Below are 115,343 nucleotides of genomic sequence, written 5' to 3' on the forward strand. Positions count from 1 at the left end.
ATTAGACGACCGGGGTGCCACCGTGGTAGTCCAGGCGGCCCGCATCTCCCCCGAGGAGGCCACCCGCATTGCCGAACTGGTGTCCCGGGGTGCCGGGGTACCGGAACAGGATGTGGTAATTATTCCCAGGCCGTAGTAAAGAAAGGGAGCAACCGCAAGTGGTGCTCCCTTAAAAATTTCCTGAAACACAAAACACGAAAAAATGCTACAATGTAATAATAAGCAAACTGCTACCTTTCACCGGGAAAAGCTTCATCAGGACTGTAAACATTATGACAAAAATAAGGGTGTTTTTGCTGTCCGGTAGGTGGCAGTTGGATTGTCAATTACCTGACATTATTTATTTGGTGGAGGAGAGGTAATGAAGGTTAAAAAAGCAGGATTGGAGGATGAGCAGTTAAAAGAGCAGTTAAAGGGTCACGGTACGGCTATTGATTATCCCCGGGGTCAATTAATTTTTTCCTCTGGGGAAGTTGCAGACAGGGTTTATTTCGTTCAGAAGGGGTTAATTAAAATTTACTACCTGGCCGGAGACGGCCGCCGGGTTACTGTGGCCTTACGTCATCCCGGAGAATTTGTTGGCCTGGCCGAGGCTTTGTGCGGCATGGAGCGTATCTGTTTTGCCGAGGCCGTGGAAGATGTAAATATTTTGGTGTTCAAACGAGATGACTTTCTTAAACTCCTCACCTCAAAACCTGTCCTGGCGGTAAAAATAGCGCAAATTCTGGGGAAGAGAATCCGGGAAGCCCAGAACACCATATACGAAATTGTTTCATGGCCCGTTGCAGGACGGCTGGCTCTTCTGCTCCTTAAACTGGCCGAACGCACAGAAACAACAGGAAAAATGGAACTGGTAGAAATCAACCTGCGCCTCACCCATGAGGAAATTGCATGCATGATTGGTACTTCTCGCCCCACTGTTACCACCCTTTTAAACACATTTAAACAAGAAGGAGCCATTACTGTGGAAGGGCGTGAGATCAAAGCAATTCGACCTGCAAAATTACTTAAATGGATAGAATAAAGAGCAACCCAGTTTCAACTGGGTTTTATTTTTTTGTAAGCAAGATAACAAATCTTCAGTATGTTAGGAAACTGCAGGTTTTAAAAGTTTCTGTTATATTGGCCATAAGTATTTGCTGAATAAAGCTGTGCAAAAAAGGGGGGAGTGAAAGCTTTTTATGAACTAAAAGAAAGTAAATAAAGTACTGCGACAAAAGAAAAGGTTAAAATGGTGAGCAAGCTGCTATTAAGGAAGAATTTTCACCTGGAAAAGTGGAGGGGACTTTATGCGGGGTAATGGCGATCTCAGGTGGTACATACGGTTCGTACCCGGATTTATGGTCGAGAATGCCAGAAAGGCAGGACTGGATCCAAACACGGCTTTTCCTGGTTTTGTGGCAGCGTGGATCGCCTTTTTCATCATTCTTTCCTTACCCGTTCCGCCGGGGTTAGAGCCCGCGGGATTGGCAGCGGCTGCGGTAGCCGTTTGGGCCGTCATTATGTGGATTACCGAAGCAATGCCGGTTGGAGTGACGGGACTGCTCATTCCGCTCCTTTTGGTGTTAACTAATGCTCAGAAAAAAATTCCCCAGGCCTTTGGGGGTTTTAGTCAGGACGTATCTTTTTTGGTTCTGGGTTCCTTCATTTTTGCCGCTATCATGCAGAGCACTGGTCTCGATAGAAGGATTGCCCTGGCCGTATTGAGCAGGGTTAAGCCGCGCGTTGACCAGGTGATCAAAGGATTAATGGCTGTAAATATTGCTTTAAGCGTGATCATCCCGGCGGCGGTTTCCAGGTCTGCTGTACTCCTGCCTATTGTCAAGGGCATCATGGAATTGTTTGAAGAAACCCCTGAAGGCAGGAGGGCCAGGGGAGCGCTGGCTATAACGGGCCTATGTTATTTCCCCATGGTTGGTGGAATTCTGCTTCTTACTGCCCACATGCCTAACGTGATAATGGCCGGTCTATTCGAAAAAGAGCTGGGGTATCAGTTAAATTATGCAAGGTGGTTCTGGTTGCACTGGCCGATTATAGGCCTGCTCCCTGTTATGTTTCTGATCATAAGGAAGCAGTTGAATGTGGGCGGAATCTCAGTGCCCGGCGGAACTGATTTCATTCAGTGTGAGAAAAAAAATATGGGTAAAATGAGCTTTATAGAATGGCTTGTACTGGCAATCTTTGCTGTTGCGGTTCTGCTCTGGATCACAGAACCCCAGCACAAGATAAAGACAGGCCTGGCCACCTTAATTGCCCTGGGAATTTTCTTTATACCCGGGTTGCTGCCCACTCCATGGAAAACGTTACAGAACAAAACCATTTGGGGAACGTGGCTTTTGTTGGCCGGAGCACTATCTTTGGCCAGCGCAATCAGTGCTACGGGTCTTTCGGAGTGGATTGCCGGGTATGCAGGAATGTACTTTAAAGGACAGCATTTCCTGGTTATCGTGGTCGGTTTCATCGTGCTCACCGCATTTGTCAGGATATTTATGCTCAGCAACGTGGCTGCGGTATCCATGCTGGCGCCGATACTGATATCCCTGTCCAGGGTACTTAACTTAAACCCGGTAGCCTTTACTTTGCTGGTGGCGAATTTTGATACCTTCTCCTTCCTTGTTCCCACTCAGGTAACCGCCTGTGTGATTGCTTACGGGACGGGAACTTTTGACACGAAGACCTACGCCAGAGTAGGAATACCGATCATGGTGGCAACTCTCCTTTACTTTGTGCTGGTTATGATGCCCTGGTACGCTGTTAACGGCTTACCCGTTTGGGGCGGATATGTCACATGGAGGTGATGAAGCCCGGGTTTAAGTTCAGTTAGTTGTAAGGAGTTATCAAATAAAGATTGATTTGAGGAGGTTTTAGAATATGGCTGCAAAACTGCCTGCGAAACTTGAAGAGGTGGGAGAGGTAAGGCTTGAGACTGACATTTTGATTATCGGTGCCGGTAACGCCGGCTGCTATGCTGCCATTGAAGCCAAGCGCCGTCGTCCCGATCTGCGGGTCACCCTGATGGAAAAAGCCCACATCGATCGCAGCGGCTGCCTGGCCTCAGGCATGGATGCCATCAATACTTACATTAAGAAAAACGAAACCGTGGAAAACCTGGTTCGCTGGAGCCGCGCCCAGGCAGGAGGTCTCTTGCGGGAAGACCTGACCATTACCATGGCCGAACTTTTAAATCAGGCCATTGAAGAATGGGAAGAGTGGGGCCTGCCCATTAAAAAGGACGAAAACGGGGAATACCTGGCCCGGGGGCGCTGGGATATTGCCATCCAGGGTTCAGAGATGAAGGTGATCCTGGCCGAGAAGGTGCGGGAATACGGCTGCGAAGTTTTAAACCGGGTGGTGGCCACCAATTATCTCCTCGATGGTGACCGCGTTATCGGCGCCATGGGGTTTGGTGTCCGGGACGGCAAGTTCTATATTATTAAAGCCGGAGCGACCATTGTGGCCACCGGAGGAGCAGCCGGGCTATATAAACCCTATACCAACGATGGCGTTGATAGCCACCATCAGATCTGGTATTGCCCCTTTAACGTGGGTACCGGTTATGCCATGGGTATTCGTGCCGGTGCGGAAATGACCACCTTCGAGATGCGCTGGTGCGCTGTGCGTACCAAGGATTTTAACGGGCCCATTGACACCATTTCGGTAGGTTATAAAGCGCCTATGATTAACGCCAAAGGGGAGAAAATTTTAGCCGAACGGTACGCTCACATGGGCGGTGATGCTTCTCCTCGTTTCGTGCGGGCCAACGCACCGATGGAAGAATGGCTGGCCGGCAGGGGCCCCTGTTATGTTGATACCCGTCATATGACTCCAGAACAGGTCAAGACCCTGAAAATAGATTATCTGAATGAGCGTCCCAGCTTTGTACTCTTCCTGGCTGCCCGCGGTCAGGACATTACCAGGGAGCCCATTGAGGTCTACGGTAGCGACCCCTACATCGTGGGAGGCCATACGGCCAGCGGGTACTGGATTGATGTTAAGCGTGCTACTACCCTGCCCGGTCTTTTTGCCTGCGGCGATGTGGCCGGTGGGGTACCGAACAAGTTTGTCGGCGGTTGTGCTGCCGAAGGAATGCTGGCGGCCCGGGGGGCTATCGAATACCTGGAATCCCTGGCAGACAGGGGTCAGGTGGATGAGTCTCTTGTGGCAGCGGAAAAGGCGCGGGTTTATGCACCGGCCATCAGGCAGGTTCGGGAAGGGGATGGTGTTATCCCGCGGGAAATGGAGGAACGCCTTCAGCGGCTTATGGATGAATATGCAGGTGGTGTGCACCAGTTTTACCGGATGAACCGGGAAAGACTGGAATATGCCCTGAAACACCTGGCTATTTTGAAGGATCAAACCAGGTATCTTGTAGCCCACGATTTACACGAGCTAATGGAAGCTCATGAAATAATTGACCGGCTGGATGTAGCGGAAGTGCTGGTACATCACCTGTTGTTCCGTGAGGAAACCCGCTGGCCGGGCTGGCAGAACAGGGTGGACTTCCCCGAGCGGGATGATACCCGTTTCGATTGCTTTGTCAACTCCCGGCGTAACCCGCAAACCGGCGAGATAGAAGTATTTACCAGGCCATACGAACAGATAATCCCTGGAGATCGTTACCGGCCATAATTCTGACAGGAGGTTGATTACTGGTGCCGCCAAAGGTTAATCTCCAAAAATGTGACGGTTGCCGTGCTGAAAGCGAAGCCCTTTGTGTACAAATATGCCCTGGGGATTTAATGGCTCTGGATGAAAATAATGGAAAGGCATATTGCCGTTCGGCACGGGACTGCTGGGATTGTATGTCCTGCGTGAAAGCCTGTCCCAACGGAGCCATTGAAACCCGTCTACCTTACCAGTTGGGTTATTACCCGGCCAAGCTTATTCCGCTGGTTGGAAGCAATAAAATCAGCTGGACTGTTGTGGATATTCACGGTAAGGTAGAACGCTTCACCTTTAAAAACAGGAATGACTAAGAATTAAGGGGCCGGCGGCCCATTGCCGGCCCCCGGTGTTTTCAGGGGGGGGAACACAGTGCCGCCAAAAATCGGTGTCTACCTGTGTCATTGTTACGGTGAAATTGGTAAAATTCTTGACCTGGAGAAATTATCCCAGCAGGCAGGCAAATGGCGCGGGGTTGTTGCCAGCATCCATTATCCTGCGTTATGTAGCGCTGACGGCCTGGAAATAATTGCTGAGGATGTGCGTCAGGGGCGTGTAGACCGGGTAGTGGTTGGAGCATGCTCACCGGCCGTACACCGGGATACCTTTCTTCGTCTTGCACGGCAGGTAGGCTTGAACGAACACTTTCTGGAACGTTGTAACCTAAGGGAACAGTGCACCAGGGCCCACCGGGACCAGCCGGCGCTGGCGATGGCAAAGGCCCGTAATTTGCTAAAAATGGCCGTGGGGCGGTTGAGCCCGGCAGAATCCTTTGAACCGGTTAGTTCTTCAACTTCCCGGTCTGTACTGGTAGTCGGGGGAGGTATTGCCGGGCTAACCGCAGCAGAGAATCTGGCCCGGGCCGGGGTTAACGTAACGCTGGTAGAAAAATCCCCTTTCCTGGGAGGCAAGGTGGCCCGGTTGCACCGCTATTACCCGCGCTTTTGCTCACCCCGGTGTGGGTTGGAGGTACTGATGGCGCGTTTGCTGGCTACGGGAAGGGTAACGGTGCACACCTTGACCGAGGTAACCGGTGTGCGTGGTACTGCCGGTAACTTTACGGTGGGACTTTTAAAACAACCCCGTTACGTCAAGGATGCCTGCACCGGGTGTGGTGCCTGCCTTGAGGTTTGCCCGGTGGAGGTAGCACCCTCCGCAGCATTGCCACCGGGCAGGCAGCGGGCCATTGAAGGCCCGGGGTTATTTCCCTATCCTCTTAACTATGCCGTCAACCGTGAGTTTTGTCGTGGTAAATCCTGCAGCCGGTGTGTGGAAGTCTGTCCGGCCGGGGCCATTGACCTGGACCAGGAGGAAGACAGGCTGAGCATTGGTGTGGACGCGATCATTCTGGCTGCGGGTTGGGAACCTTACGATGCCGGACGGATTAACAATTACGGCTACGGGCATTTGCCTGGAGTAATTACCAGCATGGACATGGAGGTTCTGGCCCGCCCGGACGGACCAACTGGTGGCCAGTTAATCCGGCCTCACGATAAAAAGCCCGTAAGGCGGGTGGCCTTTATCCAGTGTGCCGGCAGCCGTGATAAACAGCACCTGGCTTATTGTTCCGGTGTATGCTGTGCGGCCACATTAAAACAAATTGATTACGTACGGGTGGCGGCGCCGGAAGCCGGCATTTTTGTCTTTTACATGGACATCCGTACTCCGGGCAACCTGGAAGAACTGTACCGCCGGGCACGGGAAGAACACGGTGCAGTTTTTATCCGGGGTAACCCCTATGCAGTGGAATGGGATCCTGTAGCAGAAGAACTGGTCGTCACGGCTGATGATACCTTAAGTGGTTCACGGGTAGCGGTACGGGCCGAACTGGTGGTACTGGCCACCGGTATGGTACCCTGTACCGTCTCGGCTTTCGAGTGCCTGGAAAAGGACACAACCGGCTTTATCACCGGTCACCTGCCCTGTTCGCCCATGGAGGTGCGGCGTGCGGGTATTTATGTGGCCGGTTGTGCTCAGGAACCGATGGATGTGAGTACAACCGTCAAAAGCGCCCTGGCTGCAGCGGCGGAATGTCTGGCTGCCATCCAGAACCAATCTGTGGTAGTTCCACCGGTAGTGGAGCGGCACAAGTGCGACCGGTGCGGGCGCTGTGTAGAGGAATGTCCCTACGGTGCCTGCAGCTTTGATACGGACGGTTATCCGGCGGTAAATCCGCTGGCCTGCCGTGGATGTGGTATCTGTCAAGGAGGATGTCCCTTGAGATGTATTTACCTGCCGGGATTCAGTTCCCGGGAAATGGCCGGACTTATAGAAGCGGTGGATCCGGGCAGCATGGATGAGCAACCTTGCGTCCTGGCTTTCTTATGTGCTAACGATGCTTACCCGGCGCTGGATCTGGCCGGCACCCGGGGGACCAGCTATGGGGCTAATATATTGACGGTCAGGGTTCCCTGTGCAGGAGCGGTGAATGCGGGCTGGATCAATGATGCGCTGCTCAGCGGGATAGACGGTATACTGGTGGTAGGTTGCCGTACTACGGAGTGCCATTACGGGCGGGGTATATCCCTGGCCGAATCCCGGGTCAACAACTTGCGGGAAACCTTGCAGCGCATGCTGGTGGAACCCGAGCGGGTGCAGGTGCTCACCGCCGGTATTGAGGACGGGCAGAGCCTGGTGGCAGCAATAAAAAGATTTGTGAAGCAGCTTCAAGAATTAGGTCCCAATCCTTTTAAAGAATGAATTCAAGCCGGAGGTTATCCCCATGCATGAGGAGCATCCCTTCAGGGAAATAACCCTCCAGGATCTGGAACGACTTGATCCGGTTACTCTTCGTACTGTCCGCAGTTGCGCCAATTGCGGGCGGTGTGGTGGAGCCTGCCTTGCCCGTATCAGGGACCTTTCGCCTGCCCGCGTGCTGCGTCTATTGCAGCTCGGCCGGCTGGACGAGGTGCTAACTTCCCGTTTTCTCTGGTCGTGTATCGGCTGCCGGCGGTGCAGCCGGTGTTGCCCCCAGGAACTGGATGTGGCTACGGCAGTGGTGCGCCTGCGGCGCCTGGCAGCAAGACATCCCCGGGCCACCTTTCCTGAATATTTATTGCGATATGTAACTAGATAGGTCATAAAACCCTGACAAAGTGCAGGGCATCCATCAGCCCGCAGTACCGGGGCGACCCTTCCCGTATAATTTTTAAATTTGTGCCTCCCCTTTCACGGGGAGGTTTTGCCTGTAAAGAGGATTACTAAACAGATATATTGTATACTTGCGTTTACCCTATTTCCGGGACCTGTAGATTTTAATATAATAACATCAAGTTGATAATAAACAGGCTAATGGTTCAGGTTGTATTTATTGCAACCTGAGTATTTTTTGTTTTGCCGTGTTTTGGGGGAGGTTTCCATGGGTTTAAAGATCACCGACACTACCCTGCGCGATGGCCACCAGAGCCTCTGGGCCACCCGCATGCGTACTCAAGATATGCTGCCCATCCTGGAGAAACTTGATGCGGTAGGCTATCATTCCCTGGAAGTGTGGGGCGGGGCCACTTTTGACGTTTGCATGCGTTATTTGAACGAAGATCCCTGGGAACGTTTGCGGACTTTAAAAAAGCACATTAAGCGCACGCCCTTGCAGATGCTTTTACGTGGTCAGTCCCTGGTGGGCTACCAGCATTATCCCGATGATGTGGTCGAGGCCTTTATTAATAAGATGGTGGAAAACGGCATAGACATTATCCGCATCTTTGACGCCTTGAACGACCTGCGCAACTTTGAAGCACCCATGCGGGTGGCTTCAAAGACGGGGGCACACATCCAGGCGGCGGTGGTTTATACCATCAGCCCGGTACACACCACCGAGCACTATGTGGAAACGGCGGTCAGCCTGGCCCAGATGGGAGCTCATTCCATCTGCATTAAAGATATGGCCGGGCTGCTTACCCCTTATAAAGCTTACGAACTGGTAAAACTGATTAAGGAACGGGTCGGTCTGCCCGTACAGCTTCACAGCCACTACATTGGCGGTCTGGCCCTGGGGGCCTATCTCAAGGCGGCCGAGGCGGGGGTGGATGTGGTGGATACCGCCTCGGTGCCCCTGGCCTTTGGTTCTTCCCAGCCTCCGGTGGAAACGGTGGTGCGGGCGCTGCAGGGGACGCCCTACGATACCGGCCTGGATCTCCACCTGCTTTTTGAGATTGCCGCTTACTTTGAAGACCTGCGCAAGTCCCTGGGTTACGAGCGCGGGGTCACCCGCATCAACGACATGCGGGTCTTTGAACACCAGGTGCCCGGAGGGATGATTTCCAACCTGGTTACCCAGCTGGAAGAACAAAAGGCCCTGCATCGCCTGCCCGAGGTGCTGGCGGAAATTCCCCGGGTGCGGGCGGAGCTGGGTTACCCACCCCTGGTTACTCCCACCAGCCAGATCGTGGGCACCCAGGCCGTGCTGAACGTTCTCACCGGAGAACGCTACAAACTCATTCCCGGCGAGGTGCGGGCCTATGTAGAAGGGCTTTACGGCAGGCCACCGGCCCCCATAGATCCGGATGTGGCCAGAAAGATTTTGGGGGACAAAGAGCCTATTACCTGCCGGCCGGCCGATTTACTGGAGCCCAAAATGGATAAAATAAGAGAAGAGATCAAGCACCTGGCAAAGTCGGAAGAAGATTTCATTTCCTACGCCCTGTTTCCCCAGGTGGCGAAGAGATTCTTTGAAAACCGCAACCGGCCGGGTCACCAGCCCGTGGATTCTGCTGCGCCTTTGCGCAACGGAACCCGCGAGCAAAAACCCGGTCGTAAGGAGGATGGAAGCATGAACTTACAGGAAATCAAGGAGTTAATTAAACTAATTGACCAGACGGCCATTGCCGAGCTATCCCTGGAGAGTGCGGGGGTGAAAGTGGCCATAAGGAAAGCCGGCGCGCAAGGAACAATGCCTGCACCTGCGGGTGAGGATTCCCCGGTGCCGCCGCCGGCCCGGGAAACGGCTGCCCCGCCGGCACCGGCGCCGGAAAAAACCATTGATACTACGGGCCTTGCCGTGATCAGGGCTCCCATGGTAGGTACCTTTTACCGCGCTCCGGCTCCCGATGCCCCGCCCTTTGTCCAGGTGGGAGATGTGGTGGAGAAGGGCCAGACGCTTTGTATTATTGAGGCCATGAAGCTGATGAACGAAATTGAATCCGAAGTGGCCGGTGAGATTGTAGACATCCTGGTGGAAAACGGCCAGCCCGTGGAGTACGGACAGGAGCTATTCCTGATTCGGGAAAAATAGATAGGCAGGGAGCAGGACATGTTCAAAAAGATACTGATTGCGAACCGGGGAGAGATTGCCTTAAGAATCATTCGTGCCTGTCGGGAGATGGGCATTAAAACTGTTCTGGTATATTCCGAAGCCGACCGGGACAGCCTGCCGGTGCGTATGGCCGATGAGGCCTACTGCATTGGCCCGGCCCCGGCAGCCAAAAGTTACCTCAATATCACCAACATTATCAGTACGGCCATGGTTTCCGGGGCGGATGCCATCCACCCCGGTTATGGTTTTCTGGCTGAGAACGCCGGGTTTGCGGAAATCTGTGAAAGTTGCGGCCTGACCTTTATTGGCCCACCGGCCTCCGCCATGGAAAAAATGGGTGCCAAGGCCGTGGCCCGGGAAACGGTGCTAAAAGCCGGGGTACCGGTGGTACCCGGTTCCCCCGGTGTGCTCCGGGACGTGCAGGAGGCCCTGGAGGTGGCGGAACAAATTGGCTACCCCGTGCTGGTTAAAGCTTCTGCCGGCGGTGGCGGCCGGGGCATGAGGGTGGCTCAGGGCCCCGAGGACCTGATCCGGGCGGTGCAGACGGCCCAGACGGAAGCCCAGGCGGCCTTTGGCAATGCCCAGGTTTATGTGGAGAAATATGTGGACGAACCCCGTCATATTGAGTTTCAGATCCTGGGCGACAAGCATGGCAATATCATCCATCTGGGTGAACGGGATTGCTCAATTCAGAGGCGCAATCAGAAGATGATCGAGGAATCCCCTTCCACGGCTCTTACCCCGGAATTGCGCCGGAAAATGGGTGAAATGGCGGTAAGGGCCGCCCGGGCCGTGGGTTATTATAACGCCGGGACCGTGGAATTCCTGCTGGACAAGCACCAGAACTTTTATTTCATTGAAATGAACACCCGCATCCAGGTGGAGCACCCGGTTACCGAAATGGTTACCGGCATTGATCTGATCAAAGAACAAATACGCCTGGCGGCTGGAGAACCTCTGGGTTATACCCAGGAAGACATCCAGATCCGGGGCTGGGCTATTGAATGCCGGATTAACGCCGAGGATCCCGCCCGTAACTTTGCTCCCTCCCCGGGATTAATTACTGCTTACCTGCCTCCCGGCGGTCCGGGGATCCGTCTGGACAGTGCGGCCTACCCTGGCTGGAAGGTTCCGCCCCATTACGATTCCATGATCGCCAAGCTGATTGCCTGGGGCCAGGACCGGGATGAAGCCATTGCCCGGATGCAGCGGGCACTTGGGGAGTTTATCATTGAGGGAATCAGGACCACCATTCCTTTCCATCAGCGGGTGCTGCATAACGCCTTTTTCCGCCGGGGCGAGATTTACACCAACTTCATTCAGCGCCGCATCCTGATGGACTAATTGGTTGCAGATTCCCTATCGTTCTGATATAATGGGGGACATGGAGGTAAAATATGACAAGCACGGGGAGGTTTATTAATGATGGATAATAAGGAAATGGTGGTACGGGAAGAGCAAACCAGTTTGGGTTCCATCCGGATTGCCGATGAAGTAGTACGGGTCATTGCCGGCCTGGCCGCCACTGAAGTTCCGGGTGTAGCCGGAATGAGCGGCGGAGTGGTGGGCGGTATTGTAGAAATGCTGGGTAAAAAAAACCTGTCCAAGGGTGTTAAAGTGGAGGTAGGCGAGAAGGAAGCGGCCGTAGACCTGTTTGTCATCGTCGATTACGGCACCCGCATTCCCGATGTGGCCCTTCGAATTCAGGAGAACGTAAAAAAAGCCATAGAGTCAATGACCGGCCTTTCGGTGGTCGAAGTTAATGTCAATGTCCAGGGAGTAGCTTTCAGCCAGGAGGGTAAAGAGGAAGAACACCGGGTCCGTTAGGGATCCGGCGAAAACAGGGAAATATAATATTAGGGGGTTACATTTTTATGGGGCCCTTTGACCGCGGCCTCCTGGTGGTTTATACTTTTATTGTTACAGTTGCTTTGGTCTGGGCTGCCGCTGCCGTGGCCGGTTTTATTCCACCCTACCGGGTGTGGGGCGGGCTGAACATGGTCATTGGGCAACCGCAGGCCGTCATTGCCCTCCTGGGCCTGTTTATTTTAGGCGGCGCCCGCCTGTTTTGGGTGGGGGTACGCCCGCGCCGCCGGCAGGCGGTGGTTCACGAGGCAGCCCTGGGACAGGTGCGTATTGCCCTTACCGCCATCCAGGACCTGGTGGAAAAGGTGGCTCTGGCACAAAATGGGGTGCGGGAAGCCGGTGCCCGGGTCTACCCGGGCAAAGAGGGCATCCGCATTGGTATACGGGTGGCGGTAACTCCAGACATAAACATTCCCGCCATTGCCGCCATGGTGCAGGAACAGGTGAAAAACCGGGTGCTGGAGGTTACCGGGGTGACGGTGCAGGATGTCGCCATTACGGTCAAAAGTATTTCCGCCCGTAAACCCCGGGTGGAGTAAATGGGGTGTATTCAACCGATGGATGCATATACCCTTGCGGAATTATGGAAGCGGCACCGGGGTAAGATTACCGGTGTCATTTTAGGTCTGGCCTTCGGATGGTTTGCCATTATCTACGGGATTCTTAAGGCCCTTTTTGTGGGCGCATGTGTTTTTGCCGGCTACTATGTGGGGAAACGCCTGGATGAGCGGGTGGATTTCCGGGAGCTGTTTTCCCGGCTGTTCCAGGAGAGATGAAGCATTTTGTTAAAAGCAGGAGGGGCTGTGTATGGGCAGGAGGCAGGCCAGGGAAGCGGCACTGCAGGTTCTCTACCAGGTAGATGTAGGACAGGTTGATCCCGAAGAAGCCCTCAATCACTTGTGGAAAATGGCTTCTCAAAACCCCGGGAACTTTGATGAAAGTGATCAAGAAAACGAAGAAGATGCGGAAATGGCTTCCCTAAGCTCCAGGGACTTGCTTTTTGCCCGTGAACTGGTCACCGGCACCCTGACCCATGTGAAAGCCTTTGATCAGGTCATTGCCCGTTTAAGCCGGGACTGGCCGCTATACCGTATAGCCGCAGTGGACCGGAATATCATGCGTCTGGCGCTGTTTGAAATTTTCCACCGGGAGGACATCCCCAACAGCGTGGCGGTAAATGAGGCAGTGGAGCTGGCCAAAACCTTTGGGGGACAGGACTCCAGCCGTTTTATTAACGGCATTCTCGGCCGGGTGGTTAAGGATCCGGGCTGCTATTATCCACCACCGGAAGGAGAGATGGGCTAAATCTCCTTTTTCTTTTTTGAAAGTGCTGTTCATAAGTTATGGGACGTGGCAGGAATTTGCTATCATAGCTAGAATAATAAGATAATTATTTTAAAGAGGTTCCATACTTATTTAAAATGCATTTAAGGGAGGGGGAAGGGAATTTATGTTCAAAATTTTAGATAAGCAGGTATTCTCACCCATTATCAAACAAATGGTTATTGAAGCACCCAGGGTAGCCAGGAAATGTCAGCCGGGTCAGTTTGTTATTTTGCGCATTCACGAAGAAGGTGAACGTATTCCACTGACCATTGCGGACTTTGACCGGGAGAAGGGTACCATTACCATCGTCTTTCAGGAGGTCGGCAAAACCACCAAACAGCTGGGAACACTGGAAGCGGGAGATTATATCAAAGACTTTGTCGGACCTCTGGGGACCCCTTCCCATATTGAAAACTTCGGCACGGTCATATGCGTCGGTGGCGGTGTAGGGATAGCTCCGGTGTTCCCCATTGCCCGGGCGTTGAAAGAGGCCGGCAATCACGTAATCAGCATCATCGGTGCCCGCACCAGGGAACTGCTATTTTGGGAAGACCGGATGCGGGAAGTTTCCACCGAGCTTTTTGTGACCACCGATGATGGTTCCTATGTGCGCAAGGGTTTTGTTACCGATGTCCTGAAGGAAATTATTGAGGAGCGGGGCAAGGACAACATCAACCTGGTGCTGGCCATCGGTCCCCAGCCCATGATGCGGGCCTGTTGTAATGTCACTAAAGATTACGGCATCAAAACCATTGTCAGCCTGAACGCGCTGATGGTGGACGGTACGGGGATGTGTGGTTGTTGCCGGGTGACCGTGGGCGGCCAGACCAGGTTTGTTTGTGTGGATGGTCCTGAATTCGACGGTCACCAGGTGGACTTTGCTGAACTGGCCCGTCGTTCAGCCACCTTCCGGGCAGAAGAACAACGGGCACTAGAGCGTCATACATGCCAGTGCGGATGTGGAGGTGGCAAATAATGGCCGAGAAGAAGGAAATAATCCCTCAAAAACACCCGATGCCTGCCCAGGATCCCATAGAGCGGACCAGGAATTTCAACGAAGTGGCCCTGGGTTATGACGAAGAAACTGCGGTGGCGGAAGCGAAACGTTGCCTGCAGTGTAAAAAGGAACCCTGCCGGCAGGGTTGCCCGGTGGAGGTAGATATTCCGGCGTTTATTAAGCTGGTGGCCGGGCGGGACTTTGCCGGCGCCATCAAAAAGATCAAGGAAAAGAATGCCCTCCCTGCCGTGTGTGGCCGGGTTTGCCCGCAGGAAAACCAGTGTGAGAAATACTGCACGTTGGGCAAAAAGCACGAGCCTGTGGCCATCGGGCGGCTGGAACGCTTCTGTGCCGACTGGGAGCTGGCCCGGGGTGTGCTGCCCCAGGAGGTGGCCCCGCCCACCGGTTTCAAAGTGGCGGTGGTGGGTTCCGGCCCGGCGGGTCTTACCTGTGCTGCCGACTTAGCCAAACTGGGTCACAGGGTGACCGTTTTCGAAGCCCTGCATGTAGCCGGCGGTGTGCTCATGTATGGCATTCCCGAGTTCCGTCTGCCCAAGCGGGTGGTACAGGCCGAGGTAGAAAATCTGAAAAAGCTGGGTGTAGAAATCATTACCAATGCGGTGGTTGGTAAGTTTGCCACTGTGGATGAGTTGATGGAGGAAGAGGGCTTTGACGCCATATTTATCGGCACCGGTGCCGGTCTGCCGTATTTCATGAACATTCCCGGGGAGAATTCCTGCGGCGTTTATTCCGCCAACGAATTCCTCACCCGGACCAACTTGATGAAGGCTTACCTCTTCCCCGAGTGGGATACTCCCATCAAGGTGGGCAGGAAAGTGGCCGTAATTGGCGGCGGCAATGTGGCCATGGACGCGGCCCGCACTGCTCTGCGCCTGGGGGCGGAAGAGTCCTGGATTGTTTACCGGCGTTCCGAAAAGGAACTGCCCGCCCGCCACGAGGAAGTGGAACATGCCAAAGAAGAAGGAATTAAGTTTGCCTTTTTAACCAACCCCGTACGTATTCTGGCGGACGAAAACGGCTGGGTGAAGGGTATGGAGTGTCTGCGCTATGAGCTGGGCGAGCCCGATGAATCCGGTCGGCGGCGGCCGGTGCCCATCCCTGGCTCCGAGTTTGTCATGGAAGTGGACACGGTGGTAGTGGCCATCGGCCAGGCCCCCAACCCGCTGGTACCCAGGACCACCAGGGGCCTGGAGCTGGGCAGAAAAGGCAATATAGTGGCCGACCCGCAAACCGGGGCCACTTCCAAGCCCGGTGTTTTTGCCGGCGGCGACGTGGTTACCGGTGCCGCTACAGTTATCCTGGCCATGGGGGCCGGACGAATCGCAGCCCGGTCCATCCACGATTATTTGATGAAGAAGAAGGCTTAGATTTTAGCAAAGATGAACGGACGGCGGTCTTTTCCTCCGGCTACGCCATTGCCGCGGGGGACGACCGCCGCCCGAAGGGTTTTTGATAATAATGGTAATTGTCTAATAATAATTAATGAGACAAAAAGTGAGAATAATACGGAGCTTGTAGTTAGATGCTCAAGGTACTTACCGTAAGCGAACTTACCGGCCACATCAAAAACCTCCTTGATAAAGACCCGCTTTTGCTGAACCTCTGGGTAAAAGGGGAGATCTCCAACTGTAAACAGGCGGCCAGCGGTCATCTTTATTTTACCCTCAAGGATGAGTTCTGTTCCATTAAGGCGATAATGTTTCGTTCCCGGGGGCGCCGTCTCCTTTTTCAACCGGAAGACGGGATGGCCGTGCGTGTACGGGGCTATGTATCGGTTTACCCCCGGGACGGTACATACCAGCTATATGTGGAAGAGATGGAGCCCGAAGGTACAGGGGCCCTTTATCTGGCCTTTGAACAATTAAAGCAAAAGCTGGAAAAAGAAGGCCTTTTTGCTCATCAGTATAAAAAAAAGTTGCCCCTTTTGCCGCGCCGCATCGGTATTGTTACCTCGCCAACCGGGGCGGTGCTGCGGGATATGGTTAAAATTATCCGCCGGCGCTGGCCGGGCCTGCAGATCATTTTTGTGCCCGTGTCGGTACAGGGGGAAAGCGCCCCCCGGGAGGTGGCCCGGGCACTGCATTGGCTGAACCGCCTGGGGGCCTGCGATGTGATCATTGTCGGCCGTGGTGGTGGGTCCCTGGAGGAATTGTGGGCCTTTAACACCGAAGTGGTGGCCCGGAGCATTTTTGCTTCCGATATTCCGGTAATTTCGGCCGTCGGCCATGAAACCGATTTTACCATTGCCGACTGGGTTGCGGATGTACGGGCTCCCACTCCTTCGGCGGCGGCAGAAATGGTGGTCCCGGTTCGCGAAGAAATGGCCCGATATCTGGGGCTTTTGGAAGGGCGCCTGTTACGGACCATACGGGAAAAATTGCAAACCTATCGAGCAAGGCTGGATGCCTGCCGTCAGAGCAGGGTATTCCGTTACCCGGTGGATGTCCTCTGTGGTTTCCGGGGACAAATGGTGGACGATCTGTTCCGCCGCTTAAAACGGGCCATGGAGCAATATCGCCTGCGCCAGCAAAGCCGCCTGGCGTTGCTGTCCGGTCAACTGCAGGCCCTGAGTCCCCTGGCCACCCTTGCCCGGGGGTACAGCATTTGTACCCGTCCAGATACAGGTGAGGTGGTGCGGCGGGCCGGGGAGGTTGCACCGGGGGAGAAGGTACAGGTAGAGCTATATCGCGGCCGTCTTTTCTGCCAGGTAGAGGGATCAATTATAGAGTAATTAAATGTTCAGTAAAACCGCATTGTTAACTACAAGGGCACGGCGTTGTCCGGAAGCATATGAGTGAGCGGATAACGCCTGCCTTAGGCGGGTGACTAAACATTTACTAGAGTAAATGTAAAGGGGGAGGCTAAACATGGCAGCGACACTTATTGATGGGAAAAAGGTGGCGGCGGAGATCCGGGAAGAGGTTAAGGCCGAAGTGGCCCAGTTGAGGGAACGGGGCATTATACCCAAGCTGGCCGTGGTCCTGGCCGGTGACGATCCGGCCTCTGTGGTCTATGCCCGGTCCAAGGAGAAATCCTGTGCCAATGTGGGCATTGAGTTTGAGCTTTTCACCTTGCCCGGCAACGCGCCCGAGGAAGAAGTGCTGGCGCTCATCGACCGCTTGAACAAGGACGACAGCGTACACGGGATTATGATTGAGTTGCCCTTGCCCAAACACATGAACAAACAGCGGGTGCTGGAAGCCGTGTCGCCGAAAAAGGACGTGGATGGCGTCCACCCCATCAACCGGGGTTACATTTTAAGCGGCGGGGACGGCCTGTTCCCGGCCACACCCCAGAGCTGCATTGAAATCATGCTCCGTACCGGCATTGAAATCAAGGGTAAAAATGCCGTGATTGTGGGCCGGGGCGAAACGGTCGGCAAACCACTCATCTTTATGATGCTAAACCAGAATGCCACGGTTACCGTGTGCCATACCAGGACCGCCGATCTGGCCTACCATACCCGCCAGGCAGATATCCTCATTGCCGCCGTCGGCAAGCCGAAAATGATCAAGGCCGATATGATCAAACCCGGCGCTGTAGTGGTGGATGCCGGTATCAACCAGGTGGAGGGCGGCATCTGCGGTGACGTGGACTTTGAAAACGCCAGGGAGGTTGCCGGGGCCATTACCCCTGTGCCCGGCGGTGTGGGCAGCCTGACCACCGTGCTAATTCAAAAGAACGTGCTGAAGGCCATCAAGCTGCAGGGGAAAATTTAAGGAGGTGCCTTTGATGAGCGAGATTTTTGATTTTCCCTTTCGCAAGATACTGGCGGTAGCTGCTTCCGATGCCCCAACTCCCGGTGGGGGCAGCGTTTCCGCCATGGTGGGTGCTCTGGGGGTGGCCATGACGGCCATGGTCGGTAACCTCACGGTTGGTAAGCCCAAGTTTGCCGACGTGGAGCCCCAGGTCAAGGAAATTACCGGTGCCGCTTACTTTATTATGAATAAATTGGAAAAGCTGGTGGCGGCCGATATCGCTGCCTTCGGTAAATTCATGGAAGTCTACCGGATGCCCAAAAACACCGAGGAAGAGAAGGCCAGGCGGGACGAGCTGATGCAAAAGGCCCTGAAAACGGCCACTGACACTCCCATGGAAGTGGCCCGCACCCTCCTGGAGGCCCTGGAGATTACCGAAAGGCTGGCTAAGATTGGCAATAAAATGGCCATCAGCGATGCGGGTGTGGCCGCCTACGTCTGTGAAGCGGCCATCAACGCCGTCCTTTTGAGTGCTGACATCAACATCCCCATGATCAAAGACGAGGACTATGTCAAGGGCATTCTGGCAGAAAAGGAAAGGATCGTTTCCGAGGCCAAACGGTTAAAGGATGCAGCTGTGGCCGTGGTTCAGGAAAGAATGAAATAAAGAACCTTTCGATTTGCACTATTACGCGGGCGGGTCTGCCGGCAACAGGCGGACCCGCCCGCCGTTTTATACATGCATGGTTTAGTTATTTTAGTTAATAAAATGTCACCTCATTTAACTTGATCCAGCCCAGCAGGTCCAGCAGATCCGCCAGCTGATCAAATAATTGCTTTTGTTCCTCCAGGGAGAGTTCCTCTATTGCTCGCACCAGTTCCTCTATCCGGGACATATTTTCACCTCCCTGCTTACATAAGATAAGCAATGCCCGCTTCCTTTGTCAAATCATTCGCGAACGCACGGGTATTTGCGCTACCGGCCATTTGTGGTAAGATAGGGGCCAGGAGGGTCACTCATGTCCGCAAACCAGACCCGCTACCGGGTTTATTCGGAATTCCTGAAAGAAAAATTCGGGGGCAAAGTATACAAGCTGCCCATCAACCTCCCCGGAACCTGTCCCAACCGGGACGGCACTATCAGTACCGGCGGTTGCATTTTCTGCGACGAGGAGGGGGCGGGTTTTGAGTGCCTGCCCAGCAGTCTCTCGGTGGAGGAACAGCTGGCAGCCAACCGGGAGTTTTTTCGCAAACGCTACAAAGCGGATAAATTCATCGCCTACTTCCAGGCTTTTACCAACACTTACCTGCCCTTTGAGCGCTTCCGGGAATATGTCCTGGCCGCTGCCGGCGGTGAAGATATGGTGGGCATTTCTATTTCTACCCGCCCGGACTGCATCAACGACCGTTACCTGGATTTCCTGGCAGAAGTGGGCCGGGAAAAAAATCTGGTCATGGACATCGAACTGGGGCTGCAAACGGTCAATTACCATTCCCTGTTGCGGGTCAACCGCGGGCATACCCTGGCCGAGTTTATCGATGCGGTGCAGCGCATCAAAGAGCGGGAGCTGGAAATCTGCGTGCACCTGATCCTGAACCTGCCCTGGGACGATATGATTGACGTAATCGAAAACGCCAAGATTCTCTCCGCCCTGCAGGTGCAATATGTAAAGCTCCACTCCCTTTACGTTGTCCGGGATACCGTACTGGGGGAAATGTACCAGCGCGGGGAGTTTTCCATCATCCCTATGGAGGAATACGTGGACCGGGTGGTGACATTTCTGGAATACCTGCATCCGGATATCGTCATCCAGCGCCTGGTCGGCCGCGGCCCCTATGACCGGGTGCTTTTCTCCAACTGGGGAGTGAGCTGGTGGCAGGTAAAGCAAAGGATTGAAGCCAGGCTGGAGGAACTGAACACCTGCCAGGGCCGACTCTGCGACTATTTAAACGGCCCGGCGTTGCGGAAGAGATTTTTAAGTAGACACCTATGACGCTTTCAGCGTCACTGCCGTTTTGCACGGAAGCGAGCGACATTGAGCCGAGCAGATGCCAAACTTAGCGAGACCGAGGGCGGAGGCGGGGCCGAGGGCATGGATGCCCGAGGCCGGCCCCTGAGGCACGGATGCCGAATGGGCCGGGAACCCCGCCGGAGTCCGAGGTCGAGCGCTAGTTTGGCCTGCGAGGCGAACGGAGCGAGCGCGTGCAAACGGCAGGCAATTGCTATTTTCAGGGTAGATAAGCCGATTTCGTCCGGTCCGGATCGTCTTCCGCGACGAGGGAAGGCCGGCACCCATGCGATAAAACCAGAGCCGGCCTGAAGCAAGCCGCGGTGCTGTCGGCGCGAAGCATTGGAGTGAGCGAGGACAGCACCGCATCCAACCGGGTTCAAAAGCGAGGTATAGCCATGAAAAAACTAACCTTTGAAGAAGCGCTGGCCAGACTGGAAGCAGTGGTACGGGAACTGGAAGAAGGACAGTTGCCTCTGGAAAAATCCCTGGCCCTTTTCGGGGAGGGGATTACCCTTACGCGTTTCTGTCATCAGGAGCTGGAAAAGGCCGAGGAGCGTATTTCCATACTCACCGCCAATGAAAAGGGAGAACCGGTATTAAAAGATTCCGACCCCTGTCTTGCTGATCTGCTCAATCCGGAGAGGAAGGAGTAAGCAAATTGGACTTTTTGACCGAACTTAAAGTTAGGGCAGCCCTGGTGGACCGGGCACTGGATGAGCTTTTACCGTCAGAAGATACTTATCCGCCTGTAATTCACCAGGCCATGCGGTACAGCCTTTTTGCCGGGGGGAAAAGGCTGCGGCCCGTCCTGGTCCTGGCAGCGGCCGAAACGGTAGGCGGCGACCCCGCACGGGTATTGCCGGCAGCCTGTGCCCTGGAATTGATCCATACCTATTCTTTGATCCATGACGATCTGCCTGCCATGGATAACGATGATTTCCGGCGGGGAAAGCCGACCTGTCACCGGGTTTATGGTGAAGCGGTCGCCATCCTGGCGGGGGACGCCCTGCTAACCCATGCCTTTGCTCTTCTGGCTAAAAATGCCCAAAACCAGCTGGCACCGGCGGAACGGGTGGTGCAGGTCATTGAGGAGGTAGCGGCAGCTGCTGGCACGCTGGGGCTCATTGGCGGGCAGGTGGTGGATACCCTGGCTGCGGACACCACAGTAGATGACGCTACCCTGGAGTATATCCACCGCCACAAAACCGGGGCGCTGTACCGGGTGGCCGTGCGGGCAGGGGCCATTTTAGCCGGCGCAAAGGAAAAGCAGCTGGAGGCCTTGACTATTTATGCCGAGAACCTGGGTCTGGCTTTTCAAATACAAGACGATATCCTGGATGTAGAAGGTGACCCGGCCAGGCTGGGCAAACCCGTGGGCAGCGACGAAAGAAATAAAAAGGCTACCTATCCGGCTCTTTTCGGATTGGATGTGGCCAGGGCAAAGGCCAGGGAAGCGGTCGCGGCAGCCCTGGCCGCCCTGGAGCCTTTTGATGAGCGTGCCGATTTTTTGCGGGAACTGGTCCGGTTTGTAATTGCGCGGGATTTTTAGAGCTTGAAGGAGATTTAGCGCGTGGCATTGACCCTGAAGGGTTTGTATGTCAGCGGCGAGCTGCTGCCAACCGGGGGTCATCTTAAAGGTTAACAGCATCATTTGCTTTTATTTCTGAGCTTATGTTATAATACACTTCCGGAACTAGAAAGTGGGATAAGTGACGCAGTATCCTAGTCAGGTATGCCTTTTTTGAAGACGGGCCTAAAAATCCGTCGCGGGCACATCGATGAAGTTCCTGGTGCTGGCTGCTGACGCCCAGTCGGGGGCTGGTACTGGGAGTTAAGGAGTGAGGGCGAGCCGCAAAGGCATGCGGGCGTGGACCCTGACTCCGCGGAGACCCAAGTGCGTGGGAAAGCGTAAAAGCCGTACTATGGCTTGGGGTGTGAACCTGCACGTGGTGAAAGCTGCGTGCAGTGTAGCCTGCCTTGAGTGGTAGCGGTGGATGTCGTTGGTAGCCGGTACCTTTATCCCCAATGGGCCCAGGGGAAGGTAACCGGTGGACTGAAACCGTTACTGCAAAAGAGGCTAGAAAAAGGCCATCCTGTCGGGGAAAACTCCTAGGCTGTCCGGTAACACCGGGGCAGCGCGGGGATTGCAGTGTGGACTAAGTGGTAATCCAGCCCCGGAACCGGCAACGTCCCGGAGGCAGTCCGAAGGGGAAACCGCCGGCATGGCGACAGCCGGTGACTGCTTGGGAAAACCTGCTGGACCTTAAGCCACAATATTTACCCGCGCTGCTGTCACTTACCTCCGTAAAACATACTCCCTTTTTCCTTCCCGTATGAGGTGACTGTATTTGGGAAACAATAAATCTACAGTTTCAGGCCGGTACGTACTTGTGGTGGGTACGGCCTCTTTTTTACTGGCCATAATATTTTTTTGGTTTTCAGAATTGTTGGCCGGCAAGGTAAAAAGTCTTTTTTTATCTTTTCTTTTTTTAGTTATAATTATACTGATCGGTATCGTGGCCGATATCGTGGGTACGGCAGTGGCAGCTGCTGAAGAGTCCCCTTTCCATGCCAAAGCGGCCAAGCGGGTGCGCGGGGCAAGGGAAGGGGTATATCTGATCAGGAACGCCGACCGGGTGGCCAACATCTGTAATGATGTTATCGGGGATATTGCCGGAACAGTAAGTGGCGCTCTGGGAATTGCCCTGGTTTTGCAAATCTTACTTTACTGGAAGGGTATCAACCAGGCTTTGTTGAATATGATGGTAACCGCTCTCATTGCCGCTTTTACCGTAGGCGGCAAGGCGGCCGGGAAGCGCATAGCCATTTCCCGGGCCAACGAGGTAATTTTTCTGGTGGGAAAATTACTGGCTGCCTTTGAACAGTTGACGGGGATAAGTGTGACCAGGAAAAAATACCGTCGGGCAGGCAAATAACACCAGGTGCGTCGGGAAGGGGAAAAAATGGGAGACTTGCTTTCGACAATTAACTCTCCGGCGGATCTACGCTCTCTGGATATGGCCGGTTTACAGCAGCTTGCTTCCGAAATCCGGCAGGAGATTATCGAAACAGTGGCCAAAAACGGCGGCCACCTGGCCCCCAATCTGGGGGTGGTGGAACTTACCCTGGCATTACACCGGGTTTTTCAAACCCCCCGGGATAAAATTGTCTGGGATGTAGGCCACCAGTCCTATGTGCACAAGCTGGTTACCGGCCGCCGTCCGGTTTTTCATACACTGCGCCAGTTTGGGGGCATCAGCGGTTTTCCCAGACCCCAGGAGAGCGAACATGATGCCTTTGGCACCGGGCATAGCAGCACCTCCATTTCCGCAGCTTTAGGTTTGGCCCTGGCCCGGGACCTGAAGGGCGACAATTACTCCGTGGTAGCGGTGATTGGGGACGGGGCGTTGACTGGGGGTATGGCCTTTGAGGCCTTAAACCATGCCGGCCACCATAAGACCAATTTAATCGTTGTCTTAAATGACAACGAGATGTCCATTGCCCCCAATGTAGGAGGGCTTGCTAAATACTTGAGCCGCCTCCGCACCGATCCCATGTATTCCAAAGGCAAGGAAGAGCTGGAACAGCTTTTAAAGCGCATTCCAGCCATTGGTCCCCGCGTGGTTAAAGCGGTGGAGCGGGTAAAGGACTCCCTGAAATATCTGGTAGTACCCGGCATGTTTTTCGAGGAACTCGGCTTCATCTACCTGGGGCCGATTGACGGGCACAATATCCAGGCCATGATCAATGTCTTCCAGCAGGCCAAAACCACCAGAGGACCCGTACTGGTACACGTGCTCACCCGCAAGGGGCGGGGTTACCCGCCGGCGGAGGAGAATGCCGATAAATTTCACGGGGTTGGTCCGTTTGAAGTTAAAACGGGCCAGGTAATTAAAAAGCCGGGGCAGCCTCCCTCTTATACCGAGGTATTTGGGCGCACCCTGGTGGAACTGGGACGCCGGGACAAGCGCATTGTAGCCATTACCGCAGCCATGCCTTCCGGTACCGGTTTGGATCATTTTGCCGCTGCCTTTCCCGAACGGTTCTATGATGTTGGTATTGCCGAACAACACGCCGTTACCCTGGGCGCGGGCCTGGCGGCTGGCGGATTAAGGCCCGTAGTGGCTATTTATTCTACCTTTTTGCAAAGGGCCTACGACCAGGTGCTCCACGATGTCTGCCTGCAAAACCTGCCCGTAACCTTTGCCCTTGACCGGGCAGGTCTGGTCGGAGAAGACGGAGCTACCCATCACGGCGTGTTTGATTTTGCTTATCTGAGATCCATTCCCAACCTGGTGCTTATGGCTCCCGGGGACGAAAATGAGCTGCGCCAGATGTTAAAAACGGCGCTGGATTACCCGGGACCGGCGGTTTTGCGCTATCCCCGGAGTGCCGGTACGGGGTGCCCGCTGGATGAAAAAATTATCTCCCTGCCGGTGGGGAAGGCCCGGGTGCTCCGGGAAGGAGACGACATCACCCTGTTAGCCGTGGGCACCATGGTTTCCCTGGTCGAGGAGGCGGCTTCCCTTTTGGAACAGCAGGGCATCCATGCCACGGTGATCAACGCCCGGTTCGTCAAGCCACTGGATGAGGAATGTATTACCCGCTATGCCCTGCGCACCCGGCGGGTGGTTACCATCGAGGAGCACGTCCTGCAGGGAGGATTCGGCAGCGCCGTCCTGGAACTGCTTGGGGACAGAGGGTTGCGCAACGTCCAGGTCATTCGCCTGGGAATTCCCGATGAGTTTATCGAGCACGGCAGCCGGGCCGTTTTGCTGGCCCGTTGCGGCCTGACCGTGGAAGGGTTGGTCAATACCGTATTACAGGCCCTGGGGGCGCGCAGGGCAAGAACAAAGGTAAAAATTGGAGTGCAATGGCCATGACCGCCGCCAGGCAGCGCCTGGATTTGTTGCTGGTGGAACGGGGACTTTTTGCCAGCAGGGAAAAAGCCAGGGCTGCGGTGATGGCCGGCCAGGTACGGGTGGACGGGCAACCGGTGGATAAGCCCGGCCGGCTGGTGGACCCCCGGAGCCAGATTGAGGTTACCGGGCAGATGCCTTACGTCAGCCGCGGCGGTTTAAAACTGGAAAAAGCCATTCATAGCTTTCAGCTGGATTTTACCGGCCGGGTAGTTCTGGACGTGGGGGCATCCCACGGCGGATTTACCGACTGTGCCCTGCAGCATGGTGCCCGCCTTGTTATTGCTGTGGATGTGGGATACGGTCAGATGGCCTGGAAGCTCCGCTGCGACCCCCGGGTGGTACTCCTGGAGCGCACCAACATCCGTTACCTGCAGCCGCAAGACCTGCCTTACCTGGCTGATATAGCGGTGGTAGATGTTTCTTTTATTTCCCTGGAGAAGGTACTGCCCAAACTGCAGGAACTGACCACCAGCGATGCCCTGGGTGTAGCGCTCATTAAACCCCAATTTGAGGCCGGACGGGAAAGGGTGGGCAAAAAGGGAGTGGTACGGGACCCGGCGGTGCACCGGGAAGTCATTACTGCCGTTTGCCGGGTCATTAAAGGTCTGGGGTGGGGCGTACGGGGTCTCGATTTTTCGCCCATTAAGGGTCCGGAGGGCAATATCGAGTTTTTGGTTTGTTTTCACCGGAAGGCCCCCGACCAGGTAGACCTCTCTTCCACCATCCCGGCGGTGGTGGCCCGGGCCCACGCCGAACTTGACGCCGGTAACGGGGATTAGCCCGCTGCCGGCGGTTTTACCTAAAAGGAGTGACCCGATGAAAACCATCGGCCTGGTGGTTAACCTGGGTAAACAAAGGGTAGCTCCCCTGGTGGAACAAATTGTTGACTGGCTGACTGCACGGGGTTGCCGGGTGGTGATGACCGGTGATGCGGCCACCGCCCTGGGCCGGCCCGAACTGGGTATCCCCCGGGAACAGCTCGTTGAGGAAACCGAAATTCTGCTGGTGCTGGGTGGCGACGGTACCCTGCTGCGCTGTGCCCGGGAATCCGCTCCCCGGGGTATACCGCTTCTGGGAATCAATCTTGGCCATCTCGGTTTTCTAACCGAAATTGATGTTCCGGAACTTTTACCCGGTTTGGAGAAACTTTTAGCCGGCCGGTACACCATTGAGGAGCGGATGATGCTTGAGGCCAGGGTTATCCGGGAGGGACTTACAGTAGAGCGGGTTATTGGTTTAAACGACGCGGTCATTACCAAAGGAGCCTTTGCCCGGCTGATTTTTCTGGAAACCTATGTTAACGATGATTTCGTCAGCACCTATCCAGCCGATGGCCTGATTGTAGCCACTCCTACCGGTTCCACGGCCTATTCCCTTTCTGCTGGCGGTCCTCTGGTTACCCCGGAGCTGGACCTGATGGTGGTCACCCCCATCTGTCCCCATTCCCTCTGGGCACGGCCACTGGTCATTAACGCTGCCAGCCGCGTGCGGGTGATTGTTCGCTCGAAACAGGGGGAAGTAATGTTAACGGTTGATGGCCAGCAGGGCTGCAAATTGAAGTTCAATGACACGGTGCTCGTACAACAATCGGCCCATCGTGCCCGGTTGATCCGGTTGAAAAACCGCAGCTTTTTCTATCTCTTGCGCCAGAAGCTAAGTGAGGGTGAGCGTCTGAATGGTTGCTAGAAGTGCCAGTGCTGTCCAGTGGGCGCAAAGCTTTATTGCTCCGGTGCTGGTGCCCGGCTGCCTGGCGGTGGACGCCACCGCAGGTAACGGTCAGGACACGTTGTTCCTGGCCCGGGGTGTGGGGCCGCAGGGGAAGGTTTTTGCCTTTGACATTCAGCTCCAGGCCCTGGAAAAAACCAGGGAACAGCTGGCCGGGGCCGGTTTGCTGGACCGGGTGATCCTGCTGGCCGCGGACCACCGGGAAATGGCCGCCCATGTTCCCGGTGCCGTGAAGGCAGTTATGTTTAACCTGGGCTATCTGCCCGGCGGGGACCACCGGATCATCACCCGGCCCGAATCCACCCTGGAAGCGCTCAAAGCGGCCCTGTCCCTTTTAGCTTCCGGAGGGCGTATTTCCCTGGTGGTTTATACGGGGCATCCGGGCGCCACAGAGGAACTAAAGGTTGTGGAGGAGTTCACCCGGGATCTTTCTTCCCGGCAATATACGGTGGTAAGGCTATCCTTCTGGAATCGTTCTTCAAAGGCGCCGGTAGTAGTCCTTTTGGAAAAGGCGGGTGCAGAAACGTGAAGGCCCGGCGGCAAAGGCAAATCCTTGAGATTATCCGCCAGCAGGTTATCGAAACCCAGGAAGAACTGGCGGAGGCCCTGCGGGCCGCCGGGTTTCCCGTTACCCAGGCCACCGTGTCCCGGGATATCCGGGAGCTGGGATTGGTCAAGGTGCCCGGAGAGAACAATACCTTTCGCTATGCTGCTCCCGGTGAAACGCCTCCTTTAAGACGGTATGAACGGTTGAAGAGACTTCTGCGCAGCTCGGTACAGTTCATCGATTTTAGTGAAAACCTGGTGGTGGTTAAAACACTGCCGGGCGAAGCTCAGGGTGTAGCTTCGGCCATTGACCAGGCGGCCTGGCCGGAAATTATCGGTACCGTGGCCGGGGACGATACCATTTTGATTGTAGTTAAACCGAAAAAACTGGTAACTACAGTTTTGCAACGCTTAAATCAGCTGGCCAGGGGGTGAGAAATTGCTAGTTTCCCTGGATATTCAGGATTTTGGCCTCATTGACCGGCAGACCATTGAATTTACTCCCGGATTAAATGTGCTCACCGGGGAAACGGGTGCGGGAAAATCCATAGTTGTGGAGGCCCTGCAGGTGGCCCTGGGCGGCAGGGCGTGGGCGGAATTTATCCGGACGGGTAAGGAAAGGGCCAGGGTTGCGGCAGTTTTTGAGGTTCACCCGTTAGCTGTGCTGAAGGAAAAGCTAAAGGCGTGGGGAATCCCGCTGGAAGACGACGGGATACTGGTCATGGCCCGGGAACTGGCCCGGAGCGGGCGCAACATTTGCCGGTTAAACGGGCAGGTGGTTGCTCTAAGCGTCTACCGGGAAGCGGGCCAGCATCTGGTGGATATCCACGGCCAGCACGAAAGCCAGTCGCTCTTTAACCCCGATCACCACAGGGATCTTCTGGATCGTTTCGGAGGGTTGTGGTCCTTGCGGCAAGAGGTAGCCGAAATCTACCACAGGTGGCGTGATCTTACATCTCAACTGGAGGAACTCCGCCACGGTGCGAGGGACAGGCTGCACCGCCTGGACATGCTTACATATCAGGTCCAGGAGATTGATCGTGCCCGCCTCTTGCCGGAGGAAGAGGAAGCACTCACCCAGGAACGCAACCGGCTGGCCAATGCCGAGAAGATTGCGGCCCTGGCCGGCCGGTGTTATCAGGCCCTGCACGGGGGAGAGGAAGGCATCCCGGCGGTAATGGATCTCCTGGGCCGGGCCTGCCGGGACCTGGAGGAGCTGTCCCGCCTGGATCCTGACCTTTCATCCCTGGCATCATCCCTGGACGGCGTCTTATACCAGGTGGAGGATGTGGCGCGGGAACTGGCCCGTTACCGGGACGGGGTGGAATTTAACCCCAGCCGGCTACAGGAAGTGGAGGAGAGACTTTCCCGTATTCGCGATCTCAAGCGCAAGTATGGTGATAGTGTGGAGGAAATCCTGCGTTACCGTGAAGAGGCGGCAGCCGAGCTGGAGTTACTGGCTTCCAGCGAGGAAAATACGGCGGCGCTGGAGGATGAGATCAAACTCTGGGAAGAACGCTGGCAGCAAAAGGCACTGGACCTGTCCCGGGCCCGCCGGGAGCATGCCCGGAAACTGGAAGAGGCGGTGGCCCGGGAACTGGCGGATCTGGAAATGGGGAATGTAGAGTTCCAGGTTCTCTTTGAAGATCTGAGCCAGCCTTCCGCCACCGGGCGGGAACGCGTGGAGTTTCTGATCTCTCCCAATCCGGGGGAACCCCTGCGTCCCCTGGCCAGAATTGCTTCCGGGGGTGAGTTGTCCCGGGTGATGCTGGCCATGCGCGCCATCCTGGCTACAGTGGATGAGTTGCCCACCCTGGTTTTTGACGAAGTAGATGCGGGCATCGGTGGGAGGACCCTGGTGGCCGTGGCCGAAAAGCTGGCCGATATTGCCGGCCACCGTCAGGTGGTATGCGTTACCCACGCGGCCCAGATAGCCAGCTTTGCCCGCACCCACTTCAGCATTTCCAAAGAAGTCCGGGCCGGTCAAACCACCACCCGGGTGAGAAGGCTTGATGAGGAAGGCCGCCTGGCGGAGCTGGCCCGCATGCTCGGCGGGCGGGAGGCAGACGGCCTGGCCAGGGATCATGCCCGTCACCTGCTGGAACAGGCCAGGGAAAGGATTGAGATTGCCCGGAAGAAGACCTGTTAAGACATAAATGCGAAAATCCAAAAAATCTTGGATTTTGGATTAATGTAAAAAAATCGCTATATCTTTTTAATTTTTAAAGCCCAATAATGGGCTTTTTATTTTTTTAAACGCAAATAAGCCAATAACGGCACATTTAGTCAGAATAATTGATATTACCTCGGGCTATCTTAAAAATGCACACATTTATTTTAATTTTTGATGCCTTATCTGGGTACCAGTATGTAGATGGAGGTGGGACAAAAAATCAACGGGGAGGCGATAAATTCTGAGCAGGAAGAGATTTTTTTCCATCACGGCAGTGTTCACCCTGGTACTGAGTCTTTTGTGTGCAAACATAACCTTAAAAACCTTATTTATGTCTGTGGGACCAAACGTGGCCATAGGCGACCCCCTTATACCCCGGGGATTACCCGTAAAACTTTTTAAAGTGGAAATTTTGTCCGGGCAGCCAAAAGCCAGGTGGACCTCCGGGCAGGGTGTCGTTCCCGTAGCCAGCGTCCCCGGCCGGGTAGATATGCAAATAAAGCTTCTGGGTCTTATTCCTCTAAACCGTATGGTGGTTAATGTGGTGCCTGCCGTGCGGGTCATCCCGGGAGGGCATTCCATCGGCGTCCTGCTCCATGCCCAGGGAGTAATGGTGGTTGGCCACGCGGTGGTTACGGATCTTAAGGGACAACGGCACAATCCCGCCCTGCAGGCAGGAATTTTAAACGGTGATGTTATCATAAAAGTAAACGGGTGCCGGGTACAGAGTGAACAGCAGGTGCGCAACGAAATAAGCCGGTGCGGTGAAACGGGCCGCCCGGTCACCCTGGAAATAAAACGGGGGCAACGTGTCTTCACCACCCGGGTTAAACCAATCTTTTGTGCCGAAACAAGGCGTTACCGTATTGGGCTTTACGTGCGGGATAGTGCCGCAGGAGTCGGTACCCTGACTTTTTATGAACCGCGAAGCAAAAAATATGGTGCCCTCGGTCACGTGATTACCGATATTGAAACGAACCGCAAGATTGAGCTTGGTGACGGTCAAATTATGGAGGCAATGGTGCAGGGAATCCGTCCGGGCCGCCGGGGCCAACCGGGGGAAAAAATAGGGCTTTTCAACGGTAGCGGGTTCACCGGTAATATAGAGAAAAATACATCCTGCGGAATTTTTGGTTACTTGCGGCAGCCCCTGAAAAATTCCTTATATCCCCAACCAGTACCTGTAGCCCTGGTATATCAGGTGAAAAAGGGGCCGGCCGAGATGCTCACGGTTCTAAAGGGTAACCGTATTGGACGTTTTTCCGTGGAAATATTACAGGTGATGCCCCAGAACAAGTGGGAGGGAAAGGGTATGGTGATTAAAGTTAACGATCCCGAGCTTTTACGACAAACCGGGGGCATCATCCAGGGAATGAGCGGCAGCCCCATTATACAGGACGGAAAGTTTGTCGGAGCCGTGACGCACGTGTTTGTTAACGATCCCACCCGGGGTTATGGCGTACTTGCCGAGTGGATGCTTTGGGAAGCAAATTTAATGCCCATTCCGAAGGAGAAAAAAGCTGCTTAAATATAAGCTTTTTCGACTAAGACCCAGGTTTTATGCATAAGTCGTTCACTTGGTGTTATATTTTGACAGAAATAGTAAATAAAATAATCACTCCGTCCAGAAGGAGTTTTTTTTTATGCGTCGAAATTGGCTATAAATACCATTAGAGAGAAAATATAATAAAATACTTCAGGAGGCGGGATTTAATGGTGAAAAAGACCGTTAAGGTGCTAATTGCTGATGATAATCGAGAGTTTTGCGAATTACTCAAGGAATTTATCAGCCAACAGGAGGACTTTCAATTAGCAGGTATTGCATATAATGGCTTAGAGGCCCTGGAGCAAATTAAACAGCAAAAACCGGATGTGGTAGTGCTGGATATCATCATGCCCCACTTAGATGGCATTGGCGTGCTTGAAAAATTGGAGAGTGTTTCGCCCCGTCCCAAGGTAATTATGCTTACGGCCTTTGGCCAGGAAAGTGTTACCCAGCGGGCAGTGGAACTTGGGGCCGACTACTATATTTTAAAACCTTTTGACTTTGGCGTACTGGCCACGCGTATCCGGCAGCTTGCCGATGGAGTAAATGTATCCCAGTACATATCCCCGGCCAAAACGAAAAACCTGGACGTGGCGGTAACAAACATCATCCATGAAATGGGCGTACCGGCCCATATTAAAGGCTATCACTATTTGCGGGATGCTATTCTGGCAGTAATTAACGAAGTCAACCTGCTGGGGGCAGTAACCAAAGAACTTTACCCCATGATTGCCCAGAAATATCAAACCACGCCCAGCCGGGTGGAAAGGGCTATCCGTCATGCCATTGAGCTGGCGTGGGACAGGGGTAATGTAGAAATGATGACGAGATTTTTTGGTTATACTATAAATCTACAAAGGGGTAAACCAACCAATTCCGAATTTATAGCCATGGTTGCGGACAAGCTAAGGCTGGAGGCCAAGGTGAGTTAGAACTAAATGCCAGAACCTGACCGGCGGTCAGGTTTTTTTACGAAACAGGGACCGTTTCTTGACTGGCCGCTACAAAAACTGTAAAATGTTAGAGAAATATTAAGGCGGTGAGAGTGGCATGCACGTTAAGGGTATTGCCCGGGTGGACAAGCGGACCAAGCACCTTGTCAAACGTCTGGCGGCTCACGAAATTGCCATTATCAACCACCCTGAGCTTGATGAAGTCGCCGCCCAGTCTCTGGTGGAGGCGCGGGTACGGGCGGTCATTAACGCTGCTTCCTCCTTGAGCGACCGGTATCCCAACCCCGGCCCCCTGATCCTGGTCCAGGCCGGGGTGATCCTGGTTGACAATGCCGGGGAAGAAATTATGGATCTGGTGGCGGAGGGACAGGAAGTGGAAATAAAAGACGGCCTGATTTTCTGTCGTGGCCGCCAGGTGGCCGCCGGACATATCCTCACTGCCGAAGAAATAAAGCAAAAAATGGCCCTGGCCCAGCAAAACATGGGAACCGTTATTTCCCGTTTTGTGGAAAATACCCTGGAACATGCCCGGCACGAAATGAGCCTGATTAAGGGTGAGTACCAGCGGCCGCTCTTGCGCACCTCTTTTAAAGGCAGGCATGTGCTCATTGTGGTACGGGGACATAATTATAAGGAGGACTTAAATGCCATTAAATCCTACATTGACGAAATGCGCCCCGTACTGGTGGGCGTGGATGGCGGTGCCGATGCCCTGATAGAATTTGGTTACCAGCCCGACATCATAGTTGGCGATATGGATAGCGTTTCGGATAAAACTTTGCAGTCGGGGGCGGAGCTGGTGGTCCACGCTTACCCCGATGGAAGAGCTCCCGGGTTGCAACGCATTCAGCAACTGGGGTTAAAGGCAGCGGTTTTTGCCGCCCCCGGTACCAGCGAAGATATAGCCATGCTTTTAGCTTATGATGGAGGAGCAGAGTTAATTGTAGCCGTCGGTACCCATTTCTGTGTGGAGGATTTTTTAGAGAAGGGGCGGAAGGGCATGGGGAGCACCTTTTTGGTACGGTTGAAGGTCGGCTCAATTTTAGTTGATGCCAAAGGGGTCAGCAAGCTCTACCGCAATCGCATTAAAGCCAGGTACCTGGCCCAAATTGTTCTTGCTGCCCTCTTGCCTGCCGGTGTGGTGGTAGTTGTCTCCCCTGCCACCAGGGAATTGTTACGCTTGCTGTACATACACTTCCGGTTGCTGCTGGGAATTTAGGCTGGTGGGATGATGATAATAAATTTGCGGTATCATATTGCTTCCCTGGTAGCAGTTTTTCTTGCCCTGGGACTTGGTATACTGGTGGGCAGTACCATGCTCGGCAATGATGCCCTGACGAAACAACAAAAACAGCTGGCGGATAAACTCATGGTGCAGATGGAGCAGCTCAGGGAAAAAAATGAAGCGGTGGAAGCCCGGGCCAATGCTCTGGAGATGGATAACCAGAAACAAAAACAGTTTGAAAAGCAGGTGCTGCCGGTTTTGGTCCGTGATCGTTTGACGGGGTACCGGCTGGCTATAATTGAAACAAACAGTTATGGGTTTCCCGATGATCTAATTGCCACTTTGCGCCTGGCCGGGGCGGAAGTAGAGTCCATCACCACCGTACTTAATGGTTTTTACATAAACGGCCAGGACCAGACGCTGCAAAGGCAGTTGGGATGGAGTAACCTGACTAACGAACAATTAACCACCCGCCTGGCCGGGGAAATTGCCCGGGGACTGGTTAAAGGCAAGAGCAAGGTCCTGGATGTCCTGGTGGAAGAAAACCTGATTAAAATTACGGGGAATTATGGGGTACCCCTGGACGGAGTCATTATCATCGGTGGCAGCCAGGACCGGGATATGGTCAGGGTCCAGACACTGGATTTGCCCCTTATTGATACGCTTTTGCAGTATAAAATACCGGTCTACGGCGTGGAGGAAACCAATGTGCTTTACTCCTACATGCCGGATTACCAGAAGAAACGCATTACCACTGTTGACAATATCGACACCATTCCCGGTCAGGTGGCCCTGGTGATTGCCCTCACCGGGAAGCCGGGACATTACGGGGTCAAACCTACTGCTCAGAAGCTGCTCCCCGAAATGGACGAAGGGGGAAAACCTGCCGATGGAAAAAGAACAGGCAGTATCGGTACTGGTTCCCGCTTATAACGAGGCAAGCCGCATAAAGGATACCGTGCGGGCTGTTCTATCTATCCCCGAGGTGGCCGAGGTAGTGGTTGTTGATGACGGTTCCACCGATGCTACGGCTGAAGTAGCCCGGGCCAGTGGTGCCCGGGTAATTCGTCTTCCCCGCAACCTGGGCAAGGGGGAGGCTTTAAACCGGGGTGCGGCCCTTTGCACCCGTAACGTGGTCCTGCTCATTGATGCCGATCTGGGTGCCAGTGCCGTCGAAGCCAGGCACCTGCTTTTACCGATCCTGAAGGGAGAAGCCGATATGACGGTGGCCCGCTTTCCCGCAGCCAGGCGCAAGGGGGGATTTGGCCTGGTGAAGGGACTGGCCATGGCCGGGATCCGGTGGTATACCGGCCTGGTAATGGAATCCCCCTTATCCGGGCAGCGGGCCATGACCCGGGAAGTGCTGCAGCACCTGATGCCTTTTGCCTCCGGCTTTGGAGTAGAGGTGGGTATGACTATTAAAGCTGCCCGCCTGGGCTTCCGGGTGCAGGAAGTTCCCGTGGTCATGACCCACAGGGAGACCGGGCGGGATTTGAAAGGGTTTTTACACCGGGGAAAGCAATTCTGGCATGTAGCCCGGGTTCTCTGGCAGGCCAGAAATTCGCTATAATATTTACTTGAGGTGTTAATCATGCCCTTTTTTATAACCGCCTTTTCTTTTCCGGCCACCCTGGTTTTTGCCTGTCTTTTAGGGGTCCTGCTCACCCGCCTTTTCCTGCCCGGACTGATGGGGATGATTGTCGAAGCCGGCTTTGTGCGCCCCAATTTCCGGGGTGAGGTTATTCCCCTGGGGGTAGGCCTGGTGTTTTCCCTGGCTGCCGTAGCGTGCATAGTCCTGCTTTACCCGTTTTTGCCGGGGCAGCTGCAGTTTTTTGCCCTGGCCTTTTGCCTTGCCCTGGCCGCTTTCACCTGCCTGGGCCTGGTGGATGACGTCTGGGGTTCCCGTGCTACCAGCGGCTTGAAGGGGCACCTGAAGAGCCTTTTGCAGGGGAGGCTAACCACCGGTGCCCTGAAGGCCCTGGCCGGCGGGGCCTTAAGCCTTTTCCTGGCGGTAGTGGCCGGCCCCCTGGTCTGGGTGCCGGTCAATGCCCTGACCCTGGCCCTTTCGGTAAACGCCATCAACCTTTTGGATTTGCGCCCCGGCCGGGCCGGAAAGGGTTTTCTTTTGGGCTCTTTTCTTTTATTTGTGGCCGGTTGGGGGCAGTGGCCCTTAATCTTCCTGGCCGTTTTAACGGGCAGTGTTGTGGCCTACCTGGCCGTGGATTTGAAGGCCAGGGCCATGATGGGCGATACGGGAGCAAACGCCCTGGGCGCCGCCCTGGGGCTAACGGCGGTATGGGTCCTCCCGGATGGGGTTAAGCTGGCTTACCTGGGACTGCTCCTTGTCCTGCACGTGGTGGCCGAAAAATATTCCCTCACCAGCCTTATTGCCCGCAGCCCATTGCTGGATCGCCTGGACCGTTGGGGCAGCGACCGGAAATAAACAGTTTTTCGCTGCGGGGATAGGAAATTCGGTGTCTTTGTCGAATTGTTTTGACCGTGGGGTGATCCCGGGTGAGCACAGGTTTGAGAAGAATAACAATTTTTACCGGCCATCTGGGTAGCGGAAAGACCGAACTGGCCATTAATTTTGCCCTTTCCCTGAAGGAGCGGGGTTTGCCCACGTCCGTAATTGATCTGGATGTGGTAAACCCCTATTTTCGCACCCGCCTGGTCAGGGAAAAACTGGAACATCTGGGGTTGACGGTGGTTTGTCCCCGGGGTGAGTGGATGAGGGCGGATTTACCGGCCCTGCCCCCGGCCATCCGCGGGGTGCTGGAGGACCCGGGCCGGTACGGGGTTTTTGATGTGGGTGGCGATGAAGTGGGGGCAACGGTCCTGGGACGGTTCAAACCCCTGCTGCCCGCTAAAGACTACCACCTCTGGCTTGTGGTGAATGCCTGCCGCCCTTTTACGCGAGATAAAGAGGGCATCATCAATATGCTGAAGGGTATCGAGAAGGCCTGCCGCCTGCAGGTAACGGGCCTGGTAAGCAATACCAATCTGGGGGCGGCTACCGGCTGGCAAACCATCCTGGCCGGACACCGGGTGGTGCAGGATGCGGCCCGCGTCCTCAACCTGCCGGTGGTAATGGTGGCGGCGCGCCGGGAGTTGGCGGAACATCTGCGTCCCCACATCCCCCCCGGGTTGCCAGTACTGCCCTTGAACCTCTTTATGCAAACCCCGTGGCAGGATTTTTAAGGCTCAAGTTTGGGGAGGGAGATTTTTGGCTGCCGCACGAGTGACATTTAGAGAAGAACGCTGTAAGGGTTGCGAACTCTGTGTTACCTTTTGCCCGAAGGGCATAATTACCCTGGCCAAACATATCAACAGCATGGGTTTTCATCCGGCGACCATTGAAGATCAGGGTAAATGTACCGGCTGTGCCACCTGTGCCCGCATGTGTCCGGATCTGGTCATAGAAGTAGAAAGGGAGGTGGCCCGGGTTGGCTAAAATACTAATGAAAGGAAACGAGGCCATCGGGGAGGGTGCGGTAAGGGCCGGCTGCCGTTACTTTTTCGGTTATCCCATTACGCCCCAGAGCGAACTGCCCCACTACCTGGCCAAGCGCCTCCCGGAAGTGGGGGGACTTTACCTGCAGTCGGAAAGTGAAACGGCCGCCATTAATATGGTTTACGGTGCCGCCGGGGCGGGTGCCCGGGTGATGACTTCGTCCTCCGGTCCGGGCATCAGCCTGATGCAGGAAGGCATTTCCTACCTGGCCGGGGCTGAGTTGCCCTGTGTCATTGTAAATATGATCCGTGGTGGCCCCGGTTTGGGCAATATCGCCCCGGCCCAGTCCGACTACTTTCAGGCCACCAAAGGGGGCGGCCACGGAGATTACCGGGTAATTGTCCTGGCTCCCGCCTCGGTGCAGGAGATCATTGATTTGATGCAGGTAGCCTTTGACCTGGCCGACCGCTACCGTAACCCGGTGATGGTGGCGGGCGACGGTATCCTGGGACAAATGATGGAGCCGGTGGAACTGGGAGAAGAAAAGGAAATAGAGATTCCCCCCCGGCCCTGGGCGGCCACGGGACGCATGGGCGGGGAAAAAAAGTTGATCAACTCCCTGTACATTGTTCCCGAAGAGCTGGAGCAGCATAATCTAAAACTGGCTCAAAAATATGCCCTGATCAGCGAGCGGGAACAGCGCTGGGAGGAATACCGGCTTGACGGGGCAAAGCTGGTGCTGGTGGCCTTTGGAACTGCCGCCCGCATCTGCAAGGCAGTGGTGGACCGCTGCCGGGAAGAAGGCCTGGCGGTAGGCCTGATCCGGCCCATCACCCTGTGGCCCTTCCCCCAAAATGCTTTTGAGCCGGTAATTGAGGAAACAGAACGATTCCTGGTTGTGGAAATGAGCCTGGGACAGATGGTAGAGGATGTCCGCCTGACCGTGAATGGCCGCCGTCCCGTGTATTTTTACGGCCGTTGCGGCGGTATGCTTCCCGTGGCGGCAGATGTGGTGCGGGAAGTGAAAAAATTGTACGGGGGGGAGGGCCAGTGATGAAAAAAGTTTTCACCAGACCCCGGTCGTTGAAGGATATTCCCACCCATTACTGTCCCGGTTGTACCCACGGTATCGTTCACCGTCTGGTAGCCGAGGTAATTGACGAGCTGGAAATTTTCGACCGTACCATCGGCGTGGCACCGGTGGGTTGTTCAGTCTTTGCTTATAATTACTTTGATTGCGATATGTTCCAGGCTTCCCACGGCCGTGCCCCGGCTGTGGCCACCGGAATCAAGCGGGTGTTGCCCGACCGGGTGGTCTTTACCTATCAGGGAGATGGTGACCTGGCGGCCATTGGGACGGGAGAAATAGTCCACGCCGCAGCCCGGGGAGAGAAATTTACGGTGATTTTTATCAATAACGCCATTTATGCCATGACCGGGGGCCAGATGGCTCCCACCACCCTGTTGGGGCAAAAGACCACCACCACTCCCTACGGGCGGGATAAGGAAGTTAACGGCTACCCGGTAAAAGTAGCGGAAATGCTCAGTGTGCTGGACGGTACGGCTTATGTGGCCCGGGTTTCCGTGCATGATCCGGCCCATGTGGTCAAGGCCAAAAAGGCCATTAAACGGGCCTTTGAAGTGCAGCTGGCCAATCTTGGCTTTTCCATTGTCGAGGTGCTGTCGGCGTGTCCCACCAACTGGGGCCTGCCTCCGGCGGAAGCCTTAAAATGGTTGGCCGAAAACATGATTCCCTACTATCCCCTGGGGGAGTACAAAAAACCTGCGGAGGTTGGTTAAAATGTATGAGGCAATTTTGATCGCCGGCTTTGGCGGGCAGGGGGTTCTTTCTACCGGACAACTTCTGGCCTGCGCCGGTATGCTGGAAGGGAAGCACGTGTCCTGGATTCCCTCCTACGGTCCTGAAATGCGGGGCGGTACGGCCAATTGCGGGGTAACCATTTCCGGTTCTCCCATCAGTTCCCCGGTAGTTACCGAACCTACTTCCCTGATTGTGATGAACCGCCCCTCCCTGGAAAAGTTTGAGGGGAGCGTGGTCCCCGGGGGACTGATCTTGATCAACAGTTCCCTTATTGATATCAAGGCTACCCGTAAAGATGTCCGGGTATATTATATACCGGCCAATGGACTGGCCGAAGAACTGGGAAACGCCAGGGTGGCCAACAACGTCATTCTGGGGGCACTGCTGGAATTGACGGGGGTAGTTTCCCTGGATGCGGTGGAAAAATCCCTGCGCGAGGTTTTGCCCGCCCATCGCCACAACCTGATTCCCCTCAACCGCCGGGCCCTGGAAACCGGTGCCGCCCTGGTTCGCCGTTCAGCCGCCGCCCGGGCAGGGTAATGGCCGCCGGCGAGATCAGCTCCTGGAGGGGTTTCGATGATCAATCAGGATAGAATCCTGGCCGAATTTCTCGAGCTGGTACAGGTAGATAGCGTCAGCGGGCGGGAAAGGGCGCTGGCAGACCTGCTGGCGGCCCGCTTAAGGGGGCTGGGATTGGATGTATATGAGGACCGGGCCGGGGCCGAAACCGGGGGAGAAGCCGGCAACCTGATTGCCACCCTGCCGGCCCGGGGCCCGGAGCGCCCCCTTTTGCTGGCGGCCCACATGGATACGGTGGAACCGGGCCGGGGCGTTCGACCGGTGGTGGAGAACGGAGTTGTCCGTTCTGCCGGCGATACCATTTTAGGGGGCGACGACAAGGCCGGCATAGCAGCCATTCTGGAAGTGCTGCGGGTCATTACGGAACAACAGCTTGCGCACGGCGGGCTGGAAGTGGTCTTTACCATTGGGGAGGAAATTGGCCTTTTGGGGGCCAAACATCTGGACCACACCCGGTTGCGCTCTTCCATTGGTTACGTGCTGGACTGTGACGGGCCCGCCGGAACCATAGTGGTACAGGCCCCCACACAGGATAAAATAGAGGCGGTTATCCGGGGCCGGGCGGCCCATGCCGGGATCAATCCCGAGGATGGGATTAATGCCATTGCCGTGGCCGCCCATGCCGTAGCCCGTATGTCCCTGGGCCGTATTGATGACGAAACCACGGCCAACATCGGCGTTATCTCCGGTGGCAAGGCCATTAACGTTGTTCCCGATTCCTGCCGTCTCGAGGGGGAAACCAGGAGCCTTGACGGGAGTAAATGCCGTGCTCAAACGGCGGCCATGGTAGAGGTCCTTGAAACAACAGCCGCCCAATTTGGGGCCAGGGTGGAAGTGACAACCCGGACCCTCTACCACGAATTTAAACTGGCCGAATCCCATCCTGCCGTTGCACTGGCGCGAAGGGCGGCCGAAAACCTGGGCCTGGTCCCACGGCTGGTTAAAACCGGCGGAGGCAGTGATGCCAACATATTTAACTCCCGCGGCATTACCTGCGTCAACCTGGGAATTGCCATGCAAAAGGTTCATACCACTGAAGAATTTATTCGTGTAGAGGATCTGGTGACCAACGCCCGCTATCTCCTGGAAATTATCCGGGTGGCGAATGGTAGTAACCAGTAGTTGGAGGCCGTGGAATGATCCGCATCCGTACTGGAGAAGTTGTGGGTGTGCAGGCCAGACGTCCGGGGCTGACCGAGGTCCTGGTCAGGGTGGAGGGGAAGGAAGAGCGGGCCGTAAACTACGATCAACTTACCGGTCCGGTCAAACCGGGGGATGCGGTGGTGCTCAACACCACCGCCGTATACAAAAAACTGGGTACCGGAGGTACCCATTTTATTATGGCCAACCTGGCCAACCCGGCGCTTGATGTCCCCTGTGCGGGGCACATTATGAAGGCCCGCTATACCCCCTCCCAGGTTAAAGTGCTGGCCGTGGAAGAGGAGGAGCATCCCGAAAACCAGTCCTTCCGGGCGGTGGATTCTCTAGACGGCACCCCGGTAATCATAGCCTCCCTGCACAGCATGATTGCCCCGGCGGCGGCCGTAATCCACAAGCTGACCCGCGGGAAGGCCCGGGTAGTGTATTTGATGACCGATGGTGCGTCCCTACCCCTTCCTTTGAGCCGCCTGGTATATGAACTAAAAGAGAAAGGGCTCCTGTCAGCCACCGTCACCTGCGGCCATGCCTTTGGCGGAGACTACGAAGCCGTCACTGTCTACAGTGGCCTTCTGGCCGCCCGGGGTGTAGCCGGGGCAGACATCATCATCGCGGCCATGGGACCGGGCATTGTCGGCACCGGCTCCACCTTTGGTTTTACCGGCGTAGAGCAGGGAGAGCTGGTGAATGCGGTACATATCCTGGAGGGACAACCGGTGGCAGTGCCGCGCATCGGCTTTGCCGATGCCCGGGAACGCCACCGGGGGTTGAGCCATCATACCCGGACTGCCCTGGGCCGGGTGGCCCTCGCCCCCTGTACCGTCCCCATTCCGGCCCTGGCTTTAGAAAAGCATGCCCTGGTTTGGCGGCAGCTCCAGGAGAGCGGCATCCTGGACAGGCACCGGGTGGTCGTGGTAGAAGACAACCCCACCCGGGAGGCGCTGCAGGAGTATGGCCTTGCCGTTACCACCATGGGGCGGGGCATAGATGAGGACCCTGAATTCTTCCTTGCCGCGGGAGCAGCTGGGGCATATGCTGCTGGGCTGTTTTTAAAAACAAATGCCGTCAGTGAAGGGAAGCCCTGAGGAAGTGCCCTGGTATTTAATGGTATAACGTGATGGGGTGAGATTTTGTTACCCGCAGTGATCCTTACCGCCAACGCCAGCGGAGCCGCCTGGGCCGCCCGGCAGGGCCTGGTGGTTGTGGTGGTGGATGTGATTGACATGTCTACCAGCCTGGAAGCGGCTCTGGATGAAGGAGCGGCGGCGGTGTTTGGAGCCAGCCTCGATGCGGCCAAACCCCCGGTTCCCGTTGATCCGGCAGGGGTGGGCCGGCTGGCCGGGGAAAGGGCCCGGGCACTGGATACCGGTGTGGTGGTGATTGCCGAGCCCCGCACCGGTACCGGGGAGCAACGCAAGGCCGGCATACAAAAGGTGCTCGGGGGCATTGCCGCTGCCGGGGCAAGGCTTGAGGCTGTAGTTCCCAATTTAGGCGCTTCCGTCGCCGAACTGGCAGACTTTAAAGGAAGGGTGGTGGTGGCGGCCACGGGGTCCGGGGGGGTGGCCTTTGATGCCGCCCTGACGGCCGGTGCTCCGGCCGTCCTTGCCGGAACGGTGGCCCGTACACGCCACAAAAAAGGCAAGGACCCGGCTCTGGCTGCCGCCGCCAGGGCGGTAGCGACAGCAAAAAAAATGCACCGGGGCATTGCCGTGGTGGCCGCCAGCGGCAATTCTATGGAAGACTTGCTTGCCGCCGGCTACATTTATCGCCTGATCCTTGAACTTTTTTAATTCCCTCCACCATTCATACACCCCCTTCTTCAGCCATATATATGAGCATGGACAGGTTGGAAGGGGGGAGAGCTTTGCTCGACGTTTTCCGTCATTCCCTGCGAAGCAGCTGGCCCCTTTGTTTGCTGGTATTAATTATCTTTACCCTGGGCCTGATTTGTGGTGCCCTTAACCTTACCTTCCTTCCCCCGGTACAGATCCAGGAACTTCACGATTATATGAATACATTCATAAAGGAGGTTCGGAATCTTGATTTGGAAACGGGCCGGGTGGCCTGGGAGGCCATGTACGGCAAAATGCTCATCATGGTTGCCCTTTACCTTTTGGGACTAACATTTATTGGTATCCCCGTGATCCTTGCTCTGGTTTTCCTGAAAGGATTTGTTCTGGGCTTTACCGTAGCTTTTCTCAATTATGACCTGGCCTGGAGTGGATTGCTTTTAGCCCTGGCCTGTATTATCCCGCAACATTTGCTTTATTTACCTGCACTGTTTGTGGGTGCGGTGGCGTCCCTTTCCTTTGCCCTCGTGCTTCTTCCCCGTCCCTCCAGTACCTGGAGCAAAATATGGGGGTCCTTTGCCAGCTACACCGGGGTGATGCTGGTTGCTCTGACCGTGGCAGTCGGGGCGGGGCTGGTAGAGGCCTTTTTGACGCCCTGGTTGACCAGAATGGTGGTCGGCATCCTGGAGTGAGATAGTAAATGTTCAATAAAACCACAAGGCAAGGGAGGGAAAACCCGGTGGACTACCACGACCGGGTGGGATCATGATGGTAATTCTTTTAACGAAACTAAAACGCCGGTTAATGTTTTGCCTGCGCATGCTGGTGGTGCTGGCCATCCTCGCCGTTCTCTGCGGGCACATTTACAGCCTGATCAGGTCGGGTGGTACCTTTAACCAGCCCCGGTCCCCTTCTCCCGACAGCTCCGTTTACAACCCCGCCACTGGTCCTTTTGATGCGGGTCATGGTACATTTATGGATCGCCTGTTCGAGTTTTTACGGGAATATTACCGGGGTCGTCATGGTAAGCCGGATTAACAAACCGGGCTTTTCTTTTTTATCCGTTTTATGTCGTCAAAAAAGGAAATAATTTTTAAAGAAAGAAATTATAAAAAGAATACAACGCCCGGGGTTTTCCCGGGGCATTACCTGCAGCTTAACTGTGATGGAGGGATGAGATTCTGGTAGCTAAAGTTTTTTTTGCCGACATGCGGGCAAAACATAAAGAAAATCTTCTGGATAAGGTGGAAAAGCTCTTTGAGCGCGCGGGAATGAGAGAGCTTTTTGCTCCCAGGGACCTGGTGGCCTTTAAAGTTCATTTTGGGGAGCGGGGTAATACGGGCTATGTGCGGCCCCAGTTTATTCGCCGCCTGGTGAACAAGGTCAAAGAACTGGGTGGGAAACCCTTTCTTACCGATGCCAACACCCTTTACGTGGGCGGCCGTTCAAACGCGGTAGATCACCTGCAAACAGCCATTGAAAACGGTTTTGCCTATGCCGTGGTTGACGCTCCCCTGATCATTGCCGATGGACTTACGGGGAAGGATTACATTAATGTGCCGGTTAATTTGAAACACTTTAAAGAGGTAAAGGTTGGCAGCGCTCTTATTCATGCCGATGCCCTGCTGGTGGTGAGCCATTTTAAATGTCATGAACTCACGGGCTTTGGCGGTGCCCTGAAGAACATCGGCATGGGATCGGGTTCCCGTAGCGGCAAGCAAATGATGCACTCCGACGTACTGCCCAGGGTGAACCCTGAAAAATGTGAGGGTTGCGCCCGTTGTACCCGCTGGTGCCCGGCGGGAGCTATTGCCGTGTCCAGGGAAACTAAAAAAGCAGCGATCGATCAGGAAAAATGTATTGGCTGCGGTGAGTGTACGGTCACCTGCCCGGTGGAAGCAATAGACATTAACTGGAAAACGGAGCCGGAAGCGATCCAGGAAAAGATTGTGGAATACGCCGCCGGGGTGCTCCAGAATAAGAAGGGCAAAGCCGGGTTCATCAACTTTGTGACCAATGTTTCTCCGGAATGCGACTGTGCCAGCTGGACGGACGCTCCCGTGGTGCGGGACATTGGCATCCTGGCTTCCCTGGACCCGGTGGCCCTGGATCAGGCCTGTGCCGACCTGGTGAACGGGGAGAAGGTTTTACCCGGTTGCCGCCTGGAGGGCCGGGAAGTGCAGGACATATTCCGTGCCCTGTGGCCTCAGGCCGTGTGGGAGCGCCAGCTGACCTACGGGGAAGAAATAGGCCTTGGTACCCGGCAATACGAACTGATAAAAATTTAACCCCCGCCACATACCTTCTAATGCACACACCATACCCTTCTACATCCGATTCCAGAGACGGTGCGGCTGTGGTGGAAGGCCGGTTTGCCACGGAGCAATGGCAGTCGGCTTACCATACCTGCACCTTTTTTCACGACCGTTATTAAGGGGACTTCTGGTTTTTGGCCAAAGTCCCTTTTTATGTGGTGACAACCGGTGAGGAAAAACATGGCAATTAGCAGGATTAGTGAGTTTCCCGTGGAAATAGAAGGGGTAACAATGTGCAACGGGGGCGATGTGCCTTGCAGGCATTAATTGGCAGTTTTATCCATTATCTGGCGGTGGAAAAGGGGCTGGCCCGAAACACCACGTCTTCCTACCAGCTCGATTTAAATCAGTACTGGCTTTTTTGCCAGTCCCAGCGGTTGGATCCCCTGGGGGAGGGACGCAGTGCCGTAATGGCTTATTTGCTCAAATTAAAAAAAGACGGACGGGCTCCAGCCACCATTTCCCGGCACCTGGCGGCTTTAAAATCTTTCTACCGTTTTCTGGTTCAAGAAGGAGTCATTTCTGCCGACCCTACCGCTAATCTGGAATCGCCCCGCCTCGCCCAGCGGTTGCCGAGGGTATTGACCACCGAAGAAGTAGACAGGCTTCTGGCTCAACCCCGCACATCCTCGGCCACCGGACTGCGGGATAAGGCCATGCTGGAGCTGCTTTACGCCACCGGCCTGCGGGTGAGTGAACTGGTTTCCCTGGATCTGGCCGATGTTAATCTGGAACACGGTTTTGTGCGTTGCTTTGGGAAAGGATCCAAAGAACGGATTATCCCCCTGGGTTCTGTGGCGGCCTTTTATGTGTCCGAATACCTCACCCGGGCCAGGGGTAAACTAACCAGAGGCACCAATACCCCCGCTCTGTTTGTCAATCAGCAAGGCCGCCGCCTCACCCGGCAGGGATTCTGGAAGATTATTAAAAAATATGCCCGCCAGGGGCGAATTACCAAGGTGATAACCCCCCACGTCTTACGCCATTCCTTTGCCACCCACTTGCTGGAAAACGGTGCCGACCTGCGCTCTGTTCAGGAATTGCTCGGTCACGCCGATATTGCCACCACGCAAATTTACACCCATTTAACCCGCACCAGGCTGCGGGAAATTTACGACCGCACCCATCCCCGGGCACAACTGGATGGATAAAAAGGAGTTGATCTTACTTGGCCGCAACCATCAGCCGTCTTACCCTTATTGTTCTTGACAGCGTGGGTATCGGGGAGCTTCCCGACGCCGCTCAATACGGGGATGCGGGCAGCAATACCCTCGCCAATACTGCCCGGGTCGTGGGAGGACTCAATTTACCCCACCTGGGCCGGCTGGGCCTGGGAAATATTGTTCCCATCGAGGGAGTTCCCCCGGTGGACCGGCCCCTGGCCGCTTACGGGCGGATGGCTGAGGCTTCCGCCGGCAAGGATACTACCACCGGCCACTGGGAAATTGCCGGTTTATTGCTGGAACGACCCTTTCCAGTCTATCCCAACGGCTTTCCCCCGGAAATAATCAAGCCCTTTGAGGAGCGCATCGGGCGGCCCGTATTGGGGAATAAAGCGGCCTCCGGTACGGCTATCATTGAGGAACTGGGCCCGGAGCACATGAGGACCGGGTATCCCATTGTTTATACCTCGGCCGACAGTGTGTTTCAAATTGCCGCCCATGAAGAGATTATTCCCGTGGAGGAATTATACCGGATGTGCCGTATTGCCCGGGAGTTGCTCACCGGTGACCACGCCGTAGGGCGGGTTATTGCCCGGCCCTTTGTGGGGCGGCCCGGTGCTTTTAAGCGCACGGACAGGCGGCGGGATTTCTCCCTCCTTCCGCCGGGACCCACCGTTTTAGATTTGCTTTTAGAAAACGGATTTCCTGTTCTGGCCGTAGGCAAAATTGAGGATATTTTTGCCGGCAAAGGCATTACCGAAGCCGTACATACGGAAGGTAATATGGACGGGGTGGATCAAACCCTTGCCTGCATGCGACGCCTGGAGCGGGGGCTGATTTTTACCAACCTGGTAGACTTTGACATGCTTTACGGTCACCGCAACAATCCCCGGGGGTATGCCGGTGCCCTGGAGGCTTTTGACCGGCGCCTGCCGGAAATTTTGCATGCCACCAGACCCGATGAGGTGCTGATTATCACCGCCGATCACGGGTGTGATCCCACCACCAGCAGTACAGACCACAGCCGGGAATACGTACCTCTTCTGGTTTACGGCCACAGGGTGAAACCAGGGGTAAATCTGGGGACTCGCAATACTTTCAGTGACGTGGCCGCCACTGTGGCCGAGCTTTTCGGACTTTTCTATCCGCGGGGAACCAGTTTCGCCCGGGAAATATTGAGGTGAAGAATTGTGCGCATGTACGATATTATCCTGAAAAAACGCCAGGGATTCGAGCTCACCACGGAAGAAATCAACTTTTTTGTCCGGGGATATACGGCTGGGGAAATACCCGATTACCAGGCAGCAGCGTTATTAATGGCCATTTTCTTCCGGGGACTTAATTCCCGGGAAACGGCGGACCTCACCCTGGCCATGGCCAGTTCAGGAGAACGGGTCGATCTTTCCGGCATTCCTGGATGCAAGGTGGACAAGCACAGTACCGGCGGGGTGGGAGACAAAACCACCCTGGTGCTGGCCCCCCTGGTGGCTGCCGCCGGGGTATCCGTGGCCAAGATGTCCGGCCGGGGATTGGGCCACACCGGCGGAACTGTGGATAAGCTGGGGTCCATTCCCGGTTTTAAGGTAAACCTTACTCCGGATGATTTTATACGCCAGGTCAGGGAAGTTGGCGTGGCGGTGGTGGCCCAAACGGGCAACCTGGTGCCGGCGGATAAGAAGCTCTACGCCCTGCGGGACGTGACGGCCACGGTGGACAGCATTCCCCTGATTGCTTCCAGCGTGATGAGCAAAAAAATCGCCGCCGGAGCCGATGCCATCGTCCTGGATGTAAAGGCGGGCAGCGGAGCCTTTATGCGTTCCGTGGATGAGGCCTCTACCCTGGCCCGGGCCATGGTAGCCATCGGCCGCCAGGCAGGCAAAAAGACTGTGGCCGTGATAAGCGATATGGACCAGCCTCTGGGCTTTGCCGTGGGCAACGCCCTGGAGGTGCGGGAGGCCATTGAGACCCTGTCCGGGCAGGGTCCATCCGATTTGCGGGAGCTGTGTCTCGTGCTGGGCGGCCACATGCTCGTCCTGGCCGGTGCGGCAACGGATGTAGAGGAAGGGATGAACCGGCTGGCTGGCTTGCTTGAACGGGGACGGGCATTGGACAAGTTCCGGGAGATGGTTAAGGCCCAGGGCGGTGATCCGCGGGTGGCGGATGAACCGGATCTGTTACCGGAGGCCTCATACAAAGAGCAGGTGAAGGCGCAGGAAGATAGGTATGTGGCAGCCATCCATGCCGAAAGAATTGGCCGGGTAGCCATGCTTTTAGGGGCCGGCCGGAAGACCAGGGAAGACACCATCGACCCGGCAGTGGGAGTAGTGTTGCACAAAAAGGTGGGCGACCGCGTCAAGGTGGGGGACGTCCTGGCCACTTTGCATGTAAACAATCCGGACAATCTGGCCACAGCGCGGCAGCTAATCGCCGGAGCCTTTACCTTCAGTTCCAGCGCACCCGGGGTAAAAAAGCTGATCCACGGGGTGGTTGGCCTTCAAGGAGTCGTGTATCAATGTTTGAGTTAATAGACCAAAAAAAGAAAGAGCTGGATGCCTTAAGGCCCTTTCCTCCTGCCGTTGCCGCCAGGCTGAGGGAATTTTACCTCGTGGAGTGGACCCACCACTCCACGGCCCTGGAAGGAAATACTCTGACTCTAATGGAGACGCGGGTGGTTCTGGAAGGCATTACCGTGGGAGGTAAAACGCTGCGGGAACACCTGGAGATCATTGACCATAAAGATGCCATTGAGTACGTTGAGGAATATGTCCATGAGGACATTCCCTTAACGGAAACATTTATCAGAGATGTTCACCGCCTCGTGCTTAAGAGTACCTTTCCGGATGCGGCCGGACGCTACCGTACGGGTAACGTGGTTATTGCCGGGAGTAAACACAGACCCCCTGAAGGGTTCCAGGTGCCAGCCTTAATGAAGAATCTGGTTGAAGATTTTAATACCAGATGGTCAACCAAACACCCTGTGGAAAGGGCAGCCTGGCTGCACTGGAAACTAACGCACATTCACCCCTTTGTGGATGGCAACGGGCGGACGGCCCGGTTGCTGATGAATTTTATTTTCATGCGGGAGGGGTATCCACCCGTAGTTTTCAAAAAAGAGGAGCGGGAGCGCTACCTGACCTCTCTGGAGGAGGCGTCGGTGACCGGTAATATGATGTCCTTTCTGGAGTTGGTCAGGGATGCTTTGCTGACCTCCCTGGAGACATTTTTAAGTGTGGCTCGTTCCTCATGATGAAGGAGATGGCTTTTTTAAGCGAGCAGTGGAAGGGCTTTTTTTCGGTTAAAGAGAACTTAAACATAGATGGGGCTGCCTAGAGTGGGTGAAAAAACCCCGGCTCTACCAGTAAGTGGGGGCCGGGATTTTTTATTTTTTATTGACATTAGTCTGAAACAGGAATAAAATAGTTTTGGACTTTAGCTCATTACAGGAGGGAATCCGATGAAGGTGGCTGTTTGCGCTCAGGATAACCACATTGATGCCCGGGTAGACCCTCGCTTTGGTCGCTGCCCGTATTTCATTGTGGTAGACCTGGACAGCGGAGACTGGGAAGGGGTACAGAACACGGGAACACAGTCCAGTGGGGGTGCCGGCGTTCAAACGGCACAATTGCTGGTCAACCGGGGCGTCAATGTGGTACTGGTGGACCGTATTGGACCCAATGCCATGGAAGTGCTCGGCAGGGCAGGGATCCAGGTATATGGGGGAATAAACGGTACGGTAAGCCAGAGCCTTGAAGCCTACCGCCAGGGGCGGTTGACCCTCCTCAGCCGGGCAAACTCCCCCAGCCATGGCGGTATGGGAAGGGGTTAGAATTTTATGATCATTGCAGTAGCCAGCGGCAAGGGGGGGACGGGTAAAACTTCAGTGGCCAGCAGCCTGGCCCTGGTGGCGGCGGAAAAAGGAGAAGTATTGTTCCTGGACTGTGATGTAGAAGAACCCAACGGTCACATCATGCTTAAACCGCGCTGGCACAAAAAAGAAACGGTGCGGGTTCCGGTACCGGAAATCAACCGGGAAAAATGTACCTTATGTGGCAGGTGTGCGGAGGTTTGTGCCTTCCATGCCCTGGTCGTCCTCCCTCAGGAGGTTATGCTTTTCCCCACCATGTGCCACGGCTGCGGGGGATGCTGGCAGCTCTGCCCGGCCGGAGCCATTTCTCCCGGGTGGCGGGAAATAGGACAGGTTGAAGAAGGTTCAAGCGGGAAAATTGGTTTTGTTCACGGCCGGTTAAATGTGGGTGAGGCCATCAGTCCTCCTCTCATCCAGGCAGTCAAGGAGCGAATTCGACCGGACATATTGAACATAATCGATGCACCGGCGGGAACCTCCTGCCCGGTAATCCGGGCAGTGAAAGGAGCCGGCTTCTGCCTCCTGGTTACCGAACCCACGCCTTTCGGACTTCATGACCTGAAACTGGCATATGAAATGGCCACCCAGCTGGGGGTGCCCTGCGGAGTGGCTGTTAACCGTTCAGATGGAAATGATAGCCTCATACGCCGGTTCTGCCACAATAATAACCTCCCCCTGCTTTTCCAGCTGCCCCAGGACCGGGAAGTGGCCAGGGGATATGCCCGGGGCATTCCTGCTGTTGAGGTACGCCCTGAGTGGAAGGAGCACCTTTTAGCCTTACTGGCCTTTTTAGAAAAAGGGGGTTACGCCCGGTGCGCGAATTAGTGGTGCTCAGCGGGAAAGGAGGTACGGGTAAAACCACCGTCTGCGGGAGCCTGGCCGTACTGGCTTCCAATAAGGTGATGGCAGATTGTGATGTGGACGCGGCAAACTTACATTTACTTCTGGACCCTGTGTTGAAATCCTCCTCACCCTTTTACGGCTTGAAAAAAGCCACGATCAACCAGGAAAAGTGCCTGGGGTGTAATCTCTGCCTGCATTTATGCCGGTATGATGCCATCGGTCCCGGATCTATTGTGGATCCGGTTCTCTGTGAAGGATGTACCGTTTGTTATCACGCCTGTCCCTGCGGGGCAGTGGAAATGATAGAGCATGTAGCCGGTTATTTATTCCTGTCCGATACCCGTTACGGTCCCCTGGTACATGCGCGGCTGGGTATAGCCGAAGATAATTCGGGGAAACTGGTGGCGGCGGTGCGCAAAGAAGCCCGCCGCCTGGCAGAGGAAGAAAAAAAAGAACTGATCATTACCGATGGTCCACCCGGTATAGGCTGTCCCGCCATTTCTTGCTTATCGGGAGCGGATCTGGTCCTGGTAATAACCGAACCCACTTTTTCCGGAAGACACGACCTGGAACGGGTTCTGGAACTGGCAAAACATTTCGGATGCCGGACTGCAGTTTGCATCAACAAATGGGACCTGGAGCCTGAAAACACCCGCGAACTGGAGTCGCTCTGCAACCGGCATTCCGTTCCGGTGGCAGGGTACCTGCCCTACGACGAAAGTGTAATGGAGGCAGTTAAAAGCGGCCGGCCGGTCATCCAGGAATGTTCCGGCCCCATGGCAGAGGGAATGCTTGCTTTATGGGATGAACTTAAAACCCTGTTGGAATTGAGGTGAAGAAGCTATGACCCAAGACCAGGCAAAGTGCAGTACCTGTAAAGATTAACATACCCATTCTGGGTCTGGTGGAGAATATTAAGAAAAAAAATAGTAGAGGAGCGTGAAGGAGCATGAAAATTGCCCTCCCCAACGACCGCGGCCAGGTTAACCAGCATTTCGGCAGGAGCGAAGAATTTGTTATTTTCGAGATGTCCGGCCAGGAAATTAAAAGCCGGGAAACAGTATCCACCGCCACCCTGCAGCATAACCACGAAGGTCTGGCCGAACTGTTTAAAAACAAAGGGGTTGATGTATTAATTCTGGGCGGCGTAGGACCCCGTGCCATACAGGCGCTGCAGCAATACGGCCTGCAGGTGATCACCGGTGCCAGCGGTAACGTGGAAGAGGTGGCCCGGGCCTATGCCCGGGGGGAACTGGTCAGCCGGGGGTCCATATGTGACCACGGCCACGGTCACGGTAGTCACTGTCATCACGGGCCGGGCTGCCATTAACAGGTTCCAGGCTCTTGATAGATCTTGATTTAAATGCGGTTAAGACAAACAGGAGGGCTTGTGCCCTCCCTAAACTTTATGCATAAAGGTCCAATGATTTCAGGGGGGACTATCAAATGAGTTTTGATCTGGATAGATTGGCGGAGGAACTCCAGAAAAAAATCTGGTCACAATTCAGTGATGTAGTTATCGATCATGCCAACAATCCCAGGAACATCGGGAGCATTGAAGATGCAGACGGGTATGCCAGCGTTACCGGCTTATGCGGCGACACGATCCAGATCTGGCTGAAGGTAACGGATGGGAAAATTGGTGAAATTACCTTTTGGACTGACGGCTGCGGCACCACCATCGCCGCCGGTAGTATGGTTACCGAACTGGCCAGGGGTAAGGCTCTCCCTGAGGCCTTGCAGATCACACCTCGTGACGTGCTGGATGCTCTGGGAGGACTGCCTGAAGAAAGCGTGCATTGCGCTTTTCTGGCGGCAAACGCCCTGCATGAAGCTATCAAAGATTACCGGAAATCTCAAGCCGGCCATTTCAATGGCGGCCCACAGACCAGATCGGGGGCCGAGGGTAAATAAAGAGGAGGCACCCGGCTGGACTGAATGCCTATTGCCTGTGGCGTCCCTCCAATCCAAGGTACTCTTTGAGCGCTGCTTGAAGTACTTGGGAAAAATTAACTTTTCTTTCTTCGGCCATGTCGTTTAGCCACTTGGGAATGGTCAGAGTTTTTTTAACAGCCTTTTCTTCCATCCTGTCGCGAAATGGTGGCATCCAAACTTCGATAAGCACAATAGCTTGGTTGGGCTCTGCCTTGATTTGGCTAATTTTGCTTGGCTCAGGGATGGCCATGCCCTCCTGTTCCATGCCGTACAGGTGGAGTGCTAATGCTTCTTTGGCCATGTGCAGGGCCTCTTCTTCAGTATCGCCGCAGGTAATGCATCCAGGAAGGTCGGGAAATTCGACTGAAATGCCGTCATCAGCATAATCAAAGATTGCTGGATATATATATCTCTCTTTTACCATTGTTAGATCCCCCTTACGAGGATATAGATTTTTACGCCTCTATCTCCGCTTGCTTAAAGATGCTTTTCACTGTTTTGGCTGGCAGGCTTTTCTTTGGGTGGGGGACGGTAACCAGCCCCTTTTTTATTGGATGCTTGAATTGGTGGTGGCTTCCTGTTACTCTGACTAACTGCCAACCGTCTTGCTTCAGTATGGTTATGATTTCTTTTGAGGAGTATGTTTTCATTGCCTTCTCCCCTTTGAGCAGATTATAACACGTATAACTATACGTTTCAATTGGGTGCTGCCTTTTTTACACAATGTTCAACCTGCTTGGGGAAAAGATGGTCAGTATTGGTGGCCAGGAGTGAAAAATTAGCCGCAAAGGGCCATGGTGGATGGCTGGCGGCCCAATGAATAGGGCCCTGAGTCACGCCTACTGGCGGACTCAGGGCCTGCTCAGTCCCGAATGCTATGAAGCAATCAGTCATGCTTGGCGAACTGCCGGATGCGGATCCGCATGACCGGTGGCGGTAGAGGACGGGGGTTAGCCGCTCCCTCCTACTCGATTTCTTAAATTAAAACACCTTTTTCCGGGTCAACTCCTCCTGGACGTCAACCAGCGCCTCGCCGAAACGCTGGAAGTGCACCACTTCCCTTTCCCGCAGGAAACGCAGGGTATCCTTGACGCCGGGGTCGTCGGTCAGCCGGATCAGGTGTTCGTAGGTGGTGCGGGCCTTCTGCTCCGCCGCCATGTTTTCATGCAGGTCGGTGACCGGGTCTCCGGTGGCCTGGACGTAGGCGGCCGTCCAGGGTACCCCGCTCGCATCCACCGGGTAGACCGCCCGGTCGTGTTCGGCAAAATAAGCTCCCAGATCTTCCCGGCGCAACTGTTCCGGGGTGGCACCCTTCATCAGGCGATAGATCATGGTACCTACAATTTCCCAGTGGGCCAGCTCTTCGGTGCCAATGTCCGTGAGCAGGCCTCGAGCTTTATTCGTGGGCATGGTGTAGCGCTGGGTTAAATACCTTACGGCAGCCGACAACTCGCTGTCGGGCCCGCCGTACTGGGCCATCAGATACCTGGCCATGCGCAGGTCGGTCTTATAGACCCTTACTGGATATTCCAGCTTTTTTTCGTAAATCCACATCCTCTCCAGTCCTTTCTTAAAATTGAATTTCCCAGGGCCAGGGATCTTCAACCCAGCGCCAGGGGTATTCGCTGGGCGAAAAGCCATAAGATACCAGCGGACCGTACATGCGCTCGTAATGGGCCTTCAGCTGGTTCAAGCGCTCGGTAACCAGGTTGTAATCATTTAAAGGCTCCTGTTCAGTGGGATGGGTGTCCAGGTAAAGGGTCAACTCTATGGCTACGAATTCTAATGCCATAATGTCATGCAGCAGTTGTAACCGCCTCGAGTCCACTTGTTTTCCTCCTTCCAGGGGGAAGTTACATTTTAATAGGGGTAGGGGCTGTAAAGTTCAGGGAAAAAGGTGCCTTTTTCCAGAGCTTCCGCCGGACTGTAAGTTCTGCCGTAACGCTGGGGGGGTACATAGGCCTGCGCCAACCGTAGCGGGGGGTAAAAGGCAGTGGTATGGGCGACCAGGGGAGCGTCTGCGGCGGCTGCTTTTACTTCCTGCTCTGGCGTTTTTTCGGGAGTGGTCATTCTGACAAGCCTCCTCTAAATGGTATAATATGAAAATCTTACTAATACAGTATGTTATGTCAGCAGATAATGACACCGCAAAAAGTGTAATACTTTTAGCTTCTTGTCCACAATGATGAGCTACTGACAAAAGCCCCCGGCGGGTGGCGCCAGGGGTTTTTGTCATTCCGCAATGCCGGCTAGGTTTTTGGCCAGCTTTTTCTTTTTTTCCAGGTCGGTGAGGGCGAACAGGGCCATCTTTTGGGCCTGGGGAGACCCGGCCCCGTGCCACGTGCCTGCGCCGTGCAGGCCGGCGCACCAGTTTTGAATGAACTTGGCTATGCGCAACCTTAACTCGGCAGGTGCGGCCGCCTTCATGAATTTCCTGATGTACTGGGCCGTTTCTGGATTTTCCAGTTCCAGTTCCGAGGGCATGGTCACGGCCATACCACCCCCAATATCCCCGGCCCATTTCATGATTTCCCAAAACCCGTCAGCTACGGTAAGCTTGGCCACATTGCCAAAGACGTCGTCCGGCTGGTAAAATCCAGAACCCGCCGGTTCTTCCCGGCCTTTTACGGCAGCAGCTATGGCACAGGCGTAACAGGTTTCCCTGACCCGGATCATATCGGTAATTTTTTCGACAATGTGCGGGGCTTTATGGACACCCGAATACTCTGCCGCCAGTTGAGACGCTCCAATGATCAAATCCGCAAATCCAACTTTGCAGGCACCACCGCAATTCATGCGGTGGGTTTTGGCAAAGCGGGCAATCAGTTTGCCGGTAAATTGGGTTTCACCGCACAGGAAGACCCTCTCCCAGGGAATAAATACGTTTTCAAAAACCATAGTACAGGTTTCCCTCTGGCCGTACAGGGGATTACCCAGGTATTTAATATCCGGGATCACTTCCCGTTCGGCTGTAAAGGGAGTGTACTGGCTGATATAGGTGATGCCGGGAGCGCCGTTGGGAACCGCAAAGGCTACGGCAAAGTTTTCCTCCCCGGGGCGCATGGCCATGGTCGGGATAACCACCGTTTCATGGCACCCGATAGCCCCGCTCTGGCTTACCTTGGCACCCCGCACCACAATACCGTCGGAACGTTTTTCCACCACGTGGACATAAACGTCCGGGTCTTCCTGTTGCGCCGGACGCCTGGTTCTTTCTCCCTTCGGATCGGTAACGGCACCGCTTACGGCCAGGTCATTTTCCTGCAAGTATTTAAGGTAGTTTATAAACCGCTGGTGATATTCCGTTCCCAGGTCCCGGTCCATTTCCCAGGTGACACCCGCCAGGGCGTTGAGTGTATCCGCCCCCACACACCGGTAGTTGCATGTCCCCAGCACCTGACTGGTTAAAAGGGCCATCTCGGCCCGCATTTCCAGGTCATGGATACTCTGGGCAATGTGCAGGCAGCGGCTGACCCGTTCACCGGTATAAGGCGATATGGCTGTCATAATCTCTTGATATTGCGGGTCTTCTGCCAGTTCATACACCCGCGCGTTGGCCCGGACTACAGTCATGGTAGTGGGGTTTTCTAAGAGATTCACCTGCTTGCCTCCCAGAAATATCCTGGGGCTCAGATCTTTCATGCTTTCCATGTATTCTGCCGCTGTTTTCAATGCAAAACACCTCCATGCCAATCCCAGAGGGGATTGAATTTTCTAGGAGCCTGTTGCAAAATAGTCTCTTTTTTCTGCTGAAAAGCCACTTGCAAAAATTTTGGATTACAATTAATGGTAATCTGTCATAGAAACAGGCTTAAAACATGTTTGAACCAGCTAATAACCATTTGTTTTACGGGTATTTTCCTTATTTTACCTGTATTTGGGCAGACTACCCCCTATCCACTAGCCAGGACCGGTGTAGTGCCATTTATTGCCATATCGTTATGGGGAAAAGCAGCAGTTACTTTTTGATTAAGCAACTTCCAGTAACGTTTAAAGTTAACCACAGTGGCAACTAAAAGCGCCTGCAGGGTTACTTTGGCCAGACCAAGATAACGAGCTTTTCGCAGGCCATGCATCACCATTTCCGCCTGCTTTCTCTCGATCTTGCAGCGTTCGGGATATTTACCGGCAAACTCCTCGGTTTTTTGAAAGGCCCGACCCTCCTGGAGGTAGCGTTCGTAGGCATTTACCGTGACTGTCCGTCTACCCTTTTTGTTTCTGGTACACTGGTTTAATAAAGGACAGTTTTGGCACTGTTCCGGGGAAAAGAGAAATACTTTGAGCCGGCCCGTTTTTTTGTCATAGATTTTTTCAGGTGCGATTTGACCGGCTGGGCAGCGGCAGATCTGTCTGTCCAGGTCAATTTCAAAAGCCGATTTGGGGAAACAGCCATCTTTCCCGATTCCTTCGGGGACAGGGCTGATCACTTTAATCTGGCGGGTGGCCATTTCTTCCCTGACCCTGCCCGTGCCATAAGCAGTGTCAAAGATCGCTTCCTCTGGCCGGCGCTCTTCGGGTTGCTGGTCGACAAGCGCAAAAGTTGCCTCTGAATCGTGGGTGTTCCCGGGGGTTACGGTAACGGCGGTGATAAATTCACTTTCTTTATCTATGGCGGTATGGCTCTTGTAGCCGTCAAAGAGCCGGGAGTGAGACTTTCTTCCGTGGCGCATTTCGGGATCAGTGGTGGAAATGACCCGGTCCTTGGCCACCCCCCGTTTTATGGTTACCGAGCCGTCTTCCTTTTGTTCTATATCCTGGGTGGCTACCGTCAATAGGAGGTCTTTTAATTCCCTTTCTTTACAGGATAATTCCATCCCCTCCGTTGCGCTAATAATCGTTAAGGCATCCTGGTAAAGCTGGTTTAACAGCCTTTCCCGTTCGGCGGGGTCTTCCCAGTTGATTTTGGGTTTGCCCTTGCCCTGATAATTAAGATTCAGCCTCAATTCCGGGAAATCAGGGCGTTTTTTCAGGGCGCTCAAAAGTTTTCTTATGGCCAGCCGGATTAAAGTGTAGGTGTCCTGGACCGCTCCGGCACCCAGGACGTAGGTGGAGTCCATGATCTGTTGAACACATTTAGCGGGAAGCAACCCTTTGGCTTCCGCCGCCTTCAGGATTTCTTCAAAAGCGGCGCGTTCTTTCTTGTTCAACAATAACCTGGCCCGAAACCGGCACAGGTCGGTATGGTCAAATCCTGCTTCCCCCAGGGAAAGGTTCAGTGCTACTTTCCAGCGCAGGTCGTATAAAGCACGTTGTTCCGCTTCCCGGTCTGATACCCGGTCGTGAAACTGCAGCAGGAGCACCTTGACCAGGCGGCTGGGTGGGATGGACGGACGTCCGCAGGAGGCATAGCAGTCGGCAAATAGTTCGTCCCGGAAGATATCGTCAGCCTGAGAGAAGCCATAGTAAAAGCTGTCTTCGGGAACGAGGGGCTTTTGCTCCCAGGCCTGCAGGACGTCGATGTTCGTAAATTTCAATTGTTGTTTTTGGCGGCCCAGCATTTCAAATTACCAACCTCTATCTAATGATACCTTAGATATTCGACAAATTGCTGGTCAATTCCTTCTAAATGGAAAATCTTATGGTTTTTCCGTTAGATTTTTGTGGGTGGTAAGGAGTTTTGCAACAGGCTCCTAGAAACCTGATTCATAGCAAGAACAAGACCAGGTTACAAAAGCGCTCAACAAATCCCGTGGATGCGTTATTTGTCAGAAACTAGATCCTCCCAGGGCTTATAAATTTTATAGGGATTGTAAACCTTAAGTGACAGCCGGCAAAATTACCGGATCCGACATTAGTTGCCGAGGTGGGAACCCGTGTTACATCCTGCGCCGAAAAGTTTTACCCACATTATGGTCATGGCAGTTATTTTTTGCCTGTTTTATCGGGTGGCGGTTCCATTAGAAGCAGCTCCTTCCAGTAACATCCTGGCCGGACGCGTGATCGTAATTGATCCCGGCCATGGTGGGGACGACCCCGGGACGGTGGGATGTCATGGCATTGTGGAAAAGGATGTGGCTATGGAAATCAGCCGGCGGGTGGCGGATGTTTTCCGGCGGACCGGGGCCCGGGTGGTGCTGACCAGGGATGGGGACCGGGAAACGGCGGGTCCCGGGGAAAGCGGTGGGGAAAGGATAGAAGCCCACGATTTGGCCCGCCGGGTGGAGCTGGCCAACAAATGCGGTGCCCATCTTTTCCTGAGCATTCACTTAAATCATTTTTCCGAGCCCGATGAATACGGGGCACAGGTATTTTACCAGACCGGTTCCCAGGAAAGCCGCAAACTGGCCGAGGCCATCCAGGCCGAACTAAACAAGAACCTGGTGGATTCGGGGCGCCAGGCTTTGGCCGGCGATTTTTACGTCTGCCGCAACTCCCGCATGCCGGCAGTAATAGTAGAAGTGGGGTTTTTAAGCCACGAACGGGAATCCCGGCAGCTAACCGATCCCGCCTATCAGGAACGGGCTGCCCGGGCCATCCTCCAGGGTGTGGTCAATTACTTTCAGGGCGACAGGGGGGAGGTGAAACAGCATGGTTAACATTTTCCGCCTGGTGGTTTTTTTGCTCGTTTTAAGCCTGGCCGCCGGTCCCGCTGCCGCTGCAAGTCATAGTGTCCCGGTGACCGGGAGGCTTTCCAATCAACCGGTACGGAATATTGATTACTCACCTTTAAAAAAGCAGATGGAAAAATTTGTGCGCGAAAAAAAGTCCACCTTTGCCATTTATTTTGAGGATCTGGCCTCCGGCGCCAGTTTCGGCATTAATGCCGACAAACCAATGGTGGCAGCCAGCACAGTCAAACTGCCCATGGCCCTGTATATAAACCATCTGGTGGTGCAGGGTAAAATGCACTGGCACGACCGGGTGAGTTACCGCAAGGCCACCGATTACGAAGACGGTTCTGGAGTGCTGCGTTACGAAGCCAGGGACGGTGATACCTATTCCCTCCGCTTGCTTACCAATCTGGCCATCACCATCAGTGATAACGTGGCCTTTCGCATGCTGGCCAGGCACGTGGGCCGGCCGAATTTTTATGCCTATATGAAGGAACTGGGTGGCCGCACGGTCTATCCAGGAGGTAAAAATTTGACCACCGCCCGGGATCTGGCCACCTATGTCAAGGCCACCCTGGATTTCGCCCGGCGCTATCCGCAGGAAGGCCAGCGCCTGCTGGATGATCTGGCCCACCCGTCTTTTCATATTGGCTTACCGGGACTGCTTCCGCACCAGGTCATGGTGGCCCATAAGGAAGGGGATTTAGATGGGGTAGCCAACGACTGCGGGGTGGTTTTTGGCCGGCGGCCTTACATCCTGGTGGTTTTGTCCAGCGGGGTAAAAGAGACCCGGGAGGGTTTTGCCGACATCGCCCGCTTAAGCAAGATGGCTTACGATTTTCAGGAGTCCCTCCCGGCAGCTGAAATATTCCCATTATACCAATCACCGAAATAGACACCCATGACGCTTTCAGCGTCACCAACAAAGGATGAAAATCGCTGCCGTTTTGCACGTAAGCGAACGGAGCGAGCGCGTGCAAACGGCGGGCAATTACTATTTTCAGGATAAGGGTAAGGAGGTTTGCACTAAATGTTCGCCCGGAAAATCCTCAGTACATTGTTGATTTGTTTATTTACCCTGGCTTGTGCCTTACCGGCCTGGGCGGTGAAAGAGAAGGAGGAAGGCACCAGCGGCGGGCTGGATACTACCGCCGAATCAGCGGTGCTCATGGAAGACCATACGGGCAAAGTTTTATGGGCCAAAAATCCCGATAAGGAATTACCCATGGCCAGTGTGACCAAAATCATGACCCTTCTTTTAGCCGTAGAAGCCGTGGAACAGGGCAAGGTCAGCCTGAAGGACCGGGTGGTGGCCAGTGAGAACGCGTGGGAGATGGGCGGCTCCCAGATTTACCTTGAACCCGGGGAAGAATTCAGTTTCGAGGAAATGCTCATTGCCGTGGCCGTAGGATCGGCCAATGATGCCAGCGTGGCCGTGGCCGAGCATATCCTGGGGAGTGAAGAAGCCTTTGTGGAGGCCATGAACCAGCGGGCCAAACAACTGGGCTTAAAACACACCCACTTTGTCAACTGCACCGGCCTGCCGGCTGAGGGCCATTACACATCGGCCTACGATATGGCGGTTATTTTGCGGGAATGTTTAAAATATCCCCTTTTCCGCCGCATCTCGTCCATTTACGAATATGATTTGCGGGGCGGAAAGTTCAAGCTGTGGAATACCAACAAGCTGCTCAAGTGGTATGAGGGTGTGGATGCGGGCAAGACGGGGTGGACCAACGAGGCCAAATATTGCCTGGCTTCTTCGGCGGAACGGGACGGCCTGCGGTTGATTGTGGTAGTCCTGGGAACGCCCGAACCCAAAAGCCACTTCCGGGAATCCATCAAGCTGTACAAGTATGGCTTTGCCCGCTACAAGGCGGTAAACATCTTCCCTGCGGGTGCTAAAGTAAAATCCCTGCCTGTAAGCAAGGGAGTGGTGAATAAGCTGGATGTGGTGACAAAAGACCGGGTTACCGTGGTGGCGCCCAAAGGGGAGGACCGGGGATTCACCACCCACCTGGAACTGCCCTCCCACGTAACCGCTCCCGTGACCAGGAGGCAGCAGCTTGGCTACTGTGTGGTGAAAAAGGACGGGCAGGAAGTGCTGCGGGTGCCTTTAGTGGCCCGGTACGAAGTTAAAAAGGCCAGCTTGCTGCAGCAGATCAAAAAGGTCTTCACCCGCCTGCACGGCGTTCGCTAAAACAAGGTGCCCCGGGATAAGGGGCACCTTAAAATTTGCATTTCGACAGAATGTATGGTAACATTTAGCAGGAGAATCCCACCCCAACGTAGAAGTTATGAGTCAAAACCTGAGTTATCCTCAGTTTTAAGAGCGTGATTTAGCTCGAAAGCGAGCGACTTGAGCCAAGCGGAAGACCAAACTTAGCGAAATTGAGGACAGAGGCGGGTTCACTGGATATTTACCCAAAACACGGCAGGAGTGATCTATGGTGGAACTGGACCTGGAAACCAGGCAGGATACCCTGTTTGTCCGGCCGGAAGGGGAGCTGGACCTGGGGGTAGCCGATTTTCTGCGCAATGCCCTGGAAGAATCTTTAAATAAAAACCCGGTGCGTCACCTGGTGTTTAATCTAAGCCGGGTCTCTTATATTGATAGCTCCTGTTTGGGGGTTATCCTTGGCCGCTACAAGCGCCTGGCCAGGGAAGGGGGCAGGGTTTCGCTGGTGGGCCTGCAGCCCCATGTGCGGCGCATTTGTGAGCTTTCGGGGCTGTTGCGGATCATGGGCGAGTATACCACGGAAGAGGAAGCTGTAGCCAGGGCCGGGTGAGGGGGGATTACCATGAAAGTGATTAACCAGCTAAAGATGGAGTTTTTAAGCCTGCCGGACAACGTAGCCTTCGCCCGGGTGGCCGTGGCCGCCTTTGCCTCCCAGCTGGACTTTACCTTAAACGACCTGGAAGAAATTAAAGTAGCTGTTTCCGAAGCGGTGGCCAATGCCATTGTCCATGGTTATGAAAATTCCCCGACAGGTATCGTACGGGTGCTCGTCACGTTGCTGGAAACCGGGGTGGAAATCCGGGTGGAAGATAACGGCAAGGGCATTGCCGATGTAAAAAAGGCGCTGGAACCGGCCTATTCCACCGATCCGGAACGGATGGGACTGGGGTTTGTGTTTATGCAGTCCTTCATGGACCGCCTGCATGTGGATTCCGGCCCGGCCAGGGGAACCCGGGTAACGATGATTAAAAACATTAACCGGGGTGCAGCAGCGGCTTCCCAGGGGGGTCATTGAGGTGACTGCCCCATGAGTACGCGATTAGTGGAAATGAATTTACCCCGCTTCCCCCTTTTGGGCGATGAAGAGATACGGGAACTGCTGCGCCGCGCCCGGGCCGGGGACAAGGCTGCCCGGGAAAGGCTCATCAACTGTAATTTAAAACTGGTCTTCAATCTGGTCCGGCGCTTTCAAAACCGGGGTTACGAACTGGAAGATTTGTTCCAGATTGGTTGCATTGGCCTGATGAAGGCCATAGATAAGTTCGATCTAAACTACGACGTTAAATTTTCCACTTATGCCGTGCCCATGATTGTGGGGGAAATCCGGCGCTTCTTGCGGGATGATAACCCCGTGAAGGTAAGCCGGTCGGTGAAAGAAACCGCCTACCGCATCCAGCAGGCCCGGGAGCGCCTTACCGGGCGGCTGGGCCGGGAGCCCTCGGTAGGGGAAGTGGCTGCGGAGTTGGGGATTTCCCGGGAGGATGTAGTCACCGCCATGGAAGCGGCTCAGGCGCCTACCTCCATCTACGAGACCCTCCACCAGGATGATGGCGATCCCATATACCTTCTGGATCAGCTCCGGGATGGAGGGGAAGGGGAGATGCCCTGGCTTGACCATATTGCGGTGAAGGAGTTGCTCATGTCCCTGCCCGAACGGGATAGAAAAATCCTCATGTGGCGTTTTTTTGAAGACAAAACCCAGGCAGATGTGGCCAGACAGCTGGGTTTGTCCCAGGTACAGGTATCCCGGCTGGAACGCCAGGCTTTAAAAAAGCTCAAGGAAATGATGCAACCCGGGGAGGATGGTTAACCCCCGGGTAACTGTTCAGTAAAACCGCTACCACCGGCAGGTGCCGCGTTGTCCAAAGCGAACGACTTGCGAAGCGCTGGTAACAGCACCCGGCGAAGCGAGGGTAACCGGACTGTGGCGCGAAACCAGCGGCACCGAAATGTAGCTTTAGAAAAGGTAACTTACTAAAACGACAAAAAGATGAAAGTAAGATACAACAGCCATGCCGCATTTGCAGCGCCGCCAGTTCGGTCCGAAGCGAGCCGCGGTGCTGTCAGCGCGGAGCACTGGAGTGAGCGTGGACAACGCGGCACCATAGCGGGATCACTGAACATTTACAACCCCTGGGTCTTTTTATTGTTTCTTGCCCGCATAAAACTCTCTTTCATCGTAGATAATAGCCTTAGTTGTTAAAAAAGTTTATCAAAGGGGAGTGACTTTATGCATATTAGGGTTTCGGAATTAGTAGGTGAGTCGCCCAACGGATGGAAAGCCGCAGTTCAGGCGGCCGTGGACGAAGCCTCCAAGACCATCAACGATATTGTGGGCGTGGAGGTGGTCAACCTGACCGCCAATGTGCAAAACGGCCGGGTTGTCGAGTACAAGGCCAATGTAAAGATTGCCCACCGGGGCTAATCACAAAAACGGGACACCACCCACGGGTGTCCCTTTATATTTCTTAGCGTTTCAGGGCTCCCTCCCGGGCGCATAATTGTCTGGTTGGGAGGAAACCATAACAACCGGGGGTGAGACTCTGATGGCTGAGGTGAAAGATTCTCAACCGCTGGAAATACAGAAAAAAGAATATCAAAAGATGGTCCAGGAGGTTCAACCGCGGCCTACCGTGGGCCGTAACGTTTTCTGGGCTTTTGTTGTGGGAGGGCTGATCAGCGTTTTAGGGCAGTTATTTTTGAACTTTTTCCAGGCCCGGGGGCTGACCTTGCAGGAAGCGGGAGCGGCCACGTCCACGGTACTGGTTTTTCTGGCCGCTCTGTTCACCGGGCTGGGGGTATACGATGAGATTGCCAAACTTGCCGGTGCCGGTACAATAGTGCCCATTACTGGCTTTGCCAACTCCATGGTCGCTCCGGCCATGGAATACCGGGGTGAAGGACTGGTCCTGGGAGTGGGGGCAAGGCTTTTCACCGTTGCCGGACCGGTGCTTGTTTTTGGCATTGTGACAGCCTGGTTAGCTGCACTTCTGTACTATTTCTTCCGGTAAGGAGGTGGAGCCTTTGCCGGCACCCAAAAAAAACGGGCTGCAAACCGTGTGGTTTCAAAATCCACCGGTAATCATCTCTACGGCCACCATTGTGGGAAGTAAAGAAGGCCAGGGGCCTTTGGGGCATACCTTTGACAAAGTGGTGGAAGACAACTATTACGGGGAAAATACCTGGGAAAAAGCAGAGCGGCGGATGCTCAAAGAGGCCATGCAAAATGCTATCCAGCGGGCCAACCTGCAACCCCAGAATATTGACTACCTGCTGGCCGGTGACCTCTTGAACCAGATTATTAGTGCTGATTTCGTCGCCAGGGATCTGGGCATTCCCTTTATCGGCCTTTACGGGGCCTGCTCCACCATGTATGAAGGCCTGGCCCTGGGGGCAATGCTCATTGACGGCGGTTTTGCCGAATATGTGCTGGTGGGGGTATCCAGCCATTATTCTACGGCCGAAAGGCAGTACCGTTACCCGACGGAGCAGGGTACCCAGCGCCCCCTGTACGCCACCTGGACGGTAACCGGGGCGGCGGCGGCAGTACTGGCCCGCCAGGGTAACGGCCCGGTGATTACCCATGCTACCATCGGTAAAGCAATTGATTTGGGCCAGGGGGACCCCATGAACATGGGGGCGGCCATGGCCCCGGCAGCTGCCGATACCATGGCCCGTCACCTCATGGATACCCAGCGGCAACCCGATTACTACGATCTCTTTATCACCGGCGATTTGGGAACTTACGGGCGGGAACTCGCTCTCAAACTGATGCAGCAAAAGGGTTATGACATTTCCACCCGGTTCAGTGACTGCGGAGTCCTGATTTATTCCCCCGAGCAGGACGCCCATGCGGGGGGCAGCGGCTGCGCCTGTGCGGGTGTGGTCACCTGTGGCTACCTGATGCAGGAAATTAAAGCCGGCCGCTTAAAGCGTATCCTGGGGGTGGCTACCGGGGCTCTGCTCAGCCTCTGCAGCTACCAGCAGGGAGAGACCATTCCCGGCATTGCCCATGCCGTGGTCATAGAAGGACGGTGATTTGAAAAACATGATTTTTTTAAAGGCGTTTCTCGTGGGCGGTCTGTTATGTGTGATTGCCCAGCTCCTGATGGATCTGACCAGCTATAAGGTTACCCCCGCCCACGTGCTGGTAGGTTTTGTTACCGCAGGAGTTATTTTAAGCGCCCTGGGGTTGTACCAGCCCCTGGTGAACTGGGCCGGGGCTGGGGCTACGGTGCCCTTAAGTGGTTTCGGCCACCTGCTGGCCCAGGGAGCCATCGGCGGGGTAAAACAAAAGGGAGTCCTGGGGGCCTTTTCCGGAGGGGTGGCCGCTACGGCCGCCGGTATAACCGCAGCGGTCGTTTTTGGTTACCTGGCCGCCCTGGCCTTCCGACCAAAAGGATAGGAGTGAATTTCATGAGCCAGCAGACGGCAGACGTGAGCCAACAGGCAGCAGATGCCAGCAATAAAACGCCGGTGAAAAAACGGCTGGAAGAGAATACGGAATTCCTGAAAAAGGCTCTGGGAATAGGGGAAAGCTACGATGTTATCCTGCGGGAATTAAACATTGGCGGGGTCAAGGCAGCCCTTATTTTTGTGGACGGGCTGACCAACGATCAGATTTTTACCCTTATTTTGGAGCACCTGGCGGAACTGGAACGGGAAGGGATGACCATCAATACCTTCCGCAAGCTTTTTTACCGCCACATTCCCTTCACCGAAGTCAGCCAGGTGGAACACCTGGAGGACGTGGTGGAAAAGGTGCTTTCCGGCCCCCAGGCACTGCTTATTGACGGGGAAGAGAAGGCCATTATCATTGACGTCCGAACTTATCCCGTGCGCCAGCCCGAAGAGCCGGATCTGGAAAGGGTGGTACGGGGTTCCCGGGATGGTTTTACCGAAACGCTGGTTTACAACACCGCCCTCATTCGTCGCCGTCTCAGGGACCCCAGGCTGCGCATGGAAATCCTCCAGGCGGGCAAACGGTCCAAAACCGATATAGTTATTTGCTTTTTGCAGGATGTGGCCAATCCGGATCTGGTGGACAGCATCAAGGAAAAGATTAAAAACATCGACATTGATGGGCTGCCCATGGCGGAAAAAGCGGTGGAGGAATTAATTACTCCCGGCAGCTACTGGAATCCCTTCCCCAGGGTGCGCTACACCGAGCGGCCCGACGTGGCCGCCATCCACCTGCTGGAAGGACACGTCCTGGTGCTGGTGGACACCTCTCCCAGTGTGGCCATTGTCCCCGCTACCTACTTTCATCACCTGCAACATGCCGAGGAATACCGCCAGAGCCCGGCAGTTGGGGTATGGTTGCGGGCGGTACGCTTTGTGGGGGTGGCCGTGTCCATCTTCCTGTTACCCCTTTGGTTTTTAGCCGCCCTGCATCCTGAACTGTTACCACCGGCTTTGAAGTTCATCGGCCCCAAAAAAATTGGAGCCATTCCCTTGATAATACAGTTTATTATTGCCGAGTTTGCCGTTGATATGGTACGGCTGGCCACCATCCACACCCCCACGGGCCTGTCGGTGTCCATCAGCTTGATTGCCGCCCTGCTTATAGGCGATATTGCCGTTTCCGTGGGTTTATTTGCCCCCGAGGTGATTTTGTATACGGCGGTAGCCGCAACCGGAATCTTTCTTACCCCCAGTTACGAACTCTCCCTGGCCAACCGCCTGGTGCGCCTGTTCTTGCTGGCGGCAGTGGCTGTGGCCGGCCTGCCCGGCTTTATCATCGCCATGCTGGTAACCTTTGCCTTTCTGGTGGCTACCAGGTCCTTTGGCATCCCTTACATGTGGCCCCTGATCCCCTTTAACTGGACGGCCATGAAGAAAGTGCTGGTGCGTTCCCCTGTGCCGATAGACAACATCCGCCCCAGCATCTTAAAACCCCGGGATAAATACCGGCAGGCCATACCCGAACCGGCCCGGAAACGGTAAGCCCCCGGCCGGGGGCTGTTTTATTTTTTTTCCGTTGGGCCATAATAAGAGTATTGTTACACCGGAAAGGAGTGAACCCATGACCCTTAAGGTAGGTATACCCAGGGCCTTGCTCTATTACTACTACTTACCTTTGTGGCGTACCTTTTTTGAAGCTCTGGGGTTGGAAGTGGTTATCTCAAGGCCAACCACTAAAACTATTTTAGATGCCGGTTTACAGAACTCTGGGGATGACGTATGCCTGCCGGTACGGTTAGCCTTTGGTCACGTGCTTGATTTAAAAGACCGGGTAGACGTACTTTTTTTGCCCCGGCTGGTAAGTATAGCCCGGCGGGAATATATATGTCCCAAGTTCCTGGGCTTTCCCGATATGGTCCGGCACGGGATTTCAGGGCTGCCGCCCCTCATAGATCCAAACCTCAACCTTTACCGCAAGGATAGCCCCTATCCTTTCTTTGTTGCCCTGGGCCGCAACTTTACCAGTAACCGGCTCGCCATTTACCTTGCCTACCGCCGGGCCATGCACGCCCAGGTCCGCTATGTGCAGCTGTTGGAAAGAGGGCTTTTCCCGGAACAGGCCCTGGCGCTACTGTACCAGGGAGTTGCGGAAGGGCAGGAATCGGGTGGCGGTGGCCCGACGGTGGCTGTAATCGGCCATCCGTACAATATTTACGACCCCTATATCAGCATGAACCTTTTGAGCCGTCTTGCAAGGAGCGGGGTACGGGTTTGTAGCGCCGATAACCTCCCGGAAACCCTCATCCGGGAACAGGCCGCCAGGCTGCCCAAGCATCTTTTCTGGAGCCTGGGACAGCGCATGATCGGTGCTGCCTGGCACTACCTGCAGAGCCCGGATGTGGACGGCATCATCCACGTGGCTTCCTTTGCCTGTGGCCCCGATTCCCTCACCGGGGAACTGATCTCCCGGGAGGTAAGGCGCCGGGGTAAGCCCTTCCTCAACCTGACCCTGGACGAACATTCGGCAGAAGCCGGGGTGGTGACCCGCCTGGAAGCCTTTTTGGACATGATGGAACGCCGGCAGTTTCTTCCAGTAAGGGAGAGTGTATAATGAAGGTTACCTTTCCTCACATGGGACATATGTGGATCTGTCTTTCGGCCATGCTGGAATACCTGGGGGTGGAGGTGGTGGTACCGCCGCCTTCCAGCAAACGCACCCTGACCCTGGGAGCCAGGCATGCCCCCGAATTTGCCTGTTTACCCCTTAAATTAAACCTGGGCAATTTCATGGAGGCCAGTGAACTGGGGGCGGACACCATTCTCATGGCCGGTGGGTGCGGGCCCTGCCGCTTTGGCTACTATGCCCAGGTGGAGCACGCCATCCTGGAAGACCTGGGTTACAAATACCGCCTGGTGGTGATGGAACCTCCCCAAAAACATGTGGGGGAGCTGCTTTCTAAGATCAAATATATCACCGGCCACAGTTCCTGGTGGGAAGTGGTACGGGGTATTCGCTTCGGGTACCAGAAGGCCCGCATGGTGGACGAGCTTGAAAGACAGGCCAATTACCTGCGTCCCCGGGAGATCCACCGGGGCAGCACCGATAAAGCGTTCAAACGGGCCCTGCAGGAAATCATCGCCGCCAAACACCCGCGGGATTTGCCTCAAGCCGGGGAACGGGTGCGCAAGATCATGGCCCAGGTGGTTATAAAGCCCCGGCCGGTTCTGCGCGTGGGTATCGTCGGTGAAATCTTCACCCTTTTGGAGCCCTTTGCCAATTACGATCTGGAAAGGAGGCTGGGCTACCTGGGTGTGGAGACCGACCGGTCCATTTATTTGAGCGAGTGGATCAACGATCACCTTTTCCTGGGCCTGGTCAGAGGGCTGCGCAGCCGCAAGGAGGCCTGCCAGGCGGCGCCTCCTTACTTGAACCATTTTGTAGGAGGCCACGGACAGGAAACCGTCGGTAGCACGGTCATGTACGCTAAGCAGGGCTATGACGGCGTAATCCAGCTCCTGCCCTTTACCTGCATGCCCGAAATTGTGGCCCACAGCGTGCTGCCCAGGTTGAGCACCGAGCTGGGCATTCCCACGTTAACCATCACCGTAGATGAGCAGTCCGGGGAAGCGGGGCTGGTGACCCGCCTGGAGGCTTTTATAGATTTGCTGGCCAGAAAAAAAGGGGTGGTATAATGAAAGGATACCTGGGCATCGATGTTGGTTCCGTAAGCACCAACCTGGTCTTTATGGATGAAAACGGTAAAATCAGGGAAGCCATTTACCTGCGCACCCGGGGGCAGCCCATTTTTGCTTTGCAGGAGGGATTGCGGCAGCTGGCCGAACGCCTGCCCGCAAATACTATTGTCCGGGGGGTAGGCACCACCGGCAGCGGCCGTTTTTTGGCCGGGATAATTGCCGGGGCCGATGTGGTAAAAAATGAAATTACCAGCCACGCCGTGGCTGCCTCCACCCTGGTACCGGGAGTGCAGACCATCCTGGAGATTGGGGGCCAGGACTCCAAAATCATTATCCTGCGCAATGGCGTGGTGACCGACTTTGCCATGAACACTGTTTGTGCCGCAGGCACCGGCTCTTTCCTGGACCAGCAGGCGGCCCGGTTGAATATTCCCATCGAAGATTTCGGTGAACTGGCCCTGAAATCCACCGTTCCAGTACGTATAGCCGGTCGTTGTGCCGTTTTTGCCGAGTCGGACATGATCCATAAACAGCAGATGGGTTACAGCCTGCCCGATATCCTGGCCGGTTTGTGTGAGGCCCTGGTCCGCAATTACCTGAACAACGTCGGCAAGGGTAAAGAGATTCTCCCCCCGGTTGTCTTTCAGGGCGGAGTAGCGGCCAACGCCGGTATGCGGCGGGCCTTCGAACAGGCCCTGGGCCTGGAAGTACATGTACCCCCCCATTATAACGTGATGGGGGCGGTGGGGGCGGCCCTTTTAGCCCGGGAGAAAATGGCCGGCGGAGGAACCAGCCGGTTTCGGGGATTCGGGGTGGCTAAAACCCGCTTTAAAGCCGGGGGCTTTGAATGTGAAAATTGCCCGAACCTGTGCGAAGTGGTGGAAATCACCCGTGAAGGCGAAGTTATTGCCCGCTGGGGGGATCGTTGCGGCCGATGGTCCGGCTCCCTGGGGTATCAAGAGAACGCCGTTTAATAGGCAGGGCTGTCCCCGCTCACTCCAGGGGACAACCGACGCCCAGGTAGTTATATCAACAAGGGACGGTTTAATAACCCGTCCCTTTTCCGTTAAGCCCGCACTGTCCAGTTGTAACCGTTGTTGTTATCCCAGTTGTTGGCCGAATCCTTGAAACAGAAAGACATCATGCCGTTTTGCATGCGCAGGGTACTTTCCCAGCCCCGCTGGGTGCGTTCCATTTTAATGGTGTTAACATTTTGCCAGTTTTTCGGGTCACCAAACCCGCAGTGTAAGTAAACCTGGTCGGCACCACTTTTGGCCAGAAGTCCGTTGTAAATAATGTTCACTTCATTAAAGCCAGCCGGCCTCACCTCTACGCCTTTCGGAGTATCAGACCAACCCTGAATCAAAATAAAGCACCTCCTGCTTTGTTTTGCATTTCAATTTTTAGATTCTCCCGTAGCTCATAAGGTATACACGGACATTTCTTCCTGCCATGGAAAATGACACTTAACGTTAATTTGCATCATCCAGGAGGAATTGCCCAAACGCCGGCGAAATTAAAAGAGGTGCGCTTACGGCGCACTATAAGGTATTTTTTATAGAAGAAGCATAGAAGAGATGAGCGAAACCAAAATCTCACTTACAACCATAGAAGAGTTAGAAAGCTGTTGACAGCACCCAGCACCCATGTTACAATGGGACAAAATTGTATACATTATGCCTCATCTCCCTTTGGAGGTGAGGTAGAGGTTGCGGACAACAAGAGTACCCCGGTGGAGGAACCGGGTTCCGCAGAAGCCGGGGGAAAGGGTTGCCCGCCGAAGTTCAGCCGTTGCCCGGAACGGCTGGGCTGGGCCGTCATCGAACAGGTGCCGGACTGTCACCCGGTGGCTGCCCTGCTGCCGGGTGGAGCGCTATCTCACCAGGGGAGGGGAGGGTGTTTTTCCATTGTGCATAAGACGGCCCCTCACCCGGGAAGCCGTCTCATTTTATGTTGCCGACACCAATGACCTTTTTCCGGGCGTATTATATCCGTGGGAGGTTTTGAAATGAAGCTACACGGCACCATGACCATTAACAGCCGGGGCCACCTGGAAATTGGTGGCTGCGATACCGTAGAGCTTGCTTCTACCTTTGGCACCCCCCTTTATGTTGTGGATGAAGAGCTTTTCCGGCAAAATTGCCGGGAGTACTACCGGGCCTTCACCGAAAAACACGGTGCCGAGGTCATCTATGCGGCCAAGACATTGCTCAACCTGGCCATCTGCCGCCTGGTGGAGGAAGAAGGGCTGGGCATGGATGTGGTTTCCGGCGGCGAACTATATACTGCCCTGCAGGCCAAATTCCCCATGTCCCGGGTTTATTTCCACGGGAACAACAAGTCCAGGGAAGAACTGCGCCTGGCCCTGGAAGCCCGGGTGGGGCGGTTCATGGTGGATAATCTTTACGAGCTGGAAATGCTCAACCAGCTGGCCGGTGAGATGCACACCAGGGCAGACGTTATCCTGCGCTTAACCCCCGGCATTGAGGCCCATACCCATGAGTACATTAAAACCGGTCAGATTGACAGCAAATTCGGCCTGGTTATTGAAAACGGCCAGGCTCTGGCCGGGGTAAAACGGGCCCTGGAGATGGATCATATTGTCCTTCACGGTTTGCATTGTCATATTGGTTCGCAGATTTTCGAGCTGGATTCTTACGCCCACGCGGCCGGAGTAATGATGGATTTTGCCGCCCTGGTGGCCAGGGAGACCGGCTGGGCTCCGTCCGAACTTGATCTGGGAGGCGGGCTGGGCATCTACTACGCCGAAGGGGATCAACCCCGCCCGGTGGCCGAGTATGCCGATGTAGTTATGCGGTCCGTCCGGGAAAAGGCCATGGCGCACGGCCTGCCCGTACCCAGGGTTATTGTGGAACCCGGGCGTTCCATCAGTGGTCCGGCGGGTACTACCCTTTACACCGTCGGGGCGGTAAAGGACATTCCCGGGGTGCGCAAGTACGTGGCCGTGGACGGCGGTATGGGTGATAACCCCCGCCCGGCCCTTTACCAGTCCCGTTACGAGGCCTGCGTGGCCAACAAGGCCGCCGCACCGGCGGAAGAAGTGGTCTCCATCGCCGGCAAGTGCTGTGAATCCGGGGACATGCTCATCTGGGATATCGCCCTGCCCGGGGTCCAACCCGGGGATATCCTGGCGGTCAGCTGTACCGGTGCCTACAACTACTCCATGTCCATGAATTACAACCGCCTGCCCCGGCCGGCCATGGTGCTGGTTAAGGACGGCCGTGCCGATATCATTGTAGAGCGGGAGACCTACGCCGATCTTCTGCGTAATGACGTGATCCCGGAAAGGTTGCGCAAGAGCCGGCGGCTAAATGTGGCTTCGGCACGCTAAACCTTCCGCCCGTCAGCACCCCTAAAAAAGGGGTGCTTTTTTTACGGCGCAAAGCGACAAGGCGGAGCGAAAGGTCCAAAGCTGGTAAAAGCGGGGGGTGAATGTTCAGCAAAACCGTAATGACGAGGACAGCGCCGCATCCAACCTGGTTCGCTGAACATTTACAGGGGGGCTGCGAAGGAGTATTTTTGGTTATGAAGAAAGAAGAGTATGATATAATCAAAAAATAGTGTACCACGAGGTCTAGGAGAGAGGAGCCGCCCATGGATATTATTACCACCCACACCAATACGGATCTGGACGCCCTGGCTGCCATGGTGGGAGCCCAGAAACTCTATCCCGAAGCCGTGATGGTCTTCCCGGGTAAGCTTTCCAGGAACGTAGAGGAATTTATGGCTTTGCACAAGGACGCCCTGGCCGTGTCCAGCCTGCGGGATATCCAGCTGGAAAAGGTGCGGCGGGTGGTGCTGGTGGACACGAAAAACCCCAGACGGCTGGGCAAACTGGCGGAAGTGTTCAACCGTCGCGGGGTGGAAGTACATATTTACGATCACCATCCCTGGGCCGAAGGGGATGTGCGGGGCACGGTGGAAGTGGTGGAGACGGTGGGGGCCACCGCCACCCTGCTGGTGGAAAAAATACGGGAGCAAAACGTACCCTTGAACCCCCTGGAAGCCACAATTCTGGCCCTGGGTATTTACGGGGATACCGGTTCTTTAGTGTTTACCAGTACCACTCCCCGGGACGTGGCGGCGGTGGCCTATCTTTTGGAAAAGGGGGCCAACCTGGGAGTGGTGGCCGAATTTCTCGGCCGGCCCATGACCGAAGAACAAAAGTCCCTGCTCAAATCTTTACTGCTATCTGCCCGCCGCCACCAGGTCAACGGGGTCAAGATCCTCCTGGCCACGGCATCGGTGGAAGAATTTGTGGTTGGCCTGGCCCTGCTCACCCACACCATCTCGGAAATCGAAAGGCTGGATGCGGTATTTACTGTGGTGGAAATGGAGGACCGTGTATACATAGTGGGCCGCAGTAACGTGGCCCAGGTGGATGTTGCCGAAATTCTGGGCCCCTTTGGAGGGGGCGGCCACCCGGCGGCAGCCTCGGCCACCATTAAAGGGGCACCTCTAAACCAGGTGGCAGAGACACTCATGAAAATCATCCAGCAAAAGGTGCGTCCTCCCCTGACGGCAGCGGGGATCATGTCCAGCCCGGTTAAAACCGTCACTCCCGAAACTACCATTAAGGAAGCCGGTCGCATCATGATGCGCTACGGCCATACCGGCCTGCCCGTAGTACAAAAGGACCGGCTGGTAGGTGTAATATCCCGGCGGGACGTGGAAAAGGCCAACCTCCATGGTTTGGGACATGCTCCGGTAAAGGGTTTTATGAGCCAGAATGTGGTCTGGGTGACTCCCGACGTTCCCGTGGCCGAAGTGCAACAACTGATGATTGAACACGATATCGGGCGCGTGCCCGTGGTGTCGGAAGGGCGCCTGGTGGGTATTGTTTCCCGGACCGATGTCCTGCGTACCATGCACGGCGATTTTCCCTCCCGTTACCGGGCCATTTACTCCGGCCACTTACCTGCCGCCGGGGCAAATATATCCGACCTCATGCACCAGGTGCTGAATCCCAGGGAATGGGAGATTATGTGCCGGGCCAGGGAAATTGCCGCCCGTCTTGGCTACCGGGTTTTTGCTGCCGGCGGGGTGGTACGGGATATATTGCTTAAAGCGGGCAATCTCGACATAGATCTGGTGGTGGAAGGGGATGGCATAGCCCTGGCTGAAGCTCTGGCCGGGGCCTACGGTGCCCAGGTACGCGCCCACCACAAATTTGGCACTGCGGAAGTGCTGTTCCCCGATGGCTTCAAGGTCGATGTGGCCACGGCACGGGTGGAATTTTACGAGTACCCGGCAGCTCTGCCCCGGGTGGAAAGTTCCTGCGTGCGCCATGACCTTTACCGGCGGGACTTTACCATCAACGCCATGGCCGTTGACTTAAACGGGGAACATTTCGGTGATTTAATAGACTTTTTTGGTGGGCGTCAGGATTTACAGCAGGGGCTGATCCGGGTATTATATAACTTGAGTTTTATCGAGGACCCCATCCGGCTGTTGCGGGCTGTGCGCTTTGAGCAGCGCTACGGGTTCAAGATCGAGCCTCAGACTTTAAAGCTGGCGCAGGAGGCCGTGCGCCGGGAAGTTCTCGCCCGCGTTTCTCCCGAACGCTTGTGGGAAGAGTTAAAGCACATCCTGATGGAAGAAAAAGCCGGGAGAATGCTGGAGCGCCTGCACCAACTGGGCATGTGGCCCTTTGCTTTCCCCGGGGTAACTTACTGGGAAGTACAGCCGGTGCTGCATGATTTAGGTGAATCCATGCAACTGCTGGAAGAATGGGGCTTTCCCCCGGGGAATGAACCATGGCTTTGTTATTTTATTGCCGCTTTGCACTGGACCGATCCGGAAACCGTTCGGAGCTTGTGTGAGCGCTACCATCTGAACAAGCGCCAGACCGGAAAGGTTCTGGCCACCCTGGCCAACTGGCGTCTTGTTTTGTCCCGGCTGTGCCTGCGTGATGGGGCGCGCACCAGTGAGCTGGTCCGGACCCTTCTCCTTTTGCCCCCGGAGGCCCACCCCCTCATTCTTACCCTTATGGATGAGGAATGGTTGAAGGAACGTTTCCGGCAGTTGCTCGTACTCCTGCGGGAGAGCAAGCCAACCGTGGACGGTACATACATTAAGAGTCTGGGCTACCGGCCCGGGCCCATTTTCCGCAGGGCCCTGGATGCGGTCTGGCAGGCCCGGCTGGACGGCCTGGTGAAAAACAGCGACGAGGAAAAGGCGTTTGTGCAGGAATTTCTGCGCCGTCACCAGGGAGAGGATTCACATGTTTAACCTGCCCAGTTTATACGAAATGGGCATCATGTTGCCGGCCATTGTATTGGGGCTTACTTTCCACGAACTGGCCCACGGCTGGGTGGCCGATCGCCTGGGGGATGCCACGGCCCGCTATCAGGGCCGGCTGACATTAAACCCCCTGGCCCACGTGGATGTTATCGGTTTGATCATGCTCTTTGCCGTTGGTTTTGGCTGGGCGAAGCCGGTACCCGTCAACCCCTATAATTTCCGCGGCGATATGCGGCAGGGCATAATGCTGGTCTCCCTGGCCGGGCCGGCTGCCAATATGTTGCTGGCAATAGCGGGGACGGTGGCCCTGGGCCTGGGGGCGTGGAAGCTGCCCTATGGCCAGGATATTGTTTTAAAAATTATATACATCAATGTCATTCTGGCGGTTTTTAACCTTCTACCGATCCCTCCGCTGGACGGTTCGAAAATACTGGCCGGGCTCTTGCCTGGCCGGCAGCAGTGGCTTTATGCGTTGGAAAATTACGGTACAATTATACTTTTGCTTTTGTTGTTTACCGGTATTATCGGGAAGGTGCTCAGGTGGATTATTGTTCCCCTGTACCATGCCCTCATTGATCTGGCGAAAGCGGTTGCTTTCCTGGTTTCTTAATGCAAAGCAAGATGGGAAAGGAGATACCACACCAATGCCTGCACAAAGAATTCTAAGCGGCATGCGTCCCACCGGCCGGTTGCACATCGGCCACCTGAGCGTGCTGGAGAACTGGATTGAACTGCAAAAGGACAACCAGTGCTTCTTTTTTGCCGCCGACTGGCACGCCCTGACTACGGCTTTTGAACATACCGCCGGAATCAAAGACAATGTCCGGGAAATGGTCGCTGACTGGCTGGCCGTGGGTCTGGACCCGGAGAAGAGCGTGATCTTCGTCCAGTCGGATGTTCCCGAAACGGCAGAGTTACACCTGCTCTTTTCCATGATTATTCCTCTGGGCTGGCTGGAAAGGGTGCCCACATACAAGGATCAGGTGCAGCAGTTCAAACAACAGGGTAGGGATATTATGACCTACGGTTTCCTGGGTTACCCTGTTTTGCAGGCTGCGGATATTTTGCTTTACCGGGCCGATGCCGTGCCCGTGGGCGAGGATCAGCTTCCCCACCTGGAACTGTGCCGGGAACTGGCCCGGCGGTTTAACCACCTTTACCGACCCATTTTCCCGGAACCGCAGGCCAAACTGTCCCGTGTTTCCGTTCTTCCCGGCGTGGACGGCCGCAAAATGAGCAAAAGCTACGCCAATGATATTGCTTTAATGGCTGAGCTGGATGAAATCAGGGGGCGGGTAAACGCCATGATTACCGACCCGGCCCGCATTCGCAAAACCGATCCCGGCCACCCGGAGGTGTGCGTGGTGCACAAGTACCACGGCATTTATACCGGCCACCGGCTGGCCGAAATCGAGGAGGACTGCAGGGCGGGCCGGGTGGGCTGTGTGGCCTGTAAAAAGTTGCTGGCTGAATCCCTGGAGGCCGTGCTGGCTCCTTTGCGGGAGCGGCGACGCCAGATAACCAGCCGTCCCGGCTATGTCGAAGAGGTGCTCGCCGAAGGCGCCCGCCGGGCCCGGGCAGAAGCGGCGAAAACCATGGCCATGGTGCGGGAGGCCATGCAAATCTAGATGCATGATTTCCCCCTTTCCGGTAAACAATGTTGTCGAAAGGGGGAATTTAATTTGCGCAGTTCACTTTTGCTTATTGTCTCTCTGCTTTTGGTTTGGGGCATGGCCGGTTGCGCCGTAGCCAGAAAACCGGCCCCGCCGGAACAACCCCGGACTGTGGTCATTCCCGAAACTACCCGGGTTTCCTTTGAGCAGACGGACCTGGCCAAGGCACCGGACGCAGTCAAGGATGTGGCCAAAGCCCTGGAAAACACCGATGCCAGCACCTGGGTACGGGCGGGAAATGACCTCTACCTGCTGTTCAGCATGAGTCCCCGTAACAGGGAGTACAGGGCGGAAGTCACCGAAATCCGCCAGCGCAATCCCAGGGCGGACTTCAGCTGGCTGGATGTGCAGGTCAGATATACCAGGCAGGACACCGGGCAGGCGCCCCCCAACGCTCCCGTTTTTACTGTGGTACGGGTGGGACGGTTGGACCGGCCGGTAAGTGGCGTGGCTTTTCAATTTAACCGGGAGAAGGGTCCCGGACCTGCCCCAATGCCGGCTGCCGGGCCGCAGCCCGCTGTAAAACCTGCTCCGGCGGGATCCCCGGAAACGACCCTCCGGGTAGAGGGGGAAGCAAGCATAGATGAACCCGCCCCGGGCCAGGAAACCACCAGCCCGGTAAAGGTAGTGGGCCGGGCCAGACACTCTGCCGGGGAGGTGCGGGTTCGTCTGGTTGATGAGGGGGGCATGGTCCTATCGGAAAAAACCATTGCTGTTGGACGGGAGAGTTTCACCGATTTCGAAACTTCCCTTAGCTATGGGCCTCCTGCTTCCCCAAAGAGGGGATTTGTGGAAATAGTAGCTCCTGCCCGGGGCAAGGAGCAAAGCCTGGCCCGGGTACCGGTAACCCTTAAATAACCATCCTGGAGTAGAAGTCCGTCAATGGCCGGAAAGTGCATGTTTAACTTCCCGGCCATTTTCTTTTGCATACATTTACATACATTTAAAGGCCGGCGGGAAAATATGAGCGGTGGTGTTTGGTGTGTGGTTGTGGTGGTTGATTTTAATCCTCTTTTTCCTGTTCTGCGTTCTCGTTGTGGTACCCCTGAACCTGGAGTTATATTACCGCCGCCGGGGACAGGACCATTGCCTGTCCCTGGTAGTCAGCACCTGGTTCAATATTAAATACCAGCTTATACCGCGGGAGCGCCCGCCAAAACCGGCCCCCGGGTCAAAGGCGGAAATGAAGGAACTACAGGGTGTTTTGCCGGAAAAAGAGAAAGGGAAGTCTCCTGGCGGACCTTTAGAGTTATTCCGCCGCCTGATCAGCTATGTCCAGTTAGGACAAAGGGTATGGCCTGCCCTGAAGTTTCTCCTGCACCGCACCGAACTCCGCCGGTTTGAATGGCGAACCCTCGTCGGCCTGCCCGATGCCGCCCATACCGGCATGGCCGTGGGAGGGCTGTGGTCCATTAAAGGAGTGGTTTTGACTGCCCTTTACCGGCTGGTCAGCAAAAAATCCGTCCTGCCCGAAGTAGCCGTGGTGCCTCACTTCACCGGCTCATCCTTCGGGCTTTTGATTCACTGCATATTTACCATCCGGTTGGGCCATATTATGGTTACAGCAGTAAAGCTGGCTTTCGTGTTCATCCGCGATGGTTTAAGAAAGTCCTTGCCTTTTAAGAGACTCCTCAAGGGGTGATATACAGGTGCCGGAACATCCAATTGAAGGTTTAATGAAAACGGCCATGGAAAGCATCAAGGAAATGGTGAATGTGAACGTGGTGGTGGGCGACCCCGTGGAAACAGCCGATGGAACAGTAATCATACCCATCTCCCGGGTGGCCTGTGGCTTTGGTGCCGGCGGCGGTGAACTGGAAGCCCAGGGCCGGCAGGCCCAGGACGGGGAGCAGCTCCCGTTTTTCGGTGGAGGCAGCGGGGCAGGGGTATCGGTCCAGCCGGTGGGATTTTTGGTGGTGGGACAGGGTCAGGTCCGCCTTTTGCCCGTGGATGGCAATGCCGTAATTGACCGCCTTATCGACTTGGCCCCCCAGCTGGTTTCCCAGATACAATCCATGTTTAAACGGGAACACAACCGCAACCAGGTGGCCATGTCTCCTCCACCGCCGCCCCCCGGAGCAACTATTCCGCCGATGTGACGCAACCATTGGGGCGTCAAAACGTAGAAGTCCGCCTGGGAGAGGCGGGCTTTTTTTGTGTCCTCAACCGTTTGCCCCTGATCAATGACCTTTTGCTTGCCTTCGGAATATACTGGCAAAAATGAACAGAAAGAAGGAGGAAGTGCGGGAAATGGTTATCGTCGTCGGCGGCGGTTGGGCGGGATGTGCGGCGGCCTTTGCCGCTGCCCAGGCCGGCGCGCGGGTCACTCTACTGGAAAAGACCGATATGCTCCTGGGCACCGGCCTGGTAGGTGGAATAATGCGTAACAACGGACGTTTTACGGCCCTGGAAGAAGTATGGGCCATGGGGGCCGGCGACTTCCTGCGGCATATCGAGGGCGTGGCCAGGCACCGCTGGCTGGATTTTCCCGGCCACCGCCACGCAACCCTTTACGATGTAACCAGAATCGAACCGGTAATACGCCGGGCTCTTTTGGATATGGGCGTTGACGTACAGTTACAGAAAAGGGTGATAGGGGTCTTTAAAAGGGGCCGCATTATTACAGAGGTTTACACAGCCCAGGGTAACAACTTCCGCGGGGATGTGTTCATTGATACCACCGGCACTGCCGGTCCAATCAAGAATTGCTCCCGGTACGGCTCCGGGTGTGCCATGTGCATATTACGCTGCCCCGCCTTCGGGCCCCGGGTAAGCCTGACGGCAAAAGCGGGCATTGAAGAAATCAAGGCCGGCGACGGCTTCCCCCATTTTGAGGCCATGAGCGGCTCCTGTAAACTGGACAAAAAATCCCTGGCTCCCTGGCTGGTGGAAAAGCTGGAAAGAGAAGGCAAGGTGGTGCTCCCCCTGCCCGAACACCTCCAGAAGCACGAATTGCTGGCCAAAAAGGCCTGCCAGCAGTATAACCTGGAAGAATTCGCCCGCAACCTTGTTTTGCTGGACACAGGTCACGCCAAGCTGATGACACCCTATTTCCCCCTGGAAGTATTGCGGAACCTGGAGGGTTTCCAGCAGGCCCGTTATGCCGATCCCTATTCCGGCAGCAAGGGGAACTCCATCCGTTTTATGGCCATTGCCCCCTGTAATGATGCCCTGCAGGTGGAAGGCGTGGAGAATCTCTTCTGTGCGGGCGAAAAGACCGGTCTACTGGTAGGCCATACCGAAGCCATTGCCACCGGTTTTTTGGCTGGACACAATGCGGTCCGCTATCTCGCCGGCAAAAAACCCCTTGTCCTGCCCGATGACCTGGCTACCGGAGATATCATTGCTTTTATGCACCGGGAAATGAAAACATCCGAGGGGCTGAAGAAAAAATATACCTTTTCCGGTTCGGTCTACTTCCAGCGCATGCAGGAGCGGGGGGCATACACCACTGACGTCCAGGCCATCCGGGAGCGGGTGGCCCGGCTGGGTTTGCTTGATGTTTACAGGGAAAAGCTCTTGCGGTAGATATATTTCCACTAAAGGAAACATTAACCTGGCCGGTTCTATTCCTCTGCTTCCCCTCATAAAACTGAAAATATAAAGAGCAGTGGTTTTTTTCGGGGGTGGCAGAAATGGTCAACTATATCTGGCTGGGTATGATTGTCTTTGGCATTCTGGTGGCCGGGGCCAACGGACAGGTAGAGGTGGTGACCAGGGCGGCCCTGGAAGGAGCGGATAAAGCGGTCAAAACCTCTTTAAATCTTATTGCCATAATCTCCTTCTGGCTGGGCATCATGAAACTGGCCGAAGCCGCCGGGTTGGTGCGCGCCCTGGCCCGCCTGGTCAGGCCCGTAACCCGGTTTCTTTTCCCCGATGTTCCGGCCAACCATCCGGCCATGGGTGCCATCATCATGAACCTGAGCGCGAACATTCTGGGACTTGGGAACGCCGCCACCCCCATGGGTCTGATTGCCATGCAGGAGTTGCAAAAATTAAACCGGGGCGATCCCAGAACGGCCACCGGCGCCATGTGTACCTTTCTGGCCCTCAATACTTCTTGCATTACCCTCATTCCCACCACCATCATCGGTATCCGGGTGATGTACGGCTCTACCGATCCCACGGCTATTGTGGGGACAACCATCTTTGCCACGGCCTGCGGGATGACCGTGGCCGTAATTGTGGACCGGATGCTGCGCGTTTTCTACGGTCGCCAGGAGTGAACCGCCGTGTATGAGCTGATTAACGAAATTTCCCGCTGGGCCATTCCCCTTACCCTGCTCCTGGTACCCCTGATTGCCATGTTAAGGGGTGTTTCCGTTTTTGAAACCTTTGTGGAAGGGGCGGCGGAAGGCTTTACCACAGCCGTCAAAACCATCCCCTATCTCGTAGCCATGCTGGTGGCCATCAGTATTTTCAGGGCTTCCGGGGCCATGGAAGTCCTGGTGCACGTCCTTTCCCCCATCCTTGACCCCCTGGGTTTTCCCCCCGAGGTGCTGCCCCACGCAGTGATGCGCCCGCTGTCCGGCGGCGCCGCCCTGGGGATCGCCACGGATCTCATTGCCACCCACGGGCCGGACAGTTTTATCGGCCGCCTGGTTTCCACCATGCAGGGAAGCACCGACACCACCTTTTATGTCCTGACCCTGTATTTCGGCTCCGTGGGGATAACCCGCTACCGCTACGCCATTATCTCCGGTCTGGCCGCGGATCTCACCAGCCTGGTGGCTTCGGTGTTTATTGTCAACCAGTTGTTCAGGTGAGGCAAAACTCCCTGAATCTTTCGCCCTGTTTTGTGGTAAAATGCTCCTGGGGTGATGCCCATGGAGCGCCTGCAGAAAGTGATGGCCCGGGCCGGGGTGGCCTCGCGAAGGCATTGCGAGGAACTGATTGCTGCCGGCATGGTTAAAGTAAACGGGCAGGTGGTGACCCGGCTGGGAACCCGGGTGGATCCCGAAAGGGACACCATCGAAGTGGCCGGCCGTGTTTTGCCCCGTCAACCGCAAGAGAAAGTGTACATTTTACTGCACAAACCCCGGGGCTATGTGACCACGGTTAAGGACCCCCAGGGCAGGCCCAAGGTAATGGACCTGCTGCGGGGGATAAAGTTACGGGTATATCCTGTAGGACGGCTTGATTATGATAGTGAGGGGTTGCTTTTGCTGACCAATGACGGGGAACTGGCCTTTGCCCTTACCCATCCCCGGCACCAGGTACCCAAGACCTATCTGGTGCTGGTAAAGGGCCTCCCCGACAATGATAAACTTGCCCGCATGGCCGGCGGCCTTGTACTGGAGGACGGCCCTACAGCGCCGGCTAAAGTACGCCTGGTAGGGAAGAAAAACGGCAATGCCCTTCTGGAAATCACCATCCACGAAGGCCGCAAGCGCCTGGTGCGAAGGATGTGTGCCCATATCGGTCATCCCGTGCTTCGATTAAAAAGAATTCGTATCGGTCCCCTCACCATGAAGGGACTCAACCCCGGCCGGTACCGCTTTTTAACCCGGGAGGAGATCCGGCAGTTACGGCAGGCGGCAGGACTCGGGACATAATGTACGCCATTCCATAATCCTACAGGTCGTTCATATAAGCCCGGAACATAGGCAGGCAGTCAAAGTATTCACGCCACGTATCTTCCAGAAAGGTGAACCGGATTGGCTCGTTTCTGCTGAAAAGCACTTTCCCGCGAGTTGCATGATAGCGCAGGGCTACAGGGGCATAGTTGAGCGTTAATACATCCACCGGCATGCCCACCAGGTGATCCAGGGACATGGCCAGCTTTGCCTCATATTCCCAGTGTTTCTGCGACAGTGCGCTGTCTTCCAGATAAATTGCAATGTCTATATCTCCACAAGGCACCGGCAAAAGAAAAGAGCCGTGTATATAGGCAAAAATAATTTCCTTACGACGGGACAATTCCCGCTTCAGGATTTTTTCAACCTTCTTTTTCTCTGCGGCTGTCATCAATCGTTTTTCCCTTTCCATCTTTCCGTTCCTTTTCCCAAACAGTTCTCAGGAATAACTTGATTTCATCAATATATCTGATCAGATCCCCGGTGTCATTTTTCATTATACGATATACAATTGAATCATCCACCTTCCCGTATTGGTGCACCAGGAGGTTCCTGAATTTAGCCATGGAGACCATCTTTTGCGCTAACTCCTGGGAGATAATCCGGCTTTTCCCTAAAATGCGAAAGCAGTCTGCATAGCTGTCAGGAGTCTCCCTGGCCACCCGGGCAGCCAGGTGGTTGCAGATATTCTGGGCTGCTTCGATAGACAGAACGAGTTGATATTTCGCCCCCGAAATCAGTATCTGATCTTCCAGGAAATCCTGTTCCGGTGTCAGGGCAATTTGATCCAGCAGGGCAAGGGCTTTTTCAATGTCGGTGATCTTTTCCCTGATTAAGTCATGGTTGATATAAAGCTTTTTCCCTCCCATAAGACCTGCTTCATACCTCCTGCATCGCGCCGAATAAAGCGTTTATGATTAAATTATATCGCATCCTTCCAGACTCTGGCAATAGTTTGTCAATGGCCATTATACCAGCATCAGGACCGGCCGGCGCCCCGCGCTCCCCATTTTTCTTAAAGCAGCTCAAACGACAGTATTTCTTGCTGCTTTTACCATCCGGCAGGAATTTCCCGGTCCCCAGCGAAATAACAAGAAATGCGTATTTTTTTGCTGGGGGGTGAAGTTTTGGAAGACCTCACCACCGGGATCAAAGCTAAAGTGAGGTTGGATTTTAAAGGAGTAGGGCGACCCGGCCGTCTTTTTTTTGGCGGTAAATCAACCGATAAAGCTGCTGAAGAAGCCCGGGAGCAGCAGCTGGCCTTACTGCGCAACGTACCCATACAGGGCATACATATTGAGGATGTGGATTTAAGTTTGGATGTTTATACCGTCTACGACGACGTAAACAACCAGGAGGTTGCCTATGCCCCGGTGATTTTACAGTTAACCGCCGATACCCTTGAAGATCTGGTTCGTTTTGTCGCCCGGGATGAATTTCGCAAAATCGAAATTATTGCCCCTGGTGCCTTATCATTAAACAAGCATGAGGTAGAAAGGCTGATGTTTCGCATTTATGAAGAGTTTACAAACTACCGCCAGCATTTAGAGCGCAAGTACAACGTGAAGTGATTCTTTCCGGAAAACACGAAAACCGCTTTAAGGTTTGAGATCTCCAATTTAAGGCAAAAGGCCACCGGGCCACGGGAGAAGCCGGGGGGAGCCCCGCCCGGTGCGGGGGAGGGGAGCAAGCCGGAACCCGGCGTCAACTGAAAGTGGAGATGCTACAGGTTTGCGCCCTGAAGTATCCCCTGTTTTTTAAAGCCCCTGTTTTGGCTCGTTAGCGAGCGACTTGAGCCGAGCAATAGTTTGGCCCGCGAGGCTCACCGGAGCGAGCGGGAGCCAAAACAGGGTAGTTGGAAAGTGGGGATAACTCAGGTTTGCGCCCCGTTGTTTTTTTGCCCTGGTTGTCCTATAATGTTTGTACCAGCGATCCCGGTTTCATGGCCCGAATGGAGGTGGGCGGGATGGTCTCGCAGGGAAGCAGGCAGGTAGCCCGGGTAGCCCTGACCATGGCTTTGAGCGAGGACAGGGAACAGGAGCGGGAGTTAAAGTCCCGTTTTGCCCGGGAGGGTTTTAAAACAGCTGCAGTGGATTACGGTGGTGATTTTATCTCTTCGGTAAATAAAATTACCGAGCGGGCGGTGGTAGCCGCCAAGCGGGAAGGCGTGATCAGGGAAGTCCACGCCGAGGAAGGAGCAGTGGCCGGAGCAACCCGGGAGGCCCTCTCCCAGATCATGCCCAAGGCCATCGGTTTAAACGTAGGAGGCAAAATAGGTATTGCCCGGCACGAGGATCATATCAGTGTTGCCGTTTTCTTTGGGGTGGGACTTTTACACCTGGATGATGTGGCTGTAGGACTGGGACACAGGGCGGTTTCTTCGTAAACAACATTTAAGGTGTCATGTAATTGCTTGTTGTAAGTGCTTGTATTTTTATATTTATTATTACCAGGGGGACGGTAGGATGGCAAAAACCTATTTGCGGGGTATCCGGGGAGCCATAACGGTAGAACGGAATACGGCTGAGGATATCATTCAGGCCACGGGAGAACTGTTGCAGGCTATTATGGCGGAAAACGATCTTGACCCCGAGGACATTGCCAGTGCCTTTTTTACCGTTACTGCCGATCTTAATGCTGAATTTCCGGCTACGGCAGCCCGGGAACTGCTGGGGTGGAAATATGTGCCCCTTTTATGTGCCCGGGAAATTGATGTGCCGGGGCGCCTGCCCCGGTGCATACGGGTACTGGTTCACGTGAACACAACCCGCTCCCAGCGGGAAATCAAGCATGTTTATTTGCGGGAAGCTGCGCAACTGCGCACTGATTTACTTCCCCAGTAAGGGTACCGTAAGGAATAGAAGCGTCGCAAAACTAAAAGGGGCATGGGCGGCGGTCGTCGCTAAGGAGCGACTTGCGGAGGGCCGGATACGAAACACGGCGCAGCTGAGGTTAGCGAACCGGCAGCGCGAATCGCGCTGGTAACAGTCTCGCAATAAATGTTTGTACCCAATAAGAAAGTGTTCCAATCAAATGGCAAACTTCCATGCGCATATGTAGCGCTGCCAGGTTCGCTCCGAAGCAAGCCGATGTTTCGTCCGGCCCGTAGCACGGAGCGACGGGGGACGACCGCCGCCCAAGTGGTTATGTGACAGTATCTAGAAAGGATCAAAATATCCCGTTTCAGGGCGGAACTCGGGGAAATTGACCCCTTGACAAAACATGTTCTCCGTGGTAAGGTACGCTTAGCTAAATATGGTGCAGGTTTTTAGTTGAGTTAGCAGAGTTGAGTTGAGGGGAGCTTCAGTTGAGGCGTGGCGAGTCTTCGTGCGGGTGTGGGCTGCCGGCGCTCATTGGAGCGCCGGCTTTTTGCTTTTAGAGCAAGGGGGGTTCAGGTTTGATTTTTCCCTCGGAAGAAGAGTACTTACAGCTGGCCTGCCATTACCGGCTGGTACCTGTGAGCGCCGAATGGGAGGCGGATATGGAAACACCCATTTCCCTTTTTTCCCGGCTGGCCACCAGGGGACCTTCCTTTCTTCTGGAAAGTGTGGAGGGTGGTGAAAAGCTGGCCCGCTATTCCTTTATTGGTCTTGATCCCCTGGCCGTGTACCACCAAAAGGGCGGTCTGGGGCAGATTATCCTTGGGGCAAAAAACTCTTCCGGCCTGATTGATGCCCTCAGGTCAGTTGGAAAAGAATGTATGATAGCATACCGCCCGGAGAGGGGGTCACTGTTATCCAACAGCGCAGACGGAGTTGCGCCAGGTGGTTCGGAGTACAGGTATTATCTGGAAGGGAACCCATTTGTCATTGTTGAGCAGCTGATGAGCTATTTGCGAGGTCCCCACCTGCCGGAGTTACCCCGCTTTTACGGTGGTGCAGTGGGCTACTTTGGCTACGACCTGGTGCGCTGGCTGGAAAGGTTGCCTCTAACGGCCACGGATGACCTGGGATTGCCCGACATGATCCTGCTTTTTACCGGCACCGTGCTCATCCTGGATCACCTGCGCCACACCTTAAGGGTGGTGGTGAACACACAGCCCGGACCAGATCCTCAAACCGCCTACCTCCAGGCGATAAAAACTATTGAAAAAATACACCGGTTAATTAACGGTTCCCCTGCCAGCAGGGACACTGCCGGTGGCCCGGGACCGGGTGGGAAGCTAAACACGCATAGATTTCAACAACGGGCCATGAAAGAATGTTCCTCAACAAAGAGAGATACAAACTCCAGTATAAGCACCAACCTGACTCGAGGGGAATTTGTATCCCTGGTGCAAAAGGCTAAGGAATATATCAGGCAGGGGGAAATCCTGCAGGTGGTTCTTTCCCAGCGTTTGCAGGTGCCCTTTAACGGAGATCCCTTCCAGGTTTACCGGCGGTTGCGCCGCATTAACCCCACCCCCTACCTGTATTACCTGAACCTGGGGCAAGTAGTAATGGCCGGTTCTTCACCGGAGATGCTGGTACGCGTGGAGGACGATACGGTAGAAACCCGGCCCATTGCAGGAACACGCCCCCGGGGAGCTACCGTTGCGGAAGACGAAGCGCTGGCGGCGGAGTTGCTGGCCGATCCCAAGGAGCAGGCGGAACACGTAATGCTGGTGGACCTGGGGCGCAACGACCTGGGCCGGGTATGCACTCCGGGGAGCGTAACCGTACCCCAGTTCATGAGCGTCGAGAAATATTCCCACGTCATGCATCTCGTTTCATCGGTACGGGGCGTTCTGGCCCGTAATGCGTCGGCTTTTGATGCCTTCAAGGCCTGTTTTCCGGCCGGTACGGTTTCTGGAGCGCCCAAAGTACGGGCAATGGAGATTATCGAAGAACTGGAACCCTTACGCCGCGGTCCTTACGCCGGTGCCGTGGGTTACCTGGGGTATAACGGCAACCTGGATACAGCCATCACTATCCGCACCGTCACTTTTTACAGGGGTTTTGCTTACGTGCAGGCGGGGGCAGGCATTGTGGCCGATTCCGTACCGGAAAGGGAGTACCAGGAAACCCTGAACAAAGCCCGGGCACTGCTGCAAACCCTTGACCTGGAAAATGAGGGGTGAGAGCAATGTTTGCCGCACCGGTAAGGCCCGAACAGTTCAGGTTACCGGCAGGTGAAGAGGTAAGGCTACTTATGATCGATAACTACGACTCCTTTACTTATAACCTGGTGCAGTATTTTGGGGAACTCGGGATACCCGTCGAGGTAAGGCGCAACGACCAGATTACCCTGGATAAAATCAGAGCCTTAAGCCCCACCCACGTGGTCATTTCCCCCGGTCCCGGAAACCCCGACGGGGCGGGGATTTCCCTGGCGCTGGTGAGGAACCTGGCCGGGAAAGTACCAATCCTGGGGGTGTGCCTGGGCCACCAGACCATAGGCCAGGCCTTCGGCGGCCGCGTTGTTCAGGCTCATCAGCTGATGCACGGTAAGACCTCGGCCATTTATCACGACGGCCGGACCATTTTTCACGGGCTGCCTTCCCCCTTTACGGCTACCCGCTATCATTCCCTGGTGGTGGATGAGCATCACCTGCCCGGTTGCCTTGAGGTAAGTGCCTGGACGGTGGAAGGGGAAATCATGGGTTTACGCCACCGGGAGTTTACCGTTGAAGGGGTGCAATTCCATCCCGAATCCATTCTTACGGAATACGGGCGGGATTTGCTGGCCAACTTCCTGCGGTGCCGGGGTGGCCGGTGGGCCGCCTGAAGCGATTTAACTTTTGCTGAGGGGAGACGAGTGAAGATGATCAAAGAAGCCATCAGCCGGGCAGTGGCCGGGCAAAGTCTGACCGAAAAAGAAGCGGAACAGGTAATGGATGAAATCATGACCGGACAGGCGAGCCCGGCGCAGATTGCCGCGCTGCTCACTGCCATGCGTTTTAAAGGGGAAACTATAGAAGAAATTACCGGCTTCGCCCGGTCCATGCGCCGTCACGCCACACCGGTTCGTTCCAGGCACCCCTTGCTGGTGGACACCTGCGGCACGGGGGGAGACGGAGCCAACACCTTTAACATTTCCACCATCGCCGCCTTCGTGCTGGCCGGGGCAGGGGTTCCGGTAGCAAAACACGGCAACCGTTCCGTATCCAGCCGCTGCGGGTCTGCCGACGTGCTGGAAGCACTGGGGGTAAATCTGGAGTTATCTCCCGCGGACCTGGAGGAGTGCCTGGACAGGGTAGGAATAGCCTTCCTTTTTGCCCCGGTTCTGCATAAAGCCATGAAGTATGCGGCGGGACCCCGGCGGGAAATAGGCATTCGCACGGTCTTTAACGTCCTTGGCCCCTTAACCAATCCTGCCGGAGCAAAAGCCCAGATTATAGGGGTGTACAGTGCGGAACTGGTACCCGTTATCGCCCGGGTACTGGCCCGGCTGGGGACCAGGCGGGCCTTTGTAGTGCACGGAGCGGGAGGGCTGGACGAAATCTCCCCGGCCGGCCCGGCAGTAGTGGCCGAAGTGCGGGAAGAAGAAATCAGGGAATATTCCCTGGATCCGGCCGATTACGGTTTTTCTTACGTTCCCGTAGAGGCCCTGGCCGGGGGCAGCCCGGAACACAATGCGGCCCTGGCCAGGGAAATACTCCGGGGAGCTCCCGGTCCCTGCCGGGATACCGTGCTCCTTAACGCCGCTCTGGGCCTGGTGGCTGCCGGCAAGGCCGGGGATCTGGCCGGGGGTCTGGCCCTGGCCGCCGCCAGTATTGACAGCGGCGCGGCTGCAGGAAAGCTTGACGAACTGGTGGCCTTCACCCGCCGGGCCGGCAGGCAGGTGGTCAGCCTTTGATCCTGGAGAAAATTATTGCCCACAAACACCGGGAGATTCAATCCCGCCGGGAAATACGCCCCCTTTCCCGTTTAGTTGACCGGATCCATGCGCTTGGACCCACCAGGCCCTTAGGCAGCTTCTTGCGCCGGCCCGGGAAAGTGACCCTCATAGCCGAGATCAAGCGGGCATCACCATCTAAAGGCTGGCTGGTAAAAGGCATGAAACCGGTAGAAACAGCCCGGATTTATACCCGGGCTGGTGCCGCGGCCATTTCCATACTTACCGATAACCGCTTTTTCCGGGGGCATCGCGCGTTCCTGCCCCTGGTGCGCCGGGAAAGCCCGTTGCCCCTTTTGTGCAAGGACTTTATCATCGACCCTTATCAAATATACGAAGCCCGCTGTCTGGGGGCAGATGCCGTCCTGCTTATTGTCGCGGCGCTCAATGACCGGCAGTTGACCGCCTTTCAAGCACTGGCCGGTGAGCTGGGCATGAGCTGCCTGGTGGAAGTGCACACTGCGGAAGAACTGGAGCGCGCCCGGGCATCTGGAGCCACCATCATCGGCATTAACAACCGGAACCTGCACACGTTTTCTACGGATCTTAGCACTACCTTCCGCCTGCGGGAGAAAATCACCGACCCCGGAGTGGTGGTGGTCAGCGAAAGTGGCATTAATTCCAGAGAAGATATGCTGGCCCTGGCCCGCTACCGGGTAGATGCGGCCCTGGTGGGAGAGGCCCTGGTGAGAGCCGGTGATGTAGAGCAAAAGGTGAAAGAACTGCTGGGGGCACATATTCAGTAGAACCGTTATGACAAGTATGCGGCGCTGTCCGGAGCGAACGACTTGCGAAGCGCCGGTAACAGCACCCGGCGAAGCGAGGCTGCCGGCTCGGCTCTCGAGGACGCATGATGGACTACCAGAAGAAATTTTCTTAGACATATTACTTAGAAGAGGTAACAACGAAGAATAATTAGTGGCGGGCAATCCGCAGAGAGCCAGAGCCGGCCCGAAGCGAGCCGCGGTGCTGTCGGCGCGAAGCACTGGAGTGAGCGGGGACAGCGCCGCATCCCGCCAGGTTCATTGAATTTTACTCTGGGGGAAGGTATTGTTCCATGGTAAGGGTAAAAATCTGTGGCATCACTGATATTTCCAGTGCCCTGGCAGCCGCTGAAGCGGGAGCAGATGCCCTCGGTTTTGTCTTTGCCCCCAGCCCCCGGCGCATCACCCCGTCCCAGGCCTGCCGGATCTGCAGGGAATTGCCGCCCTTCATCACCCGGGTGGGAGTATTTGTAGATGCCCCGCTGGAAGAAGTGCGGGCCGTGGCGGAATACTGCGGACTGGACGCGATCCAGCTGCACGGCAGTGAATCCCCGGACTACTGTCGCGCCCTGGGCCGCAGGGTGATCAAGGCCTTCCGGGTTGGTGATGAAATCGACCCGGTAGAGTTATCCCGCTATCCGGCAGATGCCATATTGCTTGATACCTTTGTGGCCGGTCAAAAGGGAGGCACCGGGCAGCCCTTTGACTGGCAGCTGGCCGCCGGTTTAAAGCTTTCCCGTCCCCTCATCCTGGCCGGCGGCCTGACACCGGAAAATGTCGGCCGGGCGGTGGCCATAGTGCAGCCCTACGGGGTGGACGTCAGCAGCGGGGTGGAAAAGGACGGGCAGCCGGGAAAAAAGGACCCGGACAAAATCCGCCGCTTCATTGCCGCAGCCAAAGGCCTTTAGCAATATATACAAGGGGGAAAAACACATGCCTTTACCGGATGAACGGGGCTACTTTGGATCCTTTGGAGGCCGTTACGTGCCGGAAACCCTTATGCCGGCCCTGGAAGAACTGACCGCGGCCTACCAGGAAGCCCGCCGGGACCCGTCCTTCTGGCAGGAGCTGGAATATTATCTGCAGCAATACGTGGGACGGCCCTCACCATTGTATTTTGCCCGCCGTCTGAGTGAATACTGCCGGGGGGCCAGGATTTATCTCAAGAGGGAAGACCTCAACCACACCGGTGCCCACAAGATAAATAATACCATTGGCCAGATTCTCCTGGCCCGGCGCATGGGTAAGAAACGGATTATTGCCGAAACGGGTGCCGGTCAGCACGGGGTGGCCACAGCTACCGCCGCTGCGCTGTTCGGCATGGAATGTGCCGTATACATGGGCGAAGAGGATATGGCCCGCCAGGCCCTGAACGTCTTCCGCATGCGCATCCTGGGTGCTACGGTGGTTGGTGTGACGGCGGGCAGCCGTACCCTGAAAGATGCCATGAACGAAGCCATGCGGGATTGGGTGACCAATGTCGATACCACTTATTACCTGATCGGATCGGTGGCCGGCCCTCATCCCTATCCCGTGATGGTGCGGGATTTTCAGCGCGTGATTGGGGTGGAGACCCGCCGGCAGGTGCAGGAGCAAACCGGGAGGCTGCCCGATGTAATCGTGGCCTGCGTGGGCGGGGGGAGCAATGCCATGGGCATATTCCACCCCTTCCTTGAAGATAGGGAAGTAAAACTGGTCGGGGTGGAAGCAGCGGGCTGCGGGCTGGAAACCGGCAAACACGCTGCCACCCTTAACCGGGGCCGCCCGGGTATTTTGCACGGCTCGAAAAGCTACGTCCTGCAGGATGAAGATGGCCAGATCAACCTGGCCCACTCCATTTCCGCCGGACTGGATTACCCCGGTGTGGGTCCCGAGCACAGCTATTTGAAAGAAACGGGCCGGGTCGTCTATACTGCCGTAACCGATGGGGAGGCCCTGGAAGCCTTTCAACTGCTCTGCCGCACCGAGGGAATCATTCCGGCCCTGGAAAGTGCCCATGCCCTGGCCCAGGCAGTGAGGATGGCCGGGGAAATGCCTCAAGATGCCATCATCGTGGTAAACCTCTCCGGCCGGGGGGACAAGGATGTGCAAACCGTGGCCCGCGCCCTGGGAGGGGAGGGCTAAAAAAATTTAAATCTTAAAGGAAAGGAGTAACCAGGCCCTCCTGGGAAACAGCCATGAAAGGAAACCGCATCACCCAACGTTTTTCTGCCCTGGCCCAAGAAGGGAAAAAGGGTCTGATCACTTACATTACCGCCGGGGATCCGGATCTGGATACAACCGCCCGACTGGTTGAGACCATGATTGAGGCCGGGGCCGACCTGGTGGAAGTGGGCATCCCCTTTTCGGATCCCGTAGCCGACGGCCCGGTTATCCAGCAGGCCTCTGCCCGGGCTCTGGCCAACGGCGTACGGGTTAAGGACATCATCCGCATGTGCGCCGGCATCCGGCAAAAAAGCACCGGTGTTCCTTTAATCCTGATGACCTACTACAATCCCGTTTTTCAGTACGGGTTGGAAAATTTTGCTCGGGACGCCGCCCGGGCCGGGGTGGACGGCCTGATCGTGCCCGACCTGCCCTTTGAAGAGAGCGAAGAATTGCTGGGGCATACTGATCGTTATGGACTCGCCCTCATACCCCTGGTGGCTCCTACCACCACCGAAAAAAGGCTGGCCGCCATGGCTCCCGCGGTCCGGGGCTTTGTCTACTGCGTTTCGGTCACCGGAGTAACCGGTGCCCGGGAGGAGATTCACACCGACCTGGCGAAATTCATGCAGAAGGTGCGCCGGCACATACAGCTTCCCTGCGCCATTGGCTTCGGCATTGCCGGTCCGGCGCAGGCTGCCGCGGTGGCACCGTACTGTGATGCCATGGTGGTGGGTAGCGCCATCGTCGACCTGGTGGCCCGGGCGGGTACGGGAGATCCCGCTCCGGCGGTGGCCTCCCTGGTAAGGGAAATAAAGTGCGCTATCGAAAAGTGTGCCTGATGTTTAAAGGGTTATTAAGGAGGTACGCACCTTGCCTTCCTATGAACTGGTTGGCCGGGAACGCCAGCCGCAAAACACAGTGATTGATCTAAAAACCTGCCGCCTCGGGGACGGCCAGGTGGTAATTATTGCCGGTCCCTGCGCCGTAGAGAGTGAGGAGCAGATGCTGGGGCTGGCCCGGACCCTCAAGGAGATGGGGGTACATATCTTAAGGGGCGGAGCCTTTAAACCCCGCACCTCTCCCTATTCCTTCCAGGGACTGGGAGAAGAAGGTTTGCGTATTCTGGCCCGGGCCCGGGAACTGACCGGTTTGCCCGTGGTCACCGAGGTCACCGACGTGCGCTACCTGGACATGGTTTTGAAATACACCGATATTCTCCAAATTGGCAGCCGCAACATGCAGAACTTTGACCTGTTGCGGGAAGTCGGACGGGTTCAGCATCCCGTGCTGCTCAAAAGAGGGTTCGCCGCCACCATCGAGGAGTGGCTGCTGGCCGCGGAATATATTCTGGCCGGGGGCAACCACAAGGTTATCCTGTGCGAGCGGGGCATACGCACCTTTGAAACCTATACCCGTAACACCCTGGATATAAACGCCATCCCTGCCGTTAAGGAGCTTTCCCACCTGCCTGTAATTGCCGATCCCAGCCACGGCACGGGACGCCGCTCCCTGGTGGCCCCGGTGGCCAAAGCGGCGGTAGCGGCGGGAGCCGACGGATTGATGCTGGAAGTTCACCCCTGCCCTCAAGAGGCCCTTTCCGACGGCCCCCAGTCCCTGTTCCCCGAACAACTGGGGCGGCTGATGGCAGAACTGCGCCCCCTGGCTGAAAGCCTCGGACGCAGGCTGTCCTAAAAAAACAGGGCTGCCATAACTTACAATAACCACTATAAAAACTGAGTTATCCCCAGTTTTAAGAGCGTGATTTAGCTCGAAAGCGAGCGACTTGAGCCAAGCGGAAGACCAAACTTAGCGAAATTGAGGACGGAGGCGGGGCCGAGGCCTTGGATGGCCGAGGCCGGCTCCTGAGGCACGGAAGCCGAATGAGCCGGGAACCCCGCCGGAGTCCGAAAATTGAGCGCTAGTTTGGTCCGCGAGGCTCATGGAGCGAGCGGGAGCTAAATCACGCTTGGCGAAAAAGTGGGGATAACTCAGCTATAAAAAGCGTTGCCAGCAATGGTGGCACATGCTAAGATAAAATTGTGTTACGGTTGCAGGATGGTAGTACGGTAGGGGAGGGATGGTCTATGTATTTTTGACCCTGCGGGCACCTCCTGAAAGGGTGCCCTGTTCAGTTTTACGGGTAAAATAACGGCAGTACGGACAGTACGGGGGGTCAAAAATGATTGTCGTCATGCAACAGGATGCAACCAGTGAGCAGGTAGAAGCAGTAGTGGCGCGGCTGGAAAAGAGCGGTTTTCAAGTGCACCTCTCCCAGGGGGTAGAGCGGACCATCATCGGGATTATTGGCGACCGCACCCGCCTGGGGGATATGGCCCTGGAAGCCATGCCCGGCGTGGAAAAGATAATGCCGGTGCTTCAACCCTATAAGCTGGCCAGCCGGGCCTTTCATCCGGAAGACAGCGTGATCATGGTGGGGGATCTGGCCATCGGGGGGGAAAAGATCCATGTGATGGCCGGACCCTGTGCGGTGGAAAGCCGGGAACAGTTGCTGGAGGCGGCCCGGCAGGTGAAAGCTGCCGGGGCTACCATTTTACGGGGAGGTGCTTATAAGCCCCGTACTTCCCCCTATTCCTTTCAAGGGCTGGAAGAGGAGGGTTTGAAGCTTCTGGCCGAGGCCCGGGAACTCACCGGGCTAAAAGTAGTCACGGAAGTGATGGATGTGCGCACCCTGCCCCTGGTGGCGGAATACGCCGACATTCTACAAATCGGTGCCCGGAACATGCAAAACTTCTTCCTCCTGCGGGAAGTGGCCCGGGTCGATAAACCTGTCCTTTTAAAACGCGGCCTTTCATGCACCATTGAAGAGTGGCTCATGGCGGCAGAATACATTATGTCCGGAGGCAACCATCGGGTGATCCTGTGCGAGCGGGGCATCCGCACCTTTGAAAACTACACCCGCAACACCCTGGATCTTACCGCCGTGCCGGTGGTCAAATACTTAAGCCACCTGCCGGTGGTGGTAGACCCCAGCCACGGCATCGGTAAATGGCGGTTTGTGCCCACCATGGCCCGGGCGGCGGTCGCCGCCGGTGCCGACGGCCTGCTAATCGAGGTGCACCCCAACCCGGCGGAAGCCCTGTGCGACGGCCCGCAGTCTTTAACTCCGGAAAATTTTGCCCACATGATGAAGGAATTACGCGGTGTAGCCCGGGCCGTAAACCGCCAGCTGGCCGGGGGAGTTGCTGATGTTTAACCAGGTGACCATCATCGGCGTGGGTTTAATAGGCGGCTCTCTGGGGCTGGCCCTGCGCCGCCGCTCCCTGGCCCGCCGGGTGGTAGGGGTGGATAAAAACCCGGAAAACCTTCGCCTGGCCCGGGAATCAGGGGCCGTACACGAAGCCACATTTGATGCTGCGGAAGCGGTGGCCGGATCGGAACTGGTCATCCTGGCCACACCGGTGGGTGAAACCCTATCCGTCCTGGCCCGGCTGAAATCACATCTTTCGCCGGGTACGGTGGTCACCGATGTGGGCAGCACCAAGGCGGTGGTCTGCGCCCGGGCGGCGGAAATAATGCCGCCCCAGGTCTGGTTTGTGGGAGGCCACCCCATGGCCGGCTCGGAATATACGGGCATGGCCGGGGCGGATCCCTACCTTTTTGAAAACGCCTTTTACATCATCACCCCCCTCCCGGATACACCCCCGCCGGCCATTGAGCGGGTAAGGTCACTGGCCGCCGGGGTGGGGGCTAAAGTGGTGGAAATGACCCCTGCAGAACACGACCAGGCCGTGGCCGCCGTCAGCCACCTGCCCCACCTGGTGGCCGTGGCCCTGGTGAATACCCTGGTGGATTTACCGGGGGGAGAGGATTTTCTCCCCCTGGGCGCCGGGGGGTTCCGGGACACCACCCGGGTGGCCGCCGGCAATCCCCTGATGTGGCGGGATATTTTTCTTACGAACACACCGGCCGTTGCCGGGATGCTGGCCGTCTTTCGCCGGCAGCTGGATCAGCTGGAAGAAGTAATCAAAAACGGTGATGGCGAAAAAATCCTCGCCCTTTTAGAACGGGCCAGCCGGGTGCGCAAAAAAATCCCCGCCCGCATGCGGGGATATTTGGGGGCCATGTACGAAATAGTGGTGGGGGTTCCCGACCGCCCGGGTATGATTGCTAAAATAGCCGGCCTCTTGGGAGACGCGGGCATCAACATTAGCGACATCGAAATCCTCCGGGTGCGGGAAGGGGAAGGGGGCTCCATACGCCTGGCCTTCGCCACCGCCACCGAACAGGACGAAGCAGCGAATATCTTAAGACAGGCCGGGTACCAGGTAGTGAAGCGGTGACATCATCCCCTTAATACAATCGGGGGATTCCGATCTAAAGTATCCCCAGTTTTTTAGCCTGTTTTGGCTCGGTAGCGAGCGACTTGAGCCGAGCGGCCGGCCAAACTTAGCGAGGTGAAAAGCGAAGGCAGGCCCGAGGGCATGGATGCCGAAAATGGAGGTTAGAGGTCGGAAGTTGGAAGTCAGAAATTAGGAAGGAATTCGCGCAGCGAATTCCAACAGCAGTTCTAACCTCTGACATCTGACTTCTAACTTCCAAATTGGCCGGGAAGCCTGCCGGAGCTTTGAACCGAGCACTAGTTTGGCCCGCGAGGCTCACTGGAGCGAGCGAGAGCCAAAACAGGCCAGGTTGGAAAGTGGGGATAACTCAAGATTCCGAGAGATATTTTGTAAATGAAAGGCAGGCAAGGTATGAACCTGGAAATTACCCCACCCCGGGCGCTGCGGGGGAGCACCAGGGTTCCCGGGGATAAATCCATCTCACACCGGGCGGCCATGCTGGGCGCCCTGGCTGAAGGTGATACACAAATTGAAAATTTTCTTATGGGTGCCGATTGCCTGGCCACGGTGAAATGCCTGGCCGAAATGGGAGTGTCTTTCACCGGCCCCGATGAAAACGGCCGGCTCACGGTACACGGCCGGGGCCCTGCGGGCCTGAAGGAACCGGAAAACGTGCTGGACGCGGGCAATTCCGGCACAACCATACGTCTTATGCTGGGCATCCTGGCCGGGTTGCCCTTTTTTACCGTGATTACCGGGGACGCCTCCCTGCGCCGGCGGCCCATGAAACGGGTCACCGCCCCCTTATCCATGATGGGTGCCCGCATCTGGGGGCGCCAGGAGGCCAATCTGGCTCCCCTGGCGGTGCGGGGTGGTGAACTGCAGGGTGCAGGCTTTTCCCTGCCCGTAGCCAGCGCCCAGGTGAAGTCGGCCCTGTTGCTGGCCGGCCTTTCGGCCCGGGGTGAAACCCGGGTCGTTGAACCCGCCCCGTCCCGGGATCATACGGAACGCATGCTGCAGTACTTCGGCGCTGAAATACATAAAGAGGGGCTTACCGTCTGGATAAAGGGCGGGCAGGTCCTGGCGGGGCGGCGGGTAACCGTACCGGGCGACATCTCCTCGGCCGCTTTCCTTATGGTGGCGGCGGCGGTGGTACCAGGCTCCGACGTGACCATACGGGAAGTCGGGGTCAACCCCACCCGGGACGGCATTCTGGAAGTGCTGCGGGCCATGGGTGCCGATCTGGAGGTTTCCAACCAGCACCAGCTGGGTGGTGAGCCGGTAGCCGACATCCGGGTTCGCCATTCCCGTCTCAAAGGGGTTACCATTGGTGGGGAATTGATTCCCCGCCTTATCGATGAAATTCCCATTCTGGCCGTGGCCGGTGCCCTGGCAGAAGGAGAACTGGTGGTACGGGATGCCGCGGAGCTGAAGGTGAAAGAAAGCAACCGCATTGCCACCGTGGTGGGAGAATTAAGGAAATTTGGCGTGGAAGTGGAGGCGCTGGCCGACGGCCTGCGGGTACGGGGTGGCCGGCCCCTCACGGGGGCCTCATGCGCAAGCCACGGGGATCACCGCATAGCCATGGCCATGGCCGTAGCCGGTCTGGCAGCCCGGGGCAAAACGGTAATTCATGATGCGGGATGTGTGGATGTTTCCTTCCCTGGTTTCGCCAGTATTTTAAGCTCTTTACGGGTAGACTAATGCCGGGAGAGTTTCCCCCGGCTTCTTTTTTCTTTACATTGAAGGAAAAAATTTTGCGGTGTCGAAATAAAAAGGATATTTGTGTTACTATAATGGGGAGATGACCATGGTTCCCAGGATGTCTGTTGCCATCGATGGTCCGGCCGGGGCGGGTAAAAGTACGGTGGCCCGGGAACTGGCCCGGCGGTTGGGCTTTTTATATATCGATACCGGAGCCATGTACCGGGCAATAACCTTAAAGGCCCTGCGCCGGGGATTAAACCTTACCGATGAAGAGTCTTTAAAGGCACTGGCCAATGAGAGCCGGATAGAATTAACCACTGATCCCGACCGTCTGACCCGGGTATTTCTTGACGGCGAAGACGTAACTCAGGCCATCCGGGAACCGGAAGTCTCACGCCACGTTTCACTGGTGGCCGGGTTGCCCGGCGTGCGGGAAGTCATGGTGCGCCGGCAGCGGGAGCTGGCGAGATGTGAAAATGTGGTTATGGATGGGCGGGATGTGGGTACAGTGGTTCTCCCAGACGCACAGGTGAAAATTTTCCTTACCGCATCGCCCGAAGTCCGGGCCAGGCGCCGCCAGCTGGATTTGCAGGCCCAGGGGCACCACGTTCCTCTGGATTCCTTAATCCAGGAAATCACGGAACGGGACAGGCAGGACAGCTGCCGTTCCGTGGCTCCATTAATGCCGGCCCCTGATGCCTGGGTTATTGATAGTTCACACCTGAATGCCGAACAAGTGATTGAAATGATTGCCGCCCGGGTCCTGGGGAGGTTGTCCTGATGTTTTACCGTTTTGCCCGGGCAGTATGCCGGGTGATCCTGGTCCTTATCCGTCGCTGGGAAGTGGTGGGAGCACATCACCTTCCCCGTTCGGGAGGGGTGCTGGTGGTCAGTAACCACGTCAGCTACTGGGATCCCGTTGTGGTGGGCTGCGCCCTGGACCGCCAGGTGCATTTTATAGCCAAGGCCGAACTGTTTCGCATACCCCTTTTGGGACCGGTAATACGGGCTTTAGGCGCCTTTCCCGTGCGCCGGGGCGGTGGCGACAGGCAGGCCATCCGGCGGGCACTGGAACTGTTAAAGCAGGGCCGGGTGGTGGGTATTTTCCCCGAAGGAACCAGAAGCAAAAGCGGTGAACTCCTGGAACCACATCTGGGGGCGGCCATGCTGGCCCTGCGGGCAAAGGTTCCCGTACTGCCGGTGGCGGTACTCAACACCCGGGGAGTCTTCGGCAGGGTCCGGGTACATATAGGTAAACCGCTGGTGTTTTCCCGTGACGACCAAACTGGCCGGCCGGATTACCAGGCGGTCAGCCGGGAATTAATGCGGGAAATTGCCAGGCTTATGGATAGCGGGTAAGTAAGACGGTGATTTGTCAATGCAAGTGCGGCGGGCTGCAAAAGCGGGTTTTTGTTTTGGCGTAAAAAGAGCACTGAATCTGGCGTTGCAAACGGCCAGGGAGCGGGACGGGCCCGTTTACTGCCTGGGCCCCCTGATCCATAACCCGCAGGTGATGGAAAAATTGGTGGCAGTGGGAATACAGGAAATAGCCGGGGTGGAAGAAGCCTGTCCCGGGGGGAAGCTGATCATTCGCTCCCACGGCGTGGGTCCCGGTGTACTGGCTGCCGCCAGGGAACGTGATTTGAAGGTAGTGGATGCCACTTGCCCCTTTGTGGGCAGGGCACAAAAGCTGGCCCACTCGGAAGCCACCGGCGGCACGCTGGTGGTGGTAGTGGGCGATAAAAATCATCCCGAGGTTCAGGGTATTGTGGACTGGACCGGTGGGCGGGCGGTAGTGGTGGAGGGGCCCGGGGAAGCCCAAAAGTTGCCGGCGGTGCCCCAGATGGCCGTGCTGGCCCAAACCACCCAGCCGCTGGCCAACTTCCAGGCAGTGGTGGATGTCCTGCAACAAAAAGCGGGACAACTGAAAGTATACAATACCATCTGTCATGCCACCGGGGCCAGGCAGCAGGCCGCCCTGGAACTGGCCCGGGAGGTGGATATGATGGTGGTGGTTGGCGGAGCAGCAAGCGCCAATACCCGCAAGCTGGCCACCCTGTGCCGGCAGGCGGGTGTACCAACCTATCAGGTGGAAACCGCCCGGGAACTGGATCCCGCCTGGTTCAGGGGGGTGAAGGTAGCGGGATTGACAGCAGGGGCATCCACACCTGACTGGATTATCGAGGAGGTAGAACGACGGATGAAGGAGTTGGGCGAGATGGTAGCTGTGGAGGAAAGCATCAAAGACACAAATGTTGACGGGGAGGAAAGACAACAGGTAGCCCCCAGCGGTGCTGCCGGAGAGACTGCCGGGGAAGCTCCGCATGCCGCCCAGGATACCACCGGGGACAAAAATGACGAAGCCGCCAGCGCTGTCGCCCGGGAAGCTGCGCAAGGCATACCCGCCGCTGACTGCACAACCGGCGCTGCAGCCAGCACGGGGGGAAATGCCGCCGAAACCGCCAGTGTAGAGGACGGCATGAAAGAAGCCGTAGAGGTAAAATCCCTGCGTCCGGGGCAAATCGTGAAGGGTGTAGTGGTCCAGGTAGGTCCCGACGAAGTGCTGGTGGATGTGGGTGCCAAGTCGGAAGGCATTATTCCCTTAAGGGAATTATCCTGCTACAATGTAAGTTCCCCCGCAGAAGTGGTAAAAGTCGGGGATGAAATAGAAGTAGCCGTCATCAAAGCAGAAGACAATGAAGGCCGGCTCATCCTTTCCAAAGAACGGGCCGATGCGGAAAGGGCCTGGGTTAAATTAAATGAGCATTTGGAGAACGGCGAGCCGGTGGAAGGCACCGTGCGGGAAGTTGTCAAAGGTGGACTTCTGGTGGATGTGGGCTTAAGAGCCTTTTTGCCTGCCTCTTTAGTTGAAAGGGGCTACGTGGAGGATCTGGGCAAGTATGTGGGAGAAACGGTCAGGGCCAAGGTAATCGAGTTGAACCGGGGCAAGCGGAAAGTCATCCTGTCCCGCAAGGCCGTACTGGAAGAAGAAGCAGTCCGCAGGCGCAAGGAAATGCTGGAAAGTTTACAGGAGGGCCAGGTAGTACGGGGCGTGGTACGCCGGCTCACCAGCTTTGGCGCCTTCGTGGACATTGGCGGCGTGGATGGACTCCTGCACATTTCGGAAATGGCCTGGTACCGGGTTAACCATCCCTCCGAAGTGGTGAATGTGGGCGACGAAGTAGACGTGATGGTCCTCCGGGTGGACCGGGAGAATGAAAAAATTTCCCTGGGCTTAAGACAGGTGTTACCCAACCCCTGGGATAACGTGGAAGAAAAATATCCCGTGGGCAGCATCGTACGGGCAAAGGTAGTCAGACTCGCACCCTTTGGGGCCTTTGTACAGCTGGAGCCAGGGGTGGAGGGACTGGTACACATTTCTCACCTGGCCGACCGGCATGTAGCTACTCCCGATGAAGTGGTCCAGGAAGGAGACGAGGTGGAAGTCAAGGTACTCAGTGTGGACCGCGCCGAAAAGCGGATCCGCCTGTCCATCCGGGAAGTCAACCGGGAGCGGGAAAGGGAGAGCCGGCGCGCTAAGGAGCCGGGACACCAACACACCGACAACGGTGCCAGTGTAACTATAGGTGAGGTAGTAGGAGACCTTTTTGAAAAATAAACCTGCCTTTACTCCAGGAACAGTGGCGTGTAAGACGCCGCTTTTTTTTTGCATATTTACACCCGGCCGGGGCAGTCTAAAAAAAGAATTAATAACGAGGAGGATTGCAGATGACCGGCTTTCCCGTGGGTTTCACCGCACTGATTATTGTTTCCCTTTTGATCTTTTTTGGCCTGGCACACCGGGCCCTGGACCGCATGCGCCTAACCGACCGGGGTGCCCTGGCGGTAATTGTTGCCATGATCATAGGCAGTTTTATCTCCATACCCATTCCGGGCGGCCGCTACCCCGTTTCCATTAACGTCGGCGGCGGTCTGATTCCCCTGGGTTTGGCCATTTACCTGCTCTCCAAAGCAGGTACCGCTGCAGAACGCACCCGTGCCCTGGTGGGAGCGGGGGTGACCGCCCTGGCGGTCTATGCCGTGGGCTCCCTGGTGATGCGCGGCCTGCCGGAACCCGGGGGCAGGTACGAAATCCTTGATGCCCTGTGGCTTTACCCGCTGGTGGCCGGATTGGTGGGTTACCTGGCCGGACGTTCCAGGCGGGCCGCCTTTGTTTCAGCCACCCTCGGGTTACTGGCTCTGGATATAGGTTACTATTTCTGGCTGGTCGCCCGCGGTGCCCCTGCAGGCCGGGTGGCCATTGGCGGAGCCGGCGCCTTTGATGCCATTGTACTGGCGGGAATCCTGGCCGTACTCCTGGCCGAAGTGGTGGGCGAGGTACGGGAACGGCTTCAGGGAGGTCCTGCGATGAAGGGGCGGCCGGAAGCGCTGCTCAAGGCTTTACGCAAACCAGGAACGGATCCCGGCGACGGCGAAGAGGACGCAGCCGGGAAAGAGGATCGCAAAACCGGTGAAAGGGGGTCATTAAAGTGACCGGGGCAAAAAGCAGGATCATTTGGGGAATCGGCCTGTTACTGGTAGGGATATCCTTGCTGGTGGGTTTATCGGCTTCCCGGCTCACCCAACCTGTATGGTCATTGGCTTCCTTTTTCAAAGAAGCAGAAAACGACCACCGGGTGGGCAACGTATGCACGGTAAAGGACGAGCATGGCCGGGTAATCAGTCAGGTTTCACGCCGGGTCGCGGTGGGTGACGAAATCTTCACCGCCGAAGGCCGTCATTACCGGGTGGTCCGAATCCAGGGTAATACCGCCTGCGCCCGCTTTATCGGGATGGACAAAGACCTGCTGGCCTACAACGAATTTTACAGCCGGCTGGAGGTCCCCGTCGTCCAGATGGTCCGCAACACCCGGCCGGTGGGTATCTACCATACCCATAGCGATGAATCCTATGTGCCTACGGACGGCTCGGAATCCATCCCCTTTAAGGGAGGCATTTATCAAGTAGGGGAAACCCTGGTGAACCGCTTGAAAAATGGTGGGGTGAGAGTGGATTACGACAAAACTCCCCACGACCCCCACGATGATAACGCCTACTACCGTTCCCGGAGAACGGCAGTAAGATTGATGCAAAATAACCCCATTGCCCTTTTTGATGTGCACAGGGATGGCGTACCCGACTCCACCTATTACCGGCGTTACATTTCCGATCAGCAGGTGGCTCAAGCACGGCTGGTGGTGGGACGGGAAAACCCCCGGATGCAGGCCAACCTTGATTTTGCCAAGAGGCTTATGTCCTATGCCAACAGCGTGCACAAGCCGATAGTGAAAGAAATTTTCACCGCCCAGGGTGACTACAACCAGGATCTCATGCCTACCGCCCTGCTCATTGAAGCGGGTACCCACACCAACACCAGGGAGGAGGCCGAGCGGGGCGTCGCCCTCCTCGCCGACGCCGTCCCGGTCGTGCTCGGTCTCACCGGACCCGCGCCTGAAGGAATGCCCAAACCAATTACCGACCGCACGGCGGGAACACCGGGCAGCTGGAAAGCCCTGGGCTGGATTATCGCCTTGACCCTGTTGGGCGGTAGTGCCTTCCTGCTCATCAGCGCCGGCAGCTGGGAGAGGGCCAAAAGCAGGCTTGGCGACTTCTTTGGCCGGGAATTTACCAGCTTCTTTGCCCCCCGGCGGGCCAGAAAACCTGATCTGGACACTGCTGAAAAGGCCACCCATATCCCTGCCCCGGGTCATGAAGATCCCGATGCCAGCGAAGCGGCCAGGGACCACCTGGAACGCATCCGGCAGGATTAGGGGTGGAAGTAAATTGGAACATTACCTTGGTACCATCATTGCCGGGACACTGGCCGGGACTGTGGCCCGCATGGTCATGCTGCACCTGGACTACCGCCAGTATCCCGGCTACCCCCACGGCTATCTTTCCCACCTGTCCCTTGGTTTTATTGCTTCGGCCCTGGGGGCGGTGGCCATCCCGGCCATCCTGAAACCGGATTATACAGCGGTGACCTTTCTGGCCCTGGCCGCCAGCCAATTCCGGGAAATCCGTGGTATCGAAAGAAAAACCTTAGAACATCTGGACGAAAACGAGCTGGTCAAGCGGGGCAGCGATTATATCGAGGGGATAGCCCGCACCTTTGAAGCCCGCAACTACCTGACCATGGCCTGCGCCCTTTTTACCAGCATTGCCTACGAGCTGGGGAAGGCCCCGGCAGCGATTATCATGGCCCTGCTGGCCATCCTCTTTGTGCGCACCTTTATGGCCGGGGAGACCATCGGGGATATATGCGAGGTTGTCCCGGCCAGAATATGGTTTAAAGATTCCATCCTCATGGTGGAGAACATCGGGTTTATCAATATTGGCTTAAAGGAAATGCGCGAAAAAATTACGGCTGAAGGCCTGGCGGTTTTAATCAAACCAAAGAATGCCGATGCCCGGGCCACCATCCATGATCTGGGACAGCGCCAGGCCATGGCCCACACTGTCACGGTGCTCCTGGGAACCAAAAAGGACGTGGATCTTCCCGAATTCACCCCTCTGGCCCGCATCGACCCCGACAGCGGGGCGGTGGGACTGTATACGGTGCCGGTGGAAAGGGACATGGATGCTTTGATCCTGGCGGTGAAGCGCACTCCCGTACTGGAAAGCGCCCGCTCCAGGCCCTTGAAAACCGAAGCGGGACGCATGGCCGCCAGGTAAAAAACGGTGGAGAGGATGGCAATGGCAGACCGCATACTGGCCGTGGTAACCTTAAACATGGATATTGTCGCCGGAGGAGCGCCTATTTTTTTTGCCCGTAACCAGGAAGAACAGGAAAAGATGGCCCGTTATTTAGCCCGCACCCTGGACGCCATGGTTCACGACCTGGAAAACGGCGTCTACGTCATTGTGAAGCACTAATTCACATCATTGGTATAATGTTTAGTGAAACCGCTCTGTTAATGCCAAAGGCACGGCGTTGTCTAGAGCGAACGATTTTGCGGAGCGCCGGTCACAGCACCCGGTGAAGCGAGGCTGCCGACTCGGCTCTCGAGGACGCATGATAAACTACCCGGAAGAAGACTTTTAAGACATATTTATTTCAACAGGTAACAACAAAGAATGATTGGTAGCGGGCAATCCGCAGAGAGCCAGAGCCGGCCCGAAGCGAACCGTGGTGCTGTCGGCGCGGAGCATATGAGTGAGCGGGACAACGCCGTGCCTTTGTGGCAGCCCAAAGATTTGCGACACGCCGTGTTCCAAATAACATGACACGCAGCATTCCAATACTTGCGATACGGCGTGAAATTACAATATAATACTGTTACCTATTCGTAACGTTTTCCAGCAAAAGGTGACGATCATGACGGTGCAGGGTCTTGTAATAGAAAGAGTAGCCCCCGGCAGCATTGCCGCCGAACTGGGCATGGAACCGGGGGACCGGCTGGTGGCCGTAAACGGCCTGCCGGTGGAGGACATTCTGGACTACCGCTTTTTGACCTGCGACGAGGAACTGACCATCACCCTGGTCAAGGCCAGCGGCGAAGAATGGCTCTGCGATGTGGAAAAGGATTTTGACGACGACCTGGGCGTGGATTTTGCCGGCGGGGGACTGGAACCCATCCGCCGCTGCCAGAACCGCTGCCTTTTCTGTTTCGTTGATCAAATGCCCCGGGGCCTGCGCCCCACCCTGTACGTCAAAGACGACGACTACCGCCTTTCCTTCACCCAGGGGAACTTTATTACCCTGACCAATTTGAGGGAGAGGGATCTGGAACGGATCATCCGGCAGCGGTTGTCGCCCCTTTACATATCGGTGCACACCACCAACCCCGCCTTAAGGGAAAAAATGCTCGGCCACCCCCGGGCCGGCAAAATCATGGAGCAACTGCACCGGCTGGCCCAGGGGGGAATAGAAATGCATACCCAGGTGGTCCTGTGCCCGGGGATAAACGATGGGGTGGAACTGGAACGCACCGTGAGGGACCTGGTGAACCTCTGGCCGGCGGTACGTTCCGTGGCCATCGTTCCGGTAGGCCTTACCAGTTACCGGGAGGGGCTTTTTCCCCTGCGCCCCTTCACCCGGGAAGAGGCCACTTTGATAGTGGAACAGGTGCAAACCTGGCAGGACCATTGCCTGGAACGCTGCGCCCACGCGGTGGTCTTTGCCAGCGATGAATTTTACCTGCTGGCGGGAAGGAAAGTTCCCCCTGCCTTGCGTTACGATGATTTTCCCCAGACGGAAAACGGTGTGGGACTGGTGCGTCTCTTTCTGGATGAATGGGAGAAGATCTCCCAGTCCCTGCCCCGGGCACTGCCCTGCCCCCGTAAGGTGACCGTGGCCACCGGTATGCTGGCCGAAAGTGTCCTGGCGCCGGTGGTGGCCAGGTTAAATGAAATTAACAATCTGGCGGTGGAACTGGCCGTCATCCCCAACCGTCTATTTGGCCCGCAGGTGACCGTGGCCGGCCTTGTTTCCGGAAAAGACATTTTAGAAGCCCTGGAAGGCCGCAATCCGGGACAAACCTTAGTCCTGCCCGCAGTCATGTTGCGCCAGCCGGAGCAGGTTTTTCTGGATGGTATGACTGTGCAGGAACTTTCCGGCCGTCTGAACCGCCCCGTGATAGTGGTTGATGGACCGGCGGAACTGGTGGAGGCCTGTTTGGAAAGTGAGGGATTTTGCCCTTGTCCAAGCCAATAGTAGCCATTGTAGGACGCCCCAATGTGGGAAAATCTACCCTTTTTAACCGCCTGGTGGGGAGCCGCATAGCCATAGTGGAAGATGAGCCTGGAATAACCCGCGACCGGCTCTATCAGGATGCCGAGTGGGCGGGGCGCGTTTTTACCCTCGTGGATACCGGCGGGCTGGACTTTGTGGAATCGGGGGATATTCCCCGGCAGGTGCGGCGGCAGGTAGAGCTGGCCATAGAAGAAGCCGACGTCGTGATCTTTCTGGTGGATGCCCGGGCGGGATTAACGAGTACGGATGAGGACGTGGCCGCTCTGCTGCGGCGCACCAGCAAGCCCGTATTGCTGGTGGCCAACAAGGTGGAAAATTTCCAGCGCACCGGTCAGCTGGTGGACTTTTTCCGCCTGGGCCTGGGCGAGCCCATCCCCATTTCTGCGGCTCAGGGGATGAACACCGGGGACTTGCTGGACCGCCTGGTGTCGGTTTTGCCTCCCGTAGCCGCGGAGGAAGGGGAACCCGATACCATCCGCATTGCCGTCATCGGACGGCCCAATGTGGGTAAGTCTTCCCTGGTTAATGCCATTCTGGGTGAAGAGCGGGTGATCGTTAGCGACATCCCCGGCACCACCCGGGACGCCATTGACACCTACTTTGAGCGGGAAGGGCGCCGCTATATGCTGGTGGATACGGCGGGCATCCGGCGCAAGAGCCGTATAGAGGAGGCCATAGAAAAATACAGCGTAATTCGTTCCTTAAGGGCGGTAGACCGCTGCGAGGTGGCCCTGGTTGTGCTGGACGCCCTGGAAGGCGTAACCGATCAGGACAAGCGCATTGCCGGCTATGCCCATGAGCAGGGCAAGGCCAGCGTGCTGGCTGTGAATAAATGGGACCTGGTGGAAAAGGATACCCATACCTCCCGGCGCTTCACCGAGCTTATTCGCCGGGAACTGGCCTTCATGACCTATGCCCCGGTAGTTTTCATCTCCGCCCTTACCGGAAAGCGGGTGCACAGGCTTTTAGAAATGGTTGACCTGGTGGCACAGCAGCAGTGTTTGCGCATCAGCACGTCAGAGCTAAACAGGCTGATCAGGGACGCCGTTTTGCATAACCCGCCGCCGGCCGACAAAAACCGGCGTTTGAAAATACTCTACGCCACCCAGGGCGGGGTAAAACCACCCACTTTCATCCTGTTTGTCAACGATCCGGAGTTGATGCACTTTTCTTACCTGCGCTACCTGGAAAACCAGCTCCGGGCGGCCTTTGGCTTTGAAGGAACGCCCATCCGTTTTGTACTGCGGCAGCGGGATTAAAAGGGGGGAGAAAAATGGCTGTTCTGGCCGTTATGGTCAGCTATCTGATTGGCTCAATTCCCGTAGGCTACCTGTTGGGACGCGCCCGGGGGGTAGACATCCGGCAACACGGCAGCGGCAATATCGGAACCACCAATGTCTGGCGGAACCTGGGCCCTGTGGCGGGCGCAATTGCCCTCACCGGTGATGCCGGCAAGGGTCTGGTGGCCGTACTCCTGGGGCGTTACCTGGGGGGGCACGGTCTTGAGCTGGCCTGTGGCCTGGCCGCAATCGCCGGGCACAGCTGGCCGGTGTTCCTGGGCTTCAGGGGAGGAAAAATTATTGCCACCGGTCTGGGAGTTTTCCTCGGCCTTACTCCGGCGGCCGCCCTTTTGGCCCTGGGGCTTTGGGTGGTAGTGGTGGCGGCTTTTCGTTACGTCTCCCTGGGTTCCATAGTGGCTGCCGTTTCAATGCCCCTGTGGATGCTCCTTTTACACCGGCCCCGTGAGTACCTGGCTTTTGCCCTGGTGGTGGCGGTAATTGCCGTATACAAACACATACCCAATATCCGCCGGCTGCTGGCCGGCACCGAATCTAAAATCCGTTAAAGGGAAGGGTTGGCGGTAGTGAAACAAAAGGTAGCCATCCTGGGAGCCGGCAGCTGGGCCACGGCCCTGGCCGTGCTGCTGGCCGGTAAAGGAATACCGGTGGACATGTGGTCGCGCCGGGCGGGCCTGGCCGCTCAAATTAATGCCGAAGGTCAGAACAGCCGCTACCTGCCGGGAGTTTCTCTCCCCCCAAACGTGCGCGTGACCCCGGATCTTCCCGCGGTGGTAAAAAACGCCCGGGCGGTTATTTTCAGCGTGCCTTCCCATGCTTTCCGGGAAGTCCTGCGCGCCTCACTCCCGCACCTGCCGGCCCGGGCACTGTTGATCAATGCAGCCAAGGGCATTGAAGAAGACAGCCTCCTCACCCTTTCCCGGGTATTTGCCGCGGAAGCCGGGGAAGAGGAAACCAACCGTTACGTGGTCCTTTCCGGACCCAGTCACGCCGAAGAAGTGGGGCGGGGGATACCCACCGCCGTCGTGGTGGCCGGCCGGGATATGGCGGCGGCCGAGGCCGCCCAGGACCTGTTCATGACCGGCAACTTCCGGGTTTATACCAACCCCGATGTGGCCGGGGTAGAGCTGGGGGGAGCCCTGAAAAATATTATTGCCCTGGGCACGGGTATTGCCGACGGGCTGGGTTTTGGGGACAACACCAAAGCAGCTTTGATGACCCGGGGCCTGGCCGAAATCACCCGCCTGGGGCTGGCCATGGGGGCCAACCCCCTCACTTTTGCCGGTCTGGCCGGGGTGGGGGATTTAATTGTCACCTGCACCAGCATGCACAGCCGCAACCGCCGGGCCGGGATCGAAATCGGCCGGGGGAAGAGCCTTTCCGAAGCGGTGGCCAGTGTGCAGATGGTGGTGGAAGGGGTGCGCACCACCCGGGCGGCCTACCGCCTGGCGGCCCGGTACCAGGTGGAAATGCCCATTACCGAGCAGATGTACCGGGTGCTTTTTGAGGGATTACCCCCCCGGGAAGCGGTGGTTAACCTGATGAGCAGGGGCCGCCGGCGCGAGATGGAAGAGGTGGCCCTGGCAGCTGCATTGTGGCGTGAAAAAAACTGCAAATAGCAAACGCCCGCTCGTCCAGGGCGGGCGCTTTTGCTTAGATTACCGCAGGATTCTGGTTGCTCCCCGGTAATTGGCGGCGTAGTAAGACTCGTTGAGGGAAGAATATTTAACCCCTTTACTGGAAGAAGCATGAATAAACCGGTCCTGGCCTGCATAAATACCTACATGGTCAATGCCACCGCTGCCGTAATAGCTGAAGAAAACCAGATCCCCGGGGGATAAATCATCGCGACCAACCCGGGTGCCGAGCCGGGCTTGAGCAGCCGCGTTATGGGGCAAGCTTATTCCCACTGTTTCCCGAAACACATAGGAAGTAAAGCCGGAGCAGTCAAAAGCTTCCGGGCCACTGCCCCCGTATGCATAGGGCTTGCCCAGCAGGGAAACAGCCCTGGCAAGCACTGCCCTTACGTCGTCCGTTTCGCCGCGGGAAACCTGACGGCCAGGAGACACTCCGGTGGTGCCACCGGGTATAATTAAAACCTGTTCCGGAAAAATCAAGTCGGAGGTTAAATTATTAGCCTCCCTGATGGCTTGTACGCGCACGCCGTAACGCTGTGCGATCACATACAGTGAATCCCCCGGACGGACTGTGTATTTGTTAACCCCGGCACGGGTATTTTTACTGGCCGCCACGGTGTTCCGGGCTGGCTTTGCCTTTGCCGAACCGGGGATAATCAGTGTCTGACCAGGGTAGATCAGATGTCCGTTTAAACCATTGGCTGCCTGCAAAGCCTCAACGGTGATTCCATACCGCCGGCTCAGTTCGTAAAGTGTTTCGCCGGCCGCCACCGTGTGCTTGAGGGCAGCCCACGAAACTGAAGGAACCAGGCACACCAATAAAAAGCTCAACAGAAAGGCCCGCCACAGGAGCCCTGCCTTTACCGGCGGGCAAGGCATCCTTTTCATGCATCACTCTCCTCTCCTGACAACTTTTTCTTGACTTAAAAATTGTTCGACATCAAGCGTGGGATTCCTGCCGGAGTGGCCAAATTTTTTCCTTAATTCAGTTGCCAGCGGCATGGAATTCCCGGCATAAAAAAGTTCCCCCGGTCATAATCCGCCGGGGGCTTAATATATATATATTGTTAATGTATGCCATTGGAAAAAACTAGTCTCGTAAGCTCCCGGCTGCAAAACCTTTATTAAGGAGGGAATACGTCCATGGAAAAAGTGGATATCTTCCGGGATATCGCGGAACGTACCGGCGGCGATATCTACCTGGGCGTGAGTGGCGGTGTCCGCACGGGCAAGTCCACTTTTATCAAGCGTTTTGCCGAACTGCTGATGATACCGAACATCGAAAACCCCTACGACCGGGAACGGGCCAAGGATGAGCTGCCCCAGAGTGGTGCCGGCAGGACGGTAATGACTACAGAACCCAAATTCGTGCCCAATGAGGCTGTGGAAATCACCATTTCACCCAACCTCAAGGTGAAAATGCGTCTGGTTGACTGCGTGGGTTACCGGGTGGAGGGTGCCCTGGGCTACGAGGATGAAAGCGGCCCGCGGATGGTATCAACCCCCTGGTTTGACGAACCCATTCCTTTCCAGGAGGCGGCGGAAATCGGCACCCGCAAGGTAATTGCGGATCACTCCACCATGGGTGTGGTGGTCACCACCGACGGCAGCATTACCGATATCCCACGGGAAAATTATGTTGAAGCGGAAGAAAGGGTTATTGCCGAGTTCAAGGACATCAACCGTCCCTTTCTGGTGCTTTTGAACAGCACCCGTCCCCAGGACCCTCAAACGATAGCCCTGGCCGAAGAACTGGCCGAAAAATACGATGTTCCCGTTTTGCCGGTGGATTGCCTGCAGATGACCCAGCAGGACGCCCTTTTTATTCTGGAAACGGTACTGATGGAATTTCCCGTCAACGAGGTTAACGTACTGCTCCCGCAATGGGTGGAGGAACTGGACAGCAGCCACTGGTTAAGGCAAAAAGTGGAGGAGTCGGTTCGCGAGACCATCCAGAACGTGCGCCGTTTACGGGATATTAACGGCGCGGTGGAAAGGCTTGGAGACTACGATTTTGCCGGGTCAGTCAGTATCACCAAAATGGATATGGGTACCGGGGTGGCAGCCATTGAAATAACTTCTCCCCAGGAGCTTTTCTTCCAGGTCTTGAGCGAAGAATCTGGCTTTAAGATTAGCGGAGACCATGAACTGTTCAGGCTGGTCAAAGAACTGGCCGTGGCCAAGCGGGAGTACGACAAGGTAGCCCAGGCGCTGGCGGAAGTGCGGGAAACCGGTTACGGGGTGGTAACTCCCAGCCTGGACGAAATGGTTTTGGAGGAGCCGCAGTTAATCCGTCAGGGCAGCCGCTTTGGTGTCAAACTTAAGGCAACGGCTCCCTCCATTCACATGATCAGGGCTGATATTGCCACCGAAATTACTCCCATTATCGGTACTGAACGGCAATGCGAAGAACTGGTTCGTTACATGCTCACCGAGTTTGAATCCAACCCGCAGAAAATCTGGCAGTCCGAGATATTTGGCAAGTCTGTGCATGATCTGGTCAGGGAAGGAATTCAAAACAAGCTCTATCGCATGCCTGAAAATGCCCGGGCAAAACTGCAGGAAACCATCCAGCGCATCGTAAACGAGGGAAGCGGTGGACTTATCTGTATAATTATTTAACCGGTCCCAGGCCGGTTTTTTATTTGCCCTCAACCAGTTAACGATGATAAAATATTCATGGCTGTACCAGGGACAAGTGTTTGAAGGAAGGAGAGAGGGTTTTGCAAGAACCGGTAAAAATAGCACTTTTAGGCCTGGGAACGGTAGGCCGCGGGGTTTACCGCATTCTCACCGGCAATGCGGAAAACATTGCCCATAAGGTCGGCGCACCCGTTGAAATTTCCCGCATCCTTGTCCGCGATCTGACCAGGGACCGGGGCATCCCGCTGGATCCGGCCCTGCTTACTGATAATTACCAGGACATTCTGGACGACCCGGAAATAGCCATTGTGGTGGAGGTAATGGGAGGTATCCACCCGGCGCTGGACTATGTCATGGCCGCCCTGAAGCGGGGCAAAAGTGTGGTTACGGCCAACAAGGACATGATTGCCCTGCACGGTAAGGAACTCTTTGCCACCGCTGCGGCCAGCGGTGCCGGCCTCCTTTTTGAAGGCAGCGTGGCCGGAGGCATCCCCATCATCCGTCCTTTGAAACAATGCCTGGCGGCCAACCGCATTCAGGAGATTATGGGCATTATCAACGGTACAACCAACTACATGTTGAGCAAAATGACCCGGGAAGGAGTGGATTTTGACCGGGCACTGCGGGAAGCGCAGGCCAAAGGTTATGCCGAGGCCGATCCCACCGCCGATGTGGAGGGGCTGGACGCGGCGCGCAAACTGGCCATCCTTGCTTCCATCGCCTTTAATTCCCGCATCACCTTAAACGATGTCTACGTGGAAGGGATCAGCAAAATCACCGCCAGGGATATTGCCTATGCCCGGGAGTTGAATTATGTGATCAAGTTGCTGGCCATTGCCAAGGAAACTCCTGAGGGCATCGAGGTGCGGGTGCATCCGACCATGATCCCCCAAAATCACCCCCTGGCTTCAGTTAACGACGTCTTTAACGCCATTTTTGTCCGGGGCGATGCCGTGGGTGACACCATGTTTTACGGCCGCGGCGCGGGGGAATTACCCACTGGAAGCGCTGTTGCGGCAGATATCATGGATGCGGCCCGCCACATTTTATATAAAGTGCCGGGTTTCATCGGCTGCACCTGTTACGACGAAAAACCGATCAAGCCCATGGCCATGACCGAAAGCAAGTTTTACATTCGCCTGATGGTGGCCGACAGGCCGGGAGTGCTGGCCTCCATAGCCTATGCCTTTGGGGATAAGGAAGTTAGCCTGGCTTCGGTAATCCAAAAGCATACCGATGGCGACAGGGCGGAAATCGTGATGGTTACCCACCGGGTGCGGGAACAAAACCTGCAGGATGCTTTACGCCTGGTTGGATGCCTGAGTTCGGTTGACCGGATCGCCAGCTGTATTCGGGTAGAAGGTGAGTAGAAAGGGGCAGGGTAAGAGAATGGTCCGCGTACAGGTACCTGCCACCACGGCCAACCTGGGCCCGGGTTTTGATTGCCTGGGGATGGCTTTGAAATTTTATAACATAGTAGAAATGGTACGTCTATCCAGCGGCCTGGTTATTGAGGTGCATGGGGAGGGTGTTCAGGAGATTGCCCGGGACGAAAGCAACGTGGTTTACCGGGCAGCCATGTATCTCTTCAAACAGGTGGGTTTTGATCCCGGGGGCCTGCGCATTCGTTTGATCAACAACATTCCGGTAGCCAGGGGGCTGGGCAGCAGTGCCTCGGCCATTGTGGGTGGCCTGGTGGCGGCCAACATTCTTTCCGGAAACAAGCTTTCCTGCCGGGAACTGCTCACCATGGCCTCGCAGCTCGAGGGCCATCCCGATAACGTGGCCCCGGCCCTTTTGGGCGGAATTGTTATTTCCACTACGGTGGAAGGGGAGACCCGCTATGTGAAAATTGATCCTCCCGCAGGTCTGAAGGTGGCGGTAGCCATACCCGATTTTCACCTGAGTACCAGGGCCGCCCGGGAGGTGTTGCCCCAGCATGTCAGCCTGGCGGATGCCGTTTTTAACCTGGGGCGGGTGGCCCTGCTGGTGGCCGCCCTGCAGCAGGGCAAACTGGACCTGCTGGCCACGGCCATGGAGGACAGGCTCCACCAGCCATACCGTGCATCCCTGGTACCCGGAATGAAAAAGGTGCTGGCGGCCGCCCGCCTGGCTGGAGCCCGGGGAGTTTGCTTAAGCGGTGCCGGTCCGAGTTTAATTGCCCTGGCCGACAGCAATTTGGAGCTTATTGCCCGGGTGATGAAGGATACCTTCCGGGAAAGCGGCATTATGGCCCGGGCCCTGGTTTTGGAGCCCAGCCCGGTGGGTGCCCGGGCCCTGGAAATTAAGACAAAGCCTTCGTAGCTTCCCCATTCGAAGGGGGGAATATCCTTGTCCAAAATGCCGGGGGCACTGCCAACCTGGCATTATTTGTCACTTGGCATTGCTGGCGACGGGCCTGTATAATTACACTTGTAATTGAATTACCAGTGGCCGAATCCCCGGGAACCCGGGGTACGGGGGAATTTTTACCCGGAGCGGGGTGAATCCGCGCGTTATTAAGGAGGTGAAAATAAGACGCGCGGTAGGGTGCCCTCTACCCGAACCCATCAACTAACCCCGGAGGCTAGAGGAGGGAAAAAATGAGCAGGCTGTTGTTTTACGTCCGTTACTTTCTGGCAACTCTGGCGGCACTTGTGTTGCTGCCCGTGGGTGCTGCGGCAGCGGCCACCCATACCGTCAGTCCCGGTGAATCCCTGTTTCTGATCAGCCGCGCCTACGGAACCACCGTGGATGCCCTGCGCCAGGCCAACGGTCTTTACACCGACCTGATCTACCCGGGGCAAAAGCTTTACATTCCGGAAGGGAATGGGAAGGGAAGTCCGGGTACATATACCGTGCGGCCCGGGGATACCCTTTATCTGATTGGCCTGCGTTATGGCGTGAGCTTTCAGTCAATAAAAGCAGCCAACGGTCTGAGAAGTGATTTAATCTACCCGGGACAGAAACTGATTATCCCCGCCGCGAATAATTGGGGGACAAGCCCGGCGCCGGTAAGCCGGAGCGCCATCAACTCCGGTCCCGTTAATTATAGTCGTTCCGACTTTGACCTTCTGGCACGGTTGATTACCGCTGAAGCCGATT

At 55.8% G+C, this 115,343-nt stretch carries 120 protein-coding genes and 2 riboswitches (2 of these 122 cut by a window edge); of the genes, 108 read left to right on the top strand and 12 right to left on the bottom strand.

Annotated features, from left to right (window positions below):
* From D7024_RS07230 to D7024_RS07315, 18 genes are all read left to right on the top strand, one after another.
* Window positions 1–136: the 3' end of a SpoIIIAH-like family protein gene (locus D7024_RS07230; RefSeq protein ID WP_121451177.1), read on the top strand. It extends 434 nt beyond the left edge of the window; the window shows 136 of its 570 coding nt (coding positions 435–570); its start codon lies beyond the left edge, outside the window; its stop codon occupies window positions 134–136.
* 225 nt (window positions 137–361) lie between these two features.
* Window positions 362–1,024: a Crp/Fnr family transcriptional regulator gene (locus D7024_RS07235; protein WP_121451178.1), complete on the top strand. Its 663-nt coding sequence runs from the start codon at window positions 362–364 to the stop codon at window positions 1,022–1,024.
* Window positions 1,025–1,289: 265 nt separating this feature from the next.
* Entirely contained in the window at window positions 1,290–2,798 is a 1,509-nt protein-coding gene (locus D7024_RS07240) for an SLC13 family permease (protein ID WP_121451179.1), read from the top strand.
* Between the two features lie 73 nt (window positions 2,799–2,871).
* Window positions 2,872–4,629 carry an adenylyl-sulfate reductase subunit alpha gene (locus D7024_RS07245; RefSeq protein ID WP_121451180.1) on the top strand — a complete coding sequence of 586 codons (1,758 nt, stop codon included), beginning with the start codon at window positions 2,872–2,874 and terminating at the stop codon, window positions 4,627–4,629.
* 23 nt (window positions 4,630–4,652) lie between these two features.
* Entirely contained in the window at window positions 4,653–4,976 is a 324-nt protein-coding gene (locus D7024_RS07250) for a 4Fe-4S binding protein (protein ID WP_013823024.1), read from the top strand.
* A gap of 58 nt (window positions 4,977–5,034) precedes the next feature.
* Window positions 5,035–7,362 (top strand): FAD-dependent oxidoreductase, encoded by a 2,328-nt coding sequence (locus tag D7024_RS07255; RefSeq protein ID WP_121451181.1) that lies wholly within the window; start codon window positions 5,035–5,037, stop codon window positions 7,360–7,362.
* A gap of 22 nt (window positions 7,363–7,384) precedes the next feature.
* A complete protein-coding gene (locus D7024_RS07260; RefSeq protein ID WP_121451182.1) occupies window positions 7,385–7,738 on the top strand; it encodes a 4Fe-4S dicluster domain-containing protein in 354 nt (117 codons plus the stop codon).
* A 282-nt stretch (window positions 7,739–8,020) separates the two neighbouring features.
* A complete protein-coding gene (gene accB, locus D7024_RS07265; RefSeq protein WP_121451183.1) occupies window positions 8,021–9,892 on the top strand; it encodes an acetyl-CoA carboxylase biotin carboxyl carrier protein in 1,872 nt (623 codons plus the stop codon).
* An 18-nt stretch (window positions 9,893–9,910) separates the two neighbouring features.
* Window positions 9,911–11,257, top strand: a complete 1,347-nt coding sequence (accC, locus tag D7024_RS07270) for an acetyl-CoA carboxylase biotin carboxylase subunit (protein WP_121451184.1) — start codon at window positions 9,911–9,913, stop codon at window positions 11,255–11,257.
* 81 nt (window positions 11,258–11,338) lie between these two features.
* Window positions 11,339–11,740, top strand: a complete 402-nt coding sequence (locus D7024_RS07275; protein WP_121452503.1) for an Asp23/Gls24 family envelope stress response protein — start codon at window positions 11,339–11,341, stop codon at window positions 11,738–11,740.
* A 47-nt stretch (window positions 11,741–11,787) separates the two neighbouring features.
* On the top strand, window positions 11,788–12,318 hold the full coding sequence (amaP, locus tag D7024_RS07280; protein WP_121451185.1) for an alkaline shock response membrane anchor protein AmaP: 531 nt from the start codon (window positions 11,788–11,790) through the stop codon (window positions 12,316–12,318).
* 18 nt (window positions 12,319–12,336) lie between these two features.
* Window positions 12,337–12,555: a DUF2273 domain-containing protein gene (locus D7024_RS07285; RefSeq protein WP_121452504.1), complete on the top strand. Its 219-nt coding sequence runs from the start codon at window positions 12,337–12,339 to the stop codon at window positions 12,553–12,555.
* Between the two features lie 31 nt (window positions 12,556–12,586).
* Window positions 12,587–13,084 (top strand): transcription antitermination factor NusB, encoded by a 498-nt coding sequence (gene nusB, locus D7024_RS07290; protein ID WP_121451186.1) that lies wholly within the window; start codon window positions 12,587–12,589, stop codon window positions 13,082–13,084.
* Window positions 13,085–13,229: 145 nt separating this feature from the next.
* Window positions 13,230–14,081 carry a sulfide/dihydroorotate dehydrogenase-like FAD/NAD-binding protein gene (locus D7024_RS07295; protein WP_121451187.1) on the top strand — a complete coding sequence of 284 codons (852 nt, stop codon included), beginning with the start codon at window positions 13,230–13,232 and terminating at the stop codon, window positions 14,079–14,081.
* Entirely contained in the window at window positions 14,081–15,490 is a 1,410-nt protein-coding gene (gene gltA, locus D7024_RS07300; RefSeq protein WP_121451188.1) for an NADPH-dependent glutamate synthase, read from the top strand. Before D7024_RS07295 ends, gltA begins: the two co-directional genes overlap by 1 nt.
* Window positions 15,491–15,645: 155 nt before the next feature.
* On the top strand, window positions 15,646–16,854 hold the full coding sequence (xseA, locus tag D7024_RS07305; protein WP_121451189.1) for an exodeoxyribonuclease VII large subunit: 1,209 nt from the start codon (window positions 15,646–15,648) through the stop codon (window positions 16,852–16,854).
* A 136-nt stretch (window positions 16,855–16,990) separates the two neighbouring features.
* Window positions 16,991–17,842, top strand: coding sequence for a bifunctional 5,10-methylenetetrahydrofolate dehydrogenase/5,10-methenyltetrahydrofolate cyclohydrolase (locus D7024_RS07310; protein ID WP_121451190.1), 852 nt, complete (start codon window positions 16,991–16,993; stop codon window positions 17,840–17,842).
* Window positions 17,843–17,855: 13 nt separating this feature from the next.
* Complete coding sequence (locus D7024_RS07315; protein WP_121451191.1) at window positions 17,856–18,488, top strand: cyclodeaminase/cyclohydrolase family protein; 633 nt, start codon at window positions 17,856–17,858, stop codon at window positions 18,486–18,488.
* A gap of 94 nt (window positions 18,489–18,582) precedes the next feature.
* Here D7024_RS07315 and D7024_RS15360 read toward each other — a convergent pair whose 3' ends face one another.
* The gene (locus tag D7024_RS15360) at window positions 18,583–18,717 is read right to left on the bottom strand and encodes a hypothetical protein (RefSeq protein WP_013823008.1); all 135 of its coding nucleotides are present in this window, start codon (window positions 18,715–18,717) and stop codon (window positions 18,583–18,585) included.
* A gap of 123 nt (window positions 18,718–18,840) precedes the next feature.
* Between D7024_RS15360 and mnmL the strand changes: the two genes are divergently transcribed.
* From mnmL to D7024_RS07495, 36 genes are all read left to right on the top strand, one after another.
* Entirely contained in the window at window positions 18,841–19,815 is a 975-nt protein-coding gene (mnmL, locus tag D7024_RS07320) for a tRNA modification radical SAM protein MnmL/YtqA (protein WP_121451192.1), read from the top strand.
* Window positions 19,816–20,228: 413 nt separating this feature from the next.
* Window positions 20,229–20,486 (top strand): exodeoxyribonuclease VII small subunit, encoded by a 258-nt coding sequence (gene xseB, locus D7024_RS07325; RefSeq protein WP_435374059.1) that lies wholly within the window; start codon window positions 20,229–20,231, stop codon window positions 20,484–20,486.
* Window positions 20,487–20,491: 5 nt separating this feature from the next.
* Window positions 20,492–21,382: a polyprenyl synthetase family protein gene (locus D7024_RS07330; RefSeq protein ID WP_121451193.1), complete on the top strand. Its 891-nt coding sequence runs from the start codon at window positions 20,492–20,494 to the stop codon at window positions 21,380–21,382.
* 799 nt (window positions 21,383–22,181) lie between these two features.
* Window positions 22,182–22,769 carry a hypothetical protein gene (locus tag D7024_RS07335; RefSeq protein WP_121451194.1) on the top strand — a complete coding sequence of 196 codons (588 nt, stop codon included), beginning with the start codon at window positions 22,182–22,184 and terminating at the stop codon, window positions 22,767–22,769.
* Window positions 22,770–22,796: 27 nt separating this feature from the next.
* Complete coding sequence (gene dxs, locus D7024_RS07340) at window positions 22,797–24,716, top strand: 1-deoxy-D-xylulose-5-phosphate synthase (protein WP_121451195.1); 1,920 nt, start codon at window positions 22,797–22,799, stop codon at window positions 24,714–24,716.
* Entirely contained in the window at window positions 24,713–25,534 is an 822-nt protein-coding gene (locus tag D7024_RS07345; protein WP_121451196.1) for a TlyA family RNA methyltransferase, read from the top strand. Before dxs ends, D7024_RS07345 begins: the two co-directional genes overlap by 4 nt.
* Before the next feature lie 37 nt (window positions 25,535–25,571).
* Entirely contained in the window at window positions 25,572–26,441 is an 870-nt protein-coding gene (locus D7024_RS07350; protein WP_121451197.1) for an NAD(+)/NADH kinase, read from the top strand.
* Complete coding sequence (gene mnmM, locus D7024_RS07355) at window positions 26,431–27,009, top strand: tRNA 5-(aminomethyl)-2-thiouridylate-methyltransferase MnmM (protein ID WP_121451198.1); 579 nt, start codon at window positions 26,431–26,433, stop codon at window positions 27,007–27,009. The genes D7024_RS07350 and mnmM overlap by 11 nt, the downstream gene beginning before the upstream one ends.
* Window positions 27,006–27,461 carry an arginine repressor gene (argR, locus tag D7024_RS07360; RefSeq protein WP_121451199.1) on the top strand — a complete coding sequence of 152 codons (456 nt, stop codon included), beginning with the start codon at window positions 27,006–27,008 and terminating at the stop codon, window positions 27,459–27,461. The genes mnmM and argR overlap by 4 nt, the downstream gene beginning before the upstream one ends.
* 4 nt (window positions 27,462–27,465) lie before the next feature.
* Entirely contained in the window at window positions 27,466–29,175 is a 1,710-nt protein-coding gene (gene recN, locus D7024_RS07365; RefSeq protein ID WP_121451200.1) for a DNA repair protein RecN, read from the top strand.
* A 373-nt stretch (window positions 29,176–29,548) separates the two neighbouring features.
* Entirely contained in the window at window positions 29,549–30,727 is a 1,179-nt protein-coding gene (gene spoIVB, locus D7024_RS07370) for a SpoIVB peptidase (RefSeq protein WP_243113726.1), read from the top strand.
* A 185-nt stretch (window positions 30,728–30,912) separates the two neighbouring features.
* Window positions 30,913–31,677 (top strand): sporulation transcription factor Spo0A, encoded by a 765-nt coding sequence (gene spo0A, locus D7024_RS07375; protein ID WP_121451202.1) that lies wholly within the window; start codon window positions 30,913–30,915, stop codon window positions 31,675–31,677.
* A 118-nt stretch (window positions 31,678–31,795) separates the two neighbouring features.
* Window positions 31,796–32,917, top strand: a complete 1,122-nt coding sequence (gene steA / locus D7024_RS07380; protein WP_121451203.1) for a putative cytokinetic ring protein SteA — start codon at window positions 31,796–31,798, stop codon at window positions 32,915–32,917.
* A 24-nt stretch (window positions 32,918–32,941) separates the two neighbouring features.
* Complete coding sequence (locus D7024_RS07385) at window positions 32,942–33,856, top strand: copper transporter (RefSeq protein WP_243113727.1); 915 nt, start codon at window positions 32,942–32,944, stop codon at window positions 33,854–33,856.
* Window positions 33,813–34,493 (top strand): glycosyltransferase family 2 protein, encoded by a 681-nt coding sequence (locus tag D7024_RS07390; protein WP_121451205.1) that lies wholly within the window; start codon window positions 33,813–33,815, stop codon window positions 34,491–34,493. Before D7024_RS07385 ends, D7024_RS07390 begins: the two co-directional genes overlap by 44 nt.
* Window positions 34,494–34,514: 21 nt before the next feature.
* On the top strand, window positions 34,515–35,366 hold the full coding sequence (locus D7024_RS07395) for an MraY family glycosyltransferase (protein ID WP_121451206.1): 852 nt from the start codon (window positions 34,515–34,517) through the stop codon (window positions 35,364–35,366).
* Window positions 35,367–35,437: 71 nt separating this feature from the next.
* Window positions 35,438–36,124: a P-loop NTPase family protein gene (locus D7024_RS07400; protein WP_121451207.1), complete on the top strand. Its 687-nt coding sequence runs from the start codon at window positions 35,438–35,440 to the stop codon at window positions 36,122–36,124.
* A gap of 25 nt (window positions 36,125–36,149) precedes the next feature.
* The gene (locus tag D7024_RS07405) at window positions 36,150–36,377 is read left to right on the top strand and encodes a 4Fe-4S binding protein (protein ID WP_121451208.1); all 228 of its coding nucleotides are present in this window, start codon (window positions 36,150–36,152) and stop codon (window positions 36,375–36,377) included.
* Window positions 36,370–37,431 carry a 3-methyl-2-oxobutanoate dehydrogenase subunit VorB gene (locus D7024_RS07410; protein WP_121451209.1) on the top strand — a complete coding sequence of 354 codons (1,062 nt, stop codon included), beginning with the start codon at window positions 36,370–36,372 and terminating at the stop codon, window positions 37,429–37,431. Before D7024_RS07405 ends, D7024_RS07410 begins: the two co-directional genes overlap by 8 nt.
* Entirely contained in the window at window positions 37,431–38,177 is a 747-nt protein-coding gene (locus D7024_RS07415; protein ID WP_207543888.1) for a thiamine pyrophosphate-dependent enzyme, read from the top strand. Before D7024_RS07410 ends, D7024_RS07415 begins: the two co-directional genes overlap by 1 nt.
* Window position 38,178: 1 nt before the next feature.
* Window positions 38,179–38,739 (top strand): 2-oxoacid:ferredoxin oxidoreductase subunit gamma family protein, encoded by a 561-nt coding sequence (locus D7024_RS07420; protein WP_121451210.1) that lies wholly within the window; start codon window positions 38,179–38,181, stop codon window positions 38,737–38,739.
* A 36-nt stretch (window positions 38,740–38,775) separates the two neighbouring features.
* Window positions 38,776–39,900, top strand: a complete 1,125-nt coding sequence (locus D7024_RS07425) for a M20/M25/M40 family metallo-hydrolase (RefSeq protein WP_121451211.1) — start codon at window positions 38,776–38,778, stop codon at window positions 39,898–39,900.
* Window positions 39,901–39,914: 14 nt separating this feature from the next.
* Window positions 39,915–41,021, top strand: coding sequence for a DUF3866 family protein (locus D7024_RS07430; protein WP_121451212.1), 1,107 nt, complete (start codon window positions 39,915–39,917; stop codon window positions 41,019–41,021).
* Between the two features lie 45 nt (window positions 41,022–41,066).
* The gene (locus D7024_RS07435; RefSeq protein WP_165859307.1) at window positions 41,067–41,726 is read left to right on the top strand and encodes a hypothetical protein; all 660 of its coding nucleotides are present in this window, start codon (window positions 41,067–41,069) and stop codon (window positions 41,724–41,726) included.
* 74 nt (window positions 41,727–41,800) lie between these two features.
* Window positions 41,801–42,418: a stage II sporulation protein M gene (spoIIM, locus tag D7024_RS07440; protein ID WP_165859308.1), complete on the top strand. Its 618-nt coding sequence runs from the start codon at window positions 41,801–41,803 to the stop codon at window positions 42,416–42,418.
* A 76-nt stretch (window positions 42,419–42,494) separates the two neighbouring features.
* Window positions 42,495–42,764 (top strand): hypothetical protein, encoded by a 270-nt coding sequence (locus D7024_RS07445; RefSeq protein WP_121451214.1) that lies wholly within the window; start codon window positions 42,495–42,497, stop codon window positions 42,762–42,764.
* A 143-nt stretch (window positions 42,765–42,907) separates the two neighbouring features.
* Window positions 42,908–44,014 (top strand): DUF362 domain-containing protein, encoded by a 1,107-nt coding sequence (locus D7024_RS07450; protein WP_121451215.1) that lies wholly within the window; start codon window positions 42,908–42,910, stop codon window positions 44,012–44,014.
* 281 nt (window positions 44,015–44,295) lie between these two features.
* Window positions 44,296–45,192: a site-specific tyrosine recombinase XerD gene (gene xerD / locus D7024_RS07455; protein ID WP_121451216.1), complete on the top strand. Its 897-nt coding sequence runs from the start codon at window positions 44,296–44,298 to the stop codon at window positions 45,190–45,192.
* Window positions 45,193–45,209: 17 nt separating this feature from the next.
* Entirely contained in the window at window positions 45,210–46,388 is a 1,179-nt protein-coding gene (locus D7024_RS07460; protein WP_121451217.1) for a phosphopentomutase, read from the top strand.
* 6 nt (window positions 46,389–46,394) lie between these two features.
* Complete coding sequence (locus D7024_RS07465) at window positions 46,395–47,729, top strand: pyrimidine-nucleoside phosphorylase (protein WP_121451218.1); 1,335 nt, start codon at window positions 46,395–46,397, stop codon at window positions 47,727–47,729.
* A complete protein-coding gene (locus tag D7024_RS07470; protein ID WP_121451219.1) occupies window positions 47,717–48,451 on the top strand; it encodes a Fic family protein in 735 nt (244 codons plus the stop codon). The genes D7024_RS07465 and D7024_RS07470 overlap by 13 nt, the downstream gene beginning before the upstream one ends.
* Before the next feature lie 207 nt (window positions 48,452–48,658).
* A complete protein-coding gene (locus D7024_RS07475) occupies window positions 48,659–49,030 on the top strand; it encodes a NifB/NifX family molybdenum-iron cluster-binding protein (RefSeq protein ID WP_121451220.1) in 372 nt (123 codons plus the stop codon).
* Between the two features lie 6 nt (window positions 49,031–49,036).
* Window positions 49,037–49,894: an ATP-binding protein gene (locus D7024_RS07480; RefSeq protein ID WP_121451221.1), complete on the top strand. Its 858-nt coding sequence runs from the start codon at window positions 49,037–49,039 to the stop codon at window positions 49,892–49,894.
* Window positions 49,882–50,748: an ATP-binding protein gene (locus D7024_RS07485; protein ID WP_121451222.1), complete on the top strand. Its 867-nt coding sequence runs from the start codon at window positions 49,882–49,884 to the stop codon at window positions 50,746–50,748. Before D7024_RS07480 ends, D7024_RS07485 begins: the two co-directional genes overlap by 13 nt.
* 113 nt (window positions 50,749–50,861) lie before the next feature.
* Window positions 50,862–51,242, top strand: a complete 381-nt coding sequence (locus D7024_RS07490) for a NifB/NifX family molybdenum-iron cluster-binding protein (protein ID WP_121451223.1) — start codon at window positions 50,862–50,864, stop codon at window positions 51,240–51,242.
* A 116-nt stretch (window positions 51,243–51,358) separates the two neighbouring features.
* Window positions 51,359–51,826 carry an iron-sulfur cluster assembly scaffold protein gene (locus tag D7024_RS07495; RefSeq protein WP_121451224.1) on the top strand — a complete coding sequence of 156 codons (468 nt, stop codon included), beginning with the start codon at window positions 51,359–51,361 and terminating at the stop codon, window positions 51,824–51,826.
* Window positions 51,827–51,854: 28 nt separating this feature from the next.
* On the opposite strand, the gene D7024_RS07500 is transcribed toward D7024_RS07495, so the two are convergent.
* The 7 genes from D7024_RS07500 to D7024_RS07530 form a co-directional block, all read right to left on the bottom strand.
* Window positions 51,855–52,271 (bottom strand): type II toxin-antitoxin system HicB family antitoxin, encoded by a 417-nt coding sequence (locus D7024_RS07500; RefSeq protein ID WP_121451225.1) that lies wholly within the window; start codon window positions 52,269–52,271, stop codon window positions 51,855–51,857.
* Between the two features lie 31 nt (window positions 52,272–52,302).
* On the bottom strand, window positions 52,303–52,497 hold the full coding sequence (locus tag D7024_RS07505; RefSeq protein ID WP_121451226.1) for a type II toxin-antitoxin system HicA family toxin: 195 nt from the start codon (window positions 52,495–52,497) through the stop codon (window positions 52,303–52,305).
* A 331-nt stretch (window positions 52,498–52,828) separates the two neighbouring features.
* Window positions 52,829–53,401, bottom strand: a complete 573-nt coding sequence (locus D7024_RS07510) for a manganese catalase family protein (RefSeq protein WP_121451227.1) — start codon at window positions 53,399–53,401, stop codon at window positions 52,829–52,831.
* Window positions 53,402–53,417: 16 nt separating this feature from the next.
* Complete coding sequence (locus D7024_RS07515; protein WP_121451228.1) at window positions 53,418–53,675, bottom strand: spore coat protein CotJB; 258 nt, start codon at window positions 53,673–53,675, stop codon at window positions 53,418–53,420.
* Between the two features lie 32 nt (window positions 53,676–53,707).
* Entirely contained in the window at window positions 53,708–53,917 is a 210-nt protein-coding gene (locus D7024_RS07520; RefSeq protein ID WP_207666904.1) for a spore coat associated protein CotJA, read from the bottom strand.
* Between the two features lie 162 nt (window positions 53,918–54,079).
* The gene (locus D7024_RS07525; RefSeq protein ID WP_341466961.1) at window positions 54,080–55,540 is read right to left on the bottom strand and encodes a 4-hydroxyphenylacetate 3-hydroxylase N-terminal domain-containing protein; all 1,461 of its coding nucleotides are present in this window, start codon (window positions 55,538–55,540) and stop codon (window positions 54,080–54,082) included.
* A 200-nt stretch (window positions 55,541–55,740) separates the two neighbouring features.
* Complete coding sequence (locus D7024_RS07530) at window positions 55,741–57,345, bottom strand: IS1182 family transposase (protein ID WP_121451230.1); 1,605 nt, start codon at window positions 57,343–57,345, stop codon at window positions 55,741–55,743.
* Window positions 57,346–57,660: 315 nt separating this feature from the next.
* Here D7024_RS07530 and D7024_RS07535 point away from each other — a divergent pair, with 315 nt between their 5' ends.
* The 14 genes from D7024_RS07535 to D7024_RS07605 all read left to right on the top strand — a co-directional run bounded on the left by D7024_RS07535 (window position 57,661) and on the right by D7024_RS07605 (window position 69,711).
* On the top strand, window positions 57,661–58,383 hold the full coding sequence (locus D7024_RS07535; protein WP_121451231.1) for an N-acetylmuramoyl-L-alanine amidase family protein: 723 nt from the start codon (window positions 57,661–57,663) through the stop codon (window positions 58,381–58,383).
* Window positions 58,376–59,293, top strand: a complete 918-nt coding sequence (locus D7024_RS07540; RefSeq protein WP_121451232.1) for a serine hydrolase — start codon at window positions 58,376–58,378, stop codon at window positions 59,291–59,293. The genes D7024_RS07535 and D7024_RS07540 overlap by 8 nt, the downstream gene beginning before the upstream one ends.
* 135 nt (window positions 59,294–59,428) lie before the next feature.
* Window positions 59,429–60,598: a D-alanyl-D-alanine carboxypeptidase family protein gene (locus D7024_RS07545; protein ID WP_121451233.1), complete on the top strand. Its 1,170-nt coding sequence runs from the start codon at window positions 59,429–59,431 to the stop codon at window positions 60,596–60,598.
* 247 nt (window positions 60,599–60,845) lie between these two features.
* Window positions 60,846–61,187, top strand: a complete 342-nt coding sequence (gene spoIIAA / locus D7024_RS07550) for an anti-sigma F factor antagonist (protein ID WP_207666905.1) — start codon at window positions 60,846–60,848, stop codon at window positions 61,185–61,187.
* 12 nt (window positions 61,188–61,199) lie between these two features.
* A complete protein-coding gene (gene spoIIAB, locus D7024_RS07555) occupies window positions 61,200–61,652 on the top strand; it encodes an anti-sigma F factor (RefSeq protein WP_121451234.1) in 453 nt (150 codons plus the stop codon).
* A gap of 12 nt (window positions 61,653–61,664) precedes the next feature.
* Window positions 61,665–62,447 carry an RNA polymerase sporulation sigma factor SigF gene (gene sigF / locus D7024_RS07560; protein WP_121451235.1) on the top strand — a complete coding sequence of 261 codons (783 nt, stop codon included), beginning with the start codon at window positions 61,665–61,667 and terminating at the stop codon, window positions 62,445–62,447.
* A 420-nt stretch (window positions 62,448–62,867) separates the two neighbouring features.
* Entirely contained in the window at window positions 62,868–63,062 is a 195-nt protein-coding gene (locus D7024_RS07570; RefSeq protein ID WP_121451237.1) for a dodecin family protein, read from the top strand.
* Window positions 63,063–63,183: 121 nt separating this feature from the next.
* On the top strand, window positions 63,184–63,648 hold the full coding sequence (spoVAC, locus tag D7024_RS07575; protein WP_121451238.1) for a stage V sporulation protein AC: 465 nt from the start codon (window positions 63,184–63,186) through the stop codon (window positions 63,646–63,648).
* Between the two features lie 13 nt (window positions 63,649–63,661).
* On the top strand, window positions 63,662–64,675 hold the full coding sequence (gene spoVAD, locus D7024_RS07580) for a stage V sporulation protein AD (RefSeq protein WP_121451239.1): 1,014 nt from the start codon (window positions 63,662–63,664) through the stop codon (window positions 64,673–64,675).
* Between the two features lie 10 nt (window positions 64,676–64,685).
* On the top strand, window positions 64,686–65,042 hold the full coding sequence (spoVAE, locus tag D7024_RS07585) for a stage V sporulation protein AE (RefSeq protein ID WP_121452509.1): 357 nt from the start codon (window positions 64,686–64,688) through the stop codon (window positions 65,040–65,042).
* 11 nt (window positions 65,043–65,053) lie between these two features.
* Entirely contained in the window at window positions 65,054–66,583 is a 1,530-nt protein-coding gene (locus D7024_RS07590; RefSeq protein ID WP_243113728.1) for a spore germination protein, read from the top strand.
* A gap of 79 nt (window positions 66,584–66,662) precedes the next feature.
* Window positions 66,663–67,652: an acyl-CoA dehydratase activase-related protein gene (locus tag D7024_RS07595; protein WP_121451240.1), complete on the top strand. Its 990-nt coding sequence runs from the start codon at window positions 66,663–66,665 to the stop codon at window positions 67,650–67,652.
* On the top strand, window positions 67,652–68,734 hold the full coding sequence (locus D7024_RS07600; protein WP_121451241.1) for a CoA protein activase: 1,083 nt from the start codon (window positions 67,652–67,654) through the stop codon (window positions 68,732–68,734). Before D7024_RS07595 ends, D7024_RS07600 begins: the two co-directional genes overlap by 1 nt.
* A complete protein-coding gene (locus D7024_RS07605) occupies window positions 68,734–69,711 on the top strand; it encodes an acyl-CoA dehydratase activase (protein ID WP_121451242.1) in 978 nt (325 codons plus the stop codon). The genes D7024_RS07600 and D7024_RS07605 overlap by 1 nt, the downstream gene beginning before the upstream one ends.
* Before the next feature lie 92 nt (window positions 69,712–69,803).
* Here D7024_RS07605 and D7024_RS07610 read toward each other — a convergent pair whose 3' ends face one another.
* The gene (locus tag D7024_RS07610) at window positions 69,804–70,103 is read right to left on the bottom strand and encodes a carbohydrate-binding protein (RefSeq protein WP_121451243.1); all 300 of its coding nucleotides are present in this window, start codon (window positions 70,101–70,103) and stop codon (window positions 69,804–69,806) included.
* Window positions 70,104–70,432: 329 nt separating this feature from the next.
* Window positions 70,433–70,621: riboswitch (Lysine riboswitch) on the top strand.
* Between the two features lie 124 nt (window positions 70,622–70,745).
* Here D7024_RS07610 and lysA point away from each other — a divergent pair.
* From lysA to D7024_RS07665, 11 genes are all read left to right on the top strand, one after another.
* On the top strand, window positions 70,746–72,089 hold the full coding sequence (gene lysA / locus D7024_RS07615; protein ID WP_121451244.1) for a diaminopimelate decarboxylase: 1,344 nt from the start codon (window positions 70,746–70,748) through the stop codon (window positions 72,087–72,089).
* Between the two features lie 263 nt (window positions 72,090–72,352).
* Entirely contained in the window at window positions 72,353–74,989 is a 2,637-nt protein-coding gene (locus D7024_RS07620; RefSeq protein WP_121451245.1) for a CBS domain-containing protein, read from the top strand.
* Window positions 74,982–75,611, top strand: a complete 630-nt coding sequence (locus tag D7024_RS07625) for a site-2 protease family protein (protein WP_121451246.1) — start codon at window positions 74,982–74,984, stop codon at window positions 75,609–75,611. Before D7024_RS07620 ends, D7024_RS07625 begins: the two co-directional genes overlap by 8 nt.
* Before the next feature lie 34 nt (window positions 75,612–75,645).
* Window positions 75,646–76,629 (top strand): tryptophan--tRNA ligase, encoded by a 984-nt coding sequence (gene trpS, locus D7024_RS07630; RefSeq protein ID WP_121451247.1) that lies wholly within the window; start codon window positions 75,646–75,648, stop codon window positions 76,627–76,629.
* 54 nt (window positions 76,630–76,683) lie between these two features.
* The gene (locus D7024_RS07635) at window positions 76,684–77,532 is read left to right on the top strand and encodes a Gmad2 immunoglobulin-like domain-containing protein (protein WP_165859309.1); all 849 of its coding nucleotides are present in this window, start codon (window positions 76,684–76,686) and stop codon (window positions 77,530–77,532) included.
* A gap of 124 nt (window positions 77,533–77,656) precedes the next feature.
* The gene (locus tag D7024_RS07640) at window positions 77,657–78,316 is read left to right on the top strand and encodes a DUF2953 domain-containing protein (protein ID WP_125185633.1); all 660 of its coding nucleotides are present in this window, start codon (window positions 77,657–77,659) and stop codon (window positions 78,314–78,316) included.
* Window positions 78,317–78,323: 7 nt separating this feature from the next.
* Window positions 78,324–78,773 carry a GerW family sporulation protein gene (gene ytfJ / locus D7024_RS07645; protein WP_121451250.1) on the top strand — a complete coding sequence of 150 codons (450 nt, stop codon included), beginning with the start codon at window positions 78,324–78,326 and terminating at the stop codon, window positions 78,771–78,773.
* A 121-nt stretch (window positions 78,774–78,894) separates the two neighbouring features.
* Window positions 78,895–80,202 carry an FAD-dependent oxidoreductase gene (locus tag D7024_RS07650; protein ID WP_243113729.1) on the top strand — a complete coding sequence of 436 codons (1,308 nt, stop codon included), beginning with the start codon at window positions 78,895–78,897 and terminating at the stop codon, window positions 80,200–80,202.
* A gap of 107 nt (window positions 80,203–80,309) precedes the next feature.
* Window positions 80,310–80,900 (top strand): nucleoside recognition domain-containing protein, encoded by a 591-nt coding sequence (locus tag D7024_RS07655; protein ID WP_121451252.1) that lies wholly within the window; start codon window positions 80,310–80,312, stop codon window positions 80,898–80,900.
* 6 nt (window positions 80,901–80,906) lie between these two features.
* Entirely contained in the window at window positions 80,907–81,440 is a 534-nt protein-coding gene (locus tag D7024_RS07660) for a spore maturation protein (RefSeq protein ID WP_121451253.1), read from the top strand.
* Between the two features lie 54 nt (window positions 81,441–81,494).
* The gene (locus tag D7024_RS07665) at window positions 81,495–82,229 is read left to right on the top strand and encodes a pseudouridine synthase (RefSeq protein ID WP_121451254.1); all 735 of its coding nucleotides are present in this window, start codon (window positions 81,495–81,497) and stop codon (window positions 82,227–82,229) included.
* Window positions 82,230–82,248: 19 nt separating this feature from the next.
* On the opposite strand, the gene D7024_RS07670 is transcribed toward D7024_RS07665, so the two are convergent.
* Window positions 82,249–82,641 (bottom strand): nucleotidyltransferase domain-containing protein, encoded by a 393-nt coding sequence (locus tag D7024_RS07670; RefSeq protein ID WP_243113840.1) that lies wholly within the window; start codon window positions 82,639–82,641, stop codon window positions 82,249–82,251.
* On the bottom strand, window positions 82,613–83,119 hold the full coding sequence (gene hepT, locus D7024_RS07675; protein WP_121451256.1) for a type VII toxin-antitoxin system HepT family RNase toxin: 507 nt from the start codon (window positions 83,117–83,119) through the stop codon (window positions 82,613–82,615). Before hepT ends, D7024_RS07670 begins: the two co-directional genes overlap by 29 nt.
* 258 nt (window positions 83,120–83,377) lie before the next feature.
* On the opposite strand from hepT, the gene D7024_RS07680 reads away from it, so the two are divergent.
* From D7024_RS07680 to D7024_RS07800, 25 genes are all read left to right on the top strand, one after another.
* Window positions 83,378–83,821 (top strand): hypothetical protein, encoded by a 444-nt coding sequence (locus D7024_RS07680; protein ID WP_243113730.1) that lies wholly within the window; start codon window positions 83,378–83,380, stop codon window positions 83,819–83,821.
* Between the two features lie 395 nt (window positions 83,822–84,216).
* Window positions 84,217–84,636 (top strand): HutP family protein, encoded by a 420-nt coding sequence (locus D7024_RS07685; RefSeq protein ID WP_121452511.1) that lies wholly within the window; start codon window positions 84,217–84,219, stop codon window positions 84,634–84,636.
* A 79-nt stretch (window positions 84,637–84,715) separates the two neighbouring features.
* Complete coding sequence (gene aroH, locus D7024_RS07690; protein ID WP_121451258.1) at window positions 84,716–85,093, top strand: chorismate mutase; 378 nt, start codon at window positions 84,716–84,718, stop codon at window positions 85,091–85,093.
* A 554-nt stretch (window positions 85,094–85,647) separates the two neighbouring features.
* Entirely contained in the window at window positions 85,648–87,309 is a 1,662-nt protein-coding gene (locus D7024_RS07695) for an anthranilate synthase component I family protein (protein ID WP_121451259.1), read from the top strand.
* Window positions 87,310–87,314: 5 nt separating this feature from the next.
* Window positions 87,315–87,956 carry an anthranilate synthase component II gene (locus D7024_RS07700; RefSeq protein ID WP_121451260.1) on the top strand — a complete coding sequence of 214 codons (642 nt, stop codon included), beginning with the start codon at window positions 87,315–87,317 and terminating at the stop codon, window positions 87,954–87,956.
* Between the two features lie 36 nt (window positions 87,957–87,992).
* Complete coding sequence (gene trpD, locus D7024_RS07705; RefSeq protein WP_121451261.1) at window positions 87,993–89,027, top strand: anthranilate phosphoribosyltransferase; 1,035 nt, start codon at window positions 87,993–87,995, stop codon at window positions 89,025–89,027.
* Window positions 89,024–89,812, top strand: a complete 789-nt coding sequence (gene trpC / locus D7024_RS07710) for an indole-3-glycerol phosphate synthase TrpC (protein ID WP_121451262.1) — start codon at window positions 89,024–89,026, stop codon at window positions 89,810–89,812. The genes trpD and trpC overlap by 4 nt, the downstream gene beginning before the upstream one ends.
* 311 nt (window positions 89,813–90,123) lie before the next feature.
* Window positions 90,124–90,738, top strand: coding sequence for a phosphoribosylanthranilate isomerase (locus D7024_RS07715; RefSeq protein WP_121451263.1), 615 nt, complete (start codon window positions 90,124–90,126; stop codon window positions 90,736–90,738).
* Between the two features lie 25 nt (window positions 90,739–90,763).
* Window positions 90,764–91,954, top strand: coding sequence for a tryptophan synthase subunit beta (gene trpB, locus D7024_RS07720; protein ID WP_121451264.1), 1,191 nt, complete (start codon window positions 90,764–90,766; stop codon window positions 91,952–91,954).
* A 53-nt stretch (window positions 91,955–92,007) separates the two neighbouring features.
* Complete coding sequence (trpA, locus tag D7024_RS07725) at window positions 92,008–92,817, top strand: tryptophan synthase subunit alpha (RefSeq protein ID WP_121451265.1); 810 nt, start codon at window positions 92,008–92,010, stop codon at window positions 92,815–92,817.
* Window positions 92,818–92,830: 13 nt separating this feature from the next.
* The gene (gene aroF / locus D7024_RS07730) at window positions 92,831–93,670 is read left to right on the top strand and encodes a 3-deoxy-7-phosphoheptulonate synthase (RefSeq protein ID WP_279221019.1); all 840 of its coding nucleotides are present in this window, start codon (window positions 92,831–92,833) and stop codon (window positions 93,668–93,670) included.
* Window positions 93,671–94,157: 487 nt separating this feature from the next.
* Window positions 94,158–95,192, top strand: a complete 1,035-nt coding sequence (gene aroF, locus D7024_RS07735) for a 3-deoxy-7-phosphoheptulonate synthase (protein WP_121451267.1) — start codon at window positions 94,158–94,160, stop codon at window positions 95,190–95,192.
* Window positions 95,185–96,279: a prephenate dehydrogenase gene (locus tag D7024_RS07740; RefSeq protein WP_121451268.1), complete on the top strand. Its 1,095-nt coding sequence runs from the start codon at window positions 95,185–95,187 to the stop codon at window positions 96,277–96,279. The genes aroF (D7024_RS07735) and D7024_RS07740 overlap by 8 nt, the downstream gene beginning before the upstream one ends.
* Before the next feature lie 411 nt (window positions 96,280–96,690).
* Window positions 96,691–97,983, top strand: a complete 1,293-nt coding sequence (gene aroA, locus D7024_RS07745) for a 3-phosphoshikimate 1-carboxyvinyltransferase (RefSeq protein WP_121451269.1) — start codon at window positions 96,691–96,693, stop codon at window positions 97,981–97,983.
* 106 nt (window positions 97,984–98,089) lie between these two features.
* On the top strand, window positions 98,090–98,767 hold the full coding sequence (gene cmk / locus D7024_RS07750) for a (d)CMP kinase (protein ID WP_121451270.1): 678 nt from the start codon (window positions 98,090–98,092) through the stop codon (window positions 98,765–98,767).
* Window positions 98,767–99,345 carry a lysophospholipid acyltransferase family protein gene (locus D7024_RS07755; RefSeq protein ID WP_121451271.1) on the top strand — a complete coding sequence of 193 codons (579 nt, stop codon included), beginning with the start codon at window positions 98,767–98,769 and terminating at the stop codon, window positions 99,343–99,345. Before cmk ends, D7024_RS07755 begins: the two co-directional genes overlap by 1 nt.
* A gap of 19 nt (window positions 99,346–99,364) precedes the next feature.
* Window positions 99,365–101,605 carry a bifunctional 4-hydroxy-3-methylbut-2-enyl diphosphate reductase/30S ribosomal protein S1 gene (locus D7024_RS07760; protein WP_121451272.1) on the top strand — a complete coding sequence of 747 codons (2,241 nt, stop codon included), beginning with the start codon at window positions 99,365–99,367 and terminating at the stop codon, window positions 101,603–101,605.
* Window positions 101,606–101,715: 110 nt separating this feature from the next.
* Window positions 101,716–102,480, top strand: a complete 765-nt coding sequence (locus D7024_RS07765; protein WP_121451273.1) for a DUF1614 domain-containing protein — start codon at window positions 101,716–101,718, stop codon at window positions 102,478–102,480.
* Window positions 102,477–103,757, top strand: a complete 1,281-nt coding sequence (gene spoIIP / locus D7024_RS07770; RefSeq protein WP_121451274.1) for a stage II sporulation protein P — start codon at window positions 102,477–102,479, stop codon at window positions 103,755–103,757. Before D7024_RS07765 ends, spoIIP begins: the two co-directional genes overlap by 4 nt.
* Before the next feature lie 13 nt (window positions 103,758–103,770).
* Window positions 103,771–104,661, top strand: coding sequence for a YIEGIA family protein (locus tag D7024_RS07775; protein WP_121451275.1), 891 nt, complete (start codon window positions 103,771–103,773; stop codon window positions 104,659–104,661).
* Window positions 104,662–104,682: 21 nt separating this feature from the next.
* Window positions 104,683–104,862, top strand: a complete 180-nt coding sequence (locus D7024_RS07780; protein ID WP_121451276.1) for a capping complex subunit for YIEGIA — start codon at window positions 104,683–104,685, stop codon at window positions 104,860–104,862.
* 442 nt (window positions 104,863–105,304) lie between these two features.
* The gene (locus D7024_RS07785; protein ID WP_121451277.1) at window positions 105,305–106,642 is read left to right on the top strand and encodes a DUF512 domain-containing protein; all 1,338 of its coding nucleotides are present in this window, start codon (window positions 105,305–105,307) and stop codon (window positions 106,640–106,642) included.
* Window positions 106,627–107,940: a ribosome biogenesis GTPase Der gene (der, locus tag D7024_RS07790; protein ID WP_121451278.1), complete on the top strand. Its 1,314-nt coding sequence runs from the start codon at window positions 106,627–106,629 to the stop codon at window positions 107,938–107,940. Before D7024_RS07785 ends, der begins: the two co-directional genes overlap by 16 nt.
* Before the next feature lie 14 nt (window positions 107,941–107,954).
* The gene (gene plsY / locus D7024_RS07795; RefSeq protein ID WP_121451279.1) at window positions 107,955–108,527 is read left to right on the top strand and encodes a glycerol-3-phosphate 1-O-acyltransferase PlsY; all 573 of its coding nucleotides are present in this window, start codon (window positions 107,955–107,957) and stop codon (window positions 108,525–108,527) included.
* Between the two features lie 18 nt (window positions 108,528–108,545).
* Complete coding sequence (locus tag D7024_RS07800; RefSeq protein ID WP_165859310.1) at window positions 108,546–109,598, top strand: NAD(P)H-dependent glycerol-3-phosphate dehydrogenase; 1,053 nt, start codon at window positions 108,546–108,548, stop codon at window positions 109,596–109,598.
* A gap of 39 nt (window positions 109,599–109,637) precedes the next feature.
* Here the strand turns inward: D7024_RS07800 and D7024_RS07805 are convergent, their stop codons facing one another.
* Complete coding sequence (locus D7024_RS07805; protein WP_121451281.1) at window positions 109,638–110,504, bottom strand: C40 family peptidase; 867 nt, start codon at window positions 110,502–110,504, stop codon at window positions 109,638–109,640.
* A 255-nt stretch (window positions 110,505–110,759) separates the two neighbouring features.
* Between D7024_RS07805 and spoIVA the strand changes: the two genes are divergently transcribed.
* The 4 genes from spoIVA to D7024_RS07825 form a co-directional block, all read left to right on the top strand.
* Window positions 110,760–112,238: a stage IV sporulation protein A gene (gene spoIVA, locus D7024_RS07810; protein ID WP_121451282.1), complete on the top strand. Its 1,479-nt coding sequence runs from the start codon at window positions 110,760–110,762 to the stop codon at window positions 112,236–112,238.
* A 101-nt stretch (window positions 112,239–112,339) separates the two neighbouring features.
* A complete protein-coding gene (locus D7024_RS07815; protein ID WP_121451283.1) occupies window positions 112,340–113,629 on the top strand; it encodes a homoserine dehydrogenase in 1,290 nt (429 codons plus the stop codon).
* Between the two features lie 19 nt (window positions 113,630–113,648).
* Window positions 113,649–114,563 carry a homoserine kinase gene (gene thrB / locus D7024_RS07820; protein WP_121451284.1) on the top strand — a complete coding sequence of 305 codons (915 nt, stop codon included), beginning with the start codon at window positions 113,649–113,651 and terminating at the stop codon, window positions 114,561–114,563.
* Between the two features lie 117 nt (window positions 114,564–114,680).
* A riboswitch (cyclic di-AMP (ydaO/yuaA leader) is annotated at window positions 114,681–114,841 on the top strand.
* Window positions 114,842–115,343: the 5' portion of a LysM peptidoglycan-binding domain-containing protein gene (locus D7024_RS07825; protein WP_121451285.1), read on the top strand. It continues 314 nt past the right edge of the window; only the first 502 of its 816 coding nucleotides appear in the window; it begins with the start codon at window positions 114,842–114,844; its stop codon lies off the right edge, out of view.

Origin of the sequence: Desulfofundulus salinus, from assembly GCF_003627965.1 — a bacterium.
In the GTDB taxonomy this organism is placed as follows: Bacteria; Bacillota; Desulfotomaculia; order Desulfotomaculales; family Desulfovirgulaceae; genus Desulfofundulus; species Desulfofundulus salinus.

Excerpts from the sequence above, each read along its gene's own strand:
- gltA (WP_121451188.1), top strand. The coding sequence starts at position 14,081 with ATGGCCGAGAAGAAGGAAATAATCCCTCAAAAACACCCGATGCCTGCC.
- D7024_RS07600 (WP_121451241.1), top strand. The coding sequence starts at position 67,652 with ATGAAGGTTACCTTTCCTCACATGGGACATATGTGGATCTGTCTTTCG.
- trpB (WP_121451264.1), top strand. The coding sequence starts at position 90,764 with ATGCCTTTACCGGATGAACGGGGCTACTTTGGATCCTTTGGAGGCCGT.
- cmk (WP_121451270.1), top strand. The coding sequence starts at position 98,090 with ATGGTTCCCAGGATGTCTGTTGCCATCGATGGTCCGGCCGGGGCGGGT.
- D7024_RS07415 (WP_207543888.1), top strand. The coding sequence starts at position 37,431 with ATGAAAAAAGTTTTCACCAGACCCCGGTCGTTGAAGGATATTCCCACC.
- D7024_RS07245 (WP_121451180.1), top strand. The coding sequence starts at position 2,872 with ATGGCTGCAAAACTGCCTGCGAAACTTGAAGAGGTGGGAGAGGTAAGG.
- spoIVA (WP_121451282.1), top strand. The coding sequence starts at position 110,760 with ATGGAAAAAGTGGATATCTTCCGGGATATCGCGGAACGTACCGGCGGC.
- D7024_RS07785 (WP_121451277.1), top strand. The coding sequence starts at position 105,305 with ATGACGGTGCAGGGTCTTGTAATAGAAAGAGTAGCCCCCGGCAGCATT.
- D7024_RS07685 (WP_121452511.1), top strand. The coding sequence starts at position 84,217 with ATGGTCTCGCAGGGAAGCAGGCAGGTAGCCCGGGTAGCCCTGACCATG.
- D7024_RS07430 (WP_121451212.1), top strand. The coding sequence starts at position 39,915 with ATGATCCGCATCCGTACTGGAGAAGTTGTGGGTGTGCAGGCCAGACGT.
- hepT (WP_121451256.1), bottom strand. The coding sequence starts at position 83,119 with ATGGGAGGGAAAAAGCTTTATATCAACCATGACTTAATCAGGGAAAAG.
- D7024_RS07345 (WP_121451196.1), top strand. The coding sequence starts at position 24,713 with ATGACCGCCGCCAGGCAGCGCCTGGATTTGTTGCTGGTGGAACGGGGA.
- D7024_RS07670 (WP_243113840.1), bottom strand. The coding sequence starts at position 82,641 with ATGACAGCCGCAGAGAAAAAGAAGGTTGAAAAAATCCTGAAGCGGGAA.
- thrB (WP_121451284.1), top strand. The coding sequence starts at position 113,649 with ATGGTCCGCGTACAGGTACCTGCCACCACGGCCAACCTGGGCCCGGGT.
- lysA (WP_121451244.1), top strand. The coding sequence starts at position 70,746 with ATGAAGCTACACGGCACCATGACCATTAACAGCCGGGGCCACCTGGAA.
- D7024_RS07545 (WP_121451233.1), top strand. The coding sequence starts at position 59,429 with ATGTTCGCCCGGAAAATCCTCAGTACATTGTTGATTTGTTTATTTACC.
- D7024_RS07665 (WP_121451254.1), top strand. The coding sequence starts at position 81,495 with ATGCCCATGGAGCGCCTGCAGAAAGTGATGGCCCGGGCCGGGGTGGCC.
- D7024_RS15360 (WP_013823008.1), bottom strand. The coding sequence starts at position 18,717 with ATGTCCCGGATAGAGGAACTGGTGCGAGCAATAGAGGAACTCTCCCTG.
- steA (WP_121451203.1), top strand. The coding sequence starts at position 31,796 with ATGCACGTTAAGGGTATTGCCCGGGTGGACAAGCGGACCAAGCACCTT.
- sigF (WP_121451235.1), top strand. The coding sequence starts at position 61,665 with ATGAGTACGCGATTAGTGGAAATGAATTTACCCCGCTTCCCCCTTTTG.
- D7024_RS07310 (WP_121451190.1), top strand. The coding sequence starts at position 16,991 with ATGGCAGCGACACTTATTGATGGGAAAAAGGTGGCGGCGGAGATCCGG.
- D7024_RS07390 (WP_121451205.1), top strand. The coding sequence starts at position 33,813 with ATGGAAAAAGAACAGGCAGTATCGGTACTGGTTCCCGCTTATAACGAG.
- D7024_RS07590 (WP_243113728.1), top strand. The coding sequence starts at position 65,054 with ATGAGCCAGCAGACGGCAGACGTGAGCCAACAGGCAGCAGATGCCAGC.
- D7024_RS07715 (WP_121451263.1), top strand. The coding sequence starts at position 90,124 with ATGGTAAGGGTAAAAATCTGTGGCATCACTGATATTTCCAGTGCCCTG.
- xseB (WP_435374059.1), top strand. The coding sequence starts at position 20,229 with ATGAAAAAACTAACCTTTGAAGAAGCGCTGGCCAGACTGGAAGCAGTG.
- trpA (WP_121451265.1), top strand. The coding sequence starts at position 92,008 with ATGAAAGGAAACCGCATCACCCAACGTTTTTCTGCCCTGGCCCAAGAA.
- D7024_RS07570 (WP_121451237.1), top strand. The coding sequence starts at position 62,868 with ATGCATATTAGGGTTTCGGAATTAGTAGGTGAGTCGCCCAACGGATGG.
- accB (WP_121451183.1), top strand. The coding sequence starts at position 8,021 with ATGGGTTTAAAGATCACCGACACTACCCTGCGCGATGGCCACCAGAGC.
- D7024_RS07650 (WP_243113729.1), top strand. The coding sequence starts at position 78,895 with ATGAACAGAAAGAAGGAGGAAGTGCGGGAAATGGTTATCGTCGTCGGC.
- D7024_RS07740 (WP_121451268.1), top strand. The coding sequence starts at position 95,185 with ATGTTTAACCAGGTGACCATCATCGGCGTGGGTTTAATAGGCGGCTCT.
- mnmL (WP_121451192.1), top strand. The coding sequence starts at position 18,841 with ATGTCCGCAAACCAGACCCGCTACCGGGTTTATTCGGAATTCCTGAAA.
- D7024_RS07470 (WP_121451219.1), top strand. The coding sequence starts at position 47,717 with ATGTTTGAGTTAATAGACCAAAAAAAGAAAGAGCTGGATGCCTTAAGG.
- D7024_RS07445 (WP_121451214.1), top strand. The coding sequence starts at position 42,495 with ATGGTAATTCTTTTAACGAAACTAAAACGCCGGTTAATGTTTTGCCTG.
- D7024_RS07475 (WP_121451220.1), top strand. The coding sequence starts at position 48,659 with ATGAAGGTGGCTGTTTGCGCTCAGGATAACCACATTGATGCCCGGGTA.
- D7024_RS07395 (WP_121451206.1), top strand. The coding sequence starts at position 34,515 with ATGCCCTTTTTTATAACCGCCTTTTCTTTTCCGGCCACCCTGGTTTTT.
- D7024_RS07495 (WP_121451224.1), top strand. The coding sequence starts at position 51,359 with ATGAGTTTTGATCTGGATAGATTGGCGGAGGAACTCCAGAAAAAAATC.
- amaP (WP_121451185.1), top strand. The coding sequence starts at position 11,788 with ATGGGGCCCTTTGACCGCGGCCTCCTGGTGGTTTATACTTTTATTGTT.
- nusB (WP_121451186.1), top strand. The coding sequence starts at position 12,587 with ATGGGCAGGAGGCAGGCCAGGGAAGCGGCACTGCAGGTTCTCTACCAG.
- trpD (WP_121451261.1), top strand. The coding sequence starts at position 87,993 with ATGATCAAAGAAGCCATCAGCCGGGCAGTGGCCGGGCAAAGTCTGACC.
- D7024_RS07755 (WP_121451271.1), top strand. The coding sequence starts at position 98,767 with ATGTTTTACCGTTTTGCCCGGGCAGTATGCCGGGTGATCCTGGTCCTT.
- D7024_RS07655 (WP_121451252.1), top strand. The coding sequence starts at position 80,310 with ATGGTCAACTATATCTGGCTGGGTATGATTGTCTTTGGCATTCTGGTG.
- D7024_RS07315 (WP_121451191.1), top strand. The coding sequence starts at position 17,856 with ATGAGCGAGATTTTTGATTTTCCCTTTCGCAAGATACTGGCGGTAGCT.
- D7024_RS07530 (WP_121451230.1), bottom strand. The coding sequence starts at position 57,345 with ATGCTGGGCCGCCAAAAACAACAATTGAAATTTACGAACATCGACGTC.
- spoIIAB (WP_121451234.1), top strand. The coding sequence starts at position 61,200 with ATGAAAGTGATTAACCAGCTAAAGATGGAGTTTTTAAGCCTGCCGGAC.
- D7024_RS07260 (WP_121451182.1), top strand. The coding sequence starts at position 7,385 with ATGCATGAGGAGCATCCCTTCAGGGAAATAACCCTCCAGGATCTGGAA.
- D7024_RS07760 (WP_121451272.1), top strand. The coding sequence starts at position 99,365 with ATGCAAGTGCGGCGGGCTGCAAAAGCGGGTTTTTGTTTTGGCGTAAAA.
- plsY (WP_121451279.1), top strand. The coding sequence starts at position 107,955 with ATGGCTGTTCTGGCCGTTATGGTCAGCTATCTGATTGGCTCAATTCCC.
- D7024_RS07420 (WP_121451210.1), top strand. The coding sequence starts at position 38,179 with ATGTATGAGGCAATTTTGATCGCCGGCTTTGGCGGGCAGGGGGTTCTT.
- D7024_RS07350 (WP_121451197.1), top strand. The coding sequence starts at position 25,572 with ATGAAAACCATCGGCCTGGTGGTTAACCTGGGTAAACAAAGGGTAGCT.
- D7024_RS07520 (WP_207666904.1), bottom strand. The coding sequence starts at position 53,917 with ATGACCACTCCCGAAAAAACGCCAGAGCAGGAAGTAAAAGCAGCCGCC.
- aroA (WP_121451269.1), top strand. The coding sequence starts at position 96,691 with ATGAACCTGGAAATTACCCCACCCCGGGCGCTGCGGGGGAGCACCAGG.
- aroH (WP_121451258.1), top strand. The coding sequence starts at position 84,716 with ATGGCAAAAACCTATTTGCGGGGTATCCGGGGAGCCATAACGGTAGAA.
- xseA (WP_121451189.1), top strand. The coding sequence starts at position 15,646 with ATGCTCAAGGTACTTACCGTAAGCGAACTTACCGGCCACATCAAAAAC.
- D7024_RS07510 (WP_121451227.1), bottom strand. The coding sequence starts at position 53,401 with ATGTGGATTTACGAAAAAAAGCTGGAATATCCAGTAAGGGTCTATAAG.
- D7024_RS07765 (WP_121451273.1), top strand. The coding sequence starts at position 101,716 with ATGACCGGCTTTCCCGTGGGTTTCACCGCACTGATTATTGTTTCCCTT.
- spoVAC (WP_121451238.1), top strand. The coding sequence starts at position 63,184 with ATGGCTGAGGTGAAAGATTCTCAACCGCTGGAAATACAGAAAAAAGAA.
- D7024_RS07505 (WP_121451226.1), bottom strand. The coding sequence starts at position 52,497 with ATGAAAACATACTCCTCAAAAGAAATCATAACCATACTGAAGCAAGAC.
- D7024_RS07275 (WP_121452503.1), top strand. The coding sequence starts at position 11,339 with ATGGATAATAAGGAAATGGTGGTACGGGAAGAGCAAACCAGTTTGGGT.
- mnmM (WP_121451198.1), top strand. The coding sequence starts at position 26,431 with ATGGTTGCTAGAAGTGCCAGTGCTGTCCAGTGGGCGCAAAGCTTTATT.
- D7024_RS07595 (WP_121451240.1), top strand. The coding sequence starts at position 66,663 with ATGACCCTTAAGGTAGGTATACCCAGGGCCTTGCTCTATTACTACTAC.
- D7024_RS07500 (WP_121451225.1), bottom strand. The coding sequence starts at position 52,271 with ATGGTAAAAGAGAGATATATATATCCAGCAATCTTTGATTATGCTGAT.
- D7024_RS07625 (WP_121451246.1), top strand. The coding sequence starts at position 74,982 with ATGTTTAACCTGCCCAGTTTATACGAAATGGGCATCATGTTGCCGGCC.
- dxs (WP_121451195.1), top strand. The coding sequence starts at position 22,797 with ATGGGAGACTTGCTTTCGACAATTAACTCTCCGGCGGATCTACGCTCT.
- D7024_RS07700 (WP_121451260.1), top strand. The coding sequence starts at position 87,315 with ATGTTTGCCGCACCGGTAAGGCCCGAACAGTTCAGGTTACCGGCAGGT.
- D7024_RS07240 (WP_121451179.1), top strand. The coding sequence starts at position 1,290 with ATGCGGGGTAATGGCGATCTCAGGTGGTACATACGGTTCGTACCCGGA.
- D7024_RS07480 (WP_121451221.1), top strand. The coding sequence starts at position 49,037 with ATGATCATTGCAGTAGCCAGCGGCAAGGGGGGGACGGGTAAAACTTCA.
- aroF (WP_121451267.1), top strand. The coding sequence starts at position 94,158 with ATGATTGTCGTCATGCAACAGGATGCAACCAGTGAGCAGGTAGAAGCA.
- spoVAE (WP_121452509.1), top strand. The coding sequence starts at position 64,686 with ATGATTTTTTTAAAGGCGTTTCTCGTGGGCGGTCTGTTATGTGTGATT.
- trpS (WP_121451247.1), top strand. The coding sequence starts at position 75,646 with ATGCCTGCACAAAGAATTCTAAGCGGCATGCGTCCCACCGGCCGGTTG.
- D7024_RS07605 (WP_121451242.1), top strand. The coding sequence starts at position 68,734 with ATGAAAGGATACCTGGGCATCGATGTTGGTTCCGTAAGCACCAACCTG.
- D7024_RS07805 (WP_121451281.1), bottom strand. The coding sequence starts at position 110,504 with ATGAAAAGGATGCCTTGCCCGCCGGTAAAGGCAGGGCTCCTGTGGCGG.
- D7024_RS07780 (WP_121451276.1), top strand. The coding sequence starts at position 104,683 with ATGGCAGACCGCATACTGGCCGTGGTAACCTTAAACATGGATATTGTC.
- D7024_RS07295 (WP_121451187.1), top strand. The coding sequence starts at position 13,230 with ATGTTCAAAATTTTAGATAAGCAGGTATTCTCACCCATTATCAAACAA.
- spoIIAA (WP_207666905.1), top strand. The coding sequence starts at position 60,846 with ATGGTGGAACTGGACCTGGAAACCAGGCAGGATACCCTGTTTGTCCGG.
- D7024_RS07490 (WP_121451223.1), top strand. The coding sequence starts at position 50,862 with ATGAAAATTGCCCTCCCCAACGACCGCGGCCAGGTTAACCAGCATTTC.
- D7024_RS07425 (WP_121451211.1), top strand. The coding sequence starts at position 38,776 with ATGATCAATCAGGATAGAATCCTGGCCGAATTTCTCGAGCTGGTACAG.
- D7024_RS07620 (WP_121451245.1), top strand. The coding sequence starts at position 72,353 with ATGGATATTATTACCACCCACACCAATACGGATCTGGACGCCCTGGCT.
- D7024_RS07285 (WP_121452504.1), top strand. The coding sequence starts at position 12,337 with ATGGATGCATATACCCTTGCGGAATTATGGAAGCGGCACCGGGGTAAG.
- D7024_RS07540 (WP_121451232.1), top strand. The coding sequence starts at position 58,376 with ATGGTTAACATTTTCCGCCTGGTGGTTTTTTTGCTCGTTTTAAGCCTG.
- spo0A (WP_121451202.1), top strand. The coding sequence starts at position 30,913 with ATGGTGAAAAAGACCGTTAAGGTGCTAATTGCTGATGATAATCGAGAG.
- D7024_RS07235 (WP_121451178.1), top strand. The coding sequence starts at position 362 with ATGAAGGTTAAAAAAGCAGGATTGGAGGATGAGCAGTTAAAAGAGCAG.
- accC (WP_121451184.1), top strand. The coding sequence starts at position 9,911 with ATGTTCAAAAAGATACTGATTGCGAACCGGGGAGAGATTGCCTTAAGA.